Origin of the sequence: Ensifer sp. YR511, from assembly GCF_900103045.1 — a bacterium.
Lineage (GTDB): Bacteria > Pseudomonadota > Alphaproteobacteria > Rhizobiales > Rhizobiaceae > Ensifer > Ensifer adhaerens.
In genome coordinates, this window is record NZ_FNGR01000029.1 from 1 (window position 1) to 88,683 (window position 88,683).

73 protein-coding genes and 1 pseudogene are annotated in these 88,683 nt (G+C 62.3%); 50 read left to right on the forward strand and 24 right to left on the reverse strand.

The features are described from left to right. A partial coding sequence (locus BLU15_RS30600; RefSeq protein ID WP_143034293.1) for an integrase core domain-containing protein occupies positions 1-325 on the forward strand: 325 nt, incomplete at its 5' end. A 263-nt stretch (positions 326-588) separates the two neighbouring features. On the opposite strand, the gene BLU15_RS30605 is transcribed toward BLU15_RS30600, so the two are convergent. From BLU15_RS30605 to BLU15_RS30615, 4 genes are all read right to left on the reverse strand, one after another. Beyond that, complete coding sequence (locus BLU15_RS30605; protein ID WP_090300623.1) at positions 589-846, reverse strand: hypothetical protein; 258 nt, start codon at positions 844-846, stop codon at positions 589-591. Positions 847-872: 26 nt separating this feature from the next. Next, positions 873-1,055 (reverse strand): hypothetical protein, encoded by a 183-nt coding sequence (locus BLU15_RS39125; protein ID WP_143034294.1) that lies wholly within the window; start codon positions 1,053-1,055, stop codon positions 873-875. Between the two features lie 879 nt (positions 1,056-1,934). Next, a complete protein-coding gene (locus BLU15_RS30610) occupies positions 1,935-2,411 on the reverse strand; it encodes an Lrp/AsnC family transcriptional regulator (protein ID WP_090300712.1) in 477 nt (158 codons plus the stop codon). A 38-nt stretch (positions 2,412-2,449) separates the two neighbouring features. Then, on the reverse strand, positions 2,450-3,052 hold the full coding sequence (locus BLU15_RS30615; protein ID WP_090300625.1) for an amino acid synthesis family protein: 603 nt from the start codon (positions 3,050-3,052) through the stop codon (positions 2,450-2,452). A gap of 299 nt (positions 3,053-3,351) precedes the next feature. On the opposite strand from BLU15_RS30615, the gene BLU15_RS30620 reads away from it, so the two are divergent. The 10 genes from BLU15_RS30620 (at position 3,352) to BLU15_RS30665 (ending at position 14,385) form a co-directional block, all read left to right on the forward strand. Further along, a complete protein-coding gene (locus BLU15_RS30620) occupies positions 3,352-4,716 on the forward strand; it encodes an amidohydrolase (protein WP_090300627.1) in 1,365 nt (454 codons plus the stop codon). Between the two features lie 126 nt (positions 4,717-4,842). Then, on the forward strand, positions 4,843-6,645 hold the full coding sequence (locus tag BLU15_RS30625; RefSeq protein WP_090300630.1) for a helix-turn-helix domain-containing protein: 1,803 nt from the start codon (positions 4,843-4,845) through the stop codon (positions 6,643-6,645). 180 nt (positions 6,646-6,825) lie between these two features. Beyond that, a complete protein-coding gene (locus tag BLU15_RS30630) occupies positions 6,826-7,821 on the forward strand; it encodes a flavin reductase (protein WP_090300633.1) in 996 nt (331 codons plus the stop codon). Between the two features lies 1 nt (position 7,822). Then, positions 7,823-9,337 (forward strand): aldehyde dehydrogenase, encoded by a 1,515-nt coding sequence (locus tag BLU15_RS30635; protein ID WP_090300635.1) that lies wholly within the window; start codon positions 7,823-7,825, stop codon positions 9,335-9,337. A gap of 34 nt (positions 9,338-9,371) precedes the next feature. After that, positions 9,372-10,448, forward strand: a complete 1,077-nt coding sequence (locus BLU15_RS30640; protein ID WP_090300637.1) for an LLM class flavin-dependent oxidoreductase — start codon at positions 9,372-9,374, stop codon at positions 10,446-10,448. Between the two features lie 2 nt (positions 10,449-10,450). After that, a complete protein-coding gene (locus tag BLU15_RS30645) occupies positions 10,451-11,260 on the forward strand; it encodes an alpha/beta fold hydrolase (protein WP_090300638.1) in 810 nt (269 codons plus the stop codon). Continuing rightward, positions 11,253-11,642, forward strand: a complete 390-nt coding sequence (locus tag BLU15_RS30650) for a carboxymuconolactone decarboxylase family protein (RefSeq protein ID WP_090300640.1) — start codon at positions 11,253-11,255, stop codon at positions 11,640-11,642. Before BLU15_RS30645 ends, BLU15_RS30650 begins: the two co-directional genes overlap by 8 nt. A 139-nt stretch (positions 11,643-11,781) precedes the next feature. Then, positions 11,782-12,612, forward strand: a complete 831-nt coding sequence (locus BLU15_RS30655) for a transporter substrate-binding domain-containing protein (protein ID WP_060607905.1) — start codon at positions 11,782-11,784, stop codon at positions 12,610-12,612. A 58-nt stretch (positions 12,613-12,670) separates the two neighbouring features. Further along, on the forward strand, positions 12,671-13,645 hold the full coding sequence (locus tag BLU15_RS30660) for an amino acid ABC transporter permease (protein ID WP_034799945.1): 975 nt from the start codon (positions 12,671-12,673) through the stop codon (positions 13,643-13,645). After that, positions 13,642-14,385, forward strand: coding sequence for an amino acid ABC transporter ATP-binding protein (locus BLU15_RS30665; RefSeq protein WP_034799947.1), 744 nt, complete (start codon positions 13,642-13,644; stop codon positions 14,383-14,385). The genes BLU15_RS30660 and BLU15_RS30665 overlap by 4 nt, the downstream gene beginning before the upstream one ends. On the opposite strand, the gene BLU15_RS41000 is transcribed toward BLU15_RS30665, so the two are convergent. Together BLU15_RS41000 and BLU15_RS30675 are read right to left on the reverse strand one after the other, a co-directional pair. Next, positions 14,309-14,584 carry a helix-turn-helix domain-containing protein gene (locus tag BLU15_RS41000; protein ID WP_082566333.1) on the reverse strand — a complete coding sequence of 92 codons (276 nt, stop codon included), beginning with the start codon at positions 14,582-14,584 and terminating at the stop codon, positions 14,309-14,311. The genes BLU15_RS30665 and BLU15_RS41000 overlap by 77 nt on opposite strands. A gap of 12 nt (positions 14,585-14,596) precedes the next feature. Further along, the gene (locus BLU15_RS30675; RefSeq protein WP_060519046.1) at positions 14,597-15,421 is read right to left on the reverse strand and encodes an IclR family transcriptional regulator; all 825 of its coding nucleotides are present in this window, start codon (positions 15,419-15,421) and stop codon (positions 14,597-14,599) included. 335 nt (positions 15,422-15,756) lie between these two features. On the opposite strand from BLU15_RS30675, the gene BLU15_RS30680 reads away from it, so the two are divergent. Genes BLU15_RS30680 through BLU15_RS30710 form a run of 7 tightly spaced genes read left to right on the forward strand, consistent with a single transcriptional unit; the run spans position 15,757 to position 22,415 of the window. Then, a complete protein-coding gene (locus BLU15_RS30680; protein ID WP_060607897.1) occupies positions 15,757-16,815 on the forward strand; it encodes an ABC transporter ATP-binding protein in 1,059 nt (352 codons plus the stop codon). Beyond that, entirely contained in the window at positions 16,815-17,687 is an 873-nt protein-coding gene (locus tag BLU15_RS30685; protein ID WP_090300642.1) for an ABC transporter permease, read from the forward strand. Before BLU15_RS30680 ends, BLU15_RS30685 begins: the two co-directional genes overlap by 1 nt. A 4-nt stretch (positions 17,688-17,691) precedes the next feature. Further along, entirely contained in the window at positions 17,692-18,486 is a 795-nt protein-coding gene (locus BLU15_RS30690; RefSeq protein WP_090300644.1) for an ABC transporter permease, read from the forward strand. A 6-nt stretch (positions 18,487-18,492) separates the two neighbouring features. Next, a complete protein-coding gene (locus tag BLU15_RS30695; protein WP_060519053.1) occupies positions 18,493-18,807 on the forward strand; it encodes a (2Fe-2S)-binding protein in 315 nt (104 codons plus the stop codon). Next, positions 18,800-20,203 carry an FAD/NAD(P)-dependent oxidoreductase gene (locus tag BLU15_RS30700; protein ID WP_090300646.1) on the forward strand — a complete coding sequence of 468 codons (1,404 nt, stop codon included), beginning with the start codon at positions 18,800-18,802 and terminating at the stop codon, positions 20,201-20,203. Before BLU15_RS30695 ends, BLU15_RS30700 begins: the two co-directional genes overlap by 8 nt. Then, the gene (locus tag BLU15_RS30705) at positions 20,200-21,342 is read left to right on the forward strand and encodes an NAD(P)/FAD-dependent oxidoreductase (protein ID WP_090300648.1); all 1,143 of its coding nucleotides are present in this window, start codon (positions 20,200-20,202) and stop codon (positions 21,340-21,342) included. Before BLU15_RS30700 ends, BLU15_RS30705 begins: the two co-directional genes overlap by 4 nt. Before the next feature lie 17 nt (positions 21,343-21,359). Continuing rightward, entirely contained in the window at positions 21,360-22,415 is a 1,056-nt protein-coding gene (locus BLU15_RS30710; RefSeq protein ID WP_060519060.1) for an ABC transporter substrate-binding protein, read from the forward strand. 192 nt (positions 22,416-22,607) lie between these two features. Here the strand turns inward: BLU15_RS30710 and BLU15_RS30715 are convergent, their stop codons facing one another. Next, positions 22,608-23,303, reverse strand: a complete 696-nt coding sequence (locus tag BLU15_RS30715; protein WP_060519061.1) for a response regulator transcription factor — start codon at positions 23,301-23,303, stop codon at positions 22,608-22,610. Beyond that, a complete protein-coding gene (locus BLU15_RS30720; protein ID WP_090300650.1) occupies positions 23,300-24,748 on the reverse strand; it encodes a sensor histidine kinase in 1,449 nt (482 codons plus the stop codon). The genes BLU15_RS30715 and BLU15_RS30720 overlap by 4 nt, the downstream gene beginning before the upstream one ends. Positions 24,749-25,350: 602 nt before the next feature. Between BLU15_RS30720 and BLU15_RS40680 the strand changes: the two genes are divergently transcribed. The 21 genes from BLU15_RS40680 (at position 25,351) to BLU15_RS41005 (ending at position 61,594) form a co-directional block, all read left to right on the forward strand. Continuing rightward, positions 25,351-32,052: an autotransporter outer membrane beta-barrel domain-containing protein gene (locus BLU15_RS40680; RefSeq protein WP_256386705.1), complete on the forward strand. Its 6,702-nt coding sequence runs from the start codon at positions 25,351-25,353 to the stop codon at positions 32,050-32,052. A 1,043-nt stretch (positions 32,053-33,095) separates the two neighbouring features. After that, positions 33,096-33,470 (forward strand): hypothetical protein, encoded by a 375-nt coding sequence (locus BLU15_RS30730; RefSeq protein WP_090300652.1) that lies wholly within the window; start codon positions 33,096-33,098, stop codon positions 33,468-33,470. Positions 33,471-33,618: 148 nt separating this feature from the next. Next, on the forward strand, positions 33,619-35,136 hold the full coding sequence (locus BLU15_RS30735; RefSeq protein WP_244546859.1) for a phage tail sheath family protein: 1,518 nt from the start codon (positions 33,619-33,621) through the stop codon (positions 35,134-35,136). Positions 35,137-35,153: 17 nt separating this feature from the next. After that, positions 35,154-35,681 carry a phage tail protein gene (locus tag BLU15_RS30740; RefSeq protein ID WP_060519070.1) on the forward strand — a complete coding sequence of 176 codons (528 nt, stop codon included), beginning with the start codon at positions 35,154-35,156 and terminating at the stop codon, positions 35,679-35,681. 41 nt (positions 35,682-35,722) lie between these two features. Then, positions 35,723-36,403, forward strand: a complete 681-nt coding sequence (locus BLU15_RS30745; RefSeq protein WP_143034295.1) for a hypothetical protein — start codon at positions 35,723-35,725, stop codon at positions 36,401-36,403. An 847-nt stretch (positions 36,404-37,250) separates the two neighbouring features. Further along, entirely contained in the window at positions 37,251-38,516 is a 1,266-nt protein-coding gene (locus BLU15_RS30755; RefSeq protein ID WP_090300660.1) for a Pvc16 family protein, read from the forward strand. Continuing rightward, entirely contained in the window at positions 38,513-40,393 is a 1,881-nt protein-coding gene (locus tag BLU15_RS30760; protein ID WP_060519076.1) for an ATP-binding protein, read from the forward strand. Before BLU15_RS30755 ends, BLU15_RS30760 begins: the two co-directional genes overlap by 4 nt. Then, a complete protein-coding gene (locus tag BLU15_RS39130) occupies positions 40,390-40,659 on the forward strand; it encodes a hypothetical protein (RefSeq protein WP_060519078.1) in 270 nt (89 codons plus the stop codon). The genes BLU15_RS30760 and BLU15_RS39130 overlap by 4 nt, the downstream gene beginning before the upstream one ends. Beyond that, entirely contained in the window at positions 40,659-42,338 is a 1,680-nt protein-coding gene (locus tag BLU15_RS30765; protein WP_090300716.1) for an eCIS core domain-containing protein, read from the forward strand. Before BLU15_RS39130 ends, BLU15_RS30765 begins: the two co-directional genes overlap by 1 nt. Before the next feature lie 70 nt (positions 42,339-42,408). After that, positions 42,409-46,284: an eCIS core domain-containing protein gene (locus tag BLU15_RS30770; protein ID WP_162741434.1), complete on the forward strand. Its 3,876-nt coding sequence runs from the start codon at positions 42,409-42,411 to the stop codon at positions 46,282-46,284. 61 nt (positions 46,285-46,345) lie between these two features. Next, the gene (locus BLU15_RS30775; protein WP_060519084.1) at positions 46,346-46,993 is read left to right on the forward strand and encodes a hypothetical protein; all 648 of its coding nucleotides are present in this window, start codon (positions 46,346-46,348) and stop codon (positions 46,991-46,993) included. A 9-nt stretch (positions 46,994-47,002) separates the two neighbouring features. Then, entirely contained in the window at positions 47,003-47,311 is a 309-nt protein-coding gene (locus BLU15_RS30780; protein ID WP_060519086.1) for a hypothetical protein, read from the forward strand. Further along, entirely contained in the window at positions 47,308-48,480 is a 1,173-nt protein-coding gene (locus BLU15_RS30785; protein ID WP_090300664.1) for a hypothetical protein, read from the forward strand. Before BLU15_RS30780 ends, BLU15_RS30785 begins: the two co-directional genes overlap by 4 nt. Then, complete coding sequence (locus BLU15_RS30790) at positions 48,477-48,989, forward strand: phage baseplate assembly protein V (RefSeq protein ID WP_090300666.1); 513 nt, start codon at positions 48,477-48,479, stop codon at positions 48,987-48,989. The genes BLU15_RS30785 and BLU15_RS30790 overlap by 4 nt, the downstream gene beginning before the upstream one ends. Next, on the forward strand, positions 48,986-49,318 hold the full coding sequence (locus BLU15_RS30795; RefSeq protein ID WP_060519092.1) for a hypothetical protein: 333 nt from the start codon (positions 48,986-48,988) through the stop codon (positions 49,316-49,318). The genes BLU15_RS30790 and BLU15_RS30795 overlap by 4 nt, the downstream gene beginning before the upstream one ends. Next, the gene (locus tag BLU15_RS30800) at positions 49,315-49,674 is read left to right on the forward strand and encodes a GPW/gp25 family protein (protein WP_090300667.1); all 360 of its coding nucleotides are present in this window, start codon (positions 49,315-49,317) and stop codon (positions 49,672-49,674) included. The genes BLU15_RS30795 and BLU15_RS30800 overlap by 4 nt, the downstream gene beginning before the upstream one ends. Beyond that, the gene (locus BLU15_RS39685) at positions 49,671-52,175 is read left to right on the forward strand and encodes a baseplate J/gp47 family protein (protein WP_162766056.1); all 2,505 of its coding nucleotides are present in this window, start codon (positions 49,671-49,673) and stop codon (positions 52,173-52,175) included. The genes BLU15_RS30800 and BLU15_RS39685 overlap by 4 nt, the downstream gene beginning before the upstream one ends. 2 nt (positions 52,176-52,177) lie before the next feature. Next, positions 52,178-55,264 carry a putative baseplate assembly protein gene (locus BLU15_RS30810; protein ID WP_176960407.1) on the forward strand — a complete coding sequence of 1,029 codons (3,087 nt, stop codon included), beginning with the start codon at positions 52,178-52,180 and terminating at the stop codon, positions 55,262-55,264. A gap of 94 nt (positions 55,265-55,358) precedes the next feature. Further along, positions 55,359-57,470 (forward strand): hypothetical protein, encoded by a 2,112-nt coding sequence (locus tag BLU15_RS30815; protein ID WP_143034296.1) that lies wholly within the window; start codon positions 55,359-55,361, stop codon positions 57,468-57,470. Positions 57,471-57,480: 10 nt separating this feature from the next. Further along, positions 57,481-61,212 (forward strand): DUF6519 domain-containing protein, encoded by a 3,732-nt coding sequence (locus BLU15_RS30820; RefSeq protein WP_090300676.1) that lies wholly within the window; start codon positions 57,481-57,483, stop codon positions 61,210-61,212. Between the two features lie 154 nt (positions 61,213-61,366). Continuing rightward, the gene (locus BLU15_RS41005) at positions 61,367-61,594 is read left to right on the forward strand and encodes an enoyl ACP reductase FabMG family protein (RefSeq protein WP_090300678.1); all 228 of its coding nucleotides are present in this window, start codon (positions 61,367-61,369) and stop codon (positions 61,592-61,594) included. Here BLU15_RS41005 and BLU15_RS30830 read toward each other — a convergent pair. Further along, on the reverse strand, positions 61,545-62,300 hold the full coding sequence (locus BLU15_RS30830; RefSeq protein ID WP_060643924.1) for a hypothetical protein: 756 nt from the start codon (positions 62,298-62,300) through the stop codon (positions 61,545-61,547). The two genes, BLU15_RS41005 and BLU15_RS30830, sit on opposite strands and share 50 nt — an antisense overlap. A gap of 476 nt (positions 62,301-62,776) precedes the next feature. On the opposite strand from BLU15_RS30830, the gene BLU15_RS30835 reads away from it, so the two are divergent. Then, positions 62,777-64,531: a lysozyme gene (locus tag BLU15_RS30835; RefSeq protein WP_090300680.1), complete on the forward strand. Its 1,755-nt coding sequence runs from the start codon at positions 62,777-62,779 to the stop codon at positions 64,529-64,531. 67 nt (positions 64,532-64,598) lie between these two features. After that, on the forward strand, positions 64,599-65,780 hold the full coding sequence (locus BLU15_RS30840; RefSeq protein WP_090300682.1) for a DUF2235 domain-containing protein: 1,182 nt from the start codon (positions 64,599-64,601) through the stop codon (positions 65,778-65,780). Positions 65,781-66,314: 534 nt separating this feature from the next. On the opposite strand, the gene BLU15_RS30845 is transcribed toward BLU15_RS30840, so the two are convergent. The 5 genes from BLU15_RS30845 to BLU15_RS30865 all read right to left on the reverse strand — a co-directional run bounded on the left by BLU15_RS30845 (position 66,315) and on the right by BLU15_RS30865 (position 71,988). Then, complete coding sequence (locus BLU15_RS30845) at positions 66,315-67,541, reverse strand: transporter substrate-binding domain-containing protein (RefSeq protein WP_090300684.1); 1,227 nt, start codon at positions 67,539-67,541, stop codon at positions 66,315-66,317. Between the two features lie 3 nt (positions 67,542-67,544). Further along, positions 67,545-69,488: a hypothetical protein gene (locus tag BLU15_RS30850; RefSeq protein WP_090300689.1), complete on the reverse strand. Its 1,944-nt coding sequence runs from the start codon at positions 69,486-69,488 to the stop codon at positions 67,545-67,547. 784 nt (positions 69,489-70,272) lie between these two features. Beyond that, the gene (aac(3), locus tag BLU15_RS30855) at positions 70,273-71,085 is read right to left on the reverse strand and encodes an aminoglycoside 3-N-acetyltransferase (RefSeq protein ID WP_034799972.1); all 813 of its coding nucleotides are present in this window, start codon (positions 71,083-71,085) and stop codon (positions 70,273-70,275) included. A 415-nt stretch (positions 71,086-71,500) separates the two neighbouring features. After that, complete coding sequence (locus tag BLU15_RS30860) at positions 71,501-71,692, reverse strand: hypothetical protein (RefSeq protein WP_162766055.1); 192 nt, start codon at positions 71,690-71,692, stop codon at positions 71,501-71,503. A 20-nt stretch (positions 71,693-71,712) separates the two neighbouring features. After that, entirely contained in the window at positions 71,713-71,988 is a 276-nt protein-coding gene (locus BLU15_RS30865; RefSeq protein ID WP_090300691.1) for a hypothetical protein, read from the reverse strand. Between the two features lie 272 nt (positions 71,989-72,260). On the opposite strand from BLU15_RS30865, the gene BLU15_RS30870 reads away from it, so the two are divergent. Then, positions 72,261-72,470 carry a dodecin gene (locus BLU15_RS30870; RefSeq protein WP_090300693.1) on the forward strand — a complete coding sequence of 70 codons (210 nt, stop codon included), beginning with the start codon at positions 72,261-72,263 and terminating at the stop codon, positions 72,468-72,470. Positions 72,471-72,885: 415 nt separating this feature from the next. Here the strand turns inward: BLU15_RS30870 and BLU15_RS40285 are convergent, their stop codons facing one another. Genes BLU15_RS40285 through BLU15_RS40295 form a run of 3 tightly spaced genes read right to left on the reverse strand, consistent with a single transcriptional unit; the run spans position 72,886 to position 73,906 of the window. Continuing rightward, the gene (locus BLU15_RS40285; RefSeq protein WP_244546860.1) at positions 72,886-73,293 is read right to left on the reverse strand and encodes an MbcA/ParS/Xre antitoxin family protein; all 408 of its coding nucleotides are present in this window, start codon (positions 73,291-73,293) and stop codon (positions 72,886-72,888) included. Then, complete coding sequence (locus tag BLU15_RS40290; protein ID WP_244546861.1) at positions 73,290-73,550, reverse strand: NYN domain-containing protein; 261 nt, start codon at positions 73,548-73,550, stop codon at positions 73,290-73,292. The genes BLU15_RS40285 and BLU15_RS40290 overlap by 4 nt, the downstream gene beginning before the upstream one ends. A 32-nt stretch (positions 73,551-73,582) precedes the next feature. Continuing rightward, entirely contained in the window at positions 73,583-73,906 is a 324-nt protein-coding gene (locus BLU15_RS40295) for an NYN domain-containing protein (RefSeq protein WP_244546862.1), read from the reverse strand. A 167-nt stretch (positions 73,907-74,073) separates the two neighbouring features. Between BLU15_RS40295 and BLU15_RS30880 the strand changes: the two genes are divergently transcribed. The 3 genes and pseudogenes from BLU15_RS30880 (at position 74,074) to BLU15_RS41010 (ending at position 75,997) form a co-directional block, all read left to right on the forward strand. Then, positions 74,074-74,769 (forward strand): AMP-binding protein, encoded by a 696-nt coding sequence (locus BLU15_RS30880; RefSeq protein WP_244546863.1) that lies wholly within the window; start codon positions 74,074-74,076, stop codon positions 74,767-74,769. Continuing rightward, positions 74,708-75,512: pseudogene (proC, locus tag BLU15_RS30885) on the forward strand (pyrroline-5-carboxylate reductase); the annotation flags it as partial. The gene BLU15_RS30880 and the pseudogene proC, both read left to right, overlap by 62 nt. Before the next feature lie 236 nt (positions 75,513-75,748). Then, positions 75,749-75,997, forward strand: a complete 249-nt coding sequence (locus BLU15_RS41010; RefSeq protein ID WP_143034297.1) for a hypothetical protein — start codon at positions 75,749-75,751, stop codon at positions 75,995-75,997. On the opposite strand, the gene BLU15_RS30890 is transcribed toward BLU15_RS41010, so the two are convergent. The 7 genes from BLU15_RS30890 to BLU15_RS30920 form a co-directional block, all read right to left on the reverse strand. Further along, complete coding sequence (locus BLU15_RS30890) at positions 75,945-76,964, reverse strand: Ldh family oxidoreductase (RefSeq protein ID WP_090300695.1); 1,020 nt, start codon at positions 76,962-76,964, stop codon at positions 75,945-75,947. The two genes, BLU15_RS41010 and BLU15_RS30890, sit on opposite strands and share 53 nt — an antisense overlap. Position 76,965: 1 nt before the next feature. Next, the gene (locus BLU15_RS30895) at positions 76,966-78,951 is read right to left on the reverse strand and encodes an oxidoreductase (protein ID WP_090300697.1); all 1,986 of its coding nucleotides are present in this window, start codon (positions 78,949-78,951) and stop codon (positions 76,966-76,968) included. 118 nt (positions 78,952-79,069) lie between these two features. Continuing rightward, positions 79,070-80,149 carry a quaternary amine ABC transporter ATP-binding protein gene (locus tag BLU15_RS30900; protein WP_090300699.1) on the reverse strand — a complete coding sequence of 360 codons (1,080 nt, stop codon included), beginning with the start codon at positions 80,147-80,149 and terminating at the stop codon, positions 79,070-79,072. After that, complete coding sequence (locus BLU15_RS30905) at positions 80,142-81,029, reverse strand: ABC transporter permease (RefSeq protein ID WP_034799981.1); 888 nt, start codon at positions 81,027-81,029, stop codon at positions 80,142-80,144. Before BLU15_RS30905 ends, BLU15_RS30900 begins: the two co-directional genes overlap by 8 nt. A 103-nt stretch (positions 81,030-81,132) precedes the next feature. After that, positions 81,133-82,134: an ABC transporter substrate-binding protein gene (locus BLU15_RS30910; protein ID WP_090300701.1), complete on the reverse strand. Its 1,002-nt coding sequence runs from the start codon at positions 82,132-82,134 to the stop codon at positions 81,133-81,135. A 65-nt stretch (positions 82,135-82,199) separates the two neighbouring features. Then, positions 82,200-83,000 (reverse strand): pyrroline-5-carboxylate reductase family protein, encoded by an 801-nt coding sequence (locus BLU15_RS30915; RefSeq protein WP_090300704.1) that lies wholly within the window; start codon positions 82,998-83,000, stop codon positions 82,200-82,202. A 7-nt stretch (positions 83,001-83,007) separates the two neighbouring features. Beyond that, complete coding sequence (locus BLU15_RS30920) at positions 83,008-83,637, reverse strand: TetR/AcrR family transcriptional regulator (protein WP_090300706.1); 630 nt, start codon at positions 83,635-83,637, stop codon at positions 83,008-83,010. A gap of 147 nt (positions 83,638-83,784) precedes the next feature. On the opposite strand from BLU15_RS30920, the gene BLU15_RS30925 reads away from it, so the two are divergent. From BLU15_RS30925 to BLU15_RS30945, 5 genes are all read left to right on the forward strand, one after another. Further along, positions 83,785-85,821 carry an NADH:flavin oxidoreductase gene (locus BLU15_RS30925; RefSeq protein WP_060582030.1) on the forward strand — a complete coding sequence of 679 codons (2,037 nt, stop codon included), beginning with the start codon at positions 83,785-83,787 and terminating at the stop codon, positions 85,819-85,821. Between the two features lie 2 nt (positions 85,822-85,823). Continuing rightward, positions 85,824-86,429: a dimethylsulfonioproprionate lyase family protein gene (locus BLU15_RS30930; RefSeq protein ID WP_060607854.1), complete on the forward strand. Its 606-nt coding sequence runs from the start codon at positions 85,824-85,826 to the stop codon at positions 86,427-86,429. Positions 86,430-86,474: 45 nt separating this feature from the next. Further along, on the forward strand, positions 86,475-87,224 hold the full coding sequence (locus BLU15_RS30935) for an electron transfer flavoprotein subunit beta/FixA family protein (RefSeq protein ID WP_090300708.1): 750 nt from the start codon (positions 86,475-86,477) through the stop codon (positions 87,222-87,224). Between the two features lie 23 nt (positions 87,225-87,247). Beyond that, positions 87,248-88,189, forward strand: a complete 942-nt coding sequence (locus tag BLU15_RS30940) for an electron transfer flavoprotein subunit alpha/FixB family protein (protein ID WP_090300710.1) — start codon at positions 87,248-87,250, stop codon at positions 88,187-88,189. A gap of 91 nt (positions 88,190-88,280) precedes the next feature. After that, positions 88,281-88,683: alcohol dehydrogenase catalytic domain-containing protein (locus BLU15_RS30945; protein ID WP_176960408.1), on the forward strand; the 403-nt coding region annotated here is incomplete at its 3' end.

An 88,683-nucleotide genomic window follows, 5' to 3' on the forward strand; every position in this document is an offset into this window, starting at 1 on the left:
CCGCATCAATATGTTGTCCGAACCCATCGAATGGCTCACCGACAACGGCTCCTGCTTCATCGCCAAGGACACCGCATCCTTGCTCCGCGAGATCGGCATGGAACCGTGCACGACACCGGTGCGAAGCCCACAGTCGAACGGCATGGCCGAGGCGTTCGTCAAAACATTCAAGCGCGATTACGTCTCGGTGAACCCCACCCCGGATGCTGAAACAGTCATCGCTCAACTGCCGTTCTGGTTCGAGCATTACAACAATCTTCACCCGCATAGTGCTTTAGGATATCAATCACCGCGCGAGTTCATCAACTCGCAATCTCAAACCTGAGCATGTCTGGTCTTTTGGGGGCAACTCCATTCTGCTCGCTTGGGTCTGCTCGTCGATTTCGCCAATTACGTAGCTGTCGTGGCCGACAGCGCAAATGTCGCAGCCTACTTCGAGGACGTCGAACACTATTTCGCTGGCGTCCATCTGGCGTCGTTCGGTCATGGCTCGACCCTCCGCTGTACTCGTTTGTCAGGGTTCGATCCCTTGGTGCGACAGGGAAAACCCTGTCCCTTCGTAATGGCATGGGCTTGGGCCGCGGTCGATCATGGAAACAGTCGCTCATCCGTGAGAGTGCGCAGGACGACGACCTCTGTCTGCAAGTCGGCGCAGATCTGTTGATATTCGGTGATCAGCTGAATACGAGTCGGGTACTCCTGCAAAAGATCGTCAAGAGCCGAGGCGGCCAGCGCGTAAGCCTCGAAGAGATCGAGCAGACTAGGGTCTCTCGCCTGGCACAGCTGGGGGCGGTGGCGGGGTAAAGCCATCTCTAGGCGGGCTCGTCCCAGGTGCATAAGTCTCATGGCTGATCCCCCGTTTCCGCCAGAGCCTAATTCGAGCGGGCGACCGGCGTTGGAAGGACAGTGGCGACTTGTTGGCGAGGGGTGTTCGAGAGCGCGGTGCCTACGAAAAGGTAGCCGCCGATGACGACCATCGCCAGGAGCATCACTCCGATCGGAAGCCCTGTCGAGAATTTTCGGCTTGCTCGTACATCCTGAGTCTCTTCGATCATCAGCGACACCAGAGCGAACCGAAGGGACGATAGGCCGCCCTGGTGTCGTTGTTCGCCCGCAGCGCGCAGGGGAGCTGGCCATGGGCTAAAACTAAATCTAGGGCGGCTGGGGTTGCGCAGCTACGGTATTAGGACCATTGCGAAGGGGTTATCAGACTGAAGTCCCATGGCGGAACATTTTCTGGCGCCCTACGTTTTAAAGCGCGTTTTCTGCGATTCGTCGCAAAGCCTTGAAGCCTCAATCGCCCCCCATCAGAACGATTTCCGATAAAAGAGTTGTGGAAAAAAGCATGGCCCCGTCGGGGGCACGACGAGGCCAGAGGCTCTTATCTAGGAGACTTCACTGGGGGACATTGGTGAAGTCTTGTGCCTGATCCTGATCGGAGAAACGGGATCATGACACCGTGGAAACGCCCGCGTCGTGAAATCGTTCCGGGATCTCAGCAAGAAAAGATGGCTGCGAGCGAGGTGCAGAAAAAGTCTTGCTTATAGGCCGTTTGACGCGATTGCTCCGAAAGGGTGAACGCCCCGGCGCAGAGGCGAAGTCAATTCGCAATCCATCGGGATGAGAAGGTTCAAGTGGCAGCGCCAGAATGCGCCACAATGGCTTGGCGGCAAAGAACCGGGTCGACAGATGCCACTCACACGCGCATGTCGCTGATCTTCATGACATATTTGCGGGGGGCCGCTTTATGGGCAGTGCTTGCAGTGCAACGGGCGGGTTCAATCTGATTTCACTGCAGGCGGCTAAAGTTGGGGGATATCTCCTGCTCCCCGACGCTGGTCTCCGAGCGAGACTATGGCGACACGACACGAACTGCAGCAAGAAACGATCGCCTGGAAGCCGTGCCGACTTTGAGAGATTTTCTTTGCTCAAGTTCAATTCGCCACCAGCAACGACACTGGAACAACTGGGTCTTCCTTGACGGTCCTCGTGACGATGTAGGTGAAGTAGCGGGCGATTCCGAGTTCGCAGTCGAGAAGCGTGTCGATCAGGCGCTGGTAGGCGTCGATGTCGGCAGCGACGATTTTTAGGACATAGTCAACGCCGCCCCCGACTGACCAGCAGCAGACGATTTCCGGAATGTCGCGAACAACCCGCTCGAAACGGTCGAAGTCGGCTTGGCGGTGGCTGGCAAGTGTCAACTCGACCATGGCGCTTGCGACCGGGGCGACTCGGCGAAGAGATAGGCGTGCATGATATCCGCTGATGATGCCGGCCTTTTCCAATTTGCGTAGCCGCATCCAGCAGGGCGTGGCAGAAAGGCCCGCCTTTTCTGCGAGCGCAAGCTTGGTGATGCGGCCATCCCGTTGAATGGCCTCGAGGATGCGTAGGTCGATCGCGTCAAGTCTCATGGCAAACTCCTGAGGCGGTATCGCGCGCTGGTCTGCGTTCAAACGCTTCCGAGCAATGCCGCCTGTTCTGCTTCCATCTCCGCGATGTCTTGAAAGCGGTCGGCGATGCGCGCGTGCGCGCGACCGCTATCGGAAGCGCCGATGGCAACGATGATCTCGTCGGGGCCGGGGGCGTCGGCGATCTGGAAGTTGGCGGTAAGGAAATGCGATCGTTTGCCGTTCTCACTCTTATGCATCATCGGCAGCGACAACAGAGCGCCCGGCGCATTACGAGTGTTGGCAAATTCGAGGTAGTTTGTGCCGCCGATCGCTTCGCGGAAGGGGTTGCCGAAGCGCAGCGTGTGGATCATCGCGGAGGCATGTTCGATCTCACCGGCGATGCCGACGGCTGCCGCCTTGCCGCAAGCCTCGACCTTATCCGCAGGCATCTGGCGGAGCAGCCGGTCCGTCATCTCCTGGCTGAGTTCACCGGCGATGCGAGTGATTTCCGGCCGCAGATCTTGGACAAAGCCTCGCCCTGCCCAGGGGTTCTGGATCACTGCAGCCACCAAGACGATGTTGACCGGGCGCGGCGCTATCTTGCCGCCTTCGATAAGGGTTTCTTCCAGGAAGGTGCAAATTTTTCGGATGCCGAGTGTCATTGGGACGCCGCTGATAGTGGAAACTTGCGACAACTTACCGGCTCGCCTGGGCATTTCTTCCTCTGTTTCGAGGAAGTGGGCACCGGTCGTTGCTGCAAAGACAAGGAGATCCCCGCGTTGAACGACTCCGCTCAATGAGCGAAATCTAGATCGTCTTCTTTTTGGAGGAAATTTCGGGCCTTTGTTCCGAGTGGAGAAAAAATGGCATCGGTCTTCCTCTGTCCGTGAGAATGCGCCCGTCTCTGCGCCCGCCCATCATGGCTCCGCCAACAGGCGACCACCAGATGGAAGGGAACCAAATGAAGACGTTACTGGCGAACACGACCGCTTTGATGCTTGTCCTGCAGCTTTCCGCGGGCACAGCTTACGCTGCGAGCGCACGGCTCGATAGGCTCATCGACCAGAAGTATCCGGAACTCGAGAAGGTCTACAAGGAACTCCATGCCAATCCTGAACTCGGCTTTCATGAGACACGGACGGCAAAGCGTCTGGCAGCAGAATTGGAGACGCTTGGCTTCGATGTGACCGTCGGCTTCGGTGTGGGTACAGGTCTGGTCGGTGTCTTTAGGAATGGCGACGGCCCGACGATCATGCTGCGAACCGAACTCGATGCGCTGCCGATGGAGGAAAAGACCGGGCTCGATTACGCCAGCCGCGTACAGGTGCCGGCAACCCAATGGCCTGGAAACGCAGATGAGACGGCAAAGGTCTTTGTCGCCCATAGCTGCGGCCATGATATCCATATGGCGTCATGGCTTGGGGCGGCCCAATTGCTGGTCGAGATGAAGGATGATTGGCATGGAACGCTGCTCCTCGTCGGTGAGCCGGCCGAAGAAATCGGGGGCGGCGCAACGGCCATGCTCAGGGCCGGCCTGTTCGAGAAGTTTCCGAAGCCGGATTTCGGCTTCGCCATGCACGTGAATGGTGATCCTGCCGGCAAAATCACGGTGAAGGACGGTGCCTTCAGCGGGAACTCCGATACGTTCGACCTCACCTTCATGGGTCGCGGGGCGCATGGCAGCGCTCCGCATCTCTCGATCGATCCGATCGTCCTGGGGGCCCGTTTCGTCACCGATATCCAGGCTGTTGTGAGCCGTGAGAAGGATCCGCGCGAACCGGGAGTGATTACGGTGGGAAGTTTTCAGGCGGGGACTGCGGGCAACATCATCCCCGATCAGGCCAAGCTGAAGTTGACCATGCGTTCGACCACGCCGGAGACGCGCAAGCTGCTGCTGGAGTCGATGCAGCGCGTCGCCAAAACGACGGCGCAATCGGCCATGGCGCCGGAACCCGAACTGTTGCGCATCGGCGGAGGCGCTGTGGCCGGCACGAACTCGTCAGAGCTGATCGGCGACGTCAGGCCGGCATTGGATGCGTCCTTTGACGGCGTCGTCTACGTCCCGACCGAAGTCCAGCCGACGTTGGGCGTCGAGACCTATCCCGAGTTTATAGAAGCGGGTGTGCCTTCCATTTTTTATTGGGTTGGCGGGACCTCACCCGAACAGGTTGAAAAAGCCAGCCAAGAGAACAGGCCCGTTCCCTCCAATCATTCGCCATTTTTCGCTCCGGCCCCGGAGGTTTCCATCAAGACCGGCGCGAAGGTTCTGGCGATCTCAGTGCTCGAAAAAGCCGGCGCTGCTTCGTGGTCATCGACAGTTCGATGACCGCGAACTTGGCGTTGAAGATACTACCTTTCAAAGAAAGTTTGGCCGAAGATATCCATCGAAACGAAGTAGACTTGTCCACTACCGGCGCGCATCTTGATTGATAGAAATCAAGAGGCCAGGCAGTTGGATCAGAAGTCCCGGATATTGTCGCTCCGCGACATTGCGAGCCAGATTAACAGCGGTAGCGATCTTCAGACGGCATTACAGCAGCTGATCGCCGCTGCATGCCGCCATGCGAACTGGGCCCTAGGCTCGATCATGGGCATCGACGCAGCGCATGGGTATGCCTATGTCATCGTGCGCCATGATCCAACGCTGATCGAGCGGCAACTGCCCGACAAATGGGAGCTGGCGACCAGCCCCTCTCTGATCGCCTTGCAGCGCAATGAGCCCGTCTATATCAGGGACGCGCGTGCGTCGGGCGAGTTTCCGGGCTACAGAAAAGAGGCCTTCGAGCGCGACTATCGAACAGTGCTCGTCATGCCGATGAACTGCAGGGATGCCGAGGGTCGCCCGATGGTGCTCAGCGTCATCGCCCGCGAGGTGACCGAGGTGTCGGAGGACGACCTCGCTTTTCTCGGCACGATCATCCACCTTGGCGCCATCGCCGTCGAACGGGAACACCGTCTCGAAGCCGAGAAACGATCCGCCCAGCGGCTGGAACGCGCGCTGGAGGCGCATACGTCGCTGCTCGAACATGTGTTGAGCGACGGGTCGGTCGCATCGCTTTCCAGCATGGTCGGGAAGATGTTGCCGAACCCGGCCGTCGTCGTTGATTTCACGGCCAATCAGGTCGTTGCTGGCCGGTCGCCGAACGCACTTTACGACGAGGCTGGTTGGCAGCAGGCGGCCGCTACCGTTCTTAGCCGGCCGCTGATGAAGGCGGCCCGTGATGCCGTCGAGCGCGGGACGGCCGACGCCGTGAGCCTCTACCTCGACGACGGCACGCAACGGTTCAAAATAACGGCCCGCATCGAAGCGCTGATGGTCGACAATCAACTGGTTGGCGCGCTCATCATCTTCCCGACGACCCGCGAATTCAGCGATCTCGATCTCCTGATGCTCGACAGCGCCAAGTTTGCATTGAGCGTGCAGATGATGCGAAGCTTCATCCGGTTTCGCTTCGAGACGCGGACGCAGACCGAACTCTTTTTCGAGATCGTGGAGGCGCGGTGGCGTAATGCCGGTGATGTCGCCCAGCGAGCTCAACGGCTCGGGCTCAGCTTCTCAACGGCTCAGCAGATGATCGTCGTCGATTTTCCGGACAAGACGAAGGCATTTGGCGGCGCTTCTGTCGATGTGGAGCACACGCTCTCGCGTGTCATGCAGCAGGCATCCGTTCAGGCAAACCTAATCGCGGTCGAGGGCGGCGTCGTCTGCCTCGTCCCTCATGATACGGGTAAGCGGCAAGAGCGCACGACAAAGCTCGCGCGGCGTATCGCCGAGGAACTCGGCCGCTATTTCGACGAGGCACCTATCGTCGTCGCCAGCAATCGGTGTGCGGCCCTTTCCGACTATCCGCCAGCCTGGGAGCGCTGCGCCCGGATGATCCGCATCGGGCGTTCATTCGGCCTGACCGGGGCGGTCTCCGCCCAGGATTTCGGCCCGCTGCCGATGCTGGTCGCCGCCTGCGAGGCGGGCGACGTGCGCGGCTTCGTGCAGGAGAGCGTGGGCGCCATTGCCGATCACGACCGTGACAACGGTACTCCTTACCTCGAAACCCTGTCGGTGTATCTGCAGGAAGGTTGCCGCAATCAGGCCTGTGCCGATGCTATGGGCCTGCATGTGACGACGCTGCGCTATCGGCTGGCGCGCATCCAGGAACTGTTCGGCGTCGATGTCGAGACGCCGGAAAAGCGCTTTGCCGTCGAGCTCGCGATCCGCCTGCACGGCGTCATCGACAACCGCTCTACCGCCAGCAGTTAGCTTATCTTCATCGGCCAAGTATCGCCTTGTGACCTCGTCGCCACCGATCTTCTGCGCCTTTGATCGTCTCCTCGGGATCGATGGAGAAGTTCCTTCGCTCCTCCTTTGAAGCCATGGAAGCACGGTCGCCATCACGGCGTTAGCCTGCAACCAACTTGATGGTGAGGAGGCGAGAAGCGCATGGTTGAGACAGCAGCATCGACGGACGTGCCGATTGATCCGATTGCGCTTCGTCGCGCCTTCGGCACGTTTGTAACCGGTGTCACCGTCATCACCACCCGCGACGAAGACGGCACGCCGCGTGGAATGACGGCGAATTCCTTCACGTCGGTTTCGCTCGATCCGCCGCTGCTATTGGTCTGCGTCGCGAAATCCGCGTCGAGCTTTCCTGCCTTCACGAATTCGGGATGTTTTGCGGTCAATATCCTCCATGAAGGACAGGTCGACGTCTCGGGAAACTTTGCCTCGAAATCCCCCGACAAATTCCAGTCGGTGACCCACGATCATATCCACACGGGCGCGCCGGTCCTGACTGACAGCCTGACCTGGTTCGATTGCACGACTTACAACACCGTGGACGCTGGCGACCATGCAATCCTGATCGGCCAGGTTCGTGCATTCGGCACCAGCCCCACCGCACCGCTCGGCTTTTGCCGCGGCCGCTATGCCAGTGTGAAGGACCCGCTGCCAAACGGCTGGCTTGCGTCGCATGGGATGATCATCGGCTATCTGATCGAGGCCGGTGAAGGCTTGCTGCTGCGTTCGGATGGCAAGGGCGGCTGGGTTCTGCCGTCAGCACGGCGCCGCAAAGCGGACAGCCAGCTCGTCATCGACGGTGGCGACGCGCTCAGCCTCGTCCCGGACGAGACCTTCCTTTACTCGGTCTTCGATGTCGCCGACAGCGATCCGGGCTACCTGGTCTATCGCGCACGGCTGGCGGGTGAGGGCGGCGCCGGCACGAGCCTGCCATCCGATCTGCGCTTCTTCCCGCTCGACGATCTTCCTGACGATACGATCGCGACGCACGAACTGCGGTCCATGTTGCGCCGCTACGTGCGCGAGCGGCAAGCCGGCCGGTTCGGCATCTACATGGATTCCGACGATGGCGGCCGTGTGGCGATGATCGACGGCGAAGCTCGCACCTGGCTTCAGACCTCCCAAGACCAAGGACAATGAAATGAAGACGACGGTCAATTCCATCGAGGGTTCGCGCCAGTTGCTGTTCATCGGCGGCCAGTTCGTCGCACCGAAGAACGGCAACTACATCGCCAGTTTCGACCCGACGACGGGCGAGCCCTGGTATCATTTTGCTGAAGCAGGTGCGGACGATGTCGGGGCAGCCGTCGTTGCTGCCGCCGCCGCCTTCCGCGACCCGGCCTGGCGCCGGATGACGCAGACCGATCGCGGCGCGCTGATGCGCCGTCTCGCCGAACTTGTTCGCGCCAATGCCGATAGGCTGGCGGAGATCGAGACGCGCGACAACGGCAAGCTTCTCAAGGAAACCCGGGCGCAGATGCGCTCGATGCCAGACAGCTACCACTATTTCGCGGGCATGGCCGACAAGCTGCAGGGCGAGACCATTCCAATCAATCGTCTCGATACGCTGAACTTCAACCTGCGCGAACCCTTGGGCGTCGTCGGCATGATCACGCCGTGGAATTCGCCGTTGATGCTTCTGACCGGCACGCTGGCGCCGTGCCTGGCGATCGGAAATACGGTCGTCATCAAGCCCTCGGAACATGCGACCGCCTCGACCTTCGCGCTTGCGGAACTGATCCACGAGGCGGGCTTTCCCGCCGGCGTCGTCAATGTCGTGACGGGTACGGGCCAGAGCGCCGGTGAGGCGCTGACGCGTCATCCTGGCGTTGCGAAATACGTCTTCACAGGCAGCACGGCCACCGGCCGGCGCATCGCCGGCAACGCCGCGCAGAACCTTGTTCCGTGCTCGATGGAGCTTGGCGGCAAGTCGCCTCACGTCGTCTTTGGTGATGTCGATATCGAACATGCGGTCAACGGCGTCGTCTCCGGGGTCTTCGCAGCCGCTGGCCAGACTTGCGTTGCCGGCTCCCGCTGCTTCGTCGAGGAGCGCATCTACGATCGCTTCGTTGAGGCGCTCGTCGCCCGAACGCAACGCATACGGGTCGGTCTCCCGGCGGTCGAGGACACCGACATCGGTCCGCTCGCGCTCGCCGATCAGCTCTCCAAGGTTGAATCCTACGTGGCCTCCGGCGTCAAGGAAGGGGCGCGCGTTGCCGCCGGCGGGCGGCGTCCGCAGCGGCAAGGGCTTTCGTCAGGGGGCTGGTATTTCGAGCCGACAGTGATGGTTGATGCGCAAAACGACATGACCTTCATGCGCGACGAACTCTTCGGTCCGGTGGTCGGCGTCATGCCGTTCCGCGACGAGGAAGAGATGATCCGGCTCGCCAACGATACGCGATACGGCTTGGCTTCCGGCATCTGGACAAAGGACATCGACCGGGCGCTGCGGTTCGCCAACCGGATCGATGCCGGGACCGTCTGGATTAACACCTACCGCTCCGCGTCTTTCATGTCTGCCAACGGCGGCTTCAAAGAAAGCGGCTACGGCCGGCGCGGCGGGTTCGAGGTCATGCACGAGTTCTCGCGGTTGAAGAACGTCATCGTCGACTACTCCGGCGCGATGCAGGACCCCTTCGTCATCCGTCTGAAGTGACAGCAAAAGCACGGGCACAGGAAAGGCAGAAAACATGAAGTTCGCAGTCTCCCTCACGATGGAACGCTTCTCCCCCGATACTCCGATGGAGCAGGTCAAGAGCAACTTGCTGCAACTCGCGCGGCTTGCCGACGAAGGCGGCTTCGAAACGCTGTGGACTGCAGAACACCATACGCTGGAATGCACGATCTCCCCCAATCCGTTCCAGACGCTGGTCTGGCTCGCGCAGCACACGGATCGCATCCGGCTTGGCACCTCCACTCTGGTCGCGCCCTATTGGAATCCCATCCGGCTCGCCGGCGAGTCGGCGCTCTGCGATCACCTGACCAATGGCCGCCTTGAGTTCGGGATCGCGCGCGGTTCCTACCAGTACGAGTTCGACCGTATGGCGGGTGGTATTCCGCAGCAGGAGGGGGTGGCCTACATGAAGGAGATCGTGCCGGCCGTGAAGAAGCTCTGGTCCGGCGACTATGCCCATGAGGGACAATACTGGAAGTTTCCGGTCACGGCGGCAGTGCCGAAGCCGCTGCAGCAACCCCACCCGCCTATCTGGGTGGCGGCGCGCGATCCCGGAACCTTCGACTGGGCGATCGCAAACGGCGCCAGTATCCTATCGACGCCGCTCTCCGCGCCGGAAGCCGAAATCCACGTGCTCTCCGAGAAATTTCGCAAGGCGGTCGCCGATCATCCGGAGGTGCCGCGCCCGCGCTTTATGATGCAGCGCCGCACCTGCGTCTACGACCGGCCGGATGGGTGGGAACGTGCCGTCAAGCACAGCATGGACTACGGCCGCGCCTTCGAAAACCTCATGCAGAATATCGGCACGGTGCACAACGGCTTCCCCGAGGCAGTGCCCTACGAAGCGGTCAAGGGCAAGGACAACTACAATCCGGACAACATCCGCAAGAACCTGATGTTCGGCACGCCGGACGAAGCGATCGAGAAGCTGTTGGTCTATGAGGCCGCCGGTGTGGACCAGTATTGCCTGGGCCTGACCTTCAATCTGCCGTTCGAGCTGCAGAAGCGGACGCTGGAGCTATTTGTCAGCGAAATCATGCCCTTCTTCGCGGCCCGTGAGAAGGAACAGAAGCGTATCGCGGTGGGTGCCTGAACATGGCAGGAGCTCAGCGCCATACCGTCGGAGAGGTGACGCTCAACTACCGCATCGAGGGAGAAGGCGAACCGCTCGTCTGCATCCACGGCGTCGGCTCCTATCTCGAAGCGTGGTCGGGCGTGGTCGAACGTTTGAAGGACCGGTTCACGATCCTGACATTCGACCTTCGTGGTCATGGCCGCTCCAGCCGGGTCAAGGGCCGCTACGAGATCGACGACTTCGTCAACGAGACGCTGGGGCTTGCCGACGCAGCGGGCTTCCCGACCTTCAATCTTGCAGGCTTTTCGCTGGGCGGCCTGATCGCCCAGCGTCTCGCTCTGACCCACCTTGGACGTCTGCGCAGGCTGGCGCTCTTGGCGACCGTCGCCGGCCGCACGCCGGCCGAGCGTGAGCGGGTTCTCGACCGCCTCGCCGCCCTCAGAGACGGAACGCCTGCCGACCATCACAATGCCTCGCTGTCGCGCTGGCTGACGGAAGAGTTCCAGGAGAACAACCCGCAGGTGATCCAACGGCTAAGGGCGCGGGATGCCGAAAACGATCCCGACTGCTACGCGGCAGCCTATCGTGTGTTGGCGGAAACGGATTTCGGCGGCTTTCTCGACCAGATCCGATGCCCAACGCTGATTGCTACCGGCGAAGACGATGCCGGCTCCAACCCGCGCATGGCGCGCTACATGCACGAGCGCATTCCCGGGTCCGAGCTTCGTATCCTGCCGGGCCTTCGCCATTCCATCTTGATCGAGGCGCCCGACGTCGTGGCAACGCTGATGGGCGAGTTCATGAGCCAGGGGGAGACGGTCGATGGATGAGGCACTGCGAGCAAGGGGAGAGGCCATCCGGCGCCAGGTGCTCGGCGATGGCTATGTCGATGGGGCAATCGGCAGCAGCGATGCCTTCTCGCGGCCCTTTCAGGATCTGTTGAACGAACATTGCTGGGGCACCGTCTGGACGGACGAAAGCCTCGATCTGAGGAGCCGCAGCCTACTGAACCTCGGAATGCTTGCAGCGCTCAACCGCATGCACGAATTCGGCGTCCACTTTCGCGGGGCGATCCGCAACGGTTTGACCGACGAAGAGCTTCGCGCAGCACTCGTCCAGATCGCGATCTATTGCGGCATTCCCGCAGGCGTCGAAGCGTTCCGTGTGGCCCGGCGCGTCCGCGACGAGATGGCTGAAAAAGGAGAGCGCTGACTTCCACGTTTTTTAGGAAGGGGCAGCGCCGCGCTACCTCGTATCGCCGGAAGACGGATGGCGGGCTCAGAACTCAAGATCAACCCGATGGCAGGAAGAGGACCCTGTCAAAAACCAGAACGAAAAAGGGAACGACAACATGAACACATTCGCAAAACTCACCGCGGCGGCATCGTTTGCCTTGTCGCTCGCGATCGTTCCGGCCCACGCCGGTGCCGTACTCGACCACGTGCTCGATGCAAAGACACTGAAGGTAGCGACCGACGCCAACTGGGCGCCGCAGTCCTTCATGAACGAAAAGAACGAGATGGACGGCTTCGATGTCGATGTCGCCAAGGAACTCGCCAAGCGGTTGGGTGTCGGTGTCGAGTTTGTTACCCCCGGCTGGGACATCATCACGGCCGGCAATTGGCAGGGGCGCTGGGACATGCATGTCGGCTCGATGACGCCGACAAAGGAGCGTGCCAAGGTCTTCGATTTCCCGGCCGTCTACTACTACACCCCGGCCGCCGTGGCCGTGCACAAGGACAGCCCTGTGGTCGGCCTGATCGATCTGGACGACAAGGTCGTCGGCGCGACGGCGACGTCCACCTTCGAAGCCTATGCCAAACAGGATCTGACCCTCGACGCTGCTGGCGCACCTGCCTTCGAATACACCTTCAAGCCGAAAGAGGTGAAGTCCTACGCCAACTCGACGACCGCATTCGATGATTTGCGCCTCGGTGACGGCGTGCGGCTCGACGCAGTCGTATCGTCGCTGCCCAGCATTCGCGACGCAATCAAGGCCGGCTATCCGATCAAGCAGGTTGGCGACCCGGTCTTTTACGAACCGCTCGCAGTCGCCGTCGAACACGGCGACAAGGAGCTGAGCGACAAGATCGCCGAAGCGATCAAGGCGATGCAGGACGATGGCACGCTGAGCAAGCTGTCGGAGAAATGGTACGGCGTCGACTACACCGTCGTGAAGTAAGGCAGCCATGTCTGGCGGTCCGGGCAGCCGGACCGCACGTTGTCCAAAGGGACCAAAGATGCTTTATCCCGATACTGTCGAGTCCGAAATACTCGTCCACAAACCATGGTTCGTGGCCAGCATGTTCGCTGCCGTCCTCATTGCCTTCACGGCCTTCGGCCTGACCGGCACAACGATGGGCGAACTGATGCGGCCAGTGATCGGCGAGCCGCTCGAAAGCGGATTCTACGGCCGCTTTGCGACCGCCTTCGTCGTGGCGGTGCTCTTCTGCCTCAACATCGTCCTGATCGGCTTTGCGAGCCTCAGGGTCCAGATCGTGGTCGTCTGGCTCGAGTTGCTGGCGCTGTTCCTCGCCTTCTTCCAGACCTTCGATCTCAGCCTGCCCTTCATAGAGGAAAAGTTGCCGTTCCTCATCACGCAAGGGCTGGTGACGACGGTCTATGTTTCGGCGATCTCGATTGTGATTGCCTCGGCGATCGCCATCCTTGGCGCCGTGGCCAAGCTCTCGACCAACGGCTTCGCCTATGCGATTGCGAGCTTCTACACGTCCTTCTTTCGCGGTCTGCCGCTGTTGATGCAGGTTTATCTGATCTATCTCGGCCTGCCGCAGCTCGGCTTCATCATCGACGCGGTGCCGGCCGGTATTCTGGCACTTTCGCTCTGCTACGGCGCATACATGACGGAAATCTTCCGCTCCGGCATCCAGAGCATCGACCGCGGCCAGTGGGAGGCGTCGCGCTCTATCGGCTTCGGCTTCGGGCTGACGATGCGCAAGGTCATCCTGCCTCAGGCGTTGCCGGTCATCATCCCGCCGACCGGTAACCAGTTCATTTCCATGCTGAAGGACAGCTCGCTGGTCTCCGTCATCGGTGTCTGGGAGCTCATGTTTCTCGCACGGACGCTCGGCCAGAAGACCTTCCAGCATATGGAAATGCTCATATCAGCCGCCATGCTCTACTGGACGATGTCTATCGTTCTCGAGCTGATCCAGTCCCGCATCGAACGTCACTATGCCAGGAGCAAGGTCAGATGAGCGCCGAGACCATCATCGACGTCAAAAATGTTTCCAAGTGGTACGGCGCCTTCCAGGTGCTGACCGACATCAACCTGACGGTCCGCAAGGGCGAACGCATCGTGATTTGCGGTCCGTCCGGATCCGGCAAATCTACCTTGATCCGGTGCTTCAACCGCTTGGAAGCGCACCAGGAAGGTGAGATCGTCGTCAACGGCATCAACCTGCATCCGAAGATGCGCAATGTCTCGGACGTGCGCCGCAACGTCGGCATGGTGTTCCAGCACTTCAACCTTTTCCCGCACATGACCGTGCTGATGAACTGCATGGTCGGACCGATGTGGATCAACGGCGTGCCGGAAGCGGAGGCGCGGGCAAGGGCGCTCACATTCCTCGATCGGGTACGCATCCCGGAACAGGCCCACAAGTTTCCAATCCAGCTTTCCGGCGGCCAACAGCAGCGCGTCGCGATCGCGCGCTCGCTCTGCATGCAGCCGGCCGTGATGCTGTTTGACGAACCGACATCCGCGCTCGACCCCGAGATGGTGTCCGAAGTCCTTGATACCATGACAAGCCTGGCAAAGGACGGCATGACGATGGTCTGCGTCACCCACGAGATGGGGTTCGCCAGGGCCGTCGCAGATCGCGTAATCTTCATGAACTCGGGACAGATTCTCGAGGAGGCTAGGCCCGATGATTTCTTCGACAATCCAAAACACGAGCGGACCAAGCTGTTTCTCGGTCAGATCCTGAAGCATTAGCTCGGCGCCCAACAGTTTCAGCTACCAGTTGATGCTCGTTGGTGCGTTCTGATGCGCGGAACGCGCTCGGCGTGTCTCCGAACGCTTTGCGAAACTCACGCGAGAAGTGCGCTGTGTCCGCGAAGCCTGTGATATTTGCAATTTCCATCACAGTCAGCGAGCCCCCGGAAAGCAGGTACCGCCCGTAGTTCAGTCGCATGTTCCTAAAGGTTCAGCCCTTCTGCGCGGCCCGCAAGGCGGAGGCCGGATAACGTAGGGTCGGGTCGAAGGGATTGAGCTTACTGCTGATCGCTTGCGCCTCTGCCTTCAAGAGATCGGTGATCGTGCCGCTTCGCGTTTCCGTCAGGCGCGATGCCAGCGTGCCGATGCTCAAGGAGGCGACGGCGATGCCGTTGCGGTCAAGAACCGGCACGCCGAGCCCAGCCATGCCCTCGATCATCTCGAAATTCATCTGGGCTGCGCCGATCCGCCTGACCTCCTCGATCTTGATGCGCAGGTCCACCTCGTCGATCGCCGCCCGGTCCATGATGCGAGGCATATTAAACTTGATGATCGCCTCGCGTTCTTCCTCTGGCAGGTGGGCGAGGATGGCGATGCTGCCCTGGCCGATGCCGAGCGGCACCTTGCCACCGATGTCGCCGGTAAAGGAGCGGATCGGGAAGGGACCCTCGACGCGGTCGAGGCAGATTGCGTCAAAATTGCTGCGCACCAGCAGAAAGACCGTATCGTTGAAGGTGGCGGACAGCCTCAAGAGCGACGGCCGGGCGATGTCGAGGATGCCTTCTCGCCTGCGCGCCTGCGAGGCGATCGAGAAGAACTCCAGCGACAGGCGGTAGGATTTCCCCTCTGGCATTTGCTCCACGAGGCCTTCGGCAATCAGGGTCTTCAATAGCCGATGCGCCGATGGCTGGCTGAGATTCAGCCTCCGCGCGAGATCGATGACCCGCACACCCTCGCTCGCGTTATCTGCGAGGTCTTTCAGGATGTGGATCGCCTTGGTGAGGCTGGAGCTTCCGGCGTTCTCTGATTCCGACATTTGCGAAAATCTTTCAAAATCTGCGTGGCATAATTCCGTATATCGGATTTTTCTAACAAAAAATTCCGAAATAGAAAATTGCATTTGTGTTTTTCGTCAATTTCCTGGAGTTAATTCACACAAGCCTTCTTCAAGGGGTGGATGTGCCAGACGTGAATAGCCGAGAGGCTATTCCGAGAGCGAAACCGTGCCTTTATCGGTGCACTCGCGTACGCCGGAGATCTCAACGCCTGAAGGAAGGTTCGATGGTTGACGACGTGTCGCAGCCGCCGGGATCGCCGACAAGAAAAATGGGGCAGGCGATCTCAGGGGTAGCGACCCAGGGGAGAATGAGCATGAGTTTCCTGAACCTTGAGAAGGTCTCCAAGTATTATGGATCGGTCGCAGCCGTTCATGATTTCGATCTGGAGGTCGAAAAGGGCGAGTTTATCTCGCTGCTCGGGCCCTCGGGCTGCGGCAAGACGACGACCCTGCAGATGATCACCGGGCTCGTGCGTCCCTCCTCGGGCACGATAACCATGGGCGGGCGCGACATCACTCATTTGCCGCCGCCGCAACGCGAACTGGGCGTAGTCTTCCAGAGCTATGCGCTCTTCCCCCATATGACCGTGGCGCAGAATGTTTCCTTCGGCCTCGAAATGCGCAAGGTCGCAAAACCGGAGCGCGACAAACGGATCAAGGAGATCCTGTCGCTGGTCCATCTCTCGGCGCTTGCCGATCGCTACCCGCGCGAGATGTCGGGCGGGCAGCGCCAGCGCGTGGCGATTGCCCGGGCGCTTGTCATCAATCCGCCGGTGCTTTTGCTTGACGAGCCGCTATCGAACCTCGATGCGCAGCTTCGCGAGGAGATGCAGTTCGAATTGCGCCGCATCCAGCAGACCGTCGGCATCACGACGATCATGGTGACCCATGATCAGGCTGAAGCGCTGTCGATCAGCGATCGCGTCGTCGTCATGGAGAAGGGGCGCATCACCCAGGTCGATACGCCTTACGAACTCTATGAGCATCCCCGCAACGACTTCATCTCGTCCTTCGTCGGCAAGTCCAACTTCATGTGTGCGACCTCGTCCTTCAACGGCAAGGGCGCGTCGATCTGCATCGACAACACGCCGATCCGCTTCAACACCGACCGCCGCGAGCCGGATGGCAAAGTCTCGATCTTCATCCGCCCGGAAAAGCTCCGATTGACCGAGCCGGGCGAGGGCCAGATCCAGGGCAAAGTGACGACACGCTATTTCATGGGGAGCCAATGGCTGGTCAGCGCCGAGACACCGGCGGGCGTTCTTGCCGTTGCTGTTCCCAATCTCGGTGCGCCGCCGCCGATGGAAGGCGAAACCGTTGGGCTTGCCTGGCAGAGTGCCGATTGTCGTGTGCTGGCGGGAGCGGCCAAGTGATGAGCGCCGGTACCTCCGCCATCAAGCCGCGCCAGCTCGCGCCGTTGGCTCTTTCCGGGCCGACCACCCTGTTCTTCATCGGCCTCGTGCTCTTGCCGCTTCTGTTGACGGTGATCCTCTCCTTCAACAGCTATGACTATACCGCCGGGATCCAGAGCGACTTCACCTTCGCCAACTACCTCACGGTGTTGCAGGACGAATATTATCTCTCGACCTTCTGGCGGACATTGCGGCTTGCGCTTCTGACGACGGTCATCGCGGTGGCGATCGGTGTGCCGGAGGCCTACGTCCTCTCGAACATGCGCAAGCCCTGGCGGTCGATCTTCTTGCTCGTGATCATCGGCCCGCTGCTTGTTTCTGTGGTGGTGCGCACCTTCGGCTGGAGCATGCTGCTCGGCAAGAACGGCTTTGTAAACAGCGCGCTTGCCATTGTCGGCCTTGACCCGGTGCAGCTTCTCTACACCGAGACGGCGATCGTCATCGGTCTCGTCCATATCATGCTGCCGTTCATGGTCATCCCCGTCTGGACCGTTCTGCAGAAACTCGACCCGACGGTCGAGGCGGCAGCGCTCACCCTCGGCGCCTCGCGCTTCACCGCCCTTCGTCGCGTCGTCTTTCCGCAGGCGGCTCTCGGCATCCTCTCGGGCAGCCTCATCGTCTTTGCACTCTCGGCAAGCTCGTTTGCCATCCCCGGCCTGCTTGGCGGTCGGCGGCTGAAAATGGCGGCAACACTTGTCTACGACGAGTTCCTGATCGAGCTGAACTGGCCGCTCGGTGCGACCATCGCGATCATCGTGCTTGTCGCCAATCTCGTCATCATGCTCGCCTATAACCGCCTCATCGAGCGGCAGGCGAAGCGCAAGCTGGGTTGAAGCCATGCAGAGAAACGGACCCATCGCTCTCGCATTCCATAGCCTTGTCGTCGTCTTCATGCTGGCGCCGATGGTGGTCGTTTGCCTCGTGGCCTTCACGCCGGAAAACACCCTGGCGATGCCCTGGAATGGGCTGTCGCTACGGTGGTTCAAGGCGGTTTTCCATCATGCCGACTTTATGTCGTCCTTCGGCAACAGCGTAAGGCTCGCCCTGCTATCAGCCACCATCTCCACCGTTTTTGCGGTTCCGGCGGCGCTGGCGATTACCCGCTACGATTTCCGCGGCCGTGAGGCGCTGAACGCGCTTTTCCTGTCGCCACTGATCATTCCGCACCTGGTCCTCGGCGTCGCTTTCCTGCGTCTCTTCTCGCTGATGGGCATGGGCGGGTCCTTCGGTTGGCTTGTCGCCACCCATGCGATCGTCGTCACCCCCTATACGCTGCGGCTGATCCTGGCGTCACTCACCAGCATGGACCGCAACGCCGAAAATGCGGCGCGCACGCTGGGGGCTGTGGAGTGGACGGTGTTTCGCCGGATCACCATGCCGCTCATGCTGCCAGGTGTCAGCGGCGGCTGGTTGCTCGCCTTCATCAACAGTTTTGACGAGCTGACCATGTCGATCTTCGTGACCTCGCCGTCGACGGTAACGCTGCCGGTCCGCATGTACATGTACGCGAGCGAATCCATCGATCCGATGATGGCGGCCGTTTCGACGCTCATGATCGCACTTGCCACCGTTACGATGATCATCCTCGATCGCCTGTTCGGTCTCGACCGGCTGCTTGTGGGCAAGGGCTGATATCCGATGTCGATGAACCCGCTACTCCGGCGCCGCTACCGCCTGGACGAGACACTCGTGCCCTTCACATTGAACGGGACGGCCCAAACCGGGCGCCGCGGCGACACGGTACTGACGGCGATACTCTCGGTCAGCGGTCGCCTGAGACAGAGCGAATTCACCGGGGAGAACCGGGCCGGCTTCTGCCTGATCGGCGCCTGTCAGGATTGTTATGTGATGACGGCGCAAGGCAGCCGCGTCCGCGCCTGCAGCACCGCCTTGCTGGCGGGCATGGCTTTCATCACCGATCTCGGCGCGGTGTCGGAGACGGCCCATGACTGAGCCGTTGCAGCCCGTCATCGTTGGCGCCGGACCGGCGGGCATACGCGCCGCCGAGCGCCTCGTGCGCGCAGGTCTCAGGCCGATCGTGCTTGACGAAGGTCAGCGCGCTGGCGGGCAGATCTATCGACGCCCGCTAATCGACGACGGTCGATCCTATCGCAGCCGCTATGGTTCGGAAGCCGGCAAGGCAAGAAGGTTACACGAGGCTTTCGAGGCACTCTTGCCTGCGATCGACTATCGCCCCGAAACGCTGGTCTGGAATGTTTCGGCGGCTGAGCGCGGCAATCAGCTCGATGTCCTTTTGGCCGGCGTGCATCGGCAGATCGGCTTTTCGCAACTGATCCTGTGCACCGGCGCGACCGATCGCGTGCTGCCGTTTCCGGGATGGACGACGCCTGGAGTTTACACGCTCGGCGCCTCCCAAGTGGCGCTGAAAGCCCAGGGCTGCACAATTGGCGACCGCATCGTCTTCATGGGCTCCGGTCCGCTGCTCTACCTCGTTGCCTGGCAATACATGAAGGCCGGCGCGTGCGTGGAGGCGGTGCTCGACACAGCACCCATCACGTCGAAGCGACACTTGCTGTCGCTTGCCATCCATGCGCCGCGGATCGTCGGGCTTGGTGTTTTCTACGGGCTCCAGCTCCAGCTGGCCGGCGTGAAGATCCGCAACGGCGTGCGGCCGGAGGCGGTCCTCGGGGCGGGCCAGGTCGAGGGTCTTCGCTTCCGTCGGCGGGCAAGTAAAGGTGAGGTCGTCGAGACGGTATCCTGCGACGCGCTCGCCTACGGTTTTGCCCTTCGGCCAGAAACCCAGCTTGCCGATCTTGCCGGCTGCCGTTTCTGTTTTGACGAGCGCGATCGCGTGTGGCTGCCTGAGCGAGACGCCATGGGGCGCACCAGCCGGGCCAACGTATACGTTGCCGGTGACGGCAGCGGCATTGCCGGCGCCGATGCGGCGGAAGTCTCGGGCGAGCTCGCCGCGGCTGCTCTGCTCGAGGATGCGGGGAAAGCATCAGCGGATGGAGCGCGCCTGGTAGCGGCTCGCGAAGCGATCCTGCGGCAGCGTGATATCCTCGAACGTGCCTTTCCCTTCCCGGTTGATTGGTTCGAGACGGTCCCAGACGAGACGACGCTGTGTCGTTGCGAGGAGATTACCATTGCAGAAGGACGCCGCGCCATTGCGAGCGGCTCCATCAGCGAGATCAACCGCCTGAAGGCGCTGAGCCGGGTCGGGATGGGACGTTGCCAGGGGCGCATGTGTTCCGCCGCTGCCACCGAGTTCTTGAGCGGGCTTTGTGGCGTTTCGCCCGGTGAGGTTGGTCGCCTTCGCGCTCAGGCGCCGGTCAAGCCGATCCCGCTTGGTTTCGGTGCTGCCGTAGAAGCGGAGGCTCGGTCATGAGCTGGCGCATCTCCGTCGACGTCGCGATCATCGGCGGCGGGCTGGTCGGCAGCTCCGCAGCACTTGCCATGCGTAAAGCGGGGCTTTCAGTCGCCCTCATCGATAGGGGCTATTGTGGCGCGCAGGCGAGCGGGGTGAACTATGGCGGCGTGCGCCGGCAGGGCCGCGCCCCCGAACAATTGCCTTTGTCGCAGCGCGCACACGGTATCTGGCCGCAACTCAAGGCAATGGTCGGCATCGATGCCGAGTACATGCGCTCCGGCCATCTGAAGCTCGCCCGCACGGAAAAGGATTTTGCCAAGCTCGAAGCCTATGCCGAGACGGTTCGGGACTATGGGTTGGGCCTTGAGCTCGTTGCCGGTTCGGCGTTGGCGCACCGGTTCCCCTGGCTTTCCGCCCAGGCGGTCGGCGCGTCGCTCTGCCCCGATGACGGCCACGCCAATCCGCGTCTCGTTGCGCCCGCCTTCGCACGAGCCGCCGAGCGCGCCGGCGCGATGGTACTGGAGCAGACGCCGGTGCGCGACGTCGCTGCGACCGGAAACGGTTTCGAGATCCTCGCCGGCGACGGCATCGAGATCCGCTGCCAACAACTGGTCAACAGCGCCGGTGCCTGGTCCGACCGCTTTGCCGCGAATTTCAACGAGCCTGTACCGCTGACACGTATCTATCCCTCGATGGTGGTCACCGAACCTCTGCCATTGCGTTTGCCCGTCAGCATGGGTGAACAGGGCGGCAGCTTCTATGGCCGGCAGGTGGCGCGCGGCAACTACGTCATGGGGGGCGGTCGCGGCCTGCCCCTTGGAGATCCCGACTATTCGCGTCCGTCGGTGACGGCTGCATCCTCCGTCATGCAGCGTGCAATCACGCTCTTTCCGCATCTGGCTGAAGCCCAGGTCATCCGCTTCTGGTCTGGAACCGAGGCGGAAATGCCCGACGGCAACCCGGTGATCGGCCCGAGCGAGACGACATCAGGCCTCTTCCACGCTTTTGGCTTCTGCGGCGCAGGTTTTCAGACCGCGCCCGCCGTCGGCGAAGTGCTTGCAGAACTCGTCACCGAGGGCCGCAGCACTACGCCGATAGACGCCTTTTCCATTGGCCGCTTCCGCAAGGTGGCGGCCGAAACTGCAGCCTCGTTGTAAACAGAAAGGGGAATACCATGATCGACCAACGGCTTACCAAAACCACGGCCCTCGCACTGCTGGCGTTCGTTATGCAGCAGAATTCTGCGTCGGCGGAAACCAAGACGCTCTACATCGGCATGAACGGCGGAAACTTCGAACGCGCCTATACCGAGCACGTGCTGCCGCCTTTCGAAAAGGCGAACGACGTCAAGGTCGTCGTCGTACCCGGCACCTCCGCCGACATCCTCGCCAAGGCAACCGCCGCCAAGGACAATCCGCAGATGCATGTCATGCTGCTTGACGATGGCGTAATGGTGCGCGCCATCGGCGGCGGTCTCTGCCAGAAGATTGCTGCTGATCCGGTGCTTGACCAGATCCAGATGGCTGCCCGCCTGAAAGACGACATGGCGATCGGCGTCGACATGGGCATGACCGGCCTTGCCTATAACAAGAAGCTCTTCGACGAGAAGGGCTGGCCGGCACCGACCTCGTGGATGGACATGGCCGATCCCAAATTCGAAAACGCCGTCGTGTTCCAGTCGGCTTCCGCATCGAGCTTCGGCCTGCACGCCTTCCTGATGTTCAACCGCATCCAGGGCGGCGACGAGACCAACGTTGAACCGGGCTTCGACAAGTTCTCCGATACGATCGGCAAGAACGTCATCGAGTTCATCCCGAGTTCGGCGAAGATCTCCGAAATGGTGCAGACCGGAGAGGCAGCGATCTTCCCGCTGACCCCAACAGCCGTCAACAACCTCAAAGACAAGGGCATTCCAGTGGAATACGCCCAGCCGAAGGAAGGCTCCGTCGTGCTCGCCGTCACCGAATGCGTGATCGCCAACAACAGCGAACCGGAACTCAGTCAGAAGCTCGCCCACTACCTGCTTTCGGCCGAGGCACAGAGCCTGGCACTCGATCACGGCAACATCATCCCGTCAAACGTCAACGCCAAGGCCGGCACAGATGCGGCGAACGCGAAGCTCTCGACGTTCAAGGCCAACATGGAGACCGCCAAGGTCCTTGATTGGGATGCGATCAACCAGAACCGGCAGGAATGGAACAAGCGCTGGAACCGTATGATCGAACGGTAAGTGTGGCGGGAACGCTCATCAGTCCGCCAGGCGCGCAGGCGTGCGCCTGGCGTTGCGACATGGAGCGGTGATCTTCCTGTCTGACCACGCAACCGAAGCTGGCTATTGGCGCAAAGCGGACATGTCTCACAACGTCTTACTGTCGCGGATCTGTTGGCCCACCAGTCGCTTCGTTCGTGCGAACCAAATCCCCTATTCTACGGCCGAAGGTGCGGTGAACGTATAACCCACGCCATAAACCACCTTGATCGGTACAGTGAGGTCGGTCTGCTCGCCGATTTTACGCCGAAGGCGACTGACGACGGCATCCAGGTGCCGGTTGTCGAAGTGGGTCCTAGGTCGGGCAATTGTCTCCGCCAGCTTTTCCCGCTCGCATATGCCGCCGCCGTGTTTGCAGAGCGCGCTTACCAGCGCGAATTCGGTCGCCGTCAGCTTGAGTGAGCGCTGGTTCGGCGCAGTGAGCGTCCAGTGTCGGCTGTCCAGCACCCACTTGTCTCCAGTGCTATCAGCCAAATCGACGTGCTCGCCCGTTCGTCGCAACAGGCTGCGGATCGCGGCTTCGATTTCCCGCAGCGTACTGTGTTTGACGAGATAGATGTCAGCGCCGCTTTCGAAGCCCCGGATGCGGTCGTCGCTGTCGCCAAGAGCTGTGAGCATGATAATGCCGCAGCGATGTTTCTCGCGGACTTCTCGCGCGAGGTCGAATCCGTTGCCATCGGGCAACCCGACATCGAGAATGATGACGTCTGGCGGCTCATGATCATCCAGTACTCGACGGAGCGCTTCTGCAGTCGCAATTCCTTCGGCGGTGAAACCGCAAAGCGCCAGGAAGTCGACCAGATCCTTGCGCAGCCGCTGTTCGTCCTCGACGATCAAAACATGCGTCAATTCATCTTCTCCTTTAGCTGCGTTGGCTCCGCCGCCTCCCTCAGCAAGGGCACGCGTGCCACGGCAGTCGTCCCCCCTCCTTCATTGGAGAAAAGATCCAGCGTGCCACCATGATAGGCCAGAAGCTTGCGCGACGAGTACAGCCCGAGCCCTGTTCCACTTCCTGCCTTGGTGTTGGAGGCACGGAAGAACCGGCGTCCGATCTTGTGAACCTCCGCTTCGGGTATGCCGATGCCGCGATCACGGACCTGGATAACGATGGACCCGAAATCGGATCGGCCATCAATGTGAATAGGCTGATCGTCGGGAGAATATTTGAGTGCGTTGTCAATGAGATTGATAACGACGGTTGCCAGCATGTCTGGATCGGCAATCGTAGAGACTGCTTCACCCTGCGTCCTGAAACGCAAGCGTTCACCGCGACCGGTCATGTCGAAATGTAATTGCACGTCGGCAATGAGAGATGCGATCTGCATCCGCTCCGGCCGAAAGCGATTGTCACCGTCATTTGTCATGAACCGCTCGATCAGGGAGAATAGACGATCGAGCGCCTCGCCAATGCCGGCAAGCCGTTCCTTCGTTGCGTCTTTGGATGTGTCACCTATGAGGCCGATCATGTCGACCGCATTGCGAATGACTGCAAGAGGCGTGCGAAACTCGTGACTGACAATGCGCATGAAGTCAGCCTGTTCTTCACGTAGGGCGCGTTCGGCCTCAAGACTGGCATTCAGTTGGAGTTCGAGCCTTCTGCGTTCCAGCACTTCGCGCGATAAGGCTTCGTTTTTCTCACGCAGGGCTGCCGAAAGTCGCGAGTTGACCATAAACAGCAGGCAAGCAAACAGGGCAATCAGGAACAGACTTCCCTGCAGAAGATACCAGGCGTTGCGGTTGTTAAGGATCGCGATGTCCTGGTGCGCCGCCGGAAACCAGAATTCGATCGCGCTATGAACCACGCTGGCTGCCATGTATTCACCCAGCACCGCCATCGTAATCCAGCGCAGAAGCCGGGGCTGCGTCCGATCGCGCAAGAGGGCCACACACATCAATGACATCATCAATACCGTAAAGGCGGTCGATGTGTGGACGCGGATTGCAAGATCGCCCGGATCGAGCGTCACCGCGATACTCCAGGCTGCGACCTGAAGGACAAGCAGCGAGACGCCGACCCAGGTGTAGCGGGGCTGCCCTAAAAAGCGCGCCAGGCCCTCGGCGAGCAACACGAGGCCAAGCTTGATGATCGTATTGTGTAGCACGATCGACCACGCAGCTGGCTGATCGCCTCTCAAGATCATCAGGAACAGCCCGATGGCGATCGCAGTGTATCCGGCCGCCAGAAACTTCAATTCATAGAGATGGCGCCAAGCAAGCCAGACAAAGATCCACGCGACCGCCTGTAAACTGGCGGTTGCCAGATCGACGACGAGCACTGTCTTGAGGTCCAGCATCCCTCAGCATTTGCACAGGGCGGCGGTTCGCGCAAGTCTAGGTCGTCAGGCGGCGAGTTGAGGGACAAAGAAAGGACAGTAAGTTCAGCCGGGCTTTGGCAGAATCTGTAATAAATTTGAAGATTTGACCTAAATTGGAGAGGGGCGTCTTCCACCGGCAATCTCGGATGGGCTCGTTCGCCTTCATGCATGTTTTGGTCAGAATTGAATAGTTTTGTTCTGTAGATTCCTCGACCCCATTTGCCTTACCGTCACTTCACAGTGACCTTGCATTTGTTTGATTGGGGGAGAGCCCTTCGCGCGCAGATTGCGTATGCGCCGAAGTCGGCCGCGCTTGCTCCAATTTTGAAGGGGCTCGCCGTATGAAACATGCCGAACGCACGGGAAAGATCTTGCGAGCATTTCGACTTCGGTCGAACGCTGCCTCGTCCCTCACCCAGGGGGAGTTGCCATTCTCTCAAACATGCAGTCGTGAAGTTGGTCCTTTCCGGCCTAAATTGATGAACCGAGCGCGGGGCAATGATGGTTGCCCGGCCGGCGTTCGGAACGTTTACGTCCCGCATGTGCTCATCATGTTGGCTTTGGGGCTCGGTGGAGCTGGTATGGCAGGCGAAGCGTCTGCCGGCTGCAATGGCGATCCAAACCAGACAATCGGCCAGGTCGACTACGGATATACGTGGTCAGCCTGTTGGGGCGACAGCGGTGTCGATCATGACGATGAAAAGGACGGAGACGCCGGAGCAAACATAACGATCAACACAAGTGCGTCGTATACCGCTGGCGCAAGTCTCCCCTACGTCGTGCCGTCGGGCTCAGCCGGCGGTGTCATCATGACATACACGATGGGCGGCGGCGGTGTCGACGAGGGACGCGCGGGTGCCGGCGGGACCGTGACGATCACTAATTTCGGCGCCATTACCCTGTCTGCGTCTACGGATCCGGGCACCATCGGGAGTTTGATTTCGGCAACGAGTTTCGGCGGCTCCGGGGACGAGGACAATGACAATTACAAATCGAACGGTGGTGCCGGCGGTGCCGGAGGCGCGGTAACGATTACCAACTATGGAATGCTGGCCGTGGAATCGCTGAAGTCGACCACGGCCAGAGGCATGGCCGGGATCTTTGCGGTGAGCAAGGGAGGCAGTGGCGGTGAACAAAACAGCGGCGCGACCGGCGACCAGGTGGGCGGCAACGGTGGCAACGGTGGCACGGTCAGCATCGCCAACACAGGGCAGGTAAATCTCGGCAGCCCGACCAGTTCGCTGAGTGGCCTCGACTATGCGTGGGGCCTGGCTGCCGAATCCACCGGCCAGCAGGGCGGTCACGACAACGGTGCGGGCGGTGCGGGCGGCTTCGTCGATATCGCGAACGGTTCCTCCGGAAACGCAAGCGCCGGGGCGATCAGCGTTTACGCAAACGACACCGACAGCGTGCGCGGCATCCATGGGCTGAGCCAGGGCAGCGACGGCACGGCATCGCGAGACAGCTCCGATAAAGGCGGTGTGGGTGGAGGCGGCTCGGTCGTAAATGTCGACACCTACGCAGATATGACGATCGTCGCCACGGGCCAGGTGACCGAGCTTTCGGGCGGCGTCGTCGCCGTCACTCGGGGTGGCGATGGTGGCGACGGTTGGAGCTCGAACGTCGCGGGTGCCGGCGGCGAGGGTGGCAGGCCAGACAGTGGGCTGGCCGCGACGACCGTGACGGTCCATTCGGGCATCATTTCGACGCAGGGCGACGACCTTGGCGGTGTGATCGCATTGAGCCAGGGTGGCCGTGGCGGCGACGGCCAGGACGGAGAGAAGGACAGCTCCGGCGGTCTCGGCGGGAACGGCGGTCAGATCCAGTTGAACCTGTCCGGCGGCAGCGTTTCGACAGATGGCAGCAACGCCTTTGGCCTGTTGGGCCAGAGCATAGGCGGTCAGGGTGGCAATGGCGGCGACGAAACGGCTGTTGTCGGCACGAGTGGTGGGGGCGGCTATGGCGGTAACGCCGGCAGCGTGGGTGCCTTTACGAACGGCGCATCCAGGATCACGACGACGGGTGACTACTCGACCGCCATCACCCTGCATTCCATCGGAGGCGGTGGTGGCACTGGCGGCGACTTCACTGACGTGCTCGGCGGGGGAGCGGGCAATGGTGGCAATGGCGGCAGTGGCAACACGGCTATCGTCAACAACAATGCAGCAATCACGACGGCGGGCGGACATTCCTACGGTATCCTGGTCCAGTCGATCGGCGGCAGCGGCGGCACAGGCGGCATTGCCGCCGGGCTCACGCTCGAGCTGGGTGGCGATGGTGGCAGTGGTGGGTCGGCGGAGACGGCCAGCGTCCTGAATGCCGGTACGATCACCACATCTGGCTATTCGGCGCACGGCATCATCGCCCAGTCGATCAGCGGCGGCGGCGGCGCTGCCGGTATGGCGGGTGGAATTCTGTCGATCGGCGGTTCCGGCGGCTCCGGTAACTTTGGCAGCAATGCGCAGGTTCAGAATTCAGGTGTCATCAGTACCGGCGGGGATGCCGCCATCGGCATCCTGGCGCAATCGATCGGCGGCGGTGGCGGTTCGGGTGCCGGCGCGTCGGGCATCGCGACCGTTGGGGGTTCAGGTAGCGCCGGCGGTGACGGCAGCGAGGCTGGCATATTTTTGCCCGGCGGCTCGGTCACCACACGGGGTGAGATGGCGCATGCGATCATGGCACAGTCGATCGGTGGCGGTGGCGGCAACGGCGGCAACGTGATCGACCTGTCGGTTGGTCTCCCCGCATTGGGTGTCGGCGGCAGTGCCTCGGGCGGCGGCGCCGGTGGCAAAGTTTGCGTCACCAACCAATATTCCGATGACGGTTGTTCCGCAGAGACTGGTGCGCACGAGGCGGTTGATGTCGCCACTGCCGGCTCAGGCGCGGTCGGCGTGCTCGCACAGTCGATTGGTGGCGGCGGAGGCAACGGCGGAAATGCCACGGGTGGCGATGCCGGGCTTGGTAGTTTCCAGATTGGCGGGGGCGGTGGGGGCGGTGGCTATGCCAGCATCACCAGTGTCGACTTCCAGGGCTTGACCCTTACCACTCAAGGTTCGCACGCCGCCGGCATCGTTGCGCAATCGGTCGGGGGTGGTGGCGGCACCGGCGGCTCCGCAAGCTCCTACTCCGCAGGTCTCGGCTTTACGGCGTCGGTGGCTGTCGGTGGTACCGGGGGTTCAGGCGGCGCCGGTGGCGACGTCTCCGTCGACCTGACCGATAGCATCATTAGCACCGGCCAACACGGCGGCGATGTGACTGATGCCATCGGCGTCCTCGCACAGTCGATTAGCGGCGGTGGCGGTAGCGGTGGTTCCTCGGTTGCCGATGCGCTCACCGTGGCAGTGCCGACCGGCGAGGATGTCTCCTTGGCGATGAGTGTCTCAACGGCCGTCGGCGGTAGCGGCGGCTCAACCCACTCTGCGGGCGACGTCTCCGTGAGCTTGGACGGCAGCACGGCGGTCTCTACGAAAGGCGCTTCGTCGCATGGCGTGATGGCACAATCGATCGGCGGCGGCGGCGGGAATGGAGGCAGCGCGTCGTCGATGGCAGCGACCGGCGGTACCGTGGATACCGTCAGTGCCGACATCGGTGTTTCGGTCGGGGGCTCCGGCGGCGGCGGCGGCAATGGTGGTGCTGCCAAAGTCGCACTGAAGGATAGTGCCTCAGTGACGACGGCAGACGACTATGCCAATGCGATCGTGGCGCAATCGATCGGCGGGGGTGGCGGCAATGGCGGTGTCGGCAGCGTCAACAGCAAGCAGATTGGCGGCGGCTTCAACCTGACTGCCAATGTCGGGGTTGGCGGCTCGGGCAGCGGTGGCGCAAGCGGCGGGGTGACGACTGTCGATCTTGACGCAGGCACAGCCCTAAAGACCAGCGGCACGGGTGCACGCGGTGTGCTCGCCCAGTCGATCGGCGGCGGCGGTGGTACTTCGCAAGGCGTCAGCGTCGGGCTGTCGGCCAGCGCCAGCCTGCCCGGAGGCGAGGAGCCCGAAGGCAGTAGCGGCGACTTTTCCGCATCGGTTGGGGTTTCGGTTGGCCGGACCGGCGGCAGTGGCGGTTCGGCCGGGACGGTCAACGTCACCACATCGGGCAATATTGCTACCTTCGGCGCAGATGCGGACGGCGTGCTCGCGCAGTCGATCGGCGGCGGCGGCGGGCTTGGCGGCTCCGTGGGGCAGGCGAGCTCCGGTGATGCCGAGCCGCTCGATGACCAGGGCGCCAGTGATTGCCTGAGCGACGACGGTGACGGTAAGTCCGGCTACTGCTTCGATGTCAATGTCGGTGCCACGATCGATGACGGCGGTACCGGTGGCACGGCCGCCAACGGCAACACTGTCACGTTGACACATGCCGGCCGCATCAACACCACGGGTGATTGGGCCGACGGCATCGTCGCCCAATCGATTGGCGGCGGCGGCGGTGCCGGTGGTAGCTCTACCGCGTCTGGCAGCCAGGCAACGGCCAACATAACCGTTGGCGTCGGCGGCCGTGGCGGTGCGGGGGGAAATGGCGGCGAGGTCGACATCACCTTCGACGACAATCACGGCAACAGCATCAACACCTCCGGATACAGTGCCTATGGCGTGCTCCTACAGTCGATCGGCGGTGGCGGTGGCCAGGGCGGTGACGGTTCGGATCATGCGGCGGGCAAGATCACCGTCGGCGGCGGTTTCGGCGGCTCTGGCGGCTCAGGTGGGTCGGGGGGCCTGGTTGAGGCGCAGGGTTGGATCAATCTGTCGACCAGCGGCGACGATGCGCACGGTATCGTCGCGCAGTCTATCGGTGGCGGCGGTGGCGTCGGTGGCGCTGGAAGCCATACGGCTTCCGAGGACGAAAACAGCCACGCGATCGACCTCGTGGTCGGCGGCAGCGGAGGGGTTGGCGGTCGTGGCGGCGAGGTCGACCTTGCCATCGGTACCGCGCTCAACACCTATGGAGACCGGGCGTTCGGCCTCGTCGCACAATCAATCGGCGGCGGCGGCGGCATAGGCGGCGCCGGCGAAGCCGACAGCATAGCCTCGCTTGTGGTTGGCGGATCGAGCGGCAGCGACACGGATGGCGGCGCTGTCACGGTCGATCTGACGAGCGAGAGCACGGTTCACACGCGTGGCATCGGCGCGCACGGCATTGTTGCCCAATCGATTGGCGGTGGCGGCGGCATTGGCGGAACGGCTTCGGGCGCGCCGCTCTCCTTCAAAGGTGACAGCCCTGCCAGCTTTGGTGATGGCGACGATGTTTCCGTCAATATCGACGGCGGCATCCTTGCCGATGGCGACTATTCCTTCGGTGTTCTCGCGCAATCAATCGGCGGTGGCGGCGGTTTCGGCGGCAACGCGACCAGTGCTTTCATCGGGTCGAACGGTAACCTCTCTTCGGCCGGAAAAAGCGGCGATGTGACGGTCACCCTCAATGCCGGCAACGAAATCCGAGCGACCGGCAAAGACTCGATCGGCATACTTGCGCAAAGCGACGGAGGCACTGCCAACAACGGTACGGTCAATGTGACGGTGGATGGTTCCATTACGGGCGGATCCGGTGACAATGGTGCCGGTGTCTGGGTCGCGGGCGGGCAGAACAATAGCGTGAACGTCAATTCCGGAGGCATGATCTCGGCTGCTTCCGGTGTCGCCGTCCAATATAGCGCCGGACTGAACCCGCTCTCAGACGGCACGCTGATGGTGGTGAACAACGCCGGTATCATCGACGGCAGCGTCAAGGGGGCCATCACCGTCGACGCCAAAATATCGAAGACGGCCCGTGTCGGAAGCGGCATGGCGGTCTCAGTCGTCAATGAGACAGGTGGCCTGCTGACGGGTGCAAAGGTTTACGAGGCTGACGTGTTCAATCATGGCCGGCTGGCAGTCGGCGGTTCTGAGGCTATCGACGCCACGAAAATCACCGGCAACTTTGCCCAGCTTATGGACGGCGTTCTGGCAATCAACGCCGATTTCGCTGGCTCGCGCATCGATCGACTGACGGTCGAGGGCGACGCCAGCCTCGCCGGCAAGTTCACGGTGAGTGCCGAAAGTGTCTTGCCCGGTATCACTTTGTCTTTTCTCACTGCGGGTGGCACCTTGGATCACTCGCTAAGCGGGCAGTCGGCAATCTACGACTACGTGCTGACCCGGACTGGAAACGAGCTGTCAGTTGCGACGGGTTCGGCCCATTTCGGCGAGCCTGGCTTTGCGCTGAACGCGGACCAGGACAACGTCGCCGACCACCTGCAGGAGATCTGGGATGCCGGCGGCGGTTCCTTCGGCGGACTGTTTGGCACACTGGGCTCGCTTGCTGATGGCGATTCTGGTGCATACGGGTCCGCCCTGTCCGATATATCGCCCGGCGTCGCAGGAGCGGCCGCGGCCGGCAGCATCGCCACGACGCGGCAACATCTCGACCTTTTGCTGAGTTGCCCGATGTTTGCTGCGGACACCTCGTTCCTGACTGAGACGGAGTGCGCGTGGAGCCAGGCAGGTGCACAGAAGCTTGACCAGAAGGCCAGCGGCGGCGTCTCGGGTTTCGACAGCATGACCTATGCGCTGCAGGCCGGCGCCCAGGTCGAGGTGTTGCCCGACTGGTTTGTCGGCTTTGCCGGGGGCTACGACCGCAGTGCCATTCGCGGTGAGGACGGTCGCGTCAGCGCCGACGGCGACGTCCTTTATGCCGGTGCCTCACTGAAGCATGAAATTGGTCCTTGGCTTCTTTCGGGCGCTGTTTCCGGCAGCTATGGCTGGTACGACAACGTGCGTACGATCCGGATTCCGGGCTTTGCCGGACAGGCGGAGGGCGAACCGGAGGTCTACAATGTCAGCACCCGGTTGCGCGCTGCTTACACCTTTGCGCAGGATGCCTACTATGTGCGGCCGCTGGTCGACCTTGACCTGATCTATTCGCACGCCCGTAGCTACCGAGAGTCAGGTGCCGGCCCGCTCGATCTCCTGATCAACGACACCCGCCAGTGGAGCTTCACCACCACCCCGGCAATTGAGATTGGCACGCGCGTGGATCTGAGCGAAACGACGGTTATGCGGGCCTACGCGGCCGCAGGAGTGAGCTTCAGCAGCGCTGACAGCTGGGATACGTCAGCCCGGCTGGCCAATGCACCAGCTGGGGTCGGCGCTTTCGAAAGCACGGTGCCACTGGCCGATGTGGCAGGTCGACTAAGCGCGGGCGTCGACATCGCTAACGCCGACGGCTTCAGTTTGCGCGTCGGCTACCAGGGCTCGTTTTCCGACACCTATTCCAGCCATGGCGGCACACTGCGGATTGCCTACAAGTTCTGAGGGGATCAAAGATGTTAAGACAGGGCATGTCGTCGTGGGTGGGTCCAACCTGTCCCAAAAAGCGTTCCCGAGCAATCCAACCGGCAAATCCAGTCAACGAGGGCGCGAACGAGGTGGTGGCGCGCCTGCTTGACCCAAGAACAATGTACAGAGAACCGGTTTAGCGTACCGGCGTGCGCACAACGAAAATGAGCCTCCGCAGGGGGGCGGAGGCTCACGCGCGCATATATTGTCAATAACAAGTTTTATAAATATCAAGCAGTTACACGGAAATATGAACCGTAAACGCAGCGGCGGCTGCGTCGAAATAGGGTGGCGGTGTGTGCAAATGCAGGTGCAGTTTGCCAATCGGGAAACCGCATAGCAACTCGCCCAAATGGACATTTTGCGTAATACATTGGGCTTAGCCAATGACGCGACGCGAGCGCTAGAAAAATCGCGTAACGTTTCGTCGGGAACGTTGCGGCGTTGCTCTGCCACCTGATGGTTGCGATCTGGCTGTGAGGCTTCAGCACTCATAATATGTGCACTGAAACGATCAAATCATTGGGGAAATGCGAAGCGATAGCGCATGTAGTGCCTCTCCCGACGGTCGCGACCTAGTCTCGCAACAAACAACGCAAATCACCAACGTCGTGCAATTGTTTTTGAACTTACGCCAGCCGCGTCTCACAGCCTGTGCGGGAAGCCCCAACTTATACATATTATCCCGTATATTCTATTGGGATTTATACTTGGTTTATTTTAATGTGGAATGGTGTTCGATTGGAAGCGGCAGTGTAGAGATTAGAATTATCTCCGTTGACATTTTCTGTGTTCTGTATCTTTATAATTATCTTCTTGCATTCTGATAAGTATATCTCAAGCGTGACGTTGCTACGTTCGACGCTGCGAATGCCTTTGGGCTTCCCTAAGCACTATCCGGCGAGCTGGGCCTTAAAGCAGCAGATCTCGTTAAAGCGTCCGTGTTTGCTGGCGCAATTTAAAATTGTGATACTGAATTCTCCGACTGATCGCGCAACGCTTTCTCCGAGGTGCCTTTCATGTCAGAAACAATCACGTGGTCCCTAACCGCAGGTGGCAAGTCAGGCTCTGCCATCCAGACCAAGGGCGCATCGACGGGCGATGGTATCGTTTCCGTCTCTGTTGATCTCGACGCCGGAAGTGCAGAGCGCGATCTGGCCCTGCAGGTCGACAAGGTCGACAACGTCGCCTTTCTCGCGATCTCTTCCGATCTTCTCGACGGTTCGGTGACGGTCAAGGCAGACGGGGCCAATGCTTCCGCGCTGAGTGGTCCGATCCTCTTGTTCGGAGAGGCGGTCAAGCTCTTTGCGGGCGATCTGACCACCCTGACAGTTCACAACACATCGGCGGATAAAGCCGCCAAGGTAACGGTTCTGATCGGCCTGAGGGTCTGATCTGACTTTCAATCCGGTTTCGACGGCCCGCAAGGGCCGTCCGATGCATCGTTCGCTTTTGCATTCACGATCCGTTTGAGAACAGGAGCCGCGCATGCCCATCTCTCCAACCTATCCCGGCGTCTACATTCAGGAGCTCGACTCGGGCGTGCGAACCGTCGCCGGTGTGCCGACCTCGATTGCCGCTTTCGTCGGACGCACGAAAAAGGGGGGTGTCGGGGAACCGACGCCCTGCTTCAACATGGGCGAGTTCAATCGCCGCTTCGGTGGGCTTTGGAGCGACAGCAATGTCTCCTACGCCGTCGACGATTTCTTCGCCAACGGCGGCGGGCAATGCCTGATCGTACGGCTGTTCGAGCAGGACGGCGGCGACGGCTATGCAGGCTTGACTGTGGGCACCCTGATCCTGCGGGCCAAGAGCCCTGGTGCCTGGGGTAATTCGCTCTCAGGGAAAATCTCGCACTCCGACGTCGCCGATCCCGAGGGCGCGGCCGCAGCTGCCAAGAAGTACGGACTGACAGTCAACGACATCTTCGATCTGGAGATCGTCGACACTGCCACTGACACCCGGGAGGTATTGCGTACCCTGTCGATGAGAAGCGATGCGGGCCAGCGCCGGTTCGACCGGATCCTCGCGGCCCAGAGCAACCTCGTTGAAGCGCCGCCGGCCCCGACCTTTTCCAATAGCCGGCCCGCGGATGCCGCCACAGGTACTGCTACCGGTGGCGACGACGGAACGACGCTGGCCGATGCGACCTACCAAGGTGATCCGGCGCTGAAAACCGGCATGCAGGCGCTGCGCAAGGCGGACAGCTTCAACCTGCTCTGCATCCCACCCGACACCCGCGAGGCCACCCTGCCCAAGGCAGTCAGGGAAACGGCCGCTGCACTTTGCGCTGAAAGGCGCGCGCTTTACATTGTCGATCCGCCGAACGAATGGGACGCCAACCCCGACACCGCGGCGACGACGGCGAAGAATGCCCAGCTCGACGCCACGGACCAGGTGCTTCCACTCACCAATGCCCGCAACGCCGCGCTCTATTTTCCGCGGCTTCTCAAACGTGATCCGTTGCGCGGCGGTCAAATCGATGCCTTCGCGCCCTGTGGGGCGGTGGCGGGCGTGATCTCCCGCACCGACGTTAATCGTGGGGTCTTCAAGGCGCCGGCCGGCCTGGCCGCGACGCTGTCCAATACCCAGGGGTTGACCGTGAAGCTGACCGATCAGGAAAACGGCCTGCTGAACCCGATCGGCGTCAATTGTCTGAGGTCGTTCCAGAACATCGGCCGCGTCGTCTGGGGCGCTCGCACGCTGGCGGGCTCGGACGTGCTGTCGGACGACTACAAGTACGTGTCGGTCCGGCGCCTCGCGCTCTTCATCGAAGAGAGCCTGTTCCGCGGCACACAATGGGTTGTGTTCGAAGGTAATGACGAACCGCTCTGGGCACAGATCCGTCTCTCGGTGGGATCGTTCATGCAGCGGCTGTTCCGGCAGGGCGCGTTCCAGGGGGCGAGCCCCAAGGAGGCCTATTTCGTCAAGTGCGACGCATCGACGACCACGCAGGACGACATCAATCGCGGCATCGTCAACATCGTCGTCGGCTTCGCGCCGCTGCAGCCGGCCGAATTCGTCATCATTTCGATCCAGCAGATCCGCAGCGCGTCCTAAAGGGAGGGCGGACAAACATGCCACAGTTCACCACGAATGCCGACCGTTTCGACCCCTATAAAACGTACAAGTTCCGTCTGCGCTTGCCGGACGGGGACTACGTTGCAGGCGTCAGCAAGTGTTCAGCCCTCAAGCGCTCGACGGAGGTGGTCAAGCACCGCGAAGGTGGCGACCCCTCGACCAGCCGCAAGTCGCCGGGCCAGACCGAATATGAGGCAATCACGCTGGAGCGCGGGGTTACCCATTCCAAGCAGTTCGAGCAATGGGCCAATAAGGTGTGGAACTATGGGGCGGGCCTCGGGGCGGAGGTGTCGCTCAAGGATTTCCGCAAGGACCTGATACTCGAAATCTACAACGAGGCCGGTCAGATTGTTTTGGCCTACAAGCTCTATCGTTGCTGGCCCTCCGAGTTTTCGGCCTTCTCCGACATGGACGCTTCGGCTAGCGCCATCGCGATCCAGACGCTGAAGCTGGAGAACGAGGGATGGGAGCGGGACGAAGACGTGGCTGAGCCTGAAGAGCCCAGCTTCGAAGTTCCGGCCTGATCATGCCCCTGGGAGCTCCCTCACGGCTGGACGCCTCCGCGGTGATTGAGCTGGCCGACCGCGCGAGCGTGCTGTCGCCGGCTCAATGGTCGGTCGCGCTGCTGCAACGGGCCTATCCCGAGGCCGCGTGCGGGACCCTCTTGGCCCTGCCTATGGGGGCGCGCGACCGTTTGGTTCTGGCGATCCGGGCACGACTGAGGTCGGGCCCGCTCCGGGCGGAACCGGTTTGCGAAGCGTGCGGTAAGATCTACGAGCTCACGCTCGAACCCGCCAGCCTCGGGCTGGCGGGGGAGGCGCTTTGGCCAGAACCTGGTTTTCAAAAGGTGATGATCGGTGGCTGCGAGGCGGTCGTGCGCCCGGTGACCGTCGGCGACATTCTTGAGATCGAGACCATCGCCGAACCTGAAACGGCTGCGCGGATGCTGGCGGCACGGGTCCAGGAAACAGCAATGGATCTGCCGCTCGATGGCCTTGCCGAGGCTCTGGAGGCGATCGATCCGGGCGCCGATGTGTGGTTGGAGACCGGCTGCCCGGAGTGCGGCGCCAGGCAATCCGTGGCTTTCGATTCGGTGCATTTCGTCGCTCATGAGCTGCAACAGATTTCGCGGCAGATCCTGCATGACGTCGTGCACATCGCTCGGGTCTTCCACTGGTCCGAGGCCGAGATCCTCGCTTTGCCGGAGCATCGGCGGGCCTTTTATGTGGCCGAGGCACTGGCATGAGCGCGTTCCTGAGCAACCTTGCCGCGCGCGCGCGCGGCACGCTGCCCCGACTGGCGCCGCGCCGGCCCGGCCCCTTCGAAACGCTGGGCGAAAGGTCCGAACCCTCCGACAGCGATAGGCCGGTGCCGTCCATGTCTTCCGAGGCTCCGTCGCGCACCCCGCGCACCAGAGAGGCCGCCCCTCCGGCGGCCGCCCCCGTCGCGGGTCCGACCATATCCGCAGCAGCTACGACGGTCCTGAGGTCGACACACGCTGCAGCGCCGGTAACGCCAGCCACGTCGGCACCGGCTGCACCGTCGCGTCGCATGATGCCATTGGCGCCCGCCGCAGGCGTTGCTCCGGCTGCTCTTGCTTCGAGGCCGGCGGTCACGCCACCGGTGGCAACGTCGTCGCAAGCCGTTTTGGCCGCTGAAACCCCTCCGGTCGCGCACGCTCCCGTTTCGCTGCCCATCGCGCCGTCCGCCCCGGCGCCGGTGATCGCTAACGGCACACTTGCAGACGCTCTTGGGGACATGTCCGGCGAAACGGCCCGGGCGGATCCCGAACCGGCGGCGTCCCCTGTCGCTGCCGATGGTCGGCCGGTATCGCGATCATCGATTGTCCCGGTCCCGAGGGCCGCCCCGCCATTGCTTGCGCGCGAGGATACCGCGCCGAACTGGGCAGCGCAGGTCCCGCGAGGCAGGAACGCTGACCGAGCTGTGGAGCCGCAACAGCCGCCCCAGGTCGAGATCCGCATCGGCACCATCGAGGTGGTGATGGATCCGCCGCGAGGCGGACAACCAGCCCCGGCAAGGGCGGAGGCTCGGGGGATCAGCCTGGATGACTTTCTCGACGGGAGAGGTGGGCGATGAGCAACCCGCTGGCCATATCCACCGTCAGCGCAGCCTTTCTCCGGCGCATCCTGTCGGCGGCCAACGCCGCGGTGCCAAATGCCAAGGTGCGGTTGGGGGCGCCCACGGCCAAGCTTGCCGAGGATGCAGCGCCGCTCGTCAATCTTCATCTCTACCGGGTCGAGCCCAATGCCGCCCATGCCAATGACCATCTGCCGACGCGTGGTGCCACCGGCCAGATGCGCGGCCCCAGCAAGCTGGCGCTGAACCTGCACTATGTAATGAGCTTCTACGGCAATCACGACGCGTTCGAGCCCGATCTGATGCTGGGCGAGGTGATGCTGGCTCTGGAGCATGAGCCGCTGCTGAGCAAGACCACGATCCACAACGCCATCGAAGACAACGACGAGCTGGAAGATAGCGACCTGGAGGCGGCGTTGGCGCGGCTGCGCGTGACGCGCCAACTGATGACGATCGATGATTTCTCGAAGATCTGGTCAATCTTCTATCAGGTCCCCTATGTGCTGTCGCTCTCCTACGAGGTTAGCCATGTGGTGATCGAGACGTCCGCCACGCCACCGGTTCCTACCCCGGTGGCGCATCCCGGGCTTTGGGTCTCGCCGGTTTCAACGCTCCGGCTCGACGCAGCGGGCAGGGCGCCCGGCAGTATCATCCCGCCGGTCTGGGGCGGTATCCTCCACGTGGCGGGCAGGGGCCTGGCCAAGCCGGGGCTCGAGCTGGAAGTCGATGGTGGCGGTCTTGCCATGAGCGGGGTTCGGCAGTCGGAGGCGGCGCTTGCAGTGACGCTCGATGCCCCCACCTTCGGCGGCGTCGAGTTGGCCGTCGGCGTCCACAAACTGCAGGCGATTGCACCCAGGACCAGCGCTGACCAGCCGGATCACGTGCGCGCCCGCTCCAACGCATTGGCCTTTGCACTCAGCCCAGCGATCGTCGTCGGTACGATCACCGCGCCGGCGGGTGGAACGACGGCGACAGGTACGGTCGATATCGGCTTCACCCCTTCGATCCGGTCGGATCAGGCGGTCCGGTTGCTTCTCGATGTCCGCAACTCGGCAGCGCCGGCGCAGGTGATCCTGGCCGGGCGTATCCCTGTGGAGGGTGGAGCGAACGCCGCCTCGCTCACCTTTTCCTTTGTCAGCTTGCCGCGCGGCGATTATCTGGTGAGGGCCGATGTCGACGGGCTCCTCAGCCCGGTCACGCTCGACAGCACCGCGGGCAGCTCCACCTATGGCCAGATCATCGGCCCGGAGCTTTCGCTGTGAGCCGCGCCGAACATATCGCGTCCCTGGCCGACGCCTTCCCGGTCGTGCGCGCCTGGCTCGAACACGGCCCGGTCGCCGAAACCAAGCCGCCGCGCACCGCTGCCTGCGAGCTGGCCGAAATCTTCCGACTGGATGCGTTCGGTCGCAACATCCTGCTCTTGTGCGCCTATGTCGCCTTGGAACCGGACGGGCGTGACATCGTCGCCCGGTTGCTTGACGATCCTTTGACCTCTGCCCCCACGCTGTCGCTGGCACTGACGCGTCTGCCGGGCGCACACTGGAAGGGACTGTCGGCCGAGGCGCCACTGCGCCGGGCAGGGCTGGTCCGGATCGAGGGCAGCGGCTCGCTGGTCGATGCGCGCCTGCGCCTTGCGGACACGGTGCTGCTGCGCCTTGTCGGTGCGCCCTCGCTGGACGCCGGGGCCTCCGCCCTGCTGCGCCGCATTCCGCGACCGTTGTCATTGGCACCCAACCGCGCCACGCTCGCCCGGGAAATCGGTTCCCGCCTGTCTCTACCGGACACACCGGTGCTGCACCTGACCGGCGGCGATCCCGAGGGCAAGCTTTGCGCTTTTGCCGAAGCCTCAGCCGGGATCAACGCCATCACCTATGCGCTGAACTCGCAGCTTCTGCCCCAGACAGCCGTCGAACTGGTGGACTTCGCCGCTGGGCTCACCCGGGATATGATGCTGTGTGCCGGGCGGTTGGTGCTGATGCATGACGACATGGGCGAGACACGGACCGCCCAGCTCTTTGCCGAAACCTATGGCGGGCCGCTCGCCATCGCCTCGGTCGAACCGATGCGGGTCGGTCACCGGTTGGCGCTCCGCCTGGAGATGCCGCGCCTGAAGGCGTCCGAGCAGCTTGCCGTGTGGCACAGCGTTCTCAGTGATGACGATACCGATCTTATCCCGGCCCTGCCGCGCCTTGCCGCCACCTTCTGCGTGGCTCCCGAAGTTGCGCGTGCTGTCGCTGCAGAAATGTCGCTGGAGAGCAATCGCGATCCGAAGCATCTGGCGACCTGCGCCTGGGAGGCCTGCCGCCGCACCGCGCGGCCCCGCATGGACGACCTGGCGCATCGCGTGGCCTCGCCCGCGACGTGGGACGACCTGATCCTGGCGCCGCGACAGAAGGATGTGCTCGAAAGCATCATTGCCCAGGTGCGCAACCGCACGCAGGTCTACGAGGAGTGGGGCTTCGGCGTGCGGCTCCAGCACAAGGGGCTCGGGGTCTCGGCGTTATTTTCAGGCCCGTCGGGCGCGGGCAAGTCGATGGCCGGCGAAGTCATCGGCAATGCGCTCGACCTTGATGTCTACCGCGTCGACCTTTCCGCGATGGTCTCGAAATGGGTCGGCGAGACCGAGAAGAACCTGCGCCGGGTCTTCGATGCGGCCGAGGATGGCGGCGTGATCCTGCAATTCGACGAGGCCGATGCGCTCTTCGGCCGCCGCTCCGAGGTTAAGGACAGCCATGACCGCCACGCCAATATCGAGGTGAGCTACCTGCTCCAGCGGCTCGAGGCCTATCGCGGGCTTTGCATCCTGACCACCAATATGCGCGATAATATCGACGACGCGTTCCTGCGTCGCCTGCGCTTCATCGTCGATTTCCGCTTTCCCAATCTGGTCGAACGCCGGGCGATCTGGATGCGGATCTTTCCTGACGCACAACCTCGCGAGCAACTGGATTACGACAAGCTGGCACAGCTCAACCTGGCCGGCGGATCGATCCGCAACATCGCGCTGGGCGCGGCCTTCCTCGCGGCCGACCGCGGTTGCGCAGTGTCGATGGCCGAGATCCTGCAGGCGGCGCAACTCGAATACGACAAGGTTGGCCGGCCGATGACCGACGCTGAACGCGCGGGGTGGCTGCAATGACTGCCGGGCCACGGATCGTTCTCAACATCGACCGGCTTCGCGTTCATGGCGTGCACGCAAGCGACGCTGCCGCGTTGGCGAAGGGGCTGAGGACGGCGCTTGCCGCGCAGCTTGCCGCCAATGGCGGCGCGCTGGCCGGGCAGGGTGGCGCCGATCATTTGCGTTTGAGCCTGCCACCGGCTGCAGGGCGCGGCCCTAACGCGCTCGGACGTCTTGCCGGTCAGCGGATCGCCGGGGCGCTCACCCGCCCGAAAGGAGGTGGCTGATGTCCCTGCGCGCTGCTCTGCGTGCCCGACGTTCGATGCCCCGTTCCGCACGCAACCGTGGTGGCTCGGGCGTGTGTGAACCTAAGATGCGGCTGCCCGGATCGCTCAGCGCGGTGCCCGGCGTACTTCAGCGTAAGCCGGTGGTCGGTCCGGCGAACGACGCCTATGAGCGCGAGGCCGATCAGGTTGCCGGTACCGTCGCAAAGGGCAGTGCTGCACGGGCTGTCACGCCCATGACGGCCGCTTCGGTGCAGCGGCAAGGCGGCGGGTCCGGGGGCAACACTCGGGGCAACACTGGGGGCGGGCCATCCGGCGCTGCCACGGCGGCCAAAGCGGTTTCTGCGGGCGGCCGCATGCTCAGTGTCGCTGAAGCCGGCTTCTTCGTACCGCGTTTCCGGCGGGACCTTTCGCATGTGCGCGTCCATGAAGGGCCGCAGGTCGATCAGGCCGCGGCCATGATCGGGGCGCGCGCCTATACGCTTGGAAACGATATTGCGCTGGCCAAGGGCGAGTACATCCCCGGAACCACCGAGGGCCGACGCCTGATGGCGCACGAGTTGACGCATAGCCTGCAACAGACCGCTGGCGAGCAAACCATCCGCCGCGCGCCGGACGGCGAACGCAAGGCCACCGACTTCAAGAAAGTCACGATGGTCTTCAACGGTGAGGAACTGATCGTTTACGGCGACGGCGAGGAAATCATGCGCTACGACGGCGATTCCGGTCGCCCGATCAAGATTACCGAAGAGGATGCCAAGGCCTGCGGCGCAGATGTCGATGTCGACACCTATCTGAACGACAAACGTTTCACCGGCATCAAGGACAAGGGGCCGATCCCGGAGGGCACCTATAGTTTTTCGCCACCGGGTATCAGCCAATTTTCAACCGGGGAACAGCTGGACCTTTTGGTCGGCGGCATCGTCGGCAAGAAAAACGTCACGGTCCAGGGGCAGAGCATTCATGCCGGCGACTGGGGGGCGGGACGGGTGCACCTCAATCCTGTCGCGGTCAGGGAGGGGCCGTGTGGCAATGCCGGAAGGCGAAGCGCGTTCTTCCTGCACGGCGGGCTACTGCGCGGCAGCTCAGGCTGCATCGATATCCAAACCAGCTTCGACGAACTGGCTGCCTTTCTCGACGGCTACAAAAATCCGGTCACGCTCAAGGTCGAGTATACCGATCCGGCGACCAGGGTCGGGTTCTGGACTGGGCTCGGCGGCGCGCTTGCCTATCAGGGCTTCCATTTCACCAGTCAGGGAACCGGCTTGTTAGGCGCCGAGGTGGCGGGCGACAGGACAAGTTTCGTCGCCTCGCTGCAATACAATGTGCTGCTGGACTGGGCCGGCGGTGCCCTGACCGCCGGCGTTCATGTCGATGTGCCGGTCGACGATCGGGACGCCTTTATCCGCGCCGGATTGCGCGGCGGTGCGGAGTATCGTGTCTACCGGTCCCTCTACGGGCGGATCTTCGGAGGCGGTTACTATGATACCGCGCGCGGCGATCTTCCGGCCGGGTTCGGCCTCCAGGCCGGCGGCGGCCTCGGCTATGATTTCGGACCGGTGCAAATGGAGGTGCTCTACAATTTCCTGGCGCCTCTGGGCGACGAGGATGCCGCCACTTCAGGCCGACCGGAGCGCCAAAGGGCGCACCAGGTCCTCACAGGGATCGGCTTCGAATGGTAGGGCGGGGCGACATAGCGCGACCTGCGCCGGCGATTACCTGCAGCACCAGGCCAGCTGCCGGGGGGCTGCCATGTCCGTGAGCGTCGCCCAAGCCGCCAAGCCCCCCGCCTTTGCCGTCGCGACGCCGACGAAACACAAGGCCGAGCCGTTGCCGGATCAAGACCAGGTGCCTCGGCGCCTGCTTTCTTCGCTGTCCTCGGTTCCTTCGGTTCAGCGCGTCTGCGCTGAATGCGCCCGAGAGGATGACGAGCACACCATGCCAGTCATGCCGCGGCTTGAAGTGGGCCCGGTGGACGACCCGTTCGAGCGCGAAGCGGATGACATAGCCGGACGTGTGATGGCGACCCGCGAGCCAAATTCCGTTCAACGTGCCGGGCTCGACGCAGAAACGCCGGACGCCATGCCCCGTCGCATCAGGCGGAAATGCTCGGCCTGCGGAGGTGACGAAACGCCGGTGATACCGAGACTGGAGGTGGGACCGGTTGACCATCCGCACGAGGCCGAAGCGGATTCAATCGCAGCGACCGTCATGACCCAGCGCCCCGGCACCGGTCTTCAGCGCCGGAGCGAAGACGACGAGCCGGAAGTGATGGCACGCAGATCGGTCGTTCAACGCAAATGCGCCGCTTGCAGCGCTGCTGAGGAAGAGATGCCGGTCATGCCGCGTCGGGCCGTAGCGACGGTGCAGCGCATACCCTCGCCGCTGCTTGAGCGCGAGATGTTGCATGACTTGACTGACATGCCGCGGATGCGGGCCGACGGCCCTGCGGGTACCGAACACATTGCCGCCTCGGCCGGTCAGCTGGAATCCGGCGGCAGCGCCCTCTCGCCGCAAACCCGAGACTTTTTCGAAAGCCGCATGGGGCGCGACCTCTCTGACGTGCGCATCCATCGCGGCAGCGCCTCGGATGCGCTGAATGACAGCATCTCGTCGCTCGCCTTTACCTACCGCAATCATGTCTGGCTGGGGCGAAACGAAGCGGAAGCGCCGTCCTTCACTATGGCGCACGAATTGGCGCATGTGCTGCAACAGACCCAGCCGGATGAAGTGCAGCCGAAAGTGCGCCGCGTCCCGTCCGAGATCATCAGCGAAACGCTCTACTTCGGCGAGGATCCCCAAAAGACACCCACCCATGACCTCGTCGTTGCCGACGCGGTCAAGAAGAATGCAAAACTCATGGGTGAGGTGGCGGTGCCCAACGCGCAGCGCGACAAGGGCTCTGTGGACGACGGGTTTGGCTATGCCGACCTGGTCATCTCAGATCCCAACAAGCTCTGGGGACTGCGATTTGCACCGTACACTGGCATTGGCAGCAGCACCGGAACGGGGACCGGAACTGGCGCTGGCGGGCCGACCGCACTGCCGTGGTACGTCGTGTCGGACGGCGGTAAGAACGTCGTACCCAAGAGCCTGGGTTACGACACAAGAAAGTCGCTTCACATCGGCGGCGCCGCGCTGAGACCGGGCGGAGGCTACGAGAAATACAGCACGGAATCGAGCCCTCGCTGGGCGACCACCGACTTCATTCGATCCGCACTCGATGCGCCCTCGAGCTACGAGATTGGCGACGTAAAATTCGCCGGTGACAGGGATCGCATGAGCGACGCGGAAAAACAGGTTGGCGACTACGCCACCGGTTTCAACGAAGCCGCCCGGCGCTACAACAAGACGGTGGAACAGAGCGAGGCCGTCAAGAATGGCACCGCGCCAGCCGGAACCCTGACCGGGTCGTCGCGAAGCAATTCGCTCGCCAGGACCAACTTCAGCGCCGCCAAGATGGCGAGCTCCGCCAGCAGCGGCGATTTCATCCCTCTGGAAAGTGCATTGAAGCTGCGCCTCAACAAGTACAGCAAGACGATCCTTGGTCGTGACAAGTACGAGAACGTTACAGGGTTCACCTATACGGGGAAGTCCTATTACCGGCAGAAAAGCGGCGCCAAGTTCCTGTGGGAGTATGTGTTCTGGCCCGATGAAATCAAGGAACAGGACACCAGCACATCACGGTCCAACCGGCGCGACAAGCTGACCGAGGCGAGCCAGACCCTGTACGACCAAATGGTCTCTTCGCCGACGGGCAAGAAGGTGATGCCGCTGCGCCATGCCGATGCCCGCGTTCAACCCAAGAAACCAAAAAAGCCGCTGCCGCCACAGGAGGATCCGTTCCAGGCGCAGTACAACACCTGGAAGGAAAAGCAGAGAACCTTCACCAGGACCTTTGCCGACTACACCAACATCAAGACCGGGACCGGTAAGGCGGACATCGCCAAGCTGGCCTTCGACACAGCGATCCAGAACACCGTCAAGCTGCTGGGTGGCACCGGTCCCGACGGTTCGCGACCGGTGCAGGACACAGCCGCGCTGACCAAGGCGCAAACCGAATTCAACCGTGCCGAGCTCATGGAAGGGCGGTCGGGGCGGATGCTCGGGGCAATGCGCAAGACCTTTGGTGCGACTTTCGTCAAGGCGCTCAACATCTACCACCGGCTGAAGACCAAGTTCGAAAACTTCCTGGCGGGCGCGAAGAAGCGCACGAGTGGCGGCAAGATCGGCAAGGCGATCATGAAGGTCGGCGGCGTGATCTTCGGCGCGATCATCAAGGTCATGCTGCCGCAGGTTGGCGCCTATCTGGTCGACTGCGTCGAGGAAGGGTTCAAATCGCTGCTGAAGTCGATGATCGGCTCCGATTTCAGCAAATACACCGACTCGATCGAAGGCGAGTTCGTCAAGAAGTATGAGGAAATCGCGGCTCAGATCGAAGCCAAGGTCGAAGAGGCGGCCGAGGCGATCAAGACCCGTTTCGGCAGCATCTATGAAGCCGTGATGGACACCTGGGAAGCTGCCAAGACCCTGATCAGCATCGCCCGGCATGTGTTCAACGTCGCCCGCATCGCCTCCTGCGCCGCCGGCGGGCTCGAAACGGTGGGAATTTCCTGCGTCGTTGCCGGTGTCGACTACATCCTTTCGCTCTTCGACATCTCGCCCAGCGAGTATCTTCTGTCGCACATGCTGGGCTCCTGTGTCGCACAGGACCTGATCAAGGAGTTCATCCTCGGCCGGGCGATCATCCAGAACCTGCCGAAGGAAATCGCCGAGACGATCCGCAGCCATCTCAAGGACATCCTGCCGCCCGAGGTGAAGCCGCTGCTTTGCGATCATATCGGCGATGCGCCCGATCTGCCTGACGCGGCCGAGGTCCCGTGCGAAGACATCGACAATCCAGGTAGCGGACGGGGCGGCAGCGACCTCTCGAAACCGCCGCCGGGCTTCCCGCCGGGCATGAACGAGCGCCGGGCCACCCAGAAGGAAATCCGCGAACATGGTCGCCTGGGCACTGGAATCGTTGACAACGCAGGCAAGGTCGACCGCAGCAAACTGCCGGAAGAATTCCGCAAGCTGCTCGAGCCGGAAGCGCCGCCGCCTCCGGGCACTCCGGAGGTCTGGGATCCACCGGACAAGAGCAGCCCGCCGACCGCCAAAAGCAGCCCACCGGCGGACAAGCAAACCGTACCCGACGCGGCAAAAGACAAGCCCGCGGGACAGCCCCCCGAGCAGAAGCCCGCAGGCGGCGCGGCCGGCGGCAGCGGCGGCCAACCCGGATCCGGCGGGCAATCGACCCAGTCGGTACGCCGTGGACAAATCGCCGATCCGAGCGGGACGGTAACGAGCTATCACACCATCCTGCCAGGGCCGTCCGGTGGTTTCGCGCAAGGGCGGGGCGACGCCAAGACCTTGTTCGACGTCTACCTCTACGTCCAGACGTCGGACTTGAAGACCTTCGGACCGCTACCCATCCGGATCAAGGTCATCGAGGTGGGGCGTGACAAGTCCGGTGACTGGATCAAGTACCTCCCGGACGGCCCCTATGTGCTGAAGAACGATACCGAAATCGAGATCAATCCCACCGGCAGCGACGGATTCTGGGCAAAGCTGAGTGCTGACAGATGAGACCGTTTCCAAAGAATGACTTCACTGGTTCCACGTCCGGCGTCTCAGATCGGAGCTTGCTATGACGGGTCTAACCATCTCTCCGCAAGTCCAGAAAGGCGCTCTTGTCGGGCTTGATCTTTTCAACCCGCTCTCTTCGGTGGCGATCTTCCAGTACAACCCCGACCAGATCACCCGGTCGATCGCGCCGAACTACAGCCAGGCAGGCAACGGGCGGGCGGAACCGTTGCGGCTGGCGGGGCCTCCCACGGAGACGATCAGCGCCAACCTCAAGATGGACCTGATCGACCAGATGGAAGAGGGCGAGAACGGACCTCTGGGCGGCGGCATTTCGGGCTATCTCGCAGCACTCGAGATGATGGTCTATCCGAAAACCATCGCCGTTGCGATCAATCAGGCGCTGATGCTGGCAGGAACCATGGAGGTGGTGCCGCCGGCCGCACCGCTGACGCTTTTCATCTACGGCTGGAAGCGGGTGGTGCCTGTCAAGATCGAAAGTCTGTCGATCACCGAGACCGCGCACGACCCGGCTTTAAACCCGATCCGCGCCGATGTCGCGGTCTCGATGAAAGTGCTGACCTACAACGATCTGTCCATGACCAACCCGGGCTACTGGGCCTTCCTGACCCACCAGGTGATCAAGGAGACGCTCGCCACCGTCGCAAGCGTCAACAACATCGCCGATGTGGCGGGCAACCTGGATTTCTGAGAGGGCGTGATGATCACAGCAACGAGCCGATACGCCATCGCCACCGAAACCGAATTCACCCGGCCGGACGGCAGCAAAGTGCGCCACATCGTGCCGCCGATCCTGCCGCACCCCGAGGATCACACCGTGGCGCGCCAGCACCGCGTCACCGACAGCGACCGCGCGGATATCATCGCCGCACAGACCTATGGCCAGGCGACCGCCTGGTGGATGATCGCCAATGCCAATTCCGCCGCGCATCCCGACCAGTTGACCGCGGTGCCCGGCGCTCCACTGGTCATTCCGATGCCCGATGCGAGGGGAGGCAGGACCACGTGAGCGCCTTCGGCAACATCCTCGGCATTCGCGTCACGCTGCTTCTGGGCAGGGAGGCCGTCGTGCTGCCCGCACCGCTCGAGGCGATGGAGGCGATCGAAGAGATCGAGGTGCGCCAGGCGATGAAAAAGGACTCAGGCTTCAAGATCACGCTGCTGGCCGGGCGAGAGGGACCGCTTGGCGCATTTGGCCCTCCGTTCGTCAATGATCCCCGGTTCCAGCGCGGAGCGCGGGTGGTGGTCGTTGTCTGGAACGGGGTGGTGCCGACGCCGATCTTCGACGGGGTGGTGACCAAGACCCAGTACATACCCGGCGAAGGGTCGAATGAAGGCAAGTACCTGATGTTGGGCCGCGACCTGACTTTTGTCATGGACCGCGAAGAGAAACGCGCCCAGCACCCGGCTCAGGACGAAACCGTGATCATGAATGCCATGGCGCTGAAATATGCCACCTACGGCGTGATCCCGGTGATTATGCCGCCGCCGGTGATCGATCCGCCGATCCCGGTCGACCGCACGCCGCAGCAGACCTGCACGGACCTCGGCTATGCCAAGAAGATGGCCAGGCGCCACGGCTACAAGGTGTTCATCGATCCCGGCCCGGCGCCGGGGATCAGCCAGCTCTACTTCGGCCCGGTGCCGCGCCCCGGCCTGCCGCAGAAGCCGATCTCGGTCAATCTGGGGCCAATGTCGGATGCCTACGACGTCACGGTCAACCACGATGGCGAGACCCTGACGGCTGCGCGCGCCAAGGTGCATGACCGCTCCACAGGGCAGGTGGTTTCGCTGGAGATCCCGACCTCCACCAACACGCCGATGTCGGCCCTGTCGGAGGCGCTGACGCAGATGGGCAATATCAAGACGAAGGAGATAGTGACCTCGGGCCTCAACACCGCGCAGGTGCTTGCGCGTCTGATGGCTGAGGTGAACGAACCGGCCGAAAGGGTACTGGAGGTGACCGGCACCATCGACAACACGCGCTACAACGCGGTGCTTAAACCCTACTACGCGGTCGATATCCGCGGCCTGGGGATGATCTACAACGGAACCTATACGGTGGCCGAAGTCAGGCACGTGCTCAAACCCGGTGCCTATACCCAGTCGTTCGCACTTCAGCGCGACGGGCTCTATCCGATCCTGCCGGCCGTCGCACCGGAGGTATCGCCGATATGAGCTGCGAGGACGAAAAATTCTTCGGCAAATACCGCGGCAAGGTTGAGCTCAACATCGACCCCTTGGGCCTTGGCCGGGTGCAGGTCAGCGTGGCTGATGTCATGGGGGATGGCACGCTCGCCTGGGCCATGCCCTGTCTGCCGGGCGCCGGACCGGGCGTTGGCATCTTCGCCATCCCGCCCTCGGGCGCCAATGTCTGGGTCGAGTTCGAGCGCGGCGACCCGGACTATCCAATCTGGTCTGGCGGGTTCTGGGACGCCGGAGACACGCCGGCGGCGATGGGGCCGACGCAGGCGCTGACGCGGATCTGGGCGGGCGACAACTTCAAACTGGAGGTGCTCGACGCGCCGGGCATGGGGGAACTCACGCTCAGCATGACCACGGCCATGGGGGATGCCGTGCTGAAGGCGGGGGCGGACGCCATGGAACTGAGCTTTTCCGGATCGACGGTCAAGCTTGGTCCCGATGGGGTCACGATCAACAACGGAAATCTGAAGGTGCTGCCATGACCACGCCGATCGTCACGCAGGGAACCGTCGCCACCTGCCCGCATTCCATCCCGATCACGATCGCGGCGACGGGTGTGAAGCTTTTGATCGACGGCACGCCGGCAGCCCTTCTCGGCGACAAGGGCACGATCGCAGGTTGCCCGTTCACGACGCCCGAACCCAAGCCGCAGCCCTGTCTCATTGCTGAGTTCACCAAGGCGGCCAGCAAGGTGCAGTCGGCCGGCAAGCCGGTGTTGTTGGTCAATCCCGGCGACCTTTGCAAATCCGGCCAGATCCCCAACGGTCCGGTGGTCTGGTCTTCGCCGCAAACCAAGGTTGTCGCGATATGACCTGGTTTTCCTTCCCCTACCGGATCTCAGCCGCCGGAACCACGGCCGAGGTCGACCGCGACCAGCAGATCCGCGACATGATCGAGCAGGTGCTGTTCACGCGCCGCGGCGAGCGGCTCAACCGGCCTGAATTCGGTGCCGGGCTGCACGAGATGGTGTTTTCGGAGAACACGCCGGAGATCGCAGCCGCCGTCCAGCACATGGTCCAGGGGGCGCTTCAGCAATGGCTGGTCGAGGTGATCGAACTGCGTGGTGTGCGGGTTGAGGCCGTGGACAGCCAGTTGCGGGTCACGGTCGTCTACAGCCGGCTCGGCGACGACGAGATTCGCCGCGCCGTGGTGGAGGGCGCGATATGACGAAGTGCAGGTGTCATTGCGGCACGTCGCTGCGCCGGCAGAGGGTTCTGGAAAGCAACGCCGACATGGGCGGCGGGCTTGAGATCAACGGCATCGACTTCGTCGAGGTGTTGGACAGCGGCGCACCGGCTGGCATGGCGCAGAAACTGCTCGACGTAGCTTTCCTCAAACCCGATGGCGTCGCGGCCCTGAACGAGGACAACTTCGCCGTGACAGGCGGAACGCGGGTCAAGGGCATCAAGGTGCTATCGCTGGCGCTGCAGCCGGACGGGTTGACCCAGCGGCTGACCCTGGACCAGGCCGGGGATTTCTCGCCTTATGTGCTGTCGCTGCGGCAAGGGGCGGTGAACGCTGCACCGCCCGCCAATATGGATCGCCAGCTGGCGAGCGTGTGCTTCTCCTTCAAAGTCGAATGCCGCTCGGATTTCGATTGCGCCGACCCTGCACTTTCGGTTCCGGCGCGTCGTCAGGGGCCGCCGATAGATTACCTGACCCGCGATTTCACCGGCTTTCGCACGATGATGCTGGACCGCATGTCTGCCACCATGGCCGACTGGACCGAGCGCAATCCGGCGGACCTGGGCGTGACCCTTGTTGAGGTGCTGGCGGATGCTGCCGACAAGGTGAGCTGGTTTCAGGATGCCATAGTCACCGAAGCGTTCTTCGAGCGCACGCGCTTTCGGCAGTCACTCGTGCGCCACGCCCGGCTGCTCGGCTATCGTCCGGGCGAGGGTTGCAATGCGCGCACAGCCGTCGCCGTGACGGCGGATGTCGACCGGGATGGCGCACCTGACGTGATTGCGCGCGGCACCCGGTTCCTGACCCGCCCAGAGGACCGGGGGCAGCAGCGGCCGACGGTGATCACACCAGAGGCGGAGCTTTTCGAAGACATGGTCCGACGTGGGTCAGTGGTGTTCGAGGCACTGGAACCGCTGAAGTCGCTGCGCGTGGCGCGCAACGATGCGGGCTTCCACGATTGGGGCGACGAGGGCTGCTGCCTCACCAAGGGCGCAACCTCCGCTTTCCTGACGAAGGCTCCCGGCGATCTTGACCTTGCGGCAGGCGATCTTCTTTTGTTGGAGGAGCGCATTCCTTTTGGCGGTAGCACCGAGGATCCGCCGGATCCGACGCACCGCCAGGTCGTGCGTCTGTCGGAAGGCCCCAAGCCTGCAAGTGATCCGATCTTCGGTCTCGCCTTGACTGAGGTGCGCTGGTTCGCCGAAGACGCGTTGAGGTTCGCTCTGCCGATCGGTACCCTCGATGGCAAGCCGATGTCGGTGGCGCGTGGCAATGTTCTATTGGTCGACGAAGGCCGTACCGTCGATCACGGCGACCCCGCGCACGAAGACGAAATCCTCTTGGAAACCCTCTCCACCGACGGCCTGCTGCCAGATGACGGGCCTGGCCAGGTGCTGCGCTACCGGCTGGCCGCCGGAGAGGTGGTGCGCGCGCCGCCTTTCGATCCGGAGAGTGCACGCACCGCCTCGGCGGCTGCGTCGCTTTCGCCGGTGGCCGAACCGGTCGCACAGGTCGCGCTCGTCGGCGACGGTGAGATATGGACGACGGTGCCGGACCTTCTGGCGTCGGAGCGTTTCGCGCCGCATGTGGCGGTCGAGGCAGGCACCGTGCCAGGGGCGGCCTATGTGCGCTTCGGCGACGGGGTACTGGGCCGCCGCCCAACCGATGGAGCCGCGTTTGTCGCGCGTATCCGTCACGGCGGCGGTTTGCGCGGCAACATCGGGGCCGGCGCGATCGCCCATGTGGTGACCGGCGACGGCAACGGCATCTTCGCGCTGAGCAACCCTGTCCCGGCAACCGGCGGCATCGTGCCGGAACCACGCACGGCAGTGCATGTTGCCGCGCCACAGGCGTTTCGCGTCTCGCGTCGTGCGGTCACGGCGGCCGACTACGCCGTGGTTGCCGCCCGCCACCCGAGCGTCGAACGAGCCTTCGGGCGCCGCCGCTGGACCGGCAGCTGGCACACGGTCACGCTGGCGCTCGACCTCGTCGGAGGCGGCGAGGTGGACGCTGCAGTCGAGGCCGAGTTGCGCGCGTTCATCGAAGATCATCGGTTGGCGGGCCACGATCTAGAATTTGTCTCGCCGGTCTTCGTACCGCTCGACATCATCCTCTTTGTCTGTGCCGCGCCCGACGCCTATGCGTCGGACATCAACCGCGATCTCCTGGCGCTCTTTTCCGATCGCGATCTGCCGGATGGAACCCGCGGGCTCTTTCATCCGGATGTCCTGGAGTTCGGAGCGGACGTGGCGTTGTCGCCGATGATCGCCCGCGCGATGCGGATCGACGGCGTGTCCTGGATCGGCACCACCGACGAAAGCAACGCGCCGGTGGGCCGTTTTGCCCGGATGGATCAGCCCGGTGTGGACTATGCCGCCGAGGCGATCCTGCCGATCGCCAGCGCCGAGATTGCCCGGCTCGACAACGATCCCAGCCGTCCCGAGAACGGCCGGGTCCGCTTCATCGTGGAAGGGGGGCGCTGATCATGGCAACGCGCGACAAAAGCTCGCCGTGTGGCGGCATCGACCTTGGTCCGCATCGCCCTGCCAACCGTGCCGGGCTTTCACAGGTGGATTACCGGATCACGACCCAGCCCGAGGCGCTGGCGCGAATGCTGCATCTTCTGCCGCGACACGGGGTGATAGACCCGGAGACCGGTGCCGAGCTCCAGCCGTTGGAGGCGTTGCGGACGCGCGACCTTCGCGATCCGACGATCAGCCTGTTCGACGCCTGGGCCATGGCCTGCGACGTGGTGTCCTTCTATTCGGAGCGCATCGCCAACGAAGGTTTCATCGGGACCGCCACCCAGCGCCGTTCGGTGCTCGAATTGGCGCGGATGATCGGCTATGAGCTCGCCCCCGGCGTGGCGTCCAGCGCCCATCTGGCATTCTCGGTCGAGGACACGGACAATCCCTATCGCGTGGTCCAGATCGGTATCGGTGTGCAGGCGATGTCGATTCCGCACGAGAAGGGCAAACTGCCGCAGATCTTCGAAACGGTCGAAGAGATCACCGCACGCGCCGAATGGAACAACATTCACGCCCGAACCGAGCGTCCTCAGAACCTGGTGCTCTACAACAACCTCGAAAGTGATGGGGACACAGCCAACGGCACGCTCTACCTCTTCGATCTGGACAACTCATTCGACGACGCCACATTGGCCGATCCTGACCTCGTTACCATTGCTGCCGAGGCGGATCTGGAACACTACCACCCGATGACCCGACGGCTCGATCTGCCCGCCGCGCTGGCGAAACGTATCGAGGACAACGAAACGAACGAAGAGATCGACCCGGTGCTCTACGCGCTGCCGGTGAACGAGGTCTGCCTTACGGGGCTCGGGCTCAACCTGCGCAAGGGCACCCGGTTGTTGGCGGTGGCGCAGGCGGCGAGCGATGGCGCGCCGGTCACGGCCATACCGATGCGGGTGGTATCGGCCACCGAGGACCGAGCCTTCGGCCTGACGAAAGTCGTTTTGACGCGCAGCGGCCACGCGCCCGAGAAGGTGCGCCGCGCACCGCCCTTCCGGCTCGCGAAACTGCTGATCGGCATCATGCCCTCGATGCGCATCGCGCTGGGCACTCAGGCGATCGAGACGCATGTGCGCGGCCGGACCTGGTCGGGAGACGGGCTCTCGGCGCTGGTGCAATCCCAATCCTGGCAGCGCGCCAAAATCATGACGCTGGTTCGCCTGCTGGTCTTGCCGCCGCCGGAGAAGGACGATGGCGAGGTGCCGGCACTCGGCCTGCATGTCATGCGCGACAGTTCCGGGTTCTTCGGCAGTACTGCGCCGCTCCACGCCACGGTGAATTATGGCACCAAGGCCGATGGGACCTATGACAAGGGTCCCTATACCCACAACTGGGATGGGGCCACGGGCGGATCACCCAACACGATCTGGCTGGACGGGATGGGGGCAAAGTACGTCGACAAGGGCGCCTCCCACGTCTACCTCGACCGCGAGCTGAAGGAATTGCAGCCCAACGGCTGGGCGATCATCGAGAACGCCGCGGGCGGGTCTCTCGGTTTGCGGGTCGTGCATGCGGCGGCGGAATCACGGGCGGACTACGCAATCACGGGAAAGTCGACCGGCGTGGGGTTCCGCAGCGCCAATGGCGGACTGTTGGAGCTCGGCGGCACCGACTCGACCACAATCTACAATTCCTTCCTGTTTCGGGGTTCGCAGATCCATGCGGTCAGCGCGCATCTTCCGCTTGCCGGTGTGCCGCTGTCGCGGGAGCTGCCGCACAGGTCCACCTCGGTCGAGCTGGACCGGCTTTATCTTGATCTCGAACGCGGACGGCCCGTTTCGCTTTCCGGCGCACGCAACGATGCCGAGGGCATCACCGGGCGCGAGACCCATATCATCGACGAGGTCCAGCATATCGACGGGATCACGCGGCTGGTGCTGACCGGCGAGACCGCCTGGCCCTATGACCGCACCACCGTGCGCATCAACGCAAATGTCGCGCTCGCCACCCATGGCGAGGCGGTGGCCGAAGACCTCGGGAATGGCGACGCCCGGCTGACGTTCCAGACCTTCACGCTGAAGAAGCCGCCGCTCACTTACGTTTCAGCCGCAAACGAGGCCGGTCGCGCCTCGACCCTGAAGATCCGTATCGACGGTGCGCTCTGGCAGGAGGTGACGGCACTGGGCCAGGCCGGGCCGGAGGACCCCGTCTACGAGGTGCGCCTGTCCGACGACGGCAAGGCGCATGTGCGCTTCGGTGACGGCCGGACCGGGCGTCGCCTGCCCACCGGCTTGCTGAACGTAAAGGCGGAGTACCGCAGCGGCATCGGCCGCGCCGGCGAAGTGCCGGAAGAGGCGATCAGTCAGCTGAGAACCCGGCCGCTCGGTGTGCGCGCAGTGGTGAACCCGTCGCCCGCAACAGGCTCGGCCGATCCCGAGACGCTGGATAGCGCGCGCGAAACCGCACCGGGCACGGTCAAGACCCTCGGGCGCATCGTCTCGCTCACCGACTACGCCGATTTTGCGCGTAGTTTTGCCGGCATCGGCAAGGCCCGGGCGTGCGAGCTGTGGTCAGGGCAGAACAAGGTGATCCATGTCACGGTGGCCCCTGAAGCGGACGCCGAGCTCACGGCAAGCGATCCGCTGATGTCCAACCTTGCCGATGCAATGGCCAAGGCGCGCGATCCTGCACGTCCCCTGATCTTGCAACCCTACGCGCGCCGGTTCTTTGCCCTGACGGCCAAGATTTATCCCGATCCGACCTACCGCGCCGAGGACGTCAAGCTCTGGGCGCGCCAGCAGATCGAGGCGCTTTTCGGTTACGACGCGCGCAAGCTCGCCCAATCGGTGAGTGCTGCCGAGGTCATTGCCGCGCTGCATCGGGCGCGCGGTGTCGTATCGGTCGATCTCGACGCGCTCGAGGTGCTGCTCGACGGCTCTACCACCGGTTCCGTGGCTGCTGATCTGTCCTCGGTGCTGCCCTCGCTCCCAGCCGTCGGGCCGGGCCAGCGCGGGCAGCGCCACGACTTTGCCCCGGCGCAATTGCTGACCGTGCTGCCGTCGGCGGTCAGCCTGACGATGATGGAGACCGCAAATGTATAATCGCGCGACCGGCAACCTTTTCGAACGGCTGCCCAGCCATTTCCGCACGCGCGATGCCGAAGAGGGTCGTGCGCTTCAGGCGCTGATGGAGATCATGGCACAGGAGCTGGTCATCCTGGAGCGCGACATAGACCAGCTCTACGACGACTGGTTCGTCGAGACCTGCGAGCCGTGGGCACTGCCCTACATCGCTGCGCTGATCGGCGCCCGGCCGATGCGCGAGATCGGGTCCGACCAGATAGGGCTTCTGCGCGGATACGTCGCCAATGTGCTGCGCAACCGGCAGGCAAAAGGCACCGCCGCGGCGATCGAGCAGGTGGCGCGCGAAGTGTCCGGATGGTCGGTGGTGGCGGTCGAATTCTTCCAGAGGCTTGCGACCTCGCAGCATATGAACCATGTGCGACCGGCTGCACCGGGCTTTGCCGACCTGCGCAACACCGCGCGCTGCCGCGCCAGCCGGTCGCCGTTCTCAACGATGGCGCATTCGCCGGCCGCCGGGCAGCCGGGCGCCTATGCCGGGCGCTACAATATTCCGCATCTGGGGCTGTTCATTTGGCGGCGCGCGGCGGCACCGATCTGGCCTGTGGAAAATCCAGCCGCAGGGTATCTGGGCGGGGCCGTTCCGCGTCCCGATGCACCGGATCCGGGGCTTTTGACCTTTGATCCGCTGGGACGCGACCTGCCGTTGGTCAACCGCCCGGCGGCCGACCTGAGCGTGGGTGCGCGGATGACCGCGCGCACCGTGCCTGCGACATTGTCCCGTGATGAGGTCTTCGCCGCGCTCAACGCTGCCCGCGCAGACGGCGCCACTCCGGGCCGCTGGTTTGAGGAAAGCCCGCCGTTTCGAGTGCGTCTGGACGGCGCGGAGGTGTCGCCTGAAAAGCTCTTCTGCTGCAATCTGGAAAAGGCCGAAAACGGCACCTGGCGGCGGCCGGCCGTGGCTGGCACGGTGATGGTCGACCCTGAGCTCGGCCGGATCTCGCTGCACGCTTCGGACGAGGGCAAGGCGGTCGAGACCGGTTTTGCCACCGGGCAGCCCTTCGATATCGGCGGCGGCGCCTATGACCGGCGGTCGAGCCTTGAGAAATGGCTGCCCGATCTCGTAGTGCCCGGCGAGGCGCCGCCCTGGCAGATCGGTGTGACGAAGGTGGCGGGCCATGTGACCGACAACCCGCTTCAGGGTGGGCCGGTGGTCGCGAGCCTGCGCGATGCGGTCGACCGCTGGAATGCCCAGGCCACCGCGGGCTCGCGCGGGATCATCGCGGTGATGGACAACGCCACCTATGTCGAGGCGTTGAACGCCACCCATGCAATCACGTTGCCGAAAGGCGCAACGCTGGCGATTGTGGCTGCCGCCTGGCCGGTGGTGGAGGAGCCGGGCGGGGTGCGTCGCCGCTTTGCGGGCCAATTGTCGCCGATGCACCGGCGGCCTCTTGTTCTGGCGCCGGCGATGATCGAGGCGGCGGATGCGGGCGACGACCCGGCCGGTTCGCTGGTGATCGACGGATTGGTGATCACCGGCAATCTCACCGCCCGGCCTGGAGGCGATCTGGGGGCTCTCCGGCTTTACAATTGCACGATCGGCGCCTCGGGCGCGGCGCTGGACTATTCGGTGCGTGCCACCACCGAGAACGCCAGGATGAGCCTGGTCCTCGACCGCTGCATTGTCGGCAAGGTGGAGCTACCGCAGGCGACAGGCGCGATCGAGATCACCCGGTCGATCATCGGGGAGGATCAGACCGCCGGTGGCGGCGGGGCAGGGGCTGGCGCCTTGGTGCTGCGCGTGCCGCTCATGGACATGAGCTGCAGCGGCAGTACCGTCCTTGGCCGCACCACCTGCCGCAGCCTGCAGGCGGAAAACAGCATCCTCACTGGGCGGATCACCGTCGAGCACCGGCAGAGCGGCTGCGTCCGGTTCTGCTATGTCGACGAGACCTCGGTCTTGCCGCGCCGCTACCGCTGCGTGCCGCGTGCGAGCGACGACCCCAAGCCGCGGCCGGTCTTCGTCTCGACCCGTTTTCAGGATCCCGAATTCGGGCTCTTAAGCCTGCGCACGCCACAGGCCATCCTCGAAGGGGCCGAGGATGGCATGGAGATGGGAGCGGGCTACGCCAACCGCGACCCCGCCCGCCGCGCCAACATCCGCGATGCCATCGAGGAATTTGCGCCATTCGGCCTTGTTCCGGGCTTCATTTATATGAGTTAGGAGGCCTGCCATGACCGGCGATATTTCGAGAAAGACCTTCGATCCTGTCAAGGATTTCAGCCTTGTGGGGATGCAGCAGGGCCGCCTGTTCACCGATGCCGACTGGAACGAACAGGGCGACATCCTGCGCGCCTCGGATCGGGAGACGGCGGCCGATATCATCGGCCCCGCCGGCTTTCCGGAGGACGATGCGGGCTTCGGACTGATCCCGGATGCCGGGACCGGAACGCTGATGATCACCCCTGGTACCGGATACGTGGCAGGTGTGGGCCATGTGCTGCGCTGGCCTTTTGGCTTTTCGCTGACCCGTCAGTCGGGCACCGGCGGCAATGCGGTCTGGCGGCTCGACGATGGCGGGGAGCTGGCTGACGACGACGTGCTGAGCACTGACCCGGCGGGCCTGAGCGTTTTCGTCAAGGTGCGCAACTTCGCTGAGGATGCGAACGGCGTGCGGACCTTCCGTACCACGCCAGCCCTTGGTGATACCGTGACCCGCGCCTTCCGGCCGGCAACAGTCCAGCGGCAACCATATGGGGCAGGCACGCCGCTTCCGGCGGTGGCCGGCGACTACCTGGCCGTGCTCAAGTCCACAGATCTGATCGTGACCGCACTCGATGAACCGCTGCTGCGCGAGGTGGCTTTCGACGGGCCGGATACGGCCTATCGTGAGCGGACCATCTGGCAAGTCCAGCTGGTCGCGCGCGCGGCGCTCCTGGCGCTTGGATACCAGGCTTCCGACTTGACCTGCCCGGCGCTGTCAAAGGGGTTCGACCCCGTCCTTGCCAACCGTGCGCGGGGCGAGATGCGCGCGCGGGCGGAACTTTCCGACCTCAGCGCCGGCCCCTGCAACCTGCCGCCCGCCGCGGGCTACCGCAGTCTCGAAAATTTTCTCTTCCGCGTCGAGATCCATCTGGCTGGCGACGAGGCGGCGGCGTTCTACAAATGGTCGCGCGAGAATGCCATTCACCGCACGCGATACCGCGAGATCGACGCAGGCGTCTTGGTGGTGGACAGCATCGGCCGTGATGAGATGACCGCGTTGAAGGCGGGCGACTGGATCGAGATCCGCGATCAGGCGGCGATCTATGGGGAGGCGCCTGGCTTCTTCGCCCGGATCGACGAGGTGGTCGGCCAACGCGTCTCGCTTGCCGAACTGCGCGATCCGCTCACGCTTGCGCCACTCCTCAACAACGGTCTCCCGGACACAGACAAGCTTCCGGCGGAGGCATTCGTCACCCGTTGGGAAGGCGGGCTTCCGGCGCAGGTCGACGATGCCGCGGCCGATTGGGCAGATCTGGAGAATGGTGTCCAGATCCGCTTCGGGGCCGGTCAGTATCAACCCGGCGATCACTGGACAATTCCGGCGCGCGCCGTGTCCGGAGATGTGGAATGGCCACGCAATCCGGTCACCGGCGAACCGTTGCCGAAACCTGCAGAAGGACCGCGCCGCAACTATGCGGCGCTCGCCTGGCTCGTGCTCGACGGTGCCGGCGCCTGGACCGTGACCGAGGATTGCCGCCCGCTTTTCCCGCCGATTACCCGCGCCAAGCAGGTGCTCTACGCCGGCGGCGACGGGCAGGAGGCCCTGGACGATCCCCTGAATGCGGCCGCCTTGGTACCTCTACCAAAGGAGCTTTCCGTCGCGGTGGTGCGCGGCCATAAACCGGTCCAGGGAGAGACGATCCGTTTCACCGTTGCGGAGGGGGCCGGGCAGTTTGGTAACGGCATGCCAACCCAAGAGGCCACCACCGATGGCACCGGCGTGGCGTCGGTGACCTTTAGCCTTGATGGCACGAACCGGGTGCAGCGCGTCTTTGCCCAGCGGCTGGATGCCGCCGGAACACCGACCCATGCGCCTATCAGCTTCAACGCGACACTCGCGCGTGCGACCCACGTCAGTTTCAACCCGACCAATACGCCCGCACTTGCGCTCGCCAATACGGTACAGAAGGCTATCGAGGCTTTGGCGGGGCTCCAGCATGTCGGCTGCACCACGATCGTCATCCAGCCGGGTGAGGACTGGGCGGCGCGGCTGGAGGGGCTGCAGCCGGGCGAGAATGCCTCGATCTGTTTTGCCAGGGGCACCTACACCACAGGGCGCACCGTTGAGATGACCGGTCTTGGTCATATCCGCATTAGCGGCGCCGGGCCCGGGACTGTCCAGATTCTGGCCTATCGGACGGAGGCGGCCATCGCCTTTGCAGCCTGCGCCAGCGTTGTGGTCAGCGGGCTTGAATTCGCAACGCCCGACAGCAACAGCGCGGTCGATCCCGGTCGGAAGATCCACCGTCAGGGCACGCTGGACTTCGGTCACTGCGACGCGGTTGAAGTGCATGGCTGCACGCTGAGTTGCGGCGGCGGCACCTCGACCGAGCGAACCTGCCTGACGGTCCGCGGCTACAGCGAGACGCTGAAGAGCTTGAGGGTCACGCAATCGGTTCGGATCACCAACAACAGTCTGACGGTCGGCAACCTTCAGGAGGGGATCGTCGTGACCGATGCCGTCGACGTCGATGTGTCCGGCAACATCCTGACCGCCAAGCCGGGCAAGGGCTCGCTCAACATCAAGGCGTTCCTTTCCGACAAGGTCTGGCGAGCCGCGACCGCAAACAGCTTCATCACCCGCCCCGTGAAGGGCTATGTCGGCCGGGGCACCGGCTTCAAGGAGATTGGCGTCAAGGAATGGCGCATGACCTTCGACAGTCCAGTGCCGCAGAAGGACTGGGACGCGCTGGTCGCTACAAACCCGCCCGCCGCGGCGGACCTCAAGAACCAGGAAACGTTCGGTCGCTGGGCGCAGGGGCTCGTCGCCTCCGTGGCAGAGAACCCCGACCGGATGCCGGTGTTTCGCAAGCAGTTGAAGCGGCTTGGGGACTCGTTCGGCACCCATGGTGAGGGGCTGGACAATACGAAGGTGCGCACCACGCTCCTCGTTTCGAGCGACCCGGTCGTGCAGCGCTTCGATGCGAGATCGGGTGCTGAGCGACAGGTCGTGGTCGAGGCGAACGGGCAGGTCGTCGCCTTCGACAGTGCCTTCAGCCAGAAGGATTGGACGACGCTCATTTCCCGCAGCGGCTCGGCTGCCAAGATCGCAAATGCAGACGAACTTCTGGGGCTGAGCTACGGCCTGGCGAAGAAGGTATTGGAGGATGCCGAGCTCCGCGCCGGGCTGGGATCGGTCCAGAACTGGCTGAAGGGGCTTGAGGAAAACTCGGTCAGCCTGGGGGCGCAGGGCATCGTCTGCGGTGGACGGCGGATGGACAATGTCGCGATCCGGGGCAATGCGATCCGCGCCTTCCAGGTGGGGGTGCGGGTGGCGGTCAGCCACATGCGCAACGCGAATGTGCGGGCCAGATCGGTGTCGATCGACGACAACCGCATGGAGTTGATGGCGCCCTACGCACAAGCCTATGCCGGTTACGGTGTGCTTGTCGGGAATGTCGATACCCTGCGCATCCGGGGCAACGAGATGGCACTGTCGACCCGGCCGAATTTCAGCAGGTATTTTGCACAGGGCATCCGCATCTGGGGCTTCATCGGTCACCAGGTGCTGGTGGCGGAGAACCGGATTTCGATGGCCACGATGGGCATCCGCCTGGTTTCGGTCGTCGCGTTCGGCGACGAGGATCCGCACCTTTGGGTGTTCCGCGAAAACCTGATCGAGGGACCGGGGATCCGTGGCTGGAAGGTGACGCCATCCTGGCCGCTCGTCGACCAGAACAATCTGACGCGTAGCGTCTAAGGATGGCCTGACGCCGATTTTCGTTGTATGATTGTGTTTCCTGGCTCTTATGGCAATGATTTTGTGGTGCCACCGGGTTCGAGTCCCTGTCAGGTAAGCGAAGCGGAGCGGGACACCGGTCCGCTTCCCGCATTTTTGGGCATGCAAAACCTGTGTGCCGGGTCCGTCCGGACTGCCCGTTTTCCAGCTTCGACGACGTGATCCGGACCCTCAGAAGTTACGTCCGGGGCAGTCCGAGGTGACGATCGGAACGTCGAGCGAGATCACGGCGATGCACCGGGACGGCAGGACGCTGATCTCCGATCTTTTGAGCCGGCTGGTCGTAGGTGACTTCAAGGGGTCTTGGCGGTATCGGTCGTCAGTTGAACCAGAAGATACGTGACGATTGCATCCCGCTTGGCCAACCCCTTGGGGCGGCCCTCGGGGTCCAGGGCAACCAGCGTTTTGCGTGCCAGCTGATCCATCTTTGTGAGCGCTTCGGCGTTCGTCGCGTCGGCTGTGATCGCTTCCTTCGTAAACCCTGGTAGCTCAAGAAGTTTGCCGGCGTCGGGCGCGTCGAGCGCCTCGCGGAATCGTGCCTGGGTCTCAGAACCGTTCTGGCCCGACAGGTAGCTGATCACCGCTCGGCCGTCGGCGGCCGCGGCGAATTTCCCATCCGGGTCCGTGACCACCAACGTCAATTCCGGATCAAAGCTCGACAGTGCCTGAAGGTAGAGGACGACGGCCGACGGGGCGTAGTAACCTGGGCGGCCGAGATGGAGGACAAGTGCTATCGGTCGCCCCGGCGTGAGGGTGCGCGTCAAGCCCTCGATCGCTGCGACGCCCTCCTTCTCTATCGATTGGAAATTTTCGACGACATCCGTAAGGGGCAATAGCTTGACTTCGGATTTAGCAGCCTCGCGAAACGTCAGTGCGACACCGCCCGCGGACAACTCGCTGATCGTCCCAGACGCGATGCCCCAGACCCCGAGCGGGAGCAGAAGCAGCGCGATGAAGGTGGTGCTCTCGCCAATCTTCAGATGTTTGAGGATCAGGGCAAGCAGCACAGCCAGTGGGATGCTTGCGATGGCATATACTATGGCGCTCATGGCTGCCCCCGCTCTAAAATCGAGCTATCGCGTATATCCTTAAACATTATAATCAGCCATTTTGGCTTTAACTGTTACATTTGGAACAGGTTCGTCACCAATCGTCATGTAAAGTATCGGAAGGCTGGCTGAATAAACTCAGTCAAAGGCTATGTCCGATACTAAATTTCATGGATTTTCGTTCGAAAATCCGACGGATATCCTTGTTTTATCACCAAAGTGAACGTTTCTCGTTGAATTTTCAACGAGGTGGATCTTTTCCATAGTGTTGCATACGAAACCCGACGACCATCTGACGGCTCTGTCCCAATGTGAAGCAGAGCCCGACGGCGGTTTGACATGCCCTGGCGTTGGTCTGGGCGATTGGCAGGTCCCGCGCGGCGTGACCGTGCCAACTTGAACGCACAGTAAACCGACCATCAGCTGCGGCAGAACTAGCGGGCAACTGCGCGCTACAAAAACGATGGGAGGCTTCCGTGAAGACAAGTGTACGCGGCATATGCGCCATGCTCGCCGAAGAGGCAATCGTCCTATCAGCCTACAACGATGGCACAGGAACCATGACGGTCGGCGCCGGACATACGGCGGCGGCCGGTCCACCTGTTCCCCGCTCCGGTCTGACGATCACCCTGACGGAGGCGATCAACATCTTCCGCACCGATCTTGCCAAGTTCGAGGCGCAGGTTCAGGCAGCCGTCAGGACCCCGCTGGCGCAGCATCAGTTCGATGCCCTTGTGTCGTGGCACTTCAATACGGGCGCGATATCGAAGGCAGGCTTGACGCAGAAGCTCAATGCCGGAGACGCTGTTGGCGCCGCCGCCGAATTTGCGCGCTGGAACAAGAGCAACGGCAAGGTGCTCGACGGCTTGGTCGCGCGTCGCGAGCGTGAAGCAGCGATGTTTTCAAAGGGAGAGTATGGCAGCCCGAAGATCCGCGTTCTGGAGAGCAGGGGCGGCCCGGACGAAATCTTCACCGCCGACCAGATCGAGACGCTCCTCGGGGGTGCCCCGAACTCGGAAGAAGAACAGACCACCGAAGAACTGCTGGCCAATCCGATCTCGCAGCTTCTCCCGCTCAACCGGCCCAAGCAATCCGCCGCGCTCACGAACACCGTGCTTCAGGAGTTTAGAAACCTCATCCCGGAAGAGGGGCGTGATGACGCTGTGACATTGGTCGCCGTGCGCGGCTACTACCTCAACTCGATGGGCAAGGAGAGCGCAAACGATCGCGGCGTCTACGACGACGCGATCTTCATCGTCGAGCCGAGCGGTGTCCACAACTTCAACGCCAATACGGACCCCAGCCGTTTCGGTCGCGGTATCGCGCGGCTGAAGCCACGCCAGGCGATCCGGTACAGACCCGGTCTACACGGGTTTGGGCGCAAGAACGGACCCTATCCCGCCTTCCGGCAGGACAGCGACTGCACGGTCATTCGCGATGAAACCGGTGAGGATACGGATTCGCAGGATGGCCGCTTCTGGATCAATCTCCACCGCGGCGGCGTCACGTCCACCTCCAGCCTCGGTTGCCAGACGGTCCCACCGCATCAGTGGAACGAATTCAAGACCCTCGTAGACGGTCTGCTGAAGAAGCATGGACAGGAGACTTTTTACTACTTGCTCGTCGATCAGGACGATGTCCCACAGGAGGAAACGACCATGCCTGTTATCACGCAGCCGGCACCGGCTCCGGCGACGACCGAGGCGAACCCCGCACAATTGCTGCAACAGATCCTCGCGCTCGCTGCGATGTCGCGCGGACACAAGCCCGCCAACCAGGGCGACATGACCTGGCTGGTCGATGTCTTGCGGGCACTTGTCACCCAACCGACGATCAATGGCGTTGTCCTGAATGGCGCGAAACCGGACCCGCTCGCATCGGTCAGCGACCCTGACCTGACGCCGGTCAACGGTGCGCTCGGAAAGACGCTCGGGAATGCGCTCGACGGCCGCAAGACCGCGATAGGTGCCATCGGCATGCTCGCCACGACCCTTCTGCCAATCTTCTTTCCGCAGCTGGCGCCGGTCACGGCGATCGCTGCACCCTTGATCGAGGGGGCGGCGAACGCGGGCGCCACAGCGGCGGCGACGCATGCTGGCGGAGGGCTCGGCAGCGAGCTTGTAACGGCCGCCTTCCCTGTCTTTGCCGCGATCAGCGGCTGGGGCGTGATGGGCAAGGTTGAAAAATGGGTCCGCGCCCTTCGGGGCGGGCTTGAAGCGCCGGCCGGGTGAGAACCGCGGCTGCTCACGCCAAGACAACAGGGAAACGCACATCAGGGCCATAAAGGAAAAAAAAGAGATGAAACGCTTAGTTGTTTGTTTCGACGGAACCTGGAACGACGCCGATAGTGCCCGTTCCGAAACGAATGTCGCGCGGATCGCGAGGGCCATTCGCGCTTGCCAGGACGAAAGAGGCGGTATTCCGCAATCTGTCCTGTACCTGCGTGGTATCGGATCGTCCGGCCTGCAAATTCAACGCCTTTTGGATGGCGCGATCGGCACTGGCGTGGATGAGAACATCCGCTCCGGATACATGTTCCTCGCTCAGAACTATGTTTCAGGCGACGAGATCTATCTGTTCGGTTTCTCGCGTGGCGCCTTTTCCGCGCGCAGCCTGGCGGGGCTGATCGCCTCATGCGGACTTCTCAGACGGCAGCGGCTCGGGGATCTGCGCAACGCCTGGCAGTATTACAGAACCACCGAGGACCGGTCGCCGAAGGATTTCGTTGATAGATATTCGACGGATGCGCACCTGGATGTCGAAGTCACGATGCTCGGGGTCTGGGACACGGTCGGCGCGCTCGGCGTTCCCAGCCACATTTTCAGTGGCTTCAACTCCAGGGAATATGGATTCCACAATACCACGGCCTCAAAGATAACGCGCCACGCCTACCACGCGATGGCCATCGATGAGTCGCGAGACGAGTTCGTGCCGACGCTCTGGACAGGCGACGTCCCGGCCAATTGCACGATAGAGCAGGTCTGGTTCGCAGGCAGCCATGGAGACGTTGGCGGAGGGTATGTCGACCGTTCTCTGGCCGATATCCCGCTGGTCTGGATGGCGGAAAAAGCGCAGGTCTGCGGGCTTGTAATCGACTGGACGATGCTCCCGAAAGGACTCGACGTCAGCGCCCCGCATCACGACTCGCGTGCAGGCTGGTCGCTCAAGGACCGGTTGACGCCGACATTCCGGCAAATCTGCGAGAAGCCGTTCAGGGTGGATTACTACGAAACGCTTTACCGGCCGCGCGATGGACAGGGCATTGCCCAACGCACGATCAACGAATCCCTTCATGAAAGCGTGATCGCGCGCTATGGGCAGACAGTTTCCTTTTCTCCGGACGACGATCCGTCGGCGCGCGCCCAGCAAGTCTACAAGCCCAGAAATCTCGCTCCGCTTTTCAATGTCCCGGTTCGGAGGCAGCGCCCAGTGGCGCCCAATGTGATCGCGGCTCAGGCTGCCCAGGTCGCGACCGTTTGAAAACACCTACACGCCTGGTTCATGGGGCTGGACGGGAAGATGCACGGCAAGACGAGGAGGTTTTGCCGTGCATTTTCGTCTGGCCGCTAGTGAAGCCGAAGCTGGAATGGATTTCACCTGAGCCTGAGGTCAGGGCGACCACTGCATATTCGCAACCGCATTGCACCGTCATCGGTTTTGTGGAGCCGGACGTCCGTGCCGAAGCGTTTGGGACCGAGCAACTTTCAGGGGGCCCTAGCCTGATAGCCCACTCGAGAATGCGCCGCAACAAGAAGATCGCCAGGTGGTGCCCGTGATCTACTGCCATGGTCCAATCCGCTTCACGTATCCTCACCGACCAGCATTGCCAGCAATCGTGCACTGCCTGCCGGTAAGCGAGCAGCAAGGCACGTTCTAGGCCCTTGCGGGCTTGCGGTCACGCTGCCGAGGGAGAATAGACGATCGGTGGTAGTCCCAGTGACCGTGACGCCGGTCGCCTCGTCCATAATCTTGAGTTTACGGATCCTGGCCCACATATGGTGTCGTCGGCGCCGGCTAGCGGTCCGTCTTCGAAATGCTTTGCGAAACCTCGGGCAAATGCACCGGATCTTGCTGCGCACCGGCAGCAGACCCAGGCTTCTCAGTCATGTCGCTGCCCGCCGGAATGCTGTTGATCCGGAACAGGGTGGCGAGATGTTGAGACTTTTGCGTCCCGGGAAAATGACCTGAGAACAGCCGCTCGACGGTTCCGTCCTCGAACATGCCGTAAAGCGCAAGTGTGATGCGCTCGGGGAAATCGGGGAAACGGCGAGATGAGACCACGAGGGCGTAGGGCTCGTAGGTGCCTTCCGTGGTCGGTGTGGTGTCGGCAGCACAACGGGTACCGGTACGTTCGCCATAGTCGGCAAGTGCGGCCTTGATGATATCGACATCCCCGAAATAGCGGGCCAGCCGACCGTTACAAAATTCCTCCGCCGCCTCGGAATGCGAGTCGATTTCTCGCGGGCAGATCATCCAGTTGTCCTGCGTCAGGTGCGCCGCATTGGTTTTCAGCGTGTCGCCGATCGTAGATCCCTTGACGTAGCCCCAGATCTCAAAGGTTCTCTTCTTCTCGGTGTTTTCCTTCGTGGGCTGCTGGAGAGTGAAATCAAACTTCTGTTCCAGCCAGCCGAGAAGGCCGTTTCCGGCGGTTGCTGCAGGTTGGGTGGTACTGGGCGGGGTGGCTTGGTTCGCGGGCACCGACGACCATCTTCTCGTCTTCGGATCTTCGCCCTTTGCCTGTTTCAGCCAATTGAACACGTCCGTGCAGGTCGGTTTGGGCGGTGCGTCTTTGGGAAGGTCTCCGGCTGCCTCTGACGAACGTGGATCGAGATGCGCCTTGACGTATGAGCCGTTCGCCACGAAGACGATGGGCGAGAACGCAAGATAGGGTGCCTGCCCGTTGTAGGCGAAGTTCTGCATCCGCTTGAGCGTGATCGTCGTCGGATCGCAAAGCAGGTCGTAGTCGCCGTCGCCTGTTTTCAGGAACGCGGCTCGTTTCTTTGCGTCCACGCCCTCTTCGCTAAAATGATATCCCGCACGCTGGACGGCCTCGGTGCAGATATCCCAAAAGAAGCCGAGATAGCCTTTGGTGTCCTGGTCCCGCCAGATGAAGGGTCGCGCATCTTCGCGCACCCCAATCCTAATCTCACCGCTGTCAAGCGCCTCAGCACGCGCAGTGTAAGAGAGGACATGCGCTGGGACGAGTGCGGCGACGACGAATTTGGCGAGCAGTGGGCGCATCGGCTACTCCGCGGGTGTTGGTCTTGGCGCCACGCGTGCGGGCGTCTTTCCCGAACGGAAGCGCTCGGCGCCGCCGCGTTGGTTGAGAAGAGCAGCCGTGACGCAAAACACGACGACGAAGCCGATGAACGCCGAGAACATCGCCGAGTAGACGACGAGACCTCTATCGATTGCGTCGAGGCTCAGAGTGGTTGCGGGCTTTGTTGCCCATGATGTCAGGTAACGGGTCGCCCCTCCGCAGACGGCCATGACAACCGATGCGCCGACCGCCCAGATCAGGCTTGAGAGATACGTCGGCTGCAGCGAGAGTGACAGTGCCCGAGCCAACCATGCATCGAGCAGGAACGCCACGATCAGGGCAAGTACGGCGCCGCGAACGGCCGTCGGCGCGTTGTATTCGAACGAAAGCTGCAGGAACAGCGAGAGGCCTTGATCGCCGGCGGCCCAACCTGTGTCGAGGCCGGTTTTCCAGAGCTGCAGCCCCATGACGAATACGGCGGCGACGGCCCAGGACACGAAAACGACGAGCACGGCTTGCGGCAACCACGAGGTCCAATGCGCCTCGCGCATGTTCCGCCAACGACGCGACTGCATGCCTGCGTCGCGAAGCGCGAGCGTCACAATCATCGGGATGCAGTAGTTGTTGAACGCGTAGAAGATGTAGGTCAGCGTGCGAGAATAGACATTGACGGGGCTACCCCATACGAGCTCGCTTTCAAACCGACCGGGTAGCAGGCTCCAAAAGAGGCTGACGAAGAGCACGGTGCCGAGGGCCCAGAGCGCAGTCAACGTCGCGTAGGATCTGCGATAGCCAGCGCTTAAATGGGGGTGCAACAGGGCGCCGAGGAACTGCTCGAGCTTTTTCCGGGCAACGACTTGCTGATGTGCCGCCGCCTCGTCTGCCGTCGCCGGCGAGACGACGATGATCTCGTGCTCGACATAGAGCGCGAGCAGGATGCAAAGATCGTCTGCAAGGTCGTCGGCATCCGACGCCAATCGCTCCCAGGTCGCCCTCTTGCGTTCGCCGAGGCTTGCATCGGCGGCTCCGTTGCTGACAGGCGCTTCCTTCGCCGCGCCTGACCCGTAGCCCGACCTCTCGTCCAGATCCACGACCAACTGATCCCGTCGCTTGCTGAGCTCTTCCTCAAGTTTCTGAAAACGCTCCCGCACGGGGGCGTTGGCGAGCTTCAGCTTGCGGTCGAGGATCCAGGCAGAGACGGAGAAGATCAGTTCCAGATCGAGACGAAAGTCCTCGGGTTCGCTCAACTGATCCTTCGCGGCCGCCTGATAATGATCAATACGCTCCCAATTGCTGCGCGGAATGAGGAGGGTGTTCTTTTCGAGGGATGACGCGCTGTCGGCCGAGATCGCGAGGTCCTTCCGGCGCAGATCTTCACTGGCGCCGATGACGCGGGTGGGAATACCCGCCAGGCGGTGGGCAGCACTTCGCATCCAGTCCTCGAAGCTTCCCAGAAGCGGGAAACTGGGTGCCAGACCGACCATGATCAGCGCGATGGCAAGCGAGACCGATGCGTCGATGCCGATATCGAAGTCCCGCACGACCGACGGAACGACGATGGTGGACAGAGGCTGCATCCAGGTGCTTGCAGCACTGTTGCTGCCCGGGGTGAAGCCTGTGGTGATCGCTACCGGGGCATCGACGGAAGGAACGGGAAGCTTGCTCGCACCGATCGAAAGATCCGGGCCACCGAGCATTGGGAGGAGTTCCGCGTAGGCGCAGAGGAAGAAGTAAATGATCAGAAGTATGAGCGCGTAGCATGCGTAGGCGTGCATGACGATGCGCCGCGCCCGAAGCTTGTCGGGCGACAACAGGTTGACAAGCCGCTCCATCTGCCGCCCGCCCTCGTAGGTGACACGGTTGAAGCGCCCGTAAGAATAAAACAGGACTATCGCCGCTCCGAAGAGCAGCGCGACAAGGTTCGGCATGGTGGTAAATCACAGTTTGGAGCAGTGCCTCAACGGCACTGCTGTACCGCCGGGTTGCATTGTGCAGCTGCCGTCGCAGGCACGAATGACGTCAGGGCAATGAGCACGAGCAATAGCTTCATCATGGCATCCTCCGTTGCGATTTTGCTTTTTGATGCAGGAAGCGATCAGTTAACAAGTCGCGTTGTCGAAAGGCATAAGTTGCAAGACAACCGAGTGTTCAAGGAACTACTTTCCCGATTGTATGATACCAAACGCGTCACGGCGTGGATGTTACGTTCGTAACACCTGAAGTCTCTGGGCAGGTGTAATTTACATGGGTCTCTGTGCGTTCCGCGCCGTCGCCAGCGCGGTCACCAATCTCCGGACCTTCGGGCAACGCGCCGGCGAAAGCCGGATGGATGGATCTCTCGCGCCTCCGCGGGCTGCCGCGGAATATCTCAGCAGCGGCGCTTGAGCCGTCGCTGACATTCGACGCCGACCGGATAGGACCAAGTCTTCCGTCCGAATGGGGCGGCCCGCATCGTTATGGACTGGGAGGCCTGCCACTGGCTGGCGCCAGCTGGTACGAGACGGTCCTCATGGCACCATAAGGGACGCTCCATGGCGAGGTAGGGAATGGCTGCTGCACGGAAGAAGAACCTGACTTGCGCAATCGCGGATCGGGCGGACAGTTCGCGCGAACCGGCTTTGTTCGCTTTCGCGGCCGCCGCCTGGTACACCACTTTGTCCGTCTGAGCGGCACCGCGACCACCGCCGTATTCGTGGATCCGTTTCGCGGTGCCTACGCACCCTTGCCAAATCGGCTTTCGAGATATGCTACACCAAACGACACGATGTCCCGCGCGTCGAAGAGGTGGCAGAACGCATCTCCGACCGTCCCGCTCCGGTGCCGGCTAGTGGCAACGTAGGCATTCGCAATCGTTTCGACCGCGTCGGCCTGGCCCGCGACCGCAAAACGATCAAGGATGCCGTTGGTGTCAAAGTCTTCGGCGGTCTCCCATACCGTTTCACCATTCGGACCAAGAAGCGGCATCTCGTAAGTCACGCGCCGCTTGCCGGGAATGTCGGCGATGGCTTCCGCATAGTGGAGAGCGGTAACGGAGTTCAAAGGGGCGCCCAGCAAGAGCACTTTTCCCCTTAGTTCGACAAATCGTTGGATTGGCGAGCCATTTCCCAAGGCCTGGCCAAGCCGATGAGGCTCGATCAACGTCTCGGAAAGTGGCCCAACCGCAACCATAGATGCGTCGGGATGAGCGCTACGGCGTGCGCCGGGCGCTTCAACAAGAAACTGGTTGAGCAGGCCGAAACCCGGATAGGTGCGAGCGGTTGCGGGATCGAACGGCGGCCAAGTACGACGCGCTTCATCAGCCATCCGGACGCCATTCAAAGTTTCCTCGTAGGGTGAGCGGTCCCATGAGGCATAGCCCATAAGGGTGCCCGATGATCCAATCGCATCGAGAAGTGCGCCGACAATGGCCGTCGGCCCGCCTTTGACAGCACCAACGGCTTTCAAGGAGGCGTGAACCATCACAAGATCGCCCGTTCGAACGCCCAGTTGTCGAAGATCCGTCGTAATTTCAGTCCGGGTTTTCATCGAACCAGTTCAGATTTTCCGAGGTCTTGAAATCAGGCCGCCAGGGCCAGCACGAGTACCCACGCTACCAGTGAGGGCGAAGGCCAAAGCCAGCATGCTTGTGCGGAGGCCGGCGGGCGACTTGCCAATTGTAGGCATGAACTGTCTCCTCTCCGAGCAAACAATGCTTAATTGAGGCTGGATGCATAGACGTGTTCCATGCGATGTTTAAAGCGACGCCCGACGAGCCGTAGCGAGCACCGTGGCCTAGAGGGCCTCGCTCGCGACTTTGGCCGCCATCGATACCAGGAGCGCTGCCAAAGCCACGGCTGTTCCAAGCCTCGCGATCTTCATACGGCGTTCGCGACGGCCGTTCCAGTCATATCCCATCAGCGTCGCCTCCCGTTCCGCATTTGGTTTGGTCCGCCAAGGGCTTTCAATCGACCTTGCGCCCTGGCCGGCGTTCTTGAAGTAACTTGAGGTATCTGCGCCGGATGCAATCGATGGGCACATCGCCGGTGAACCGCAGCTTGAGCAGGACCTCGACCTCGGCATCACGCTCGATCGCCATGCCGCACTCTGCCCATTTCGCAACGACGCGATCGGCGATTTCCTTCCGCGTGGTCACGAACGTCCCTTTGCTTTGGGTCATTTTCGTTGCAGAGCGAGCGCGCCGGCCTCCCGGCAGACACCCCGCAGCGATGAAGACCGATCCGCAAGGCCTCCCAACGTCCCACTGATGTGATCGGCCTGTTGTCTGGTTAATCTGAACTGCAGCGCCGACACATCCGTGAGATTAGGGTCGACGCTGAATTCGATCCTCAAGAAAACGTCGCCCGTTTCATCTTTTGCCGGCTCGGCTTTCCAGCCGACGATGGTCGAGGACCGGACATTGCCACGCCCGTCCGTACTCCAGTCGTTCATGCGCTTGCAAACCTCTCTCTTTGCGAAAACCAACGACAGACAAGAAGCTCTAGACCGCACGCCAGGAAGAATGTCCGAAAGTGCGCGTATCGGAATTGGTACATACCAGTGTTAAGCAATAGTTTTGATTTATGCATTTGGCATTTAAAAATTACAGGTCGCTAAAAGATTGATGCGACAATAGAGGCAGACACTTCCTTGCGCTGATTGTTAGCGCAAGGATTGCAGCTTGCCTGTAGGATGTCCTTTCTCAAAGCAAACGGGAGGTTGTTATGAGTGATCACGTCTATAAGAAGGTAGAGCTGGTCGGCAGTTCGAAGTCGTCTGTTACCGACGCTATCGAAACCGCGATCGCGCGTGCATCGAAGACCATGAGAAACCTGGAATGGTTCGAGGTCGACCAGATCAGGGGACACATCAAGGATGGCAAAGTCGCGCACTACCAGGTGGTCATGAAGGTCGGGTTTCGTATTGACGACTGAACAGGCGACGCGTGGGCGCCAGCTTGGATCGACTGGCGCTTGCAGCAACGATCGTTGCGCCACGCCGGTAAAACACGCGGCTCAGTCGATTGTGCAGGGTTAGTAAGGGCTACATTCTGTTCCAGCATAAAGCTCCGCGCATGACAGGGGTGTGCCATGGAGCCCCTGCGGGCACGCTGCTGCAGATCGAAAGAAGACGTGGTGGCCAGGACGCTGGTCAACGAACGCGGGCGCGAGATCATGGCGAGGTTCCGCGGAACCACGCTCGCCGGCTGTCTTTCCCGCGCAGGTGCGCAGCAAGGTGCGGTACAGGCTGAGCGTCGTCTTTGCCAGACCGAGCAACTTGAACACCATCGACGTAAGGTAAGTTTTGCCCCGAAACCCCACCCCTCGAACTACCTTCCGCCCATCAAGTTCAGGACGACAAATCGTCAGGCTCCCCGGCCTTTTCGATCTGCTCCCGGATATAGGATTCGATGTAGTCGAAGACCTCGGCCGCGCCTGCGTCCGTCGCGATCAGATCGATCGGCCGACGGCCGCCGAGATGCACGCTTTCTCTGCGTGCCCATTTCAGGATCTCGCCTTCGCCTCGCAGGACCGGGCGCGCCATCTCCAGCATTTTCGCAAGGTGATGCGGCTTCGCATACCATGAGTGTGGCTTGATGCTGGCACGACGGCGGCCGGGAACGACATCCGGCAATTGCGAGGCGCGCAGCTCTTCATCCAAAATATGCCGCCGCACCCAATGGGCGAGCTTCGCAAGCGAGACGTTCGCCTCGCGCTCAAGATCGCCGCCAGCGCCGACATTGCGCGTCGGGATCACCAGCCCACGGACGATATGGGGGCCCGCGCTTTCAGCATCTCAAGTGCCGGCGCCAGGTCCGTGTCATTGGTGACAAGTACCACTTGGTCGACGTCCCCGCTCAGCGCGTCGTCGTAGAGTTGGAGCGCCAGATTCACATCCGACTGCTTTTCCTCAAGCTTCCACACCTGGATCTTGTCGCAGTCACGCGGCCAGCGTTTCGCATCATCCGCCGGAACGATATGCTGGTTGGCCTTGTAGAGCGAATAATAGCCCATCACGAAGGAAAGCCGTCCGGCACAATGCGCCGTCAGGGCATTGTGGTATGAGCCTGCGACGAGACCGAATCCTCTCCCTTGGCCGCGCTGTCGATAATCTTCGCCGTGAAGTATTTAATCGCACAGTCCGGGTGCAGGATCATCGTCGCCGGATCGGCGCCCGGTTCGGGACGATAAAGGATGCTCGGCAGTATATGCGCCTCGAATAGGGCGAGAACATCGAGCCATTTAAACGCGCTCTTGCGTAGGCATCCATAATAGAGATTATAGCCGTCGATATAGACGCGTGTTCGTAACGCTGGCACTCCTTGCTCCCGGGCATAAAAAAACCGGCTTGCGCCGGCTTTTTCCCCCAACCGCCCGGAGCCCATGTCTCTCAGGATGCTGGGTTAGTTGTTAACTGCCAACGTAGTGTTGGGAGGGCTTATAGTCAATTGGATTTGACGGTCGTTTGCGCTTCGAAGCCAACGATTTGGCCTTGTAGGCCGCTAAAATAGGCATGCCTTGCGAAATTCGCAATCGAATGCCCTATCCGTCGCAGTCGATCGTTCTGCCGATCATCGAGGACCTGTCACTTGCCATGGTCGACCGGTTCAGCGCCAGCCGCTTCTGGAATCAGGTGAGAACCTACGGTGCCACCCCCATCCACTACCTCGGCGGGATTCTCCAGATTCTCCTAAAGCAACCCGAAAGCAAAGGTGACCGCGAGCATCCGGTGCGGGTCGCGTGGGGCGACGGCTGCCCAAAGGAGGTGTGGTCGCTCTTCAAGGAGCGTTTTGGTATAGATATGCGCGAGTGCTACGGCATGACCGAAGCCTCCAGCATCACCACCTGCAACGCCACCGGCGTTGTCGGCGCCATGGGTCAACCGATGCCCTGGTTCTCGGTCGATATCCTCGACGAAAAGGGCGAGCCGGTGCCGACAGGGGGCAGGGGCGAGATCGTCGTGCGCACTTCGCAGGAGGGCGCGCTGCACACCGGCGATTCCGGCTCATTCGCGCAACATCGCCGTTGTCGACGAGTTCGAACGCACGCCGAGCCAGCGGATCATGAAGCATCGGTCGCCTGTCGCACTCGGCGATTGCTGGGACCGACTGGCGCAGCAATAGGGCTGGCGTGCTTTGGGCCGAGTGCGCGCATGAAGGGAAAGCGACGGTATGGATCAGTCTGGCGAAATTGTGCTGGTTGGTTGCGGCAACACGGGTTTTGCGCTGCTTGAAGGCTGGGTGGCCCGGTTCGGCATTGCCGCTGACCGAATTCATGTGGTCGAGCCGGTGGAGGCCCTCCGCCGGCGCGCAGTGGCAGCGGGCGCTGCGGCCTACGCGGATGCGTCCGAGCTGCCGCAGGCACTGCAGCCGCGCGCCGTCATTGTCGCCGTCAAGCCGCAGGTCATCGGCTCGATGCTTGCGACATACCGGCGGTTTAGCGCAACCGCCGCCTTTGTCAGCATCGCCGCCGGCGTGCCGATCGCGACCTTCGAGGCGACGCTTGGTGCGGTGCCGATCGTGCGCGCCATGCCCAACATGCCGGCGTCGATCGGCATGGGAGTGATCGCCGCCTTTGCCAACGCGCACACTGGTATCGTTCAGATGCCCTATGTGAGTGATCTTCTGGCAGCCGTCGGAAACGTCCATTGGTTGGGGAAGAAAAGCTCATCGATGCTGCAACCGCAATATCGGGGTCGGGGCCGGCCTGCCTCTTCCATTTCATCGAGTGCTTGACCGAGGCAGGTATCGCTGTCGGTCTGCGGTAGAGACTGCGCATGCGTTGGCGAAGCAGACGGTTGACGGTGCTTCAACTCTCGCCAGCGCCAGCGTCTTTTCTCCCACGGAGCTCCGCCAGCAAGTAACCAGCCCGAACGGCACGACTGCTGCGGCACTTGAGGTCCTCATGGCCGAGCCGAGTCTGGCGGCTTTGCTGAGGGAGGCAGCCGCGGCCGCGCATCACCGGGCTCTGGAGCTTGCTGTGGTCGGTTCAGCGGTAATGCCTGTGCGAGACAATGACGGACCCGTGCGCCTCGTTCATTCGCTCAAGGATAGCGATGTCGCCCTCGCTAGAGCGTTGGCGCTTCGAGTGCCGTTGCCGAGTTGACTATCGATGTTATGATACCCAAGCACCGATGAATTCTGCGGTCGCCTGCGTCATGACCGAACACGGCTGTCCATGGCTCAAACAGGTTGCCGTTCGGATATGGCATCATGTTGGTAGAGTTGCACGAAGCGTCACGCCGGCACGATGAAATGATCGATGCAATTGCGGACCACGATCCTGACCGAGCTGAGGCGTTGGTTCGCGCTCACTCGATCTGTCGCGCAAGAACATGGCGGTGTAGGCCGCCCAGGAAGGGATGGCGATTTCTCTCGGCGTGTAGCGTATCTGAGACGGCAGGTATTCTTACGTTCGTGCGCCAGTCGATTGATCCCACTTGGACGCGAAGCGACCAATGACGTCGAAGACAGCGCGCGACACGCGCAATGGCTGGCCAATCGAGCGGGGCCTGCCGCTAAAGCCTGGAACGTAGACACCAAGTTCCTTGAGCCGCCGGACCTGTTGGTGGGCGCGGGCGATGTGGTCGCTCCCTGGCGGGCCCGGCATCATCGCAATCACCGTCAAACCCACGGCGGGCGAGGTATCGCCCGTTCTGAAGCTTGATGCGTCCAGCGACCAGGAGCCACCGGAAAGTCCGGCCGACAGCATTTCGACGAGGAGCGCGACGTTCGCACCCTTGCGGCCACCGAAGGGTAGCAGCGCGCCTAAGAGTGCCTTTTCGGCGTCCCGGGTATCGGCGCCTTCGTTGTCGACCGCCCATCCTTCCGGGATTTCTCGCCCCTTGGCGGCGGCGGCGGCAATGTTGACGTAGGCAGTCGCGCTTGACGATTGGTCGACGATGAGTGGCGGCGCGTTGGCGCCGAGCGGAAATCCGAAGGCGATGGGGTTCGTGCTGTAGACAGCCGGTCCTCCTGCCTTCGCTACGACCATGGCATTCGCGTTGGTCGCCGCAAGACCGCTCAGGCCTTCCAGCGCGAGCCTGCGCACGTAGTAGCCGAGCTCGCCCGTTGTATAGCTGTTCTTCTGGGTGAAGAGCGCGGTCCCGAAGTTGCGGGCAGCATCCACGAAATCGCGGAAGGCAAGGTCGAAACCGAGCTGCGCGATGCCTCGGTCGGCATCGCAGGTGATGTGAGCGGGGAAGGGGCGCGTGGCGGCCGGCGTGGGATCGCAATTGATGCGCCCCTCGCGAAAACTGTTCAGATAATCGACGAGGTGCGGAAACCCGACCGCGCTCGGGCCGAAGCGGGCGGCCGACACTGTTGCGTCCACGAGCGATCGGGCGCTCGCCGGATTGGCGCCGGCACCAAGGCAAGCTCTCATCGCCAGATCTTCTGCTTGCCTCTGGTTGAGTTCGACCTCTTCCATCTCAGATCTCCAGTCCCGCTTTCCTACCCTCATAAAACGCATAGGGTGCCTGCCGCGGTGCGGCGCAATCGCCGATCTGGCGCGTGGCGATACCGCGTTCGGCGAGCCCCGGCATCAGCCAGTCGGCCGGGGCATTCGTGGTGGCCGTCACCAAGGCATCCGCGTCGATGAAGCGACACTCTCCCGTGGTGTGGTCGACGATGGTCGCGCCGTTGCCGTGCCATTCGATGACGCTGGCTTCGACGATCCATGTGACGCCGAGTTTCCTGAGCGCCTGGCGCATCGGAACGTCGGCTGCGGTTCGCTGCAGCTCCTTGCCGACGAACGGGTCGGGCGTCAGGAGCGCCACCTCGTGGCCCTCCTCGGCGAGCTTCCAGGCGGTGCCGCAGCCGCGCCAGCCGCCGCCTTCATCCAAAAGCAGAACGCGCTTGCCCGGCCTTGCCTGCCGCGCCATGACGGCTTCGACTGTGAAGACGTTACCCTTCGCCAGGCCCGGCATCGCCTCGACCGCCGGCAGCGCTTTCTGGAACACCGTCTCCGGCGAATAGGAGCCGGTGGCGACGATGACACGCCCGAACTCGGAAGGATCGATGTCCTCGGCCTCGACATAGGAGTTGAGGCGAACCTCTACACCGAGTTTTTCGAGCTGGCGCTCATACCAGGCGATGAGATCGAGGATCTGGGCCCTTCGTGGCTGCATGCCTGCGAGCAGGAAGTTACCGCCGAGCCGGTTCGACGCCTCGGCGAGCGCGACTTCGTGGCCACGCTCGGCGGCCACCCGGGCGGCCTCCAGTCCGGCTGGGCCGCCACCGATGACCAGCACGCGCTGGGGATCGCTGGTCTTCAAAAAGCGGTCGCCGTTCCATTCGGCCTCGCGGCCGACGGACGGGTTGATCAGACAGCTGATCCAGTAGTCGCGCGACCGGCGTCCCCAGCACATCTGATTGCACGAGATGCAGCCGCGAATGTCCTCCGGGCGATCTTCGGCCGCCTTCTTTGCAAGATGCGGATCAGCGATCTGCCCGCGCACGATCGAAACGAGGTCGGCTGCTCCCTGGCCGAGCACCGTTTCGGCGTTTTCGGGGGTGCGGATGTGGCTTTCGGCGATCACAAGCGCGTTCTTGACGACACTCCTCAGGACTGAAGCGAGATCGGCGCCAAGTTTTTCCGGATAGAGGAACGTCGGCATCAGCTTGTAGAAATCGAGGTAGCCGCCAGAGCCGCAGGTGACATAATCGATAAGGCCCAGTTCGTCGTGCAGGCGGATGATTTCGGCAAGCTCGTCGCGTTGAAGCGCAACCTTCACGTCCGGTTCGTCACTGACGGCAAGGCCGACAATGAAATCCGGCCCGCAGACGTCCCTGATCCGCGTCAGGATTTCCCGAGACATCCGCGTGCGGTTTTCAAGCGAACCGCCCCACTGATCGTCGCGCCGATTGCACCATGGCGTCCAGAATTGGTCGACCAAACCGAGATAGGCAGCCCATACTTCGACGCCGTCAAAGCCGGCGTCCCGACAGCGACGTGCCGCCGCAACGAAGCCATCGATCGTTTCCAGGATTTCCGCTTCGGTCATCGGATGCGAGCCGTCGCTGTCATGATAGCTCGGCCCGCCCGAAGGCGACCAATGCGGATGGAACGAATTGTCGGAATCCCCATGCGCTCCGACGTGATAGAGCTGCTGGATCGCTATGGCTCCATACCCTTTGATCGCCTCGACCACCTTCTTGAAATGGGGGATGACACTGTCATCGGAGTGGCGAAAATTGCCGCGAGTTAAAACGGCTGCGGCATGGACGGGCATGGGTTCGACGACGATCATCGCGGCGCCGCCGATCGCTCGTTCCCGGTAATAGGCGGTATGTCGTTCGGTCGGCAGACCCTCGACCGCCATGTTCGCCGTGTGCGCGCCGAACACGATCCTGTTCTTCAGCGTGTGGGACCGCAGTTTGAGAGGGGAAAACAGCCGAGGAAATTTCTTGGACATGGCGCAACTCCTGGCGGGGAGGGGATTGGGACTGGAATGAGGGAGGAGCCACCCTTGGCGCTTTTCCGGGCGGAGGACCGGCCGCCCGGAGGAATGGCATTCGCCGGCCGATCCGCGCTTACGCTGCGTTGGCCGCGATTGCCATTGCGCGATCGTTCGTCTCGTGCGCATTGACCATGGCGCCCGCGAGCTGGCGGAAGGTGACAGTGCCGAGAGGTATTCCGGACGGATCGACGACGGTGATATCACCTTCGGGTGCAGAGGCGAGCGTACGGACCGCTTCTTCGATTGTGAGATCGGCGGCAATCCGTTGCCCACTGTCGGCTGCAGTTGCGCCAAGCGGTGCCATGATCGCCTCCACATGGACAACGCGGCCCCGGTTCACCTCCTTGACGAAATTGGCGACATAGTCGTCGGCAGGCCTCAGCACGATATCCTGGCTCGTGCCCTGCTGGATGACCTCGCCGTCGCGCAAAATGGCAATCTGGTCACCGAGCCTCAGCGCTTCGTCGAGGTCGTGGGTGATGAAGACGATCGTCTTTTTAATCTCCTTCTGCAGGTCCAGAAGCACCGTCTGCATGTCCGTGCGGATGAGAGGATCGAGGGCTGAATAGGCCTCATCCATCAAAAGCACCGGTGCGTCGTTGGCAAGCGCGCGGGCGAGCCCGACGCGCTGCTGCATGCCGCCGGAGAGCTGATTGGGATACTTGTGCTCGAAGCCCTTAAGTCCAACCCGTTCCAGCCAGCGCATGGCAGTATCGATGCTTTGTGCGCGCGCTACGCCCTGGATTTCAAGGCCGAAGATCGTGTTGTCGAGCACGCTTCGATGCGGAAGCAGCGCGAACTTCTGGAACACCATGGCGGTCTGGTGGCGGCGGAACTCGCGCAGTTCCGCCTCTGGCATCTTCACCACATCGACGCCGTCGACGAGAACTTCGCCGGCCGTCGGATCGATCAGCCGGTTGATATGCCGGATGAGCGTCGACTTGCCCGAGCCGGAAAGCCCCATGATCACCTGGATCGAGCCCGACGGCATCTCGATGTTGATGTCGCGAAGGCCGAGCACGTGCCCGTGACGCTCGTTCAGTTCGGTCTTGGTGAGGCCGTTCCTAACCGCCTCGACATGAGCCCCGGCATTCGGTCCGAAGATCTTATAGAGATGGCGGATTGCGATGCCGCCGAAAGCGTGCTCAGCCATGGACCACCTCCCGGTGCTTCTGCAATCGTTCGCCATAGGCCTGGCTGACCCGGTCGAACATGATGGCGATGCCGACGATCGCAAGACCATTGAAGATACCGAGCGTGAAGTACTGGTTGGCGATCGCCTTCAGTACGGGTTGGCCAAGACCCTGAACACCGATCATCGAGGCGATGACGACCATGGCAAGCGCCATCATGATCGTCTGGTTGATCCCTGCCATGATGGTCGGCAGCGCAAGCGGGAGCTGCACCTTGAAGAGCTTCTGCCGGTTGTCGGCGCCGAAGGCATCGGCCGCCTCCAGTACGTCCTTGTCGACCAGGCGAATGCCGAGATTGGTGAGCCGGATCATCGGCGGGATCGCGTAGATGACGACGGCGATCAGGCCCGGCACCTTGCCAATGCCGAGCAGCATGACGACGGGGATCAGGTAGACGAAGCTTGGCATGGTCTGCATGACGTCGAGCACCGGGTTGACGACCCGCTGGACCCTGTCGGAGCGCGACATGAGAATGCCGATCGGCAGGCCGATCGCGATCGACAGGATCGTGCAGACGAAGATCATCGAGATCGTCCGCATCGTATCGTCCCACATGTCGAAGTAGCCGATGAGCAACAGCGTCACGAGACAGCCGGCGGCGATGCGAATGCTTCTGGTCGCTGCCCAGGCGATGGCGAGGATGAGGAGCGTGATGATCGGCCAGGGCGTCTTGGTCATGAACCGTTCAGAAGCGATTAGAAAATGCTGGAGCGGCACGAAGAAGCCCTCGATCAGATCACCGTAGTTTCGGGTAAAGCCGCGAAACGTTTCGTCGATAACTTTCTTGAGGTTTCGAAGCGCGTTGTCGTCCATGCTGGGAAATTGATAAAACCAGTCCATTCGGTTCCCCTTCTCGAAAGAGCCGATGCGTTCTTGTTGTTATGTCGGCGAGAACGGTGCGATATGCTGAAGGCACACCGCACCGGGTTTTCGGCCGTGCTGACTACAGCGCAGCCTCGATCTTGGCGGCGGCCTCTGGGGAGACCCACTTCTTCCAGATATCCGGGTTTTCTTCGAGGAAGTGCTTTGCACCTTCCTCGCCGCTCGCCTGGTTGTCGGTCATCCAGGCCATCAACTTGGCGATTGTCTCGTTGCTCCAGGAGCGCTTGTTGAGGTACTCCATGACCTCGGGGCCAGCTTTTTCGGAAAAGGGCTTGGCGACAAGTGTCACGATCGTATCGACCGGCCAGGCGCTCGGCTTCGGGTCAGTGCATTCGGCAACCGTAATGCAACGCTTCCACTCGGCTGCGTCATAGGGGACGCCTGCCTCAAGCTGCACCATCTCGTATTTGCCAAGCAGGGCGGTCGGTGCCCAGTAATAGCCGACCCAGCCTTCCTTGCGCTCATAGGCCTTGGCAATCGAGCCGTCGAGGCCTGCTGCCGAGCCGGTGTCGACCAGCGTCCAGCCGGCCTTCTCTGCTTCGAAGGCCTTGTAGAGCTGTGCGGTCACGACCGTTCCACCCCAACCCTGTGGACCATTGAAGATCGCGCCCTTGCTCGGGTCTTCAGGGTCCTTGATGAGGTTGGGATGCTTCAGGAGATCGGGAATACTCTTGATGTCTGGATGGGCATCGGCGAAATACTTCGGGATCCACCAGCCCTGAACGCCGCCATCGGGCAGCGGAGACCCGACCTTTACGATACGGCCTTCTTCGGTTCCCTTCTTGACCACGTCGGGAAGCAGATCGATCCAGGCCTCGGGCGCGATATCCGGCTCGCCTTTTTCCGCCATGGAGGTGATCGTCGGTACGGTATCGCCGATGGTGATTTCGGCGCTGCAGCCGTAACCTTCATTGAGGATGATCTTGTCGAGATTGGAAATGACCTCGGCACTTTGCCAGTTCATGCTGGCGATGGTGACGCTGCCGCAGTCTGCCGCGCTGGCGAGCGACGAACCGGCGACGGTCCCAAGGAACAGGCATGTCGATGCTAGCAAGCTTTTCATTATCGTTCCCTCTTTTGGCGGCTTTTCTTCTGAGGCGAGGCGCCGCGGACCCCGTCTCAACGACGCTAGGAGGCTTCTCCCATGCGAACCGATTTCCTGAACGCAGCCCTCAATCCGCGTGAGACGGCGGTATCGAATCCGGCCGCGCGCATCTCCTCGATCGCGGCCGCGGTGGTGCCGCGATAGTCGAGGAAGGTCTGGACAATGTCGGTCGGACAGTCGTCACGCTGCTCAAGCAGCCGACCGGCACCCGTGATAAGGGTATTGACGGCACGCTTGGCGATCTCGGGAGCCAGTCCTTGCGAGACGGCGTCTGCCATCATCGCTTCGGCGAGCAGCGCCGGAAAGGCAGGCCCGGATCCGGTGAGGCCGGTCAGATAGTCGATTTCCGCTTCTGAATGCACTTCATCCTGAGAACCGCAAGCATCGAAGATCGCCCTTATGATGTCTCGATCGTCGTTCTGCAGCCCGGCGGCTGCGACCCACGGCGTATAGGACTTGCGGACTTCGGCCGCCGCATTTGGCAGGGTTCGGACCACGCGGTCCGTCCGATGATGCTCAACAAGGGCGCTGAGGCGGATGCCCGCCATGACGGAGATGACAAGCTTGCCCTCGGCAACAACGTTCAGGCTGAGCCAGTCAGCCGGACGGACGGAGAGAACGATGACGTCCGAGCGGTCGGCAAGTGCCTGATTGTCCGATGTCCAGAAGGAGCGGTTGAAACGGTCAGGGCGCTCGCTACGATAGGAGAGCGACAGGTTCTGAGGCTCGACGATGCCGGCGTCGAGAATGGCGTCGGCGATTGCTCCGCCCAGCCATCCCGCACCACCAATTACGCCAACCCTCAAAGGCCCGCCCGGTTCCATGCTTCTCTCACTCTGGTTTGTAGCCATGCCGGGCGAAGAAGCGATCGAGCTCCCTCTGCTGTGGTGTTTGTCCGGTGTAAATCGCGATGTATTCCGGAATGCGCTTCATGCGGAGCGCAAGATCCTCCTTGGACTGCATCGAGATGTATCCAATCTGGACCAGGTAGGTCGTTCGTGCGCGAACGTCCGCCGGTCCCGCGTCATATCCGAACCGCATGAACATGCGGCCCAGCGCCTCCATTCTCGCCTGATCGGCCTCATGGACTTCGGCCTGTATCTCGGGCGATTGCAGCGCCCAGCTGCGAACGGCGAACTCGAACTGGGAGTCGAACAGTTCCTTGTTCACCCAGCAGTCGAAAACGTTCAGCATCGCCTCGGCCAAGGACTCCGCATAGGCTTCGGACTGTCTGACCAGATTGCCGGTATTCTTCTCCCTCCAGCGCGCGACGAGGGCACTCAGCAGTTCCTCCCGGTCCTTGAAGAACCAATAGAAGCTGGTCCGGGAAAGATTGAGCCGTTTGGCCAACGGCAGGATCTTCACCGAGTCCACGCCCGACTCGAGCAGGGAGTCATAGGCGGCCTCGAGCCATCCCTCCTGAGAACCGCGCCAGCCAGTGTCAGTCATCGCCTGTTCCATGATTGCCTCCTAACAAATCCAAACGGCCGTTTCAAGCAAAATGTACATATGTGTCGAATATCTGAACCGAGGTGTTTTTGATTATTGACACCTATGTACATTTCCGCTTACCGTTGCGATAAATTCCCATAAACCGGAGCCCGTCGCATGTCGAACGATCCCCTGCTTCAGCCGTTTCAGTTGAAGCATTTGACCCTGCGCAACCGCATCATTGTTACGTCTCACGAGCCTGCCTATCCCGAAGACGGCATGCCGAAGGACCGCTACCGTGCCTATACCGTTGAGCGGGCCAAGGGCGGGGTGGCGCTGACGATGACCGCCGGCTCGGCGGCAGTGTCCAAGGACAGCCCTCCGGTCTTCAACAACCTGCTCGCATACAAGGACGAGATCGTGCCTTGGATCCGGCAAATGACCGACGCCGTGCATGAAGAGGGGGCTGCGATCATGATCCAGCTCACGCACCTCGGCAGGCGTACCCGCTGGGACAAGGGCGATTGGCTCCCGGTCGTTGCACCCTCACATCATCGCGAGGCAGCGCACCGAGCCTTTCCCAAGAAGCTCGAAGACTGGGACATCGAGCGCATTATCAAGGACTTTGCGGACGCCGCCGAACGGATGAAGGCGGGCGGTATGGATGGTGTCGAGCTGGAAGCCTACGGGCATCTTATTGACCAGTTCACCTCGCCGCTCACCAACGAACTCGACGGTCCTTATGGAGGTTCGCTCGATAACCGCCTGCGCTTTTGTTTCGACGTCTTCAGGGCCATGCGCGAAAGGGTCGGCAACGACTTTATCCTTGGCGTTCGCTATACGGCAGACGAATGTCTTCCCGGCGGGACAGGAAAGGCCGAAGGCCTGGAGATTTCCCGTCGTCTCAAGGAAAGCGGCCTCATCGATTATCTGAATGTCATCCGCGGTCATATCGATACGGATCCGGGCCTCACAGATGTCATCCCGATTCAGGGGATGGCGAGCGCACCACATCTGGATTTTGCCGGCGATGTGCGCGCGGCAACCAAATTTCCAACCTTCCATGCAGCCAAGATCCAGGACGTGGCGACGGCCCGTCATGCAATCGCTGCCGGCAAGGTCGACATGATCGGTATGACCCGCGCCCACATGACCGACCCGCATATCGTGCGGAAGATCATGGAAAAGCGCGAGGATGATATTCGCCCCTGCGTCGGCGCCAACTACTGTCTCGACCGCATCTATCAAGGTGGCATGGCTTTCTGCATTCACAATGCGGCGACCGGTCGCGAAGAAACGATGCCGCATCGGATCCCGAAGGCTGCCGTTCGCAAGAAGGTCGTCATCGTCGGTGCCGGTCCGGCCGGCCTTGAGGCTGCTCGCGTCTCGGCGGAACGGGGTCATGAGGTCGTTGTTTTGGAGGCCGCGAACAATCCGGGCGGTCAAATCCGCCTGACGGCCCAGAGCGAGCGCCGGCGGGAAATGATCGGCATTATCGACTGGCGCATGAGCCAGTGCGAAAAGCTCGGCGTCACCTTCCGGTTCAATACCTGGGCCGAGGCTGAGACGGTACTCACCGAAAAGCCCGATGTCGTCATTATCGCTACCGGTGGATTGCCGCACACAGAGGTGCTGTCGAAGGGCAACGAACTCGTCGTTTCCTCCTGGGACATCATCTCCGGTGATGTGAAGCCTGGAACCAACGTGCTCATCTTCGACGACGCCGGCGACCATGCGGGCCTCCAGGCTGCCGAGTTCCTCGCCAAGGCCGGTGCCAAGGTGGAAATCATGACACCGGACCGCTCCTTCGCGCCCGAAGTCATGGCGATGAACCTCGTTCCTTACATGCGCTCGCTGCAGAAACTCGACGTCACCTTCACAGTCACGTACCGGCTGGAGTCGGTTGAAAAGAGTGGCAACCAGATCATCGCCCATGTTGGCAGTGACTATGGCGGCGTTGCCAAGCAGCAGACCTTCGACCAGATCGTCGTCAACCACGGAACCATCCCGCTGGACGACCTCTATTTCGAATTGAAGCCTGACTCGCGGAACCTTGGCGAAGTCTCCTACGACGAGCTTATTGCCGGCACACCGCAGTCCGTCGAACGCAACCCGGAGGGCGCCTATCAACTCTTCCGGATCGGCGATGCCGTTGCGGCCCGCAATACACATGCGGCCATCTACGATGCGCTGCGTCTTGCCAAGGACATCTGAGAATGGCGCGGTTTGACGCCTTGCAAGCGTTTCTGGACGCGGCCTTTGTCGCGTTCAACCAGTTTTCACAGGATCTGAGGGCGCGCCAGTCACTCATGCAGATTTTTGCCCAGCTTGAAGCGCCGCAACCGCAACGTCTGGACATCGGCAAGCGCCTCCCGGTCTGCAGCCAACATCTCGACAGTGTGCTGGCTGCAGAAACCGGCCGATCGTCCCTGGATACGCTAATCAGACGCTTCTCGGACCTTGAACCGATGCTCGAATGGAAGTGGCGCTCGGTCTACGACCATACGGCCAGCGAAAATTTCTTGGTGAGCCACGCCAATGCGATGATCGCCGGACCGGGCGGCCTGGAGGACCGGAGGGACCTCTGGCTCGGCGCGACGCTGATGGCGCCGTATGTGCGTTATCCCGACCACGACCACGCCCCGGAAGAGACGTACCTCGTCCTGTCGGAAGGCGAGTTTCAGCATGGCGATTCCGAATGGTTCTCACCCGGGATCGGAGGTTCCTTCTACAATCCGCCTGGCGTCAGACACGCCATGCGGTCGGGTGAAAAACCGCTGTTTGCATTCTGGGCATTGTTGCCTGATCGACCGAGGCACTGACGAAAGGGCGTTCGGCCGAGACCGAGCGCGGGAGAAAGGTTTGCCATGAAAATACTTGTGACGGTGAAACGGGTCGTTGACTACAACGTCAAGATCCGGGTGAAGGCAGACGGTTCGGGTGTCGAACTTGCGAACGTGAAGATGTCGATGAACCCGTTCGACGAAATCTCGGTCGAAGAGGCGCTCAGGCTGAAGGAAGCCGGCAAGGCGGACGAAGTCGTCGTCGTTTCCGTTGGTCCGGCCAAGGCCGAAGAGACGCTGCGCACGGCGCTCGCCATGGGGGCGGACCGCGCCATCCTGGTTGAGACCGAAGACCAGGTCGAGCCGCTCGCTGTCGCCAAGATCGTCAAGGGCGTGGCCGAGGCTGAACAGCCGGGCCTGATCATCGTCGGCAAGCAGGCAATCGACGACGATTCGAACCAGACCGGCCAGATGCTGTCGGCCCTGCTCGGCTGGGCGCAAGGGACCTTTGCCTCCAAGGTCGAGATCGGCGATGGCAAGGCAACCGTGACCCGCGAAGTCGACGGCGGTCTGCAGACGATCGACATCAAGCTGCCGGCCGTCGTCACCACCGACCTGCGCCTGAACGAGCCGCGCTACGCCTCGCTGCCGAACATCATGAAGGCAAAGAAGAAGCCGCTCGACAAGAAGTCGCCGGCCGACTTCGGCGTCGACACCGCTGCCCGCCTCAAGGTGCTGAAGACCGAGGAGCCGTCGGGCCGCAAGGCCGGCATCAAGGTCAAGTCGGTCGCCGAGCTCGTCGAAAAGCTCAAAACCGAAGCCGGCGTGCTCTGATTTAAGGAAAGGGAGATTTTATCATGGCCATTCTTCTTCTGGCTGACCACGACAGCAACCACCTTTCCGACCAGACCGCCAAGGCGCTGAGCGCGGCCTCGAAAATCGCCAGTGGGACTGGAGCCGATGTGCATGTTCTCGTTGCCGGCGCCGGCGCCAAGGTTGCAGCCGAGCAGGCCGCCAAGCTTGCGGGCGTTGCCAAGGTGCTCGTTGCCGACGACGCCTCGCTTGCCAACAACCTGGCAGAGCCGCTGGCGGCCCTGATCGTCTCGCTCGCCGGCAACTACGACACCATCGTGAGCGCCGCCACCTCGGTCGGCAAGAACGTCATGCCGCGCGTCGCAGCCCTGCTCGACGTCTCTCAGGTCTCGGAAATCATCGAGGTCGTCTCTTCCGACACCTTCAAACGTCCGATCTATGCCGGCAACGCCATCCAGACCGTACAGACGACCGAAGCCAAGCGCGTCATCACCGTGCGCACCGCTTCCTTCGCTTCCGCCCCTGAAGGCGGTTCGGCCGCGATCGAGAGCGTCTCGGCTGCCGCCAACCCGGGCGTTTCCTCCTTCGTCGCCGACGCGCTGTCGTCGTCCGACCGCCCGGAGCTGACGTCTGCCAAGATCATCATCTCGGGCGGTCGTGCGCTCGGCTCGTCGGAAAAGTTCAGGCAAGTGATCCTGCCGGTTGCCGACAAGCTCGGCGCTGCCGTCGGCGCTTCGCGCGCTGCGGTCGACGCCGGTTACGCTCCGAACGACTGGCAGGTCGGCCAGACCGGCAAGGTCGTTGCGCCCGATCTCTACATCGCCTGCGGCATTTCCGGTGCCATCCAGCACCTCGCCGGCATGAAGGACTCGAAGGTCATCGTCGCCATCAATAAGGACGAAGAGGCGCCGATCTTCCAGGTCGCCGACTACGGCCTGGTTGCCGATCTCTTCCACGCTCTGCCGGAGTTGCAGAAGGCTTCGTAGGTCCGTTTTTAAGCGACCGAACCCAGGTGGGCTGACCGTGGTTCGGTTGGCCCTTGCACGCGATTGAAGCATCAACGAAAAGGATACCACAGTGGATGTACGCGCCGCCGTTGCCGTTCAGGCAGGCAAGCCGCTCGAGGTCATGACGGTTCAGCTCGAAGGCCCGCGGGCCGGCGAAGTGCTGATCGAGGTCAAGGCCACAGGCATCTGCCACACCGACGATTTCACCCTGTCCGGCGCCGATCCGGAAGGCCTGTTCCCGGCGATCCTCGGCCATGAAGGCGCCGGCATCGTCGTCGACGTCGGCCCGGGCGTGACCTCGGTGAAGAAGGGCGACCACGTCATCCCGCTCTACACGCCCGAGTGCCGCTCCTGCCCGTCGTGTCTGTCGCGCAAGACCAATCTGTGCACCGCGATCCGCTCGACACAAGGCCAAGGCCTGATGCCCGACGGCACCTCGCGCTTCTCGATCGGCAAGGACAAGATCCACCACT

Bases quoted from the DNA above. Each gene is read 5' to 3' on its own strand.
- BLU15_RS41010 (WP_143034297.1), top strand. From the start codon at position 75,749: ATGTTGGTAGAGTTGCACGAAGCGTCACGCCGGCACGATGAAATGATC.
- BLU15_RS30880 (WP_244546863.1), top strand. From the start codon at position 74,074: ATGCCCTATCCGTCGCAGTCGATCGTTCTGCCGATCATCGAGGACCTG.
- BLU15_RS30895 (WP_090300697.1), bottom strand. From the start codon at position 78,951: ATGTCCAAGAAATTTCCTCGGCTGTTTTCCCCTCTCAAACTGCGGTCC.
- BLU15_RS30850 (WP_090300689.1), bottom strand. From the start codon at position 69,488: ATGCCGAACCTTGTCGCGCTGCTCTTCGGAGCGGCGATAGTCCTGTTT.
- BLU15_RS40680 (WP_256386705.1), top strand. From the start codon at position 25,351: ATGGCAGGCGAAGCGTCTGCCGGCTGCAATGGCGATCCAAACCAGACA.
- BLU15_RS30925 (WP_060582030.1), top strand. From the start codon at position 83,785: ATGTCGAACGATCCCCTGCTTCAGCCGTTTCAGTTGAAGCATTTGACC.
- BLU15_RS30820 (WP_090300676.1), top strand. From the start codon at position 57,481: ATGACCGGCGATATTTCGAGAAAGACCTTCGATCCTGTCAAGGATTTC.
- BLU15_RS30940 (WP_090300710.1), top strand. From the start codon at position 87,248: ATGGCCATTCTTCTTCTGGCTGACCACGACAGCAACCACCTTTCCGAC.
- BLU15_RS30740 (WP_060519070.1), top strand. From the start codon at position 35,154: ATGCCACAGTTCACCACGAATGCCGACCGTTTCGACCCCTATAAAACG.
- BLU15_RS30905 (WP_034799981.1), bottom strand. From the start codon at position 81,029: ATGGACTGGTTTTATCAATTTCCCAGCATGGACGACAACGCGCTTCGA.
- BLU15_RS30620 (WP_090300627.1), top strand. From the start codon at position 3,352: ATGAAGACGTTACTGGCGAACACGACCGCTTTGATGCTTGTCCTGCAG.
- BLU15_RS30680 (WP_060607897.1), top strand. From the start codon at position 15,757: ATGAGTTTCCTGAACCTTGAGAAGGTCTCCAAGTATTATGGATCGGTC.
- BLU15_RS30640 (WP_090300637.1), top strand. From the start codon at position 9,372: ATGAAGTTCGCAGTCTCCCTCACGATGGAACGCTTCTCCCCCGATACT.
- BLU15_RS30775 (WP_060519084.1), top strand. From the start codon at position 46,346: ATGACGGGTCTAACCATCTCTCCGCAAGTCCAGAAAGGCGCTCTTGTC.
- BLU15_RS30935 (WP_090300708.1), top strand. From the start codon at position 86,475: ATGAAAATACTTGTGACGGTGAAACGGGTCGTTGACTACAACGTCAAG.
- BLU15_RS30910 (WP_090300701.1), bottom strand. From the start codon at position 82,134: ATGAAAAGCTTGCTAGCATCGACATGCCTGTTCCTTGGGACCGTCGCC.
- BLU15_RS30690 (WP_090300644.1), top strand. From the start codon at position 17,692: ATGCAGAGAAACGGACCCATCGCTCTCGCATTCCATAGCCTTGTCGTC.
- BLU15_RS30705 (WP_090300648.1), top strand. From the start codon at position 20,200: ATGAGCTGGCGCATCTCCGTCGACGTCGCGATCATCGGCGGCGGGCTG.
- BLU15_RS30815 (WP_143034296.1), top strand. From the start codon at position 55,359: ATGGCACAGGAGCTGGTCATCCTGGAGCGCGACATAGACCAGCTCTAC.
- BLU15_RS30830 (WP_060643924.1), bottom strand. From the start codon at position 62,300: ATGAGCGCCATAGTATATGCCATCGCAAGCATCCCACTGGCTGTGCTG.
- BLU15_RS30660 (WP_034799945.1), top strand. From the start codon at position 12,671: ATGCTTTATCCCGATACTGTCGAGTCCGAAATACTCGTCCACAAACCA.
- BLU15_RS30695 (WP_060519053.1), top strand. From the start codon at position 18,493: ATGTCGATGAACCCGCTACTCCGGCGCCGCTACCGCCTGGACGAGACA.
- BLU15_RS30710 (WP_060519060.1), top strand. From the start codon at position 21,360: ATGATCGACCAACGGCTTACCAAAACCACGGCCCTCGCACTGCTGGCG.
- BLU15_RS30730 (WP_090300652.1), top strand. From the start codon at position 33,096: ATGTCAGAAACAATCACGTGGTCCCTAACCGCAGGTGGCAAGTCAGGC.
- BLU15_RS30845 (WP_090300684.1), bottom strand. From the start codon at position 67,541: ATGCGCCCACTGCTCGCCAAATTCGTCGTCGCCGCACTCGTCCCAGCG.
- BLU15_RS30610 (WP_090300712.1), bottom strand. From the start codon at position 2,411: ATGAGACTTGACGCGATCGACCTACGCATCCTCGAGGCCATTCAACGG.
- BLU15_RS30635 (WP_090300635.1), top strand. From the start codon at position 7,823: ATGAAGACGACGGTCAATTCCATCGAGGGTTCGCGCCAGTTGCTGTTC.
- BLU15_RS30630 (WP_090300633.1), top strand. From the start codon at position 6,826: ATGGTTGAGACAGCAGCATCGACGGACGTGCCGATTGATCCGATTGCG.
- BLU15_RS39125 (WP_143034294.1), bottom strand. From the start codon at position 1,055: ATGATCGAAGAGACTCAGGATGTACGAGCAAGCCGAAAATTCTCGACA.
- BLU15_RS30675 (WP_060519046.1), bottom strand. From the start codon at position 15,421: ATGTCGGAATCAGAGAACGCCGGAAGCTCCAGCCTCACCAAGGCGATC.
- BLU15_RS30755 (WP_090300660.1), top strand. From the start codon at position 37,251: ATGAGCAACCCGCTGGCCATATCCACCGTCAGCGCAGCCTTTCTCCGG.
- BLU15_RS30840 (WP_090300682.1), top strand. From the start codon at position 64,599: ATGAAACGCTTAGTTGTTTGTTTCGACGGAACCTGGAACGACGCCGAT.
- BLU15_RS39130 (WP_060519078.1), top strand. From the start codon at position 40,390: ATGACTGCCGGGCCACGGATCGTTCTCAACATCGACCGGCTTCGCGTT.
- BLU15_RS40290 (WP_244546861.1), bottom strand. From the start codon at position 73,550: ATGGGCTATTATTCGCTCTACAAGGCCAACCAGCATATCGTTCCGGCG.
- BLU15_RS30900 (WP_090300699.1), bottom strand. From the start codon at position 80,149: ATGGCTGAGCACGCTTTCGGCGGCATCGCAATCCGCCATCTCTATAAG.
- BLU15_RS30865 (WP_090300691.1), bottom strand. From the start codon at position 71,988: ATGAACGACTGGAGTACGGACGGGCGTGGCAATGTCCGGTCCTCGACC.
- BLU15_RS30810 (WP_176960407.1), top strand. From the start codon at position 52,178: ATGGCAACGCGCGACAAAAGCTCGCCGTGTGGCGGCATCGACCTTGGT.
- BLU15_RS30920 (WP_090300706.1), bottom strand. From the start codon at position 83,637: ATGGAACAGGCGATGACTGACACTGGCTGGCGCGGTTCTCAGGAGGGA.
- BLU15_RS30605 (WP_090300623.1), bottom strand. From the start codon at position 846: ATGAGACTTATGCACCTGGGACGAGCCCGCCTAGAGATGGCTTTACCC.
- BLU15_RS30870 (WP_090300693.1), top strand. From the start codon at position 72,261: ATGAGTGATCACGTCTATAAGAAGGTAGAGCTGGTCGGCAGTTCGAAG.
- BLU15_RS30655 (WP_060607905.1), top strand. From the start codon at position 11,782: ATGAACACATTCGCAAAACTCACCGCGGCGGCATCGTTTGCCTTGTCG.
- BLU15_RS30720 (WP_090300650.1), bottom strand. From the start codon at position 24,748: ATGCTGGACCTCAAGACAGTGCTCGTCGTCGATCTGGCAACCGCCAGT.
- BLU15_RS30700 (WP_090300646.1), top strand. From the start codon at position 18,800: ATGACTGAGCCGTTGCAGCCCGTCATCGTTGGCGCCGGACCGGCGGGC.
- BLU15_RS30765 (WP_090300716.1), top strand. From the start codon at position 40,659: ATGTCCCTGCGCGCTGCTCTGCGTGCCCGACGTTCGATGCCCCGTTCC.
- BLU15_RS30770 (WP_162741434.1), top strand. From the start codon at position 42,409: ATGTCCGTGAGCGTCGCCCAAGCCGCCAAGCCCCCCGCCTTTGCCGTC.
- BLU15_RS30890 (WP_090300695.1), bottom strand. From the start codon at position 76,964: ATGGAAGAGGTCGAACTCAACCAGAGGCAAGCAGAAGATCTGGCGATG.
- BLU15_RS30615 (WP_090300625.1), bottom strand. From the start codon at position 3,052: ATGACACTCGGCATCCGAAAAATTTGCACCTTCCTGGAAGAAACCCTT.
- BLU15_RS30665 (WP_034799947.1), top strand. From the start codon at position 13,642: ATGAGCGCCGAGACCATCATCGACGTCAAAAATGTTTCCAAGTGGTAC.
- BLU15_RS39685 (WP_162766056.1), top strand. From the start codon at position 49,671: ATGACGAAGTGCAGGTGTCATTGCGGCACGTCGCTGCGCCGGCAGAGG.
- BLU15_RS41000 (WP_082566333.1), bottom strand. From the start codon at position 14,584: ATGCGACTGAACTACGGGCGGTACCTGCTTTCCGGGGGCTCGCTGACT.
- BLU15_RS30650 (WP_090300640.1), top strand. From the start codon at position 11,253: ATGGATGAGGCACTGCGAGCAAGGGGAGAGGCCATCCGGCGCCAGGTG.
- BLU15_RS30915 (WP_090300704.1), bottom strand. From the start codon at position 83,000: ATGGAACCGGGCGGGCCTTTGAGGGTTGGCGTAATTGGTGGTGCGGGA.
- BLU15_RS30790 (WP_090300666.1), top strand. From the start codon at position 48,477: ATGAGCTGCGAGGACGAAAAATTCTTCGGCAAATACCGCGGCAAGGTT.
- BLU15_RS30685 (WP_090300642.1), top strand. From the start codon at position 16,815: ATGAGCGCCGGTACCTCCGCCATCAAGCCGCGCCAGCTCGCGCCGTTG.
- BLU15_RS30645 (WP_090300638.1), top strand. From the start codon at position 10,451: ATGGCAGGAGCTCAGCGCCATACCGTCGGAGAGGTGACGCTCAACTAC.
- BLU15_RS30930 (WP_060607854.1), top strand. From the start codon at position 85,824: ATGGCGCGGTTTGACGCCTTGCAAGCGTTTCTGGACGCGGCCTTTGTC.
- BLU15_RS30800 (WP_090300667.1), top strand. From the start codon at position 49,315: ATGACCTGGTTTTCCTTCCCCTACCGGATCTCAGCCGCCGGAACCACG.
- BLU15_RS30780 (WP_060519086.1), top strand. From the start codon at position 47,003: ATGATCACAGCAACGAGCCGATACGCCATCGCCACCGAAACCGAATTC.
- BLU15_RS30795 (WP_060519092.1), top strand. From the start codon at position 48,986: ATGACCACGCCGATCGTCACGCAGGGAACCGTCGCCACCTGCCCGCAT.